The sequence below is a fragment of the Vibrio hangzhouensis genome, from assembly GCF_900107935.1.
Taxonomy (GTDB): domain Bacteria; phylum Pseudomonadota; class Gammaproteobacteria; order Enterobacterales; family Vibrionaceae; genus Vibrio; species Vibrio hangzhouensis.
The window spans coordinates 230,686-346,028 of record NZ_FNVG01000002.1; the positions used below are offsets into that span (position 1 = coordinate 230,686).

The following is a 115,343-nucleotide window of genomic DNA, read 5'->3' on the forward strand; positions in this document are numbered from 1 at the left end:
GTCGTCATCATTGACAGCGATGGCGAGATCTTAAATCGTCACCGAAAATTGATGCCAACTAACCCCGAACGTATGGTTTGGGGTTTTGGTGACGCCCGTGGATTAAATGTCGTCGAGACGGCGGTAGGTCGTATTGGCTGCCTCATCTGTTGGGAAAACTATATGCCGCTGGCGCGCTATAGTCTGTATGCTCAGGATATCGATATTTACCTCGCACCAACATGGGACTGTGGGGACACTTGGCTTGCATCTATGAGACATATCGCCAAAGAGGGTGGTTGTTGGGTATTAAGTACTGCGACAGCCATTGAAGGCAAAGACGTTCCCCAAGACTTCCCTGAGCGTGACCGTCTGTTTAACGAAGAAGAATGGATTAATCCGGGAGGTGCGGTTGTCATTAAACCTTCTGGAGCAATTGCTGACGGCCCTTTAAATAACCAAAAAGAAATCCTGTACTCAACGATAAACGTGGAGGCATCCCGAGAGTCTCGTAAATCCCTTGATGTTGCGGGTCACTACCACCGACCCGATGTGTTTCATCTGGAGGTAGACCGACGCGCTGCCCCACCCGTTTCATTCACCGACGACGAATAAAGCTGAGTTCATACAGATACGTGATGAAGTGCTTTCCAGTGACATTGAAGACGAGCATTTCATCTCTGTACTGATGTCACGAGCTCCTTGTTCCACATTAGACTGAATTGAAAACCAGTCCAAGCCTGTTACTCAGACCACAAAAAAAAACCGCGCTCAAAAGCGCGGTGTTACCTTGGGCTTGGTAATTACAGTGTTTTATCTTTGTTTTGATTTTAATTTGAGTCGCATTGCGTGCAATACGGGCTCGGTATAGCCATTGGGCTGTGCGCAGCCTTCGAACACCAATTGACACGCGGCAGAGAACGCAATGCTGCTGTCAAAGTTGGGGGCCATATTGTTGTAATTTGGGTCATCGGCATTTTGTTGGTCAACAATCTCGGCCATACGTTTCATGGTTTTCATCACCTGCGCTTCAGTACAGATGCCATGGCGTAACCAGTTTGCGATATGCTGGCTGGAAATACGCAATGTTGCGCGATCTTCCATCAAGCCGACGTTATTAATGTCTGGGACCTTAGAACAACCCACGCCCTGGTCAATCCAGCGAACTACATAACCCAGGATCCCTTGCGCATTATTATCCAGTTCATTCTGGATTTGATCAGCAGTTAACTTCTGTTTACCCAGTAAAGGAATAGTAAGGATGTCATCAACACTCGCTCTGACACGTTCACGCAGCTCTTTTTGACGGCTTGGTACGCTGACTTGGTGGTAGTGCAGCGCATGTAACGTTGCGGCGGTCGGAGACGGAACCCAGGCGGTATTCGCACCGGCTTGTGGATGACCGATTTTTGCGTCCATCATTTTTGCCATGTTATCCGGTTCTGGCCACATCCCTTTACCGATCTGCGCTTTTCCTTGCAGGCCACAAGCCAGGCCAAGATCAACGTTCTGATCTTCATAAGCACCAATCCAGGACATGGATTTGAGTTGGGCTTTTGGTGCGAACGGTCCCGCTTCCATACTGGTATGTATCTCATCACCCGTACGGTCTAAAAAGCCAGTGTTGATGAATACCACACGGTCTTTGGCAGCACGGATGCACTCTTTTAAGTTTACCGACGTGCGGCGCTCCTCATCCATGATGCCCACCTTGATGGTGTAGCGTTCCAATCCCAGAGCATCTTCAATTCGACCAAATAGCTCATTGGTGAACGCCACTTCTTCGGGGCCATGCATTTTCGGTTTTACTATGTTGATGCTGTTTGCCGTAGAGTTCTGATAACGACCATTGCCTTGCAAATCGTGCATCGCGATAAGCGATGTGATCATGCCATCCATAATACCTTCTGGCACTTCGTTACCTTGTGCATCCAGTATCGCCGGGTTGGTCATCAGATGACCTACGTTACGGATAAACAGCATGCTGCGGCCTTTAAGGGCAATTTCACCACCAGTGACGCTGGTATAATGTCGGTCGGGATTCAGACTGCGTACGATGGTTTTACCGTTTTTCTCCAAGGTTTCCTGAAGCTCGCCCTTCATCAAACCCAGCCAGTTTGAATAAGCCAGAGCTTTATCTTCCCCGTCAACAGCCGCCACTGAATCTTCACAATCCATGATGGTTGTCAGCGCGGCTTCGACCATTACATCTTTAATGCCCGCAGCGTCCACTCGTCCAATGGGGGTATTAGGGTCAATTTGGATTTCGATGTGCAGGTTATTGTGTTTCAACAGGATACACGATGGTGCACTCGCTTCTCCCTGATAGCCAATAAACTGCGTGCTATCCATTAGGGTCACTTCTTCGCCATTCGCTAATGTCGCCGTTAATGTGTTACCGACACTGACGTTACTGATGCTGTATTGCGTGACATCCTGGTGTGAGACCCCGTTCAGTGGTACCGCTTGATCAAGAAATTCTCGGGCATATTTCACCACCTTCTCGCCGCGTACCGGATTGAAACTGCCGCCACGTTCTGCACCATCGTCTTCACTAATAACATCGGTACCATACAATGCGTCATACAAGCTTCCCCAACGGGCGTTCGCAGCATTCAAAGCAAATCGAGCATTCATGATAGGCACCACCAGCTGGGGCCCCGCCTGTGTCGCAATTTCTGGCTCTACGCTGGCAGTTGATACTTCAAAGTCATCACCTTCAGGAACCAGATAACCGATTTGCTGCAAAAATGTTTTGTATTCCACTGGATCAATAGCCTGACCTGCGCGCTCCTGATGCCAGACATCGATTTGATGCTGAAGATCGTCACGTTTGATCAACAAGGCTTTATTCTTAGGGGCAAGATCATTAAGAATGGCTTCAAAAGACTGCCAGAATGCTCCGGCATCAATGCCAGTCCCTGGGATGATGTGATCATTAACTAACGCGTGGAGGGTGCTATCTATCTTCAAGCTTCCCTGTTGAATACGACTGCTCATAAAATCTCTCTCGAAGTTACCGATGACGACTTACATAAAAGTTACGTAATGGATGATAATTTGGCTAATTTATGCCGTTTATAGTAAACATTCATAAAAAAAATACCCCACTTTGGCGACGAAAACGTCACGCTTCTGTCTGACCACTTTCGATTTCATTGGCCACACTTTTAATCAGTCGACGCATCCACTGATGGTCTGGATTACTCTGTAAAAGCGGACTCCAGGCCATCTTCACTTCAAAAGGTTCAATCGCAAACGGAGCGGGTTTGATAAGTAACTTAGGGTTATTACGCTGAGACTGCGCCGCTTTACTAGGAATCGTCAGAATGAGGTTTTTCTGTTGGGCAAATAAGATGGCTGACAGGTAATGGCGGGTAAACACAGTAATGTTGCGTGTTTTGCCGATTCGCATCAGTGCCTCGTCAATCCAACCCAACTTTTGTGCCTGACTCGGGTTGATCCCTACCCCCGTCCCCATACCCGTTTTGCTTACCCAGATATGCTGTGCCTTTAGATAAGAAAACAAATCAAAGTTATCCGCAATGGGGTTATCGCAACTAAACAGACATGAGAAGCCATCGTGCCATAAACTCATTTGGTGAAAGGACTGGGGAATGTCATCAAATCGGTTAATGATGATATCGACACTGCCCTGTTCGACGTCCTGGTAACTGACATCACTGGGCGTCATGATATCGAGGCGGATTTTTGGTGCTATCTCACTAAGACGCTCAAGTAGAGGCTGAATCAGGGTCGATTCTGCATAATCACTGGCCATAATACGAAACACTCGTTCGCTGTCTTCGGCATTAAATTCCGTCGTGGGTTGAACAGTTTTTTCGACATTGGCAAGGATATTTCGGATTTGAGGTTGCAGCTTTTGTGCTCGCTCAGTCGGCACCATCCCTTCACTGGTACGCACTAGTAACGGGTCCTCAAACAAATCGCGTAAACGGCGTAGTCCGTTACTCATCGCTGGCTGAGTAATTCCCAGTTGATTCGCTGCACGAGTGACATTTCTCTCCCTCAGCAACACGTCTAAATACACAAGCAAATTAAGGTCAATACGAGCAATATTCATTTAAAAAATACCGAGTATAATAACTATAAATTAACAAAATTATCACACAAGCGACTACGATTTGTCCATAACAACAAGTTAATACAACAGGCTACTAGCCACCCTATACCCAACGTGAAACTAAGGAATAGTTATGTCGCAAATTAATCAAGATATCGAAATGATCGAAGTTGCTAAACGCGCTGCAGGTACGCCATGGGATGCTATCGACGCTGAATCAGCTGCTCGCATGCGTGCTCAGAACAAATTCAAAACAGGCCTGGATATCGCGCAATACACGGCGGATATTATGCGTGCAGACATGGCAGCCTACGATGCAGACAGCTCTCAATACACACAATCACTTGGTTGCTGGCACGGTTTCATCGGCCAACAAAAGATGATTTCAATTAAGAAGCACTTTGGTGGCAACACGGACAAACGTTACCTATACCTTTCAGGTTGGATGGTGGCAGCACTTCGCTCTGACTTTGGTCCTCTTCCTGATCAGTCAATGCATGAGAAAACTTCTGTTCCTGCACTTATCGAAGAGCTATACACTTTCCTTCGCCAGGCGGATGCACGTGAACTGGGTGGTCTATTCCGAGAACTTGATGCAGCACGTGAAGCGGGTGACCTAGCACTGCAAGACCAAATCCAGGATAAAATCGACAACCACCAAACTCACGTTGTGCCCATCGTAGCGGATATCGATGCAGGTTTTGGTAACGCTGAAGCGACTTACCTGCTGGCTAAGAAAATGATTGAAGCGGGTGCTTGTTGTCTACAGATTGAAAACCAAGTAGCGGACGAGAAACAATGTGGTCACCAGGACGGTAAAGTAACCGTACCTCATGCCGACTTCCACGCGAAATTGCGCGCGTTACGTTATGCATTCCTGGAGCTTGGCATCGACAACGGCATCATCGTGGCACGTACGGACTCTCAAGGCGCTGGCCTAACCAAAGAGATTGCGGTTGTGAAAGAGCCTGGTGACCAAGGCGATATCTACAACTCTTACCTGGACGTTGAAGAGATCGATGTAGCTGATATGAAGCAAGGCGACGTTTGCTTTAACCGCGATGGCAAGCTAGTACGTCCTAAGCGTCTACCTTCTGGCCTATATCAGTTCCGCTCAGGTACCGGTGAAGACCGCTGTGTATTTGACTGTATCGAAGCTATCAACGCAGGTGCTGATCTACTTTGGATTGAAACTGAGAAGCCACACATCGGTCAAATCAAAGAGATGATGGACGGCGTACGTGCAGTACACCCGAACGCGAAGCTGGTTTACAACAACTCGCCTTCATTCAACTGGACACTGAACTTCCGCCAACAAGCGTATGACGCTATGGTTGAAGCTGGTGAAGATGTATCGGCATACGATCGTGCAAATCTAATGAGCGCTGAATATGACGAAACTGAACTGTCTAAGCGCGCTGATGACAAGATCCGTACATTCCAAGCAGATGCATCTCGTGAAGCGGGTATCTTCCACCACCTAATCACGCTACCAACGTACCACACTGCTGCACTATCAACAGATAACCTGGCGAAAGAATACTTCGGTGATGAAGGCATGCTTGGCTACGTTAAGAACGTTCAACGTCAAGAAATCCGTCAAGGTATTGCATGTGTGAAACACCAAAACATGTCTGGTTCTGATATTGGTGATGACCACAAAGAATACTTTGCTGGTGAGAACGCGCTGAAAGCGGCTGGCGAGTTGAACACGTCGAATCAGTTCGATTAATCGTAATGAATTGAACTTAATGAAAAAAGCGGCTCTCGAGTCGCTTTTTGACCTCTAAAGGTTTGTTAAACTAATCCTATTCATTGTTAATTGAGAATGCCTATGACAACTGTTCCCTCTCATCTAAAAGATGCAAAAGACTTACTGTCACAAGATGGTTTTGCAACGGGTGATACCTGGTATCACGGCACCTCCTCTGCCCTATTGCTATCAATCCAGAGTCAGGGGCTCAAGCGCTCAGGCGACAAAGCGCTCAATGAAGCGGCCAAAGCCACTATGGCGACCATTGGTAACCAGTATGCTGAACGCGTCGAGCCTGTTTTTCTGACTCAGAGTAAAGAACTCGCCTACTATTGGGCGCAGCAAACCGTCAGAAAACGCAGTGTTCGCTTTGAGGGCGAAGAGGCGCCTGTCGTTCTGCAGGTTAATCTTTCAGAAAAACAGCGTGCTAAGGTGAAGCCCGATGTTGGAGCAATGAGCTTGCTGATGATGCAAGACGGTGAACAATTTATGGTTCATCTGGCCCATGTCTATCAAAACCAAGGCTTTTCAGGGCCTGACATTGACTTACGATCTGCTGACCGCATGGAGTTCCTGGACAAATTGGGGATGGCTTACATTGATGAGGATATCAGCCCGGCTTGTATTGAGTTAATGTCAGAATCAGTCCCACAATAAATAGAACGCATTTGAGCAAAACACCGAGCGTCAGTGCTCGGTGTTTTGTTTGAATTAAGAGAAGTGAACCTTACACGACTTACAGTCTCTTGAAGCCAGAAGTATTCAGACCATCGCCTTCATGAATCACAGTTGCATTCATGGTTATCGAGTCCGGACAGGTGAGCGTCTTACCCCACTTCAATTCGATCGGCTCTTCGGTGCTGCCCTTATACAGACACGTCTTGACTTTATCACTAGTGTATTGGCTAACCGCCACCTCTTTCTCACCCACAAAGTCGCCATGATTATGGTCAATGTCACTGGCAAAAGACACCGCAGATACAGAGAGTAATAGTGATAGCGCAGCAAGTTGAGTACGTTGTTTCATCATAGTCACCCCAGACATTCATCGTTAGCGAATAGCCGAATACTCCGTTACCCTGGCTCGATGTGGTCACTATAGCGAAAGACGACAATCTGGTGAAAATATGTACTATCAGTGTGGCTGATGGGTCTTTGTGCTGCTGCTTGTTAACTGCTCACCTTACCGAGTTATGCGCCATATCCGGCTCCCCACAATGACTAAGAATATCGGTTCTGGCTTTATCGCGTAACGAAATGGCGGCGCTCCAACCGTCCCCTTCAGGATACAGCGGCTTTCCTATGGTGACACTCACATCTCCTCTGCGCGGAAACAACGAATTTCCCCTGAGTTTGGATCGTGTCCCACAAAGTGTGATTGGTATAACCGGCACATCCGAACTCACCGCCGCGATAAAAGCCCCCATGTGGAACTGATGTAAACCGGCCATGCGATATAAGGTGCCTTCCGGAAAGACCACCAGCGGTTGGCGTTCGTCGACGTCTGCCATCAAGCGTTTGGCATCAACCACACTCTTTTCAACATCAAATCGCTCAACAAACTCAGTACCCAGTTTGCTTAAAAAAATACGAGTAAACGGGTTGCTTAAGAACTCACTTTTAGCCACGAAACGACACTCCAAACCGGTTGTCGCAATCAATACCAACCCATCGAGGTAGCTGCAATGGTTCACCACCAGAATACGAGGCTGATGCTCATCAGGCAGATTTTCCAGCCCTGTCACCGTGCATTTCGTGCCCGTAAGCGTTATCAGTGCTCTGGCACCCATTCGGGTCACGGCCCAGCACCAGGACTTCTTCGGAAGCAGCGCCACTAAAATCCATACCATTGGCGACAATACCCCCAAAATAAACCAGGCATAGGCCGCATAACCGACATCTTGTAGCGTACGCACATATCGTCGCAGCTGCGGTACAACGCCAGCGACAGCCAAATGCATCGCTTGATGCCAAAATGCCTTCGGCTGCCTACCCAACTGTCCTTCCTGATAGAGATCCTTACAAGCACTGCGGCGGATCTTACCGCTGGATGTTTTGGGGATGGTATGGGGTGGACCAATAACAATATCATCTGCCGGACTGCCCAATAGCCTAACCGCCAGGTTGTTTATCTGCTTCTTGAACGAGCGTAAGGTGCGAGGATCGGTTTCGCGACTTTCAGCAAGCACGATGAGTTTTTCGGTAGCAGATCGACGATCCTGACTGCCAAATACCGCCACACACCCTTTACGAACGCCGTCAATACCACCCACTGCCTGTTCCAGTTCATGTGGGTAGATATTCCGGCCAGCTTTGATGATGATGTCTTTGGTGCGGCCAGTGAGAAACAATTCGCCACTCAGAGTGAAGGCACGGTCTCCGGTTACCAGCCAATCATCGTGATAAAGCTCGCGGGTTTTTTCTGGATTGCGATAGTAGCCCTGTGTCGCAGAAGGCCCCTTAAATTCCAGTTCCCCTTCTTCACCTTCTGGTAGCTCTTTTCCCAGTTCATCGACGATCCGTATTTGGTGACCCACTAAAGGCTGTCCCAGCCCCACCACTGGAATTGCGCCAGCCGCCTCTCGTGTTACAGCGACTGCCCGGCCATTGCGACTGAGTGATTCTCTGTCGAAATACTCAACACGAGGCTTTCGCACTTCCAGAGGAAAGGTCAGACCAACTGACGATTCTGCCAAACCGTAAACCGGCGACATGGTTTCCGGTTTGAATCCATACGGCGCATACTTTTCGGTAAAATTGGCAATAGATTGCGGACTCACTGGCTCAGCTCCATTCCAGGACAACCGCCAACTGCTGAGGTTAAGCCCCTCCAGTTCACTCTCCTTGACCCGACTAACGCATAACTCGTAGGCAAAATTAGGGGCTGGCGACAGTGTACCTTTGTAGTGATGGATCGCCCATAGCCATCGCTGTGGCTTAGTTAAGAACAGCAATGGTGACATGATCACCAGAGGCATGGTGTGGTAAAGACTGCCGAGCCACGCACCGATAAGCCCCATGTCATGATACACAGGCAGCCAACTCACAAACACATCATTTGAACTGGCGCCCACCGCCTTCCCCATCGCCCTGACGTTGGCCAACAAGTTTGAGTGAGTCAACGTAACGCCTTTCGGCACGCCGGTACTGCCTGACGTGTACTGCAAAAATGCAATATCATCAGTCTGTGCGTCCCCAACCTCGACCGGTTCAGTTGAACCCTGAAGATCCGAGGCCGTCACCACTGCCTCTATCGACGGAACCTGCAGTTTCAGCAGGTGAGCAAGCGGCTTGGCTTCGGGGACGGTGATCAGCAATTTGGCCTCGGCATTATTCAAAATACTGGCATGACGGCCCAAATGATCTTCTATCTGCTGCAGTCTCGCCGGGGGATAAATTGGCACTGGAATGGCCCGCGCATACAGGATGCCAAAAAAGCTGAAAAAATAATCATTGCTGGTCGGCAGCATGATCGCCACACAATCACCGGCTTCGACCCCTGCATTGATCAATCCTGCTGCGATCTCCATCGCCTTGTCTTTCAGTTTTTGATAACTGATTTCTTCCACATCATTGGCATTTTGAAAAACATAAAGGTGAGGTCGGTCAGGATGATGTTCCACGTGCCAGTCCAATAACGCCTGAAGTGATTCGACATCATCTGGCATCTGGTCCACGGTATCCAATTTGATTTGGTGAAGCTGAGTAATGACAGGCTCCACCAATGGGGTTGATACTGCCTGCTGTATCGCTTGCACAATATCTTCTGGCGTTGCGATGCCAGAAAGTGAGTGCTCAGGCAGTGAGACATGAAAATGCGTTTCGATACGTGTCAGTAATTCGGCTCGGGTCAGGCTGTCAAACCCCAGTTCACTATCAAGGTCACTCTTAAGATTTAGATTTACGGAGGACAAAGATTCTGGATCCAACTCAAGCATAAGTACTCTAACAGTATCGAGGACCGATTGGGCCACCTCTGCCGTCGTTTGTTTCGTAGTGTTATGGTTATTGTCTGACATGCTAAAGCTTCCTGTTCAAAGAAGAGTTACCATTCGCTTTACTTAGCCATAAAACGTTCACTTACTTAGAGTTTAGTTCAGATATGCGTGAAATATTATGTGGCTAGAAAGATCAAATTAGACTGTTAATGGCAACCTCTTGGGAACAAGGAACTGCAAACGGCGCAGACTCAACGTCCTGATTATGGCCCGTTATTTCTGCAGCGGCAACGATGACTCTATCGCGTCATTCCAGATTATTCTTCAGAGGATTGGACAAACGGATCGCATCAACAAAGCAATGGCCCATCTCTCCTAATGCCTCTAGGTCATTAGCCATCAAATAGAACTGACTGGTCTTAGCATGATTGAAACTCAAAGGTAGAGGCACAAGTTCCCCCCGTTCCACTTTGTCTTTTACCGCTTCATTCGGCAGCCACGCATAGCCGAAACCGAGACTCACCAATTGAACGGAAGTCTCTACATTGTCTACCGTCCAGCGCTGATTGGCACCCAACCAGCCATGATCAAGCTTTCGTTCGTGTCCGGAGTCCCGTACCACTATCTGGCGATAAGGAATCAGATCCTCCATCGTCAAAGACGCCCTAAGGCTGTTCAAAGCGTGCGCAGGGCTGACAACCGCCAAGAAATCGATATGATCAATTTCTTCTGAGTATCGGTCTGCAATAGGATACGCACCAATTGCTATATCAACCTCACCAAGCTTGAGTAGCTCTGTGGTACCGCTTAATGTTGATTCAAAAACGTCAATATTCGCATTTGGAAATGCATCCGACACAGCCGTCAATGCCTGATGCAATCGCTGTCTTGGAAATACCTGATCAACAGCAATGCGTACCCGTCCATCTTTAGAAGACCTAAGTCGATAAGATAACACTTCGAGCTTGTCTGCCTCGTCCAGAAGATGACTCGCTCGACGCAACACAAGTTCTCCCGCGTGTGTCAGCGTTGCTCGGCGGCCAATCATTTTAAACAGTCTAAGATCAAGACCTGACTCGAGCTTTTGAATTGCGTTATGTATCGTTGAGGGGCTTTTGTTAACTGCGTCTGCAGCTTGATTGAAACCACCGTTTTCAACAACTGCGCGGAACATACGCCATTGTTCCAGTGTGACTTTAGACATGCTTAACCTCACTCGACAACGAGAACGCAGGCTCTAGGCCGATTGAAACAATCCCATGTGGGTTACGCAACGGACTCACTGAGTGATATCCTTTACGATAAACATCCAGCTCTATAGTTTTGGCAACATTAGGAAGGCTGACCATATCTCGCAAATAACGTGACAATTGCGGGTAGTCGCGCAGTGCTCGCAAATTACATTTAAACGCAGTGAAGTAGGCGACATCAAAACGAACCAATGTTGGTAGTAAGCGCCAGTCTGCTTCCGTCACGTGTTGACCAAGTAGATAGCGACTTTCTGACAATCGCAGCTCCAGACTATCAAGCGCGGAGAACACGTTGGCAACGGCTTCATTGTATGCGGCCTGTGTACGAGCGAAACCAGCTTGGTATACCCCATTGTTGAGATTTCGATAGATGAATTCATTGAGTTCATCGACGTCTTTTTTCAGTGCATCGGGGTAAAAGTTCTGGGTATCACCGGTGATATCATTAAAAGCGCTGTTGAACATGCGAATGATATCGGCTGACTCTGTACTAACGATTTTACTTTGCTGTTTGTCCCACAGTACAGGCACAGTTACACGCCCGGTATAGTTTGAGTCGGCTTTTGAGTACAGTTGATGCAATGCAGTCAGCCCTAGAAGTGAGTCGGTAAACCTAGACTCACCCTTTGCAGTATTCGCTTCAAATACCCACCCCTCACCAGTTCTTAATGGCTTGACCAATGATAGTGACACCACCTTTTCCAGGTGCTTAACACTCCGGTAGATCAAGGTTCGATGTGCCCAGGGGCAGTTCAGCGCAGCGAATAGATGATAGCGTCCGGCTTCTGCCTTAAAGCCTCCTATCCCAGAAACGCCAGCACTGCCATCTAGTGTAACCCAGTGCCTAAACTGTGCACTATCACGTTGAAACTTCCCATTGGTCCGTTGATATTGTTGTTGCTCCAACGCTCTAAGCTCATCATCGTTGAACCATTGACCTGCGACTAGCTTTCCCATACTCACACTCCTTCTCAACTGCCAGTCAAGACAATAACTCTCGGCCATGGGGTTGTGTAAAATCGATGATTGGTCCAACAGGGATGATACGCGTTGGATTTATCGTTTCGTGGCTAGCATAGTAGTGCGCTTTAATGTAATCCAATGCCACTGTTTCTGCGACTCCGGGAGTCTGATACAGGTCGCGCAAATAGCCCCATACATGAGGATAGTCGACAATACGACGAAGATTACACTTGAAGTGGCCTACGTAAACAGCATCGAACCGAACTAAGGTGGTAAACAGTCGCCAATCCGCTTCTGTCACTTCTTTGCCAGTTAGGTATCGATGAGTTGTGAGCCTGCTTTCCAACTTATCCAGCGCTCCAAAGAGCTGTCTGACGGCTTCATCATAAGCATTTTGTGTTGTTGCAAAGCCCGCTCGATACACCCCATTGTTAATGTTAGGGTAGATAAAGTCGTTAAGTTCATCGATTTCGTGCTGCTTGTCGCTGGGATAAAAATCGACTGGTGTTGCCCCTATGTCATCAAATGCATCATTGAACATACGGATGATTTCTGCCGATTCATTGCTAACAATAGTTTGGGTTTTCTTATCCCAAAGCACCGGTACCGTGACTCTTCCGGTATAATTAGCGTCTGCTTTGGTGTAAATCTGATGCATGAACTCAGCATGATGGATTGGATCCGCAATAACCTTGTCCCCAGGTAGAAAACTCCAACCATTCTCGCCCATAAATGAATTCACAACCGACATTGATATCATTCCCTCGAGTCCCTTCAGCTTACGATAAATAATCGTACGATGCGCCCAGGGACAAGCTAGTGACACGTACAGATGATAGCGATCTGGTTCTGCTTTAAATCCACCTACCCCCGTCGGTCCGGCACTGCCATCTTTAGTTATCCAGTTTCGAAAGCTCGAAGCTTTGCGTACAAACTTGCCTCCGGTTGACTTAGTCTCGTACCAATCGTTATGCCATTGTCCGTTGATTAACTGCCCCATGATGTGGTCTCCTTTATGGTTACAAAGTGGACGTTGTTAAATCGTCCTGGTTTTCACCTTCAGTTCGATTACTTCTGACGATTGTCGAGTGAGTAAGCGCCTGCGCCTTGAGCAAACAAAATTAAGAACGCGCCTGCCAAAGAGATATTTTTCATAAAATTGGTCATTTCTGCAGGGTTACTAAAGTCGGCGTGGAACAAAATGGCAGACATCACACTAAATCCTGCTAACGCGATAGCGGCGAATTTAGTTTTCCATCCCAAAACGATGGCAAGACCGGCAATGACTTCTGTCAGAATTACGAGCGGTAAAAGTGCTCCTGGTACACCCATCATCTCCATATAACCTTGAGTTTGCTCGTATTGGCCTATTTTGCTAAAACCCGACATAACAAAAATAAGGGCGAGAAATAGACGGCCTGCTGGTGCTGATAATTGTTGTAGCTTGTTCATAGTGACACTCCTAAAGATAGTGAATTAAGTTGGTGTTGTTTCGATAAGTTCATATTAGTTGTTGACCAAATAACAATAAACATCAAAAATGGAGAATGATAGTTCTCAAAATGAGAACAATATTGAAGAGGGACAGTTGTGGGACAATTAGAGATCATCAAGATTTTCATCACGGTTGTGGAGACGGGCAGTATTACCAAAGCCGCAGAGAGACTTGGCCTTGCCAAATCAGCGGTCAGTAAAAGGCTGGCAGAGTTAGAGCAGCTATTAGCGGTGAAGCTCATCAACCGAACCACCAGAAGTTCAAGTCTGACTGAAGCAGGAGAACGCTACTACCAGAAAAGTCGCCTGATTGTTGAAGAGATGGAGGAACTCAACGCCGAGATCGCTCACTCGCAGGGCACCCTCACAGGTAACTTAAAAATAGCGGCACCGCTTTCGTTTGGGTTGCATCATTTAACACCCGCTCTGAAAGAGTTCTGCCAACGACACCCGGAGTTAAAGCTCGACCTGGAGTTTTCTGATAAAAAAATTAATCTTGTCGAAGACGGCATCGACTTAGCCCTACGCATTGGCGAGCTCACTGACTCTTCGCTGAAAGCGAAACTGATTGCCAATATAGAGCATGTTCTGTGCGCCAGCCCGGCCTATCTGGCACAACATGGCACCCCCACAACACCCGAAGACATACAACACCACCAATTTCTCAAGTACAGCCAAACACCACTTTCCGGCATCACGCTGACCGATGCTGATAATCACAGCCACCTCGCCCCCATAAAGCCACACCTTGTGGCCAATAATGGCGACTTTCTAAAAGATATGGCTACATCCGGACATGGTATTGCTTTCTTGCCCCGCTTTATTGTCTGGAAGGAGCTCCAATCTGGGGCTCTTACGTCTATCTTAGCGAACTATACTCTCAACAAGATCGGGGCGTATGTTGTCTACCCTTCAACCCGTTTTCTCCCGCGAAAAAGTCGCTTATTCATTGATTTTCTCGCAGGCTACTATGGTAGCGTCCCCTATTGGGACAGCACGCTCTCATAATATTGCGCTTTTCACCCAAGTCCCTATAAGACAAGGGACTTGGGTGGCAAGTTAAGCCACCCAATTCTCTCAACAACAAAATACTTAGTTTGCTTGAGTCAGATCTTTGTAGGCAGCGGGCACATTTAATCCAGAATGTACCCAACCAAACAACGCGTAACCGCTAAATTCAGGCATGCTCACACGCTTGACTGTTTCTTCTAATGACAATCCCTCGTTCACCGCAAGCTGAACTTGTTCTTGTACCGCTTCCAGATAATCAATATGCCATTGAATATCGGCTTTACTCATTACACTCCCGTGCCCCGGCACCACCCGAGCATCCTCAGGTAAAAAGGCATACACTTTCTTGAAAGTCTCGAGGGTGGCCAGCATATGACCATCAAGCAGCCATGGTAAAGCAGGTTTGACAGCAACAATGGCATTACCTGTCCACATTACCTTGGACTCAGGTTCCCAAACAAACAGATCGCCGCCGGTTTGAGCAAAACCAAAATCGATGATGTGTACTGTCTTATCACCCAAATCCAAAGCGATTTGGCTACCTGATTCAATTAACACATCCCCGGTGGTAGGAACGATTTCCTCAATACCACGACCCTGGCCAAAGTTATACATCATAAACTCAGTGTCGGCTTTAAAGTTGGCGTCGACATAGTCCTTGCTGTTTTGATGTTGAATGATCACAGACTGTTCAGGTAAGTACATGTTCCCATATGAATGATCGCCATGATAACTGGTGTTCACCGCATAGATTGCGGGCGACTTGCCTCCTACCTCACCGACCATACTCTGAACCTGTGCGTTCAGGCGTTTGTTGAGCATGGTATCTATAATTAACACTCCTTCAGTGCCAACCACCAGCCCCCCACTGGTTGCCACAGGAAACCCTTTAGCCTCTAATTTTTTTGCATTTGACGCATAGTAAGCGTAAACACCGTCCGCTAACGTCTCACTGACCAACTCAACCTTATTGGCGTCCCAAACGGGCTCATTAGCGACCACGCTTGCTGAAGTGACTGACAAAACACACAAATATAAACTAGTGGTAACTCTCATCTGTTCGTTCCTTTCTCTACTTGGTTCTTACAAAGGTAGAGTCCAGATGAGCAAGTCGCATTCGATGCTTTGACAGCATTTATTCGATTTTATTGGATGAGCTTATAATCCGTTGAATTATTAGGTTCAACAACCTCTAAAAAGAGCGTCATTCAGAGTGAATGAACAATACGGTATGTTACTTGCTCAATGATCTCTGAGTGAAAATAATGCTTTATCGAAGAATAGCGAGTTCTCGATGACAAACAAGATGAATGAGCTCATGCAGCCTACAACACCGAAAAGGAAACATCATGCTCCAACTAACGTTACTTTGCCCTGACTGCAACGTTGAAATCCCGCCGGAAGGGGGCAATACCTGCTCACAGTGCAAGACAAAATTTCGTAAAACGCCTTTTTGTTCTGATTGTGGTGAACAACTTGAATCATTAAAGGCTTGTGGCAATGTCAGTTATTACTGCAATAGCTGTAGAATGCAAAAGTCGCGTACCACCATAAACTGGCGTTTGCTCACCGTTTCAACCCTGTGAACCCAATTGTCTGGCACTTTCAACAAAGCAAGGAAGTGCCAGTCGATATCACAGTGGTTATTTCGATGATGACGTGATACCCCCATTGTTTTTCAGCCACTTAAGCCCCTCTCTTTTGGCTAATCCTTGCAGCTTTTCACTATCAATAAATTCCATAACCGCCTCTGGATTGGTTTTAGAGTATTCTCTGAGCACCCAACCTATCGCTTTTTGAATGAAAAACTCGTTATCACTTTTGTTTTCTCTGATCAGTGAAAACAGCAAAGGCACATCCGTGTTTTGTTTGTATTTTAATTGAAACAGTAAGGTTGTTCGCCGTAGCCACATGTTGTCCTGGCCACGCCAGCGTTCAATGAACGCCATCGTTTCGTTCGGGTATCTTAAATAGAAGCTGCCAATGATGTGAGTTGCCAGCATATCCACGGTATCCCACCACGATTTCGTGGTGATACAGCGCTGCAGGTCAGCCAGCATGGCTACTGGCAGTCTTTTTTTCAACTTAATGAGTAGATCGACTGCAACCATTTGAAACTCGCGCTGCGGCAATGACCACAACTCATCAAGCACCAATGGCAGCTCGTCTATCGCGGGTAACTGACTATGAGAAAATAAGTGCTTCATGGCCTCTCGTCTTGGCCCCGACTGAATACCATAAAACTCAAACTGTCCTCGCAAATACGACTGCATAAAACAGGCATTCTCCGAGTTTGCCAACGGAGCGAGGGCTTTTTGTGTTGCGACTACCCATTGGTGCATGTTTCTTTACCCTCCAATATCCAAAATAGACACCACCTTCACGAAAGAGAAGACCTTGCAAAGTGCGTAGCCAACTGAAAATAAACGACTAAGTGACGTAAATTGGGTTCACATCGCGTTGGATAAGCTCCCTCCTTTATCAAGGGGATAACTGCGTTTTTTTTTGAGCTCGAAGCGAGAAAAGGAGCAAAAATCATTCAGCCAATTAAGGCGGCACGCTATCATTTCTGTTGGAACTCGGGCTCTGATCTGGTGCATATCACCACTAAGGTCCCTCAGTATATGCCAGGAATCAACCGATAGCGCACGCGTCGTGCATAGTCTCGATAGCCCGGCAACTCCTCATGTAGAGTCTGGTCCTCAAGAACAGTTCGAATCACCGAGATAATAGATGCTAAGGCGGCAGGAATTAGCGCCCAGACTGAACTCAACGCGAGAACAATACCGAATAATGCGAGGATATTTCCGGCATAGCCCGGATGTCGCACAAAACGATATGGGCCACTATCACACACCACATGACCTCGCTCCGTCTGAATGCGTACCACGCTAGAGAAAAAGCGGTTCTCTGCCAATGCCCAGGCAGCGAAAGTGTACCCAATTGTGATTGAAACGAAGCCAATTCCAATAAGCCATGGCACGAACTCGGAGGACCAGTTATAGCGGTGATCTAGCCCTGCCACAATGACCATAGGAAACCCAACGCTTACCGCCATCATAGGAGCAAGCACCCTGTCCCAGGGTTTTGCGTTTTTAATACTCTCAATATTTTGTCTTTCTGCTGTTAATCCAGGATGTCGTTGCTCCGCCCACATGCGTCCACCGAGACCAGTGGCCAAAATCAGAGTCGAATATAACCAGGCTTGCCACCAACTGAGGTCCCCACCGCAGATAACTAAAATCAGCGGGATTAAGAGGTACACCACAACTAATCTGAGGCGCTGACGAGGGGAGACTGTCTGAGTTGCCTGTTCATTAGCCTTTGCTGACATGTCATTCCCCGAATTGAAATGGATTTGAATGTGTACTTAACGCTGCGCTCAAGCGTAACCAACCAGAGCGGCATTGATCGGCACCAAACTCTGTATCACACTGATAGATTAGACCTTAAATCAACAAAATACATAGTGAAGACCTCCCATCATTATTGGGGTTGATATAACGCATCTTTAGCAACAACTTAAATGAGTCCGCACTCTCTGATAAACCGCCATAAAATAACAAGGCACCAAGAACCACTGATAGATTTCTTGATACCTTGTTTCGTCAAAACAGCACCCTTAAACGTTTCGATTAGAATAAGACGCCTTAAAAGCTCATTTCAGACTTTATTTTCTCAACCCAATGCGCAATGCGCTCGTCTGTAAGACTGGCTTGGTTGTCTTTATCAATAACCAAACCCACAAACTCATCTTCTTCTAATGCGGTTGAATCATTAAACTCGTAACCCATCGAAGGCCAGCGACCCACCACCTCGGCTCCTGCTTCTACAACTAAGTCATAAAGCTCCCCTAGACCATCCACGAATTCATCAGGATAGTTCACTTGGTCCCCTAAACCGAACAGCGCCACTGTCTTACCGCTAAGGTCAAGCTCATCAAAGTTGGGTCTGAACTCTTCCCAACTCTCTTCATTACACTCTGCAGCAAGTCCTGGTAATAAGCCCTCTCCATAGGTCGGCGTTCCCAAAATCAGGTAGTCATATTTTTCAAAAGCGCTTGCATCACATCGGTTAATATTAACAGGCTTATCTGCGACGCCTTCCCCCAATTGCTTGTGGATGAGTTTTGCCACCTTACGTGTGCTTCCTGTATCTGTACCAAAAAAAATTCCCACACTAACCATTATGCTCTCCTTAACCTTAAGTGTTCACTATTGGAACTGCAATCCCCATTCCATATCTATCCTTCTGTTTTAAAAGGAATTAAAAAAACAACACCACTGATAAAAAGTGACATATTGTCCGAAACCTAACAATTAGTCTTGATCGTCTTCGGCTTCCCATATTAATGGCCGATAAATCTCAACACGGTCGCCTTCATTAATTGCAGCTTCTAACGATGAAGTTTTTCCAAACACGCCAACTTTCTGTTGCTCAAGATCAATAGATGGGAACATGGATAAGATTCGAGATTCATGAATAGCAGACATGATGGTAGCACCTGGTTCAACCTCAACGGGTAGCCAAACTTGCTCATTCTCTAGCGCATAAACAACACTCACTTTCATACATTACCTCCAGCGACAACATCATCCGCTCGCTGTCGTTCTTTATCCATTAGAGTAAGTTTTTGCTTTATTCCAAGCATCACGCCCAAAATTAAGAAACCGCCAGGGGGTAAAATCACTAACAGAACACCACGATAGTCAGGTATGACGGTCATTTCTAAAAAGGCAAAATGTTCGCCTAGCAGTAGACTCGCATTGCTAAATAAAGTGCCACTGCCAATCACCTCCCTCAATCCTCCCAGAGCCACCAGTACCCAAGTAAAACCAAGTCCCATGGACAGTCCATCGACACAGGAAGGCAATACCGGATTTCTACTAGCAAATGACTCCACACGTCCCAAAATAGCGCAGTTGGTCACTATAAGGGGGATAAACAATCCTAAGACTTTATGCAGAGGATGAAGCCAGGCATTGAGGATCGCGTCGATCATTGTCACCAAGGTCGCAATAATGATGATATTTACGGGAATTCTCACTGCTTTGCTGATAATGACTTTCGCCATAGAAACAAGAACATTGGCCGCTACCATGACGGCGGTGGTCGCCAGGCCCAGCCCCAACCCATTGGTCGCACTACTGGTGACGGCGAGCAAGGGGCATAGCGCTAGCGACTGGCCGATGACTATATTGTTGTTCCACATACCTTGACTGATTATCGTGCGGTAATTACTCATTATCTATCTCCAGACGCAATCCTTTCAGTGCGTTATGCACCCCCTTCACCACCGCACGAGGAGTGATGGTCGCCCCACTAAACTGGTCAAATTCACCGCCGTCCTTCGTCACCTTCCAACCCTGAGTATTCGATAACGATCGGCCGTTGAAACTGAGCACCCAATCACTTTTCGCTCGCTCTATCTTGTCGCCTAAACCCGGCGTCTCGGTATGGCTAATAATGCGAACCCCGCTGATCTGCTGAGCTAAATTCACCCCCACGAGGAACTGTATTTTGCCGGAATAGCCTTCCTGTTCTCCTTTGATGACATAACTGATGATATTCCCTTTTGAATCTCTCACTATAAAATAGTGATACTCATTTCCTTCAATAGAGAAGGCTTGACCTTCAGCAAACACCTGATTTGAAAACGGTTGTCCATTTAGAATCTCCTCTAACAGCGCATTTTGGTCTTCCTGTATACGAACCTCAATGATGGGTTGAGTAACGTATTTCATGCCCACAAGCAAAAGTGCAGCTAAAGTACAACTCAATGCCAATAGCCCACTTTGATAGGACACTTTCTGTTTCCAATTTTCCAATGACAAGTCCATCTCAGCACTCCTTAGCCGCCTTGCTACCAAACACATTCGGCCTCAAGTAATGATCAATCAACGGTACTGTCGCGTTCATAACGAGTACTGCAAACGCCACCCCCTCTGGATAACTACCGAAGCTGCGGATAGTCCAAATCAGTAGGCCACATCCCGTTCCATAGACAAGCTGCCCTCTGATGCTGGTCGGTGATGTCACCAAATCCGTCGCAATATAAAAAGCCGCTAGCATTGTTGCACCAGCAAAAAGGTGGGTGTGAATTGAAAGAAACTCATTTGGGAATAACCAATGGCTTATTAATGCGGGTACCGCAACTCCAAGTAACAATGAACATGGTATTGCCCAATGAATCAAACGCTTATAAAGAAGGTATCCGCCACCAATTAACACTAGAAATGCGCTGGTTTCTCCTAAACTGCCAGCCTGTGTGCCAAAAAACAGAGCACTGAACTCTACTTGCTGCATCACCTCTGCGCTCAATGCCGTCGCGGCTGTCACACCATCAAACTCAAGCCAGAGCGAAGGTACGATGACTAAGTTGTTGCTAAAATCAATCGGTGAGGGCGCAGACCAGGCAGTCATTTCGATAGGGAAGCAGATGAGTAACATCACTCGTGCTAACATAGCCGGATTGAAGAGGTTCTGCCCGAGTCCGCCAAATATCTGCTTACCTACAAGAATCGCGAAACTGCTACCTAATACCCCAACCCAGAGCGGTGCCGTCGGGGGTAAGCTCATGGCCAGTAACATTGCAGTAAGCAAGGCTGAACCATCAAAGCAGGCTCTTGGGCTTCTCGCCATTACCCTTAAACACATGGCTTCAACCATGACCGCTGTTACCGCGCAGGTCAGTAATAAATGCAAAGCATTTAGGCCAAACTGATAAATACCAAAACCCAATGGTGGAACCAACGTAAAACACACGATATACATGATTCGCACACTGGAGTTTTCACTGTGTGAGAATGGCGCTGAACTCAGCTCATAGTTAATCATTTGCCACCTCCTCTGTGGACTTGGTACGGGGTGCTCTCGCTCTTTTTTTGCGACTGGCTGCTTTCGCGGCTTTGGCTGCTTTCTTCACTGCAAGCTCGGCCGCCAGACGCCCTTTTCTCGCTTCCGTCAACGCTTTTGCCTGAGCCGATTTTTTCGCTATTAGCTCGGTGGCTTTTATTGCCCCTTTAGCATGCTGAAAATACTGAACCAATGGGATGGAGGAAGGGCACACATAACTGCAAGCCCCACAAGATAGGCAGTGTTCTACCCCTAGCTGCTGCGCTTGCTTGAATTCTGACTGACGAGTTTGGGCCGCCATTTGAAATGGCATCAACCCCATCGGACATGCACGTACACATTGGCCGCAGCGAATGCACTCTTGCTGTTCTCTCGGTTGAACTTCGTCTTCCGACAAAGCCAAAATACCACCGACGGTTTTGTCAATGGGAACTTGTGGTGACGTCACTACTTGCCCCATCATAGGGCCACCAAACACAAGACGCTCCGTGTTCTCTGTAACCCCACCACAGTGAGCAATGATATCCCTTACTGGCGTCCCTATTGGCACTACAACGTTTTGCGCCGACTCAATACCTTTACCAGACACGGTCACAATTCGAGAAACTAAAGGGTGCCCGTAGGCAACTGCATGAAAAACTGCCTGAGCCGTCGCAATGTTATTGACCAAGATACCGACTGATGTAGACAGTGAACCCAAAGGAATCGTCACGCCGGTAACGGTTTTGATGAGGTGTCTTTCAGACCCCATGGGATATATAGATGGCACCATCATCACGCAAATGTTGTCATCTTCCGAACTCGCCGATCGCATGCGTTCAAACGCCAATGCTTTATTGTCCTCAATGCCGACAATAGCCTTCTTTGCACCACTGGCCATGAGCATCAGCCGAACACCCGCAATCACCTCAACAGCATGTTCCTGCATCGTTAAGTCATCACATGTCAGATACGGCTCACACTCACCACCATTAATGACCAGAGTATGAACCTTAGCCTGACGAGCAAACTTCAGTTTTGCTGCGGTCGGAAAGCCTGCGCCTCCCAGTCCAACGATACCCGCGCGATCTATGATATCGATAACTTGCTCTGGTGAGTGGCCGTAGATATTGCCTTTATGCTTTGTGGTTCCCCAAGTCCGATCTTGGTTAGCACGAATGACTATCGTTTTGGCCTTTACCTTGGAAGGGTGAGCCGTAAGATAATCGGTAAGGTCAGTGACTATGCCGTTAACTGGCGCATGCAGCGGCGCGATCATAGCTGTACGTCCGACAGCGACAATCTGACCTCGCATCACCTTTTCCCCAACAGCGACCAGCGGCTCCAACATTGCCCCGTTGCGCTGTTGTAAACTTAAATACACGGCCTTTGGCCAGAAGTCCTTTGCAATGGCTTTGTTGTTCGTTAATGATTTGTACGCCTTGGGGTGAATCCCCCCTTTAAACGGGGCAGTGAAATTTATCCGCATATTTGCTCCTTCAAGTTAATCAGCCTGCTTTGTTTATCACTGCTGGCTTGGGCCAGAACCACGCAGACATATCGGGCACCGTAGGCTCCACAGTTAAACAGTCTTGAGGACAAACTTGCGAACACAGTTTACAACCTGTGCAGACATCCTTAATCACGGTGTGTATCTGTCTATTTGCACCAACAATGGCGTCAAACGGGCAAGCTTTGTAACAGCGCGTGCACCCCGAACAACGTCTTTCGTCAATGCGAGCGATCCACACTTTTTCATCATCACTAAGCTCAACACTCACGCCAAGCATTTCGGCGACGGCTGCCGATAACGCAGCACCACCTGGTGGACAGGATGTGGGTGCAAGTTCTCCCCGAACCATAGCTTCAGCAGCTTGGCGACATCCAGGCTCTCCACACTGACCACACTGACCACCGGGCATAAGAGCTTCGACCTGATCAACCAATGGATTAGACTCCACTTTGAACAATTTTGACGCGTAGCCCAAAATCAGTCCAAGTAGACCTCCTAGTACAAAAAAAACAATCACGGAAATCATCACTCACTCTCCTTCTAAACCATGCCTGCAAAACCCATAAAGGCCATAGAGAGCAAGCCAGCAGTAATGAAAGCGATAGGAGAGCCTTGTAATGCGGCAGGGACACGGTTGAGTGCGAGCTGGCTTCGTAAACCTGCAAATAGGACGATCACTATGGTAAATCCGACTGCGGAACCGATGGTAAACATCAAGGTGCTGAAGAAAGAAAGGCCATCTTGAACGGCAAGTAAAGCGACCCCCAAAACCGCGCAATTAGTGGTGATGAGCGGTAGGAATACGCCCAGAGATTGATAGAGGACAGGGTCTTGCTTTTTCACATACAACTCGGTTAGCTGTACTACTGATGCGATGAGTAGAATAAAAGCAATGATGCGCAAAAACTCCATCCCCAAAGGAGATAGCACAAAGTGGTCTAATAGCCAGGTACTCAGAGTGGCTATAGTGAACACAAATGTCGTCGCAATCCCCATCCCTAATGCACTACTGATTTTGTTTGATACACCCATGAAGGGGCACAATCCCAAAAATTTGGTCAAGACGACATTATTTACAAATGCCGCACCAATAAAGATTAATAATCCCTCAGACATTTTACGTCCCTATTTTACGCCTCAATATCTGGAGTATTTGCACAGCTCATGCCAAACAAGTGATGCACTCTGAAAGTTCAATCAGCCCCATGAGTTACGGTATTGTGGGCGTAGCTCCCTGTTTTCGCGTCAATTGGAAATTTGTAGCAAACCTGACAAAGCTGTTCGAGTTGTTAATAGTTTGTCCAAAATCAAACAAACCCTGTTCTTTTAAGCGTTGAATTCCTTTACATAAGTTATTGGAATGGTTAATGCATTGGTGTCCATAAGAGGCTATACAAGGACTAAGTTATGATACCAATAGAACATTCGAATTTGACCGATGCATCAGAAGCGGTGTCAATGGGAACGTCATCATTGTTTGGTACTGCTATTTTCAAACATATAGTGCTAAACGCACCGATAGCAGTGGCCATTACAGACAGCTCAGGCAATATGTGCGAGGTCAATGACTGCTTTGTCGCAATAACCGGCTTCACCCGAAAAGAGCTTGTTGGTAATAATTGTTCGATGCTCTCTTACCAAACCACGCCAAAAGAAGTTTATGTGGAACTGTGGAATACCATACGTGGCGGTGATACATGGGAAGGGACTCTGGTTAACCGAAGAAAAGATGGCAGTCTCTATATTGCAGACCTTTCGATAACCCCATTCAAAACTGAGTGTGGTCAAACCTTTTACTACACCACACAAAAAGACATTACCGAGCAACATAGACTGAAGATAGAGCAAAAAAACCAAGCTGCACTATTTGAACAAGTTCTCAGCTCTGCTCCGCTGTCAATAGGAATAATAGATTCGCAAGACCGGCTTATTTTCTCGAACGACAACTATGGTAAGTTGACGCGATCACTCAGTATCGATCCGTTGGTGAAACTTTCCGAACAACTGGATAACCAGTATGGGGAGCCTTCGATAACTCAGTATCTAGCCCAAAACCAATCTAAAAGCGAAACACTGTGTCTTGGTGAAAGCAGGGCTGTTGATGAGAAATGGCTCGAATGTATCCTTAAAAAAGTTCCATATAGCGACATCGCCACAGAAGCCTACTTCGATACCAATCACGGCTACTGCACGATCGTTGGGATTATTGATAGGACCAAAGAAAAAAGGGAAATCGAAGAAAAGCGCATTAATACCATCGCTCACATTACCAGTGACAACAAGTATGTCCATACCTTACAAGAAGTGATGATGGGAATGCTGCATCAACTCCAGGGTCCGTTAAATATGATTGAGTCTGCCACCACCATATTGAAGCAGAATAATCATGCTTGCCCAGGTCTAAAAGCAATGGATAATGCTTTGGAGTCCGCTCAAACTGCTCTGCTGGAAATAAAGCAAGCCATTCCAGAGCGGCACCCAGAAGCGCTTCAACCCGTGAACATCAACCAACTGCTGGCTGATTCCATCGCAATTAATACCAAGCTACTCATCAAGTCATCTACCGAAGTTACCCTAAATCTAACCTCGGATCTGTCACACATTGCGGGTAAGCCCTATCGACTACTGTTAGCCTTTGATCAGCTAATCGGAAATGCAATCGATGCGATCCAACATGCCAAACATTTCAATGGCCAGCTATTTATCTCCACTGAGCAATACAATGATGAGGTGATCGTATCGGTCGAAGACAATGGCTGCGGTATTCCCTCAAATATGCGACATAAAGTATTCCAGCCTTTCTATAGCACCAAGCCCGCTATCGAAAGTGGTTGTCACGGTATTGGATTAACCATAGTTCAGCAAGTCGTCAATGAACATTCCGCATCGCTCGACGTTTCCTCGCGCCGTCACTCTAGCGGGACAATATTCAGACTCATTTTCCCAAAGTTGAATTAAGGAGATATGCCAATGAATAACATACATTCGATTGCACAAATGGAACACCTTCTTCTGAATTCAATGTACGAGATCAGTCGAGAACTCAACAGTAGCCTGAATTACTGTGAATCAACCAGTCGAGTACTACGCATACTTCATGAAGAATGCGGTTTACTATGTGGGGTGCTCGCTATTAAAGACTTAGAACGAAACATCATGCTGGTAAAATCTGTCCACTCGCCCTACAGTGATGATGCGCTCGACACCAACGTAAGTTATAAAGCAGGGGAAGGCGTCATCGGTGAGTTCTTGCTTCAAAACTCGACCATCGTTATTCGTGACCTCAGTAAAGATATGCGTTTTGCAAATAAACTTGCTCTCTATGACTACACCAAGCCATTTATCTGTGTGCCATTAAAAGACTCCTCAAACCACACAATTGGAGCGCTCTCTGCCCAACCTTTATATAGCTCAGATGACTACATTTCCGTTTTGTGCCGATTTCTCGAAATGATCGCGAGCTTAATAGCGAAGAATGTGTTGCTTGCACACCAGGTAGAGAACAAACAGGTACAACTACTGAAAGAGCGTGATGGACTGCGCAGAAAGATTCGCAACAACTATAGCTTTGACAATTTAGTGGGTCATACCCAAGCCATGCGTCAAATCTTTGAGCAAGTTCGGTTAGTTTCCAAATGGGACTCCACCGTTCTGTTACGCGGTGAGTCAGGGACAGGTAAAGAAGTCATCGCCAACGCTATCCATTACAATTCATCTCGATCAAACAACACCTTTGTGAAGCTGAACTGCGCTGCCCTACCCGACAACCTTTTGGAATCTGAGTTATTTGGTCACGAAAAAGGCGCATTCACTGGTGCTGTTAAACAGCGTAAGGGGCGGTTTGAAATGGCTCACAATGGGACGATATTCCTTGATGAGATAGGGGAAACCAGCCCCGCATTTCAAGCCAAGCTATTGCGTGTAATCCAGGAGCAAGAATTCGAGCGTGTGGGTGGTACCGATACTATTTCGGTAGACGTTAGGATTATTGCCGCCACCAACCGTAATCTAGAAGCTGAGGTAGCAAACGACAGCTTCCGAGAAGATCTCTACTATCGCCTTAACGTCATGCCCATGCAATTACCACCGTTACGAGAACGACTTCCAGACATCCCAGACCTGGTTGAATTTATGATAAACAATCTAAGCAAAAAGCAAAAACGTAAGCTTTCGATCACCGATGCTGCGCTTCGGGTACTCATGTCCCATTCCTGGCCAGGCAATGTTCGCGAGCTTCAAAATACTATTGAGCGCGCAGCGATACTGACGGAGTCAGGTGTCATCGAGCAAAATGTGATCTTATTCCCCGATAAGCCATCCATGGTAATGCCGCTCAGCGGGCAACTAAACAAACAACACCAAGAGCGACCTAAACCGATAGCTGAAGTTGGGAGGTTTACCCCTTCCGATGAACGTCAAGCCGTCATTGATGCTCTAGAGCAAACAGGCTGGGTAAAAGCCAAAGCGGCTCGATTGTTGAACATGACACCGCGACAAATCGCCTATCGAATCCAAATTATGAACATCGATATGAAGCAGTTGTGAGGCATTGTCAGGTTTAGAACAATTGTCATAACAATGACTTTAAAGAAATGACTAAATATATGTTTTTATTATAAATTAATAAGGTACAGGTCTTGCAGCACTCTTCTCAATAACGACTTATAGAAGAGGTGATTTATGCCAATAGAATCTAAAGCAAACAGTGAAAGCCCGAGGACCAAAGTTAGCCATTTTTTTCGAAAGGAAATTCAAGAAAAGATCGAGCAGCATCCATGTTATTCAAAGAATGCGCATCAATATGCTCGAATTCATCTACCTGTAGCACCAGCGTGTAATATTCAATGTCACTACTGTAATCGAAAATATGACTGCAGTAACGAATCTCGCCCTGGCGTGGTATCCCGCCTTGTTGATCCACAAGGTGCATTTAAGCGCTTTAGTGCCATTGCCAGCCGCTCACCTAATCTATCCGTTGTTGGGATTGCAGGCCCAGGCGATGCGCTCGCGAATCCTGCGGCTACATTCAAAACGCTGGAACTCGTTCGTCAACATGCTCCCGACGTACAACTTTGTATATCAACAAACGGTCTCGCACTCGTCGACTATATCGATCAACTGCTAGCGGCAGGAGTGAATCATCTCACCATCACAATTAACTGCATTGATCCACACATTGGCAGCAAAATATACCCATGGATCTACTTTGATCATCAGAGACTCAAAGGGCTTGAAGCGGCATCGACCCTAATCAAACGCCAACTTGAAGGACTCGAAGCCGCTGCCCAAGCAGGGATGCTTGTCAAGGTCAACACCGTTCTAATACCCGGGGTCAATGATTCACACATTGAGACCGTTGCAGAGAAAGTCAGTCAATTGGGCGCTATGCTCCACAATATCATGCCGCTCATTTCTGAGCCGGAACACGGTACGTACTTCGGGGTGACTGGACAAGCCGCCCCTAACGAGCAACAACTAGAACAAGCGCGCCAAGATTCTGCCAAACACCTTGCTCAAATGACTCACTGCCAACAATGCAGAGCAGATGCTGTTGGCACCCTTGGAGAGCCTTGTGGAACAGCAGAAACAGCACAGGTTGTATCGAAAGCGCTCTATCGTGTCGCGATTGCTCACCAAAATCAATCTATTGAAAAAGTCATTCAGACACACTTTGGCTATGCCGATAGATTCGACATTTATGTTTTGGACCATGAACAATCGCAGTTTATCTTCGAAGAAACCCGCATAGCCTCAAAATACTGCCATGGGCCAAGCGATTGCAGCGAGAACGAGGAGTACAAATCATTGCTAATGGAAACCATTAAAGACTGCCAAACCGTTCTATGCTCCCGAATTGGCATTACCCCATGGCGACAGTTAGAAAGCTTTGGCATTGCACCTAATATCGATTTTGCTTTTTCGGACGTCGATAGCGCTCTGTCCGAGCTGGCACTAAAAATTGAACTTGATATCCTAAAAGAGGCTAAACATGAAGTACGTCATTACGGATAAATGCATCGGCTGCCACGCCTGTAAACTGGTTTGCCCCAGCCACGCCATCTTTAAAAAAACCGATGATGAACGCTTTTTTGCGATTCACCCTAATCGATGCAGTGGCTGTGTTGGCAGCTTCGAACACCCTCAATGCACTTCTATTTGCCCAGTTGAAGAAGCCATTGTCGACCAGGTCGGCAAGGTTATGAATCCTAAAGGCAGCCTGACAGGATTGTCTGTTTAAGTATGAAGCGTTAGTAACCCAGACTGCGCGGGAATGCTTGGCGCAGTTTGAGGAAATGAGGTCTTGTAACCAGTCGCGCAGATATTGGAGAAGGGAAGAATTAATTGGGTAGCAGGGCCTTGGGATTAAAAGTAGCTCAGCAACGTATGTTATGAATTTTTAGCTTCAAGAGTTACCAACCGCTGTTCTAAGCGAGTGATAGTGGCAATTGGAAAGCCAGAGGAAGATATCACTGGTTTGCTCGAATATGGTCAAGAATAGGCTTCTCGCTAAACTAAACTGGTGACGTGTTCGCTGTAATTAGATTCCCTTGCTGGAACCCTTCGCCTTAATAATGCCAGCAAGGGAATGAAAACATTTCGAAATGACACTTCGTCTCTCTCTTGACAGAGTAGAAGTAGGAACTAATTAATAAAACAGTCACTATAACTACTGCACTCTTCGCAACTGGGTGCTCGGCAAACGTAGTCTCCACCCTGCTCACATAACTGACGATAGAAGAAGCGTTTCCAACGCATATGATGTTGATTTTTTTGATGTAACTCTGGATAGTAGAAACGAATTAACTCTCCCAATACCCGCCGATTTGGTAAGCCTAGATCTGACCATAAATGACTCGAACCTAAACATGTATGAGCAACAACCTGCGTCAATTCTGATAAGTAGTGACAATCCGAACGGCCATAAGATCTTAACAACTGTACAATTTGTTGCTTCTCATCTTCTCGTTGTGAAAAAAGCAGTCGGTAGGTCAATCTTTGAGGACCCTGGTGTACGGTACTTTCGGGCAAAGTTCCTTGTTGGACTGCGTTGTTATAAAGGTGCTCAAAACGCTTTTGATCGAGCCCCATAAAAGGAGGCTGGGCGGTTTTACCCTCACAATAGGCTTTTAGCATAGGGCGCCAAAATGTCTCTAATTCATACGTTTTTGTCACAATACCATTCCCCTTCGAGTGTATGAGCTAACAAATCGCTACGGACTTTATCTGAGCCCATACAGATTGACCGAGTTTTAGTTGGAGTTGCTGTACCGAGCGCTGAGTTATAAGCGCGAGTAGTCGACTTTTGTTGGAGAGTTCCAGCACAACACTTTGCTCCCCCTTTTTTCTGGCCGGTGCACAGTCAATGATCTTAGCTGGCAAGACATTTAAAATTGATGTTCGTACTGGCTCTATCAACGAAATGCTGACATCCGAAGCCAGCACGCGACAACGGTGGGTTTCCCCTATCTCGCCAACATGCTGGGGGATAAATAGCGGTACGTTCCCCTCTGCGCTGAGAGCCGTTATCTGATCTTGATAATGATGCATCACTCGAGCCTCTATCACGCTGCCCATCTCCTCTCCGAACAAGGATTCAAATTTGGGATCCGCCATAATTTTTTGAACGGTTCCACACGCCACTACTTGTCCTTTTTCAAACAAAACCAAGTAATCAGCAAGGCGAGTCACTTCTGCGACACTGTGAGTGACATAAATGATCGGAATGGACAACTCTCGATGTAGTTTTTCTAAATAAGGAAGGATTTCAGCTTTAAGGCCATTATCCAGCGCCGATAATGGCTCATCCATGAGCAGTAATTTGGGGGAAGTCAACAGCGCTCGCGCAATAGCAACCCGTTGACTCTCTCCCCCTGACAAATTATGGGTCCTGCGATTCAGTAGCTGACCAATCCCGAGTAGATCGCAAATTGTCTGTTTATCGACTTTTTGTGCTTGAGCACCCACCCGCCTTCTACCGAACTCGAGGTTTTCATCGACCGTTAGGTGTGGAAAAAGACCTGGCTGCTGAAACACATAACCGAGTTCTCTTTGATAAGTCGGAACGAAGTGCCTTCGACGATTGTCTTGCCAAACTTCGCCCCCAAGAGAGAAATAACCTTGTGTTTGCTTGTCCAAACCAGCAATCGCTCTTAAGCACGTGGTCTTACCCGAACCCGAGCGCCCGAATAAAACCGTCACCCCCTTAGCAGGAAGGGATAAATCAACCGCTAGGTGAAAATCGGAATACGCAACTTCAAACTGAGCTCGCATGACTCCCATACAACTCTCCTATTGACCCAAATGCCTGTAGCGACTGTTCAACCAATACATCACTAACAAAGAAGCAAATGAGAACAACACCATGCCCCCAGCCAAGATATGCGCTTTTTCGAACTCTAGCGCCTCGGCGTAGTTATATATTTCCACTGATATCACTTGTGTCTTACCCGGTACATTGCCACCAATCATCAATACCACGCCAAATTCGCCAAGCGTATGACAAAAGCCCATGATCGCCGCAGAGAAAATGCCAGGCCATGCAAGGGGTAACGTAACGGAGCGAAAACTGTCTAGTGGAGAAGCTCGTAGCGTTGCAGCCACCTCTAATGGTTTTTTACCGATCGCATCAAAGGAGTTTTGCAGCGGCTGAAGCACAAAGGGCAAAGAGTGCACAATGCAAGCAATCGCGATACCTGAAAAAGAAAACGCAAGTTGTGGTAAGCCCAACCACGCAACCAATTGACCGACAGGTCCATTCGGACCTACTAGCAACAACAAATAGAAGCCCAGTACGGTAGGAGGCAGCACCATTGGCATTGTAAATAACGCTATGACCAACGGTTTCAATCGGCTGGATGTAATAGAGAGCCACCAAGCGACTGGGATGGCGATTAATAGCACCCATACTGTCACGACCGCTGCCAGTTTAAGAGTGATGAAAACAACACTGGGGTCCAAATCCCACATATCGAACCTCTCTGTTTAGCGGTAGCCAAACTCTTGAATGATCGCCTTAGCTTGAGGTGTACGCAGATAGGCCATAAACGCTTTAGCCGCTGGGTTTTCGATGCCATGCCTAAGTAACACTGCGTCTTGCTTTATTGGCTCATAAAGAGAATCAGGTATTTTCCAATACGTCCCGGGTAACAGCTCACCATCTCGTATCACTTGTGACATCGCGAGAAAGCCTAATTCAGCATTTCCTGTGACAACATACTGATAGGTTGGGTTGAGTCCTTTACCCATCACAACTTTGGGCTTGAGCTTGTGGGAAAGATCCAACGTCTCCAATACCTGAGTGGCCGCCACGCCATAAGGCGCAACTTTGGGGTTCGCGATAGCAATATGGAGAAATTTCCCTTCTTGCAAATAAGTGACTGCGTCGCTGTAGAGATCCTTAATTGGCGACCAAAGCACAATACGCCCTTCGGCATATGTCATCTGCCCAGTCGCCAGGCTTTCATTCACCAATGCTGCCGGGCGCTTTTGGTCACCAGATAAAAACACATCATAGGGCGCGCCATTTTTAACTTGGGAGAAAATCTGGCCCGATGACCCTGTACTAATCACCAGTTGGTGGCCCGTTGCTTCGTGGAAGCTATCGGTCATGGCGAGAAGAGGCCGGTTAAAATTGTTTGCAACCGCGACAAACACTTCCTCGGCATAACAATTCGACGTTATTCCGAAAATAAAAGGTAGCACTAGCAAACTAATCCTTTGTTTAAACATAGTAACTCCCTCTAACTTAACGTGTTAACTGTGCCATCCATTGGCGCTGCATAAATGATTTGGCACGGGTGTTATGTCGCTCTTGCAAAAATGGCCACACCTCATCAAATGGTGCAACATAAGGTGGTTTTTCGTCATGACAAACAATAAGGTGATAGCCAACTTCGGTTTCGATGGGTTCGCTGACTTTGTCTCTGTCTAACCCCGAAAGCTGCTCAACGATCTCTGGGTATAACTTGCCTTCTTCACACCAGCCGAGAAGACCATCTTCCAGCGCACTGGGGCACTCTGAATGCTCCAGCGCCAATTGGCCAAAATCCACATAGTTACACTGTTGTCGTACCTTGCTGATTCTTTCTAATGCGTTTTCTCTATGGTTTTCCTCAAACTCTGGGTTGATGGTGATCAGGATTTGACTTAGCTTCCATGTGCGACCTCGAGAAAAGTCAATTTTGTGCTTTTCGTAGTATTCCAGCGCCTGAGCACGTGGCAGTTCAGGAACAGATTCAGACACCTTTTCGAGCACCTTGTCACAATGCAACTCTCTCTTGAGAGCCGATTTCAAACCATCCTGTGTTAAATCTTGAACATCCATCAGTACTTGAAACTGGCTCATAGACTCACATTGATTGACACACGTTTGATACGCCTGTTCAATGTCGGTGTCTGACACAACGATAGATTGTGCTTCGTCACTACTGAGAATACGGTTTTGCAGGTGATACAGGCGTTCAACGTTGTGTTCCAACTCCTTCTGTTGTGTCTCATTCAAGAACTCAGGGTTGAGTTTAAACGTCTCCGTGGCCAGTTTAATGGATAGATACAGCCGGATTTGCTTGTCCATAAGCACTCCTGTTTTTTCTTTTAATGCTAGGTTAGCTCCGCCTCAACGACCTTCGCATCGACTTTCACGTAGTAGCCGCCAACAGCGATTTCATATTCCAGTTGACCCGTATCTAGGTCTCTAAACACGCGTTGTACTTCGACCAAATCACCTTTGACCGCGATAATGTCGTCTCTCACCTTCAGTGCTAGTGTTAATCGAGCCTTGTCGAGAGAACGAAAAAGGCATGGAACCCACTCCAGGTTGACGTCTATCAGTTCCGTCTCTTTAATCCCAACCAATAGGTTTCGCGCTGGAAAAAATACTTGATAGACAATTTGATTCTGCAAGTAATAACCTGAGCTTCGAACTTCTCCCACAGCGCCTTGTTCCGCTAACAAATCACCTTTGTTTAACTCAGAAAAACTGCCATCGTTGCGCACATTACGAATCAAGCGAACCTGACTCCCCACTGGAAACTTCGCATCCCAACACTCCATAGCGTCACTCCATTTCAATCGTCACACTCTGTACAGTGAGCGCAGTTACTGCTTGCCAAAGGTAAGTGACTTCCTAACAACAAATCTCTATAGGCCAAATTAAGCGCCTTCTTATAGGCTAAGTAACCCCTTGGCTCGGGCATACCCTCTAGTGCTCGGTGAAAGTTTCTAAGCAGTGCAATACGCTTAGAAGCGACAATTTCCGGGTCAAAGTTCACCTTGAAGTAGCCCAGAAAATCCTCCGCTGATGACAGAGAGGCAAGTGACGCGTCAAACTCTTCAGGTTCCATATTTTCCTCTCCTATGCGCAGATTTGCCGCTCTAAAAGCCGACGAAGGTCGTCATTTGATGGGGTACACTTGTTAACTTCTGCCCATTCACGCAGTGACAACCTAAGCTCATCGCATTGACTGGGATCTAACTCATGACCTAACTGGTGGTAAATAGAATTAATTGCCCGTCGCCCTGAATGCTTGCCAAGCACAAACTCATGGTCACGCCCTACCAGTTTTGGCGAAAAACCTTCATAGTTGGCGCCACTTTTAAGCATGCCGTCTATGTGAACTCCAGACTCGTGCATAAAAATCGTATCGCCGACAATGGCTTTTTGTGGCCCTAGTTGACGTCCAGCTGCGCTCATCACATAGTGGCACAGCGGCGGCAGCGCCTGTAACGTGATATTGGTTTCACCTTTATTAAGCACTGACATCGCTACCGCCACTTCCTCCAAGGCAGCATTGCCAGCTCGCTCCCCCAAACCGTTGAGTGTGGTATTGACTGATGTCGCACCCGCATCAATCGCCGCCAGCGTATTCGCGGTGGCCAGCCCCAAATCGTTATGGGCATGCATTTCAATTTGCAGATCACTTCGCGCTTTGAGTTGGGCAATTTTTCGATATGTTGCATTTGGGTCAAGTATGCCAAGCGTGTCGGCAAAACGAAGACGTTTCACCCCCCACTTTGCCGCGTGCTCAGCAAGCAAAAATATCAATGACATCTCTGCTCGCGAAGCGTCCTCCATACCAAGACAAACATCAAACCCCATGTCTAAAGCCGTTTTCACATGTGACTCACAATGAGCAATTAATCGTTCGGGCGTCAGTCCGAGTTTGTGGTGTATCTGCTGGTGTGAAACTGGGGCTGATAAGTCCACCCAATCAAGTCCGAGATACTGTGCACACTGTAAGTCATACTGTTTCATGCGGCACCAAGCCATGGTACGCGAGTCGCTCAACGAGGATGCGATTGCACGTATGGTGTCTTGTTCCGCGTTCCCCATCGCGGGAATACCGATCTCAAGCTCTGGCACTCCAGCGGCTTCCAGTCCCAGAGCAATGGCTACTTTTTCCTCAGTCGAAAACGCCACGCCAGGACTTTGCTCACCATCACGCAACGTAGTGTCATTGATAGTTACAGACATGCTTCCGCCCCTTATGCATATGCAGGGACGAAAGAGTCTTCAATCGGTTGCCCTGTTTGGCTGTCCCAATAGGGTGAAAGCTGTCGCAGTCGCTCGACAATGGACGGCAATACGTCCAACACTCGATCAACATCGCTATCTGAAGTGAACTTTGATAATGAGAAACGCAACGTGCCATGTGCGGCAGTAAACGGAATGTCCATTGCCTTCATGACGTGCGACGGCTCTAGAGAACCCGAGGTACATGCTGAACCCGACGACGCCGCTATCCCTTGCTGATTAAGCAACAGCAACAACGCCTCACCCTCAATATACTCAACGGCGATATTGGTCGTGTTCGGGACACGCAGCGAAGGTGATCCGGTTACAAATGTGTTAGGAATGCGCGCCAGAATGCCGTGCTCGAGGCGATCACGTAGCATGGCGATTTGATTAGTGTTCTCCACTACCGACTGTGCGGCTAACTCAGCGGCTTTTCCCAAAGCAATAATGCCAGCCGCATTTTCAGTGCCCGCTCTGCGGCCGCGTTCTTGATGTCCACCTCGCATCAACGGACGAAAACGTGTCCCTCTTCTAAGGTAGAGTGCTCCAATTCCTTTGGGCGCATGAAACTTATGGCCGGAGAGTGACAGCATATCGATATCCATACCGCTCACGTCAACAGGTATTTTCCCAACTGCTTGTACCGCATCAATATGAACCTGAGCATTCACAGTTTTTGCTGCAGAAGCGATTTTCTCAACAGGGAAAATGGTTCCTGTTTCATTGTTGGCCCACATGATAGAAACTATGGCGACATCATCATTCAAGGCTTTGATGTAACTTGGGAAGTCGAATTCACCTAAATTATCGACTCCTACCCAGACAATCTTGTACCCTTTACGTTCCAGGTTCTGACACAACTCTAAGGTAGCCGGATGCTCGACACGCGAAGTAATAATCGTTTTCCGGTCTGGCGTCGCCTCGATGGCTGACAGGATAGCAGTTGTCGTCGCTTCCGTTGCGCAGGAGGTAAATACGATTTCCGAGCTATACTGCGCGCCAATCAATGATTGTACCTGCTCGCGAGCTCTCTGTAACGACTTACCCACCTGGGCCCCCAACGCATGAATAGAGGAAGGGTTGCCATAATAATGTTCTAGGTATGGCATCATGCTAGATAGCACCTCAGGATCAACCCGAGTAGTGGCATTGTTATCTAAATAGACCAGTTCTTTTGTTAGATCATGCATTATGGGTCGCCTCTTTTTTCATATCCGACGCAGTCACCGGGAATACAGTCACCGCCATGTTTAACGCAGCTGACAATTTGGTTTCAAGATTCGAGATCGTAAGGCCAGACAACCCACATGACATGCAATTCCCTGTCATGCTGACAAAGACCATGTCGTCTTCAACATCAACCAACTCAATATCGCCGCCATCGGCAAGGATATTAGGTCGCATCTTAGCGATAACTTCCTCAATGATGGCTATCCGAACGTCATCTTCAGAGGCGTCAGCTCCCTTAGCTTCCACGTCAGTATCTTGACTCGCTTCTTGTAAGCACTCTTCCAACACCCATTCGATTTTTTCGTGGCAAGAGGTGCATGCCCCTCCCGCTTTGGTGTAGTTCACAACGTCTTCAAGTGTCGTGAGACCATTTGCGGCAACCACTCGCTTGATCATAAGATCATCAATGGCAAAGCACTTACAAATCAACTCACCCTCTTCATGCGCTTCCGCTTGCTTCTCACCCCGATAGTTTGCAACCGCCGCGTGCAGCGCTTCCATCCCCATCACGGAGCAGTGCATTTTTTCAGGTGGTAAGCCATCCAAATACTCCGCAATGTCATTGTTTGTCACGGCTAATGCTTCAGAAACCGTTTTACCTATGATGATCTCTGTCAGCGCAGAAGACGACGCTATGGCACTCCCACAACCAAACGTTTGAAAACCTGCGTCTTCAATCATTTCTGTTTCAGGATCAATTTTTAGCGTCAAGCTCAACGCATCCCCGCAACTGAGTGAACCAACATCCCCTTTGGCATTGGCATCACTCACTAAATTGGCATTACGGGGGTTAAAGAAATGCTCTTTAACCTTTTTTGAATAATCCCACATACGCACTCCCATCAAAAACATTGCTCCGAGGTGTATGAACCTGAATCAACATCAAGTTACACACTGATGTGAAGTATGTCTGCAAACTTTGAACCAACTCTCAACACTAGCTTAACTAATTGTTATATAAGAAAATAAAGTCACCATCCCTTTTATCAGGGCTGTGTATTGTCGGTATTTGTATGAAAGGACGCCAAATTGTCGCTTTCGCTACAATCTGATGGCCGGGAGATTTGTCGCTTTTACGACAAAATTAAAAAAGCAGCGTAGTCACGCTGCTTTCATACACTAAAAACGGTCGTAGGATGCTTTAGCCGACGGGCATAGGCGCAGGTTTAAAACTGTGGCAGTTTTTCGCACAGACTTTAGCGCATGCTTCACAACCAATACAATCTGACGAATCCTTTATTGTCATCACCATCATGAACTCATCGCCATAAAGATCATCCTCATCGTCATCCGAATCTTCATTTTCCACAAGATCGAACACATCTCGCGAACAAACCTTGTAGCAGCGCCCACAACCGATACAACTTTCCGCATCGAGTTCTTCAATAAATTGCGGGTGCCACTCGCAGCCGCCTTTGGTATAGCCGACAATATTAGTCATGCTTGTCTCCTTTCGTTACCAATCTTCATCCATTAAATCTTCAAGTCGATTTTGCGCCGATTCGTTTGACTTTGGCTGCTTATGCTTTGTCACCGAGCGAAATAACCATCCACTTGGACGGGCCTTGAGTTGCGCTTGTAACTGACTTAGTAGTCGGTGGATATCTTGCCCCGAATCAACCTTAACTGGGCTAATGTCCTCACCCAGTAATTGACGAACCGCTGATGCCCCACAAGCGACACAGTAGACTGCCGCACACCCTTTTAGATCCCTGATTCTATGAGGCAACTTTTGGTGTGTATCCGAATGCACATCGGGGTATTCAATCGCTTCGAGCAAATGCCACTCCGACTTTCCTATCCCAAAAATCAGCATGCCCTTTGCGCTGCCAAAGTGTTGGTCGACTTTGTGCCGATCAGAGGTCGCAAAGGCGACATTAACGAGCAGGTCAGAGCAATCTGGTCGTGGTTCTACGTGTAATTTGCGTTTTTTCGCTGTCATTTATCCCCCTTTGGTACCACGTCGCTGGCATCGAATCGATATTGACTCACATGGGGCAACACCTCATCTTGATGATTGGCCAACAAGCAATTGGATAAAGCAAATAAACGATTTCGACTGCCTTCATAACCAAACTGTTCCACGTCCATATTGCCAAACCGGTCATGGCAAGGAAAACCAGCTCGTAATACGGGTATGTCAGGCTCACAGATATGGGCTGCGTGGGTATTACTGATTACCGCCGAAACTGGCCCACGACAAGGAAGGAGCATAGAGAGATCACCGATGATGATTTCCTCGGCTGATAAGTGCTTCACCGCCTCTGTTTCGATTGTCGTTACCACTCTGGTTACGTTGGCACCAATACTGTTCAAAAGCTTGGTATAACCCACGGCTAAATCTGGCTCTAATCCAAGGACTACATTGGCCCCAGTGAGAATAAAGTGGGCATCAAGCATGGCATCTTGCAACCTTGAACGCGCTCTTGTTATCCAGTGCGGTACGTTTCGGCCTGAAAGTTGTGTCAAGAATTGAACAAGCTCATCTGCCGCCTCCATTCCCATCGCAAGATCAGTGTAATGAAATGGCACGGCAAATCGCTTCTCCAGCCACCGAGCGGTCGGTAACATTGACTCTCCAACACAAATGGTCGCCACCGCCTCGGACATGATCTCTACCTCAGCCACTGCAGTCCCTCCCGCACTGAAAGGGGAGAAATCTACCTTATCCAGGTGCCCATCCAACGACATTGATAAATCAGGTGCAAATATCGCCTCAAGATCAAACGCCTCCAGGTAGCGTTTTAAGGTCTCTATATCAGCCGCTGTCATCGCCACTGAACAAAGGACATTGACCAATGCCTTCTGACGTTTAATAACAGATGGCTCGCGAACCAACTGACGAACGATACTGTCAACTGCATGAGCGAAACCCGTCTGCATTGTGCCAACAAAGTCCGGCGTACTCATTTTTACCACGCGCGTTTGCGAATATTCGGGATGTTGCCGTGCAAAGTCAGCAATGACTCTCACCACGTCCGTTCCCTGCATCTCTGTCAAACCACTGGTCATAACACAAATAAGCTCTGGCGAGTGTTTTTCACATAGCAACACCAAAGCATCCCTAAGATTGTCATCACTTCCCATAACTGCGGCAATCTGGTCTATCGCCGTGTTTTGTAGGGGGATGGGTTCTCGCAGGTGCTGAATTAAATAGACCTTTGCAAAGGCACTACAGCCTTGTGAGCCGTGCATCAAGGGTAGACTGCTATAAAACCCCAAACTGGCAAGTGCCGCCCCCGTTGCAGGGCTGGTTTTTAATGGCTGTGTCGCTAGAGGGGTGTTGTTTTTAGTTAACTTGGTCATGTCACTCTCCTTGAGGCGCAGCGGCCGAGGGGTTTGAAGCTAAAATGCAAGACGCCTGTGTCGCTCTAATCGGTTCTGGCATCACCTCCCAAGGTGGCATGCTATTCACTTGAGGCCAAATTGGGCTGTGAATGGTGCGGCATAGCTCTTTTGCCAACTGCAGCATTCCTTGATATCCCGCGTAGGCGTGCTCCCGCTCTTGATTGATATCGAGAAATGGTAGGCGGGCTTTCAATGCGGTATACATATTACGTCCTCCCGCTATCATGACGTCTGCGTCGTGTTGATAATATGTATCAAGCAATAGCCGAGCCCCGCCTTCATCGAGCATAACGGCACCGTCCCCCATGATTTCGGTGATGCGGTTCTTATCGGCTTGCGTTGACTTTTTAGTGCCAGTCGCAACCGTCTCAACGCGAAGCTCTTTGAGCGCAGAAACGATTGACCAAGACTTCACTCCTCCGGTGTAAAGCAATGCTTTTTTACCCGCCAGTTGCTCAATGTAAGGCTCCAACTCATGCCGTATTCGCGCTTCCTCACGGGCAATTACCTGCTCGGTATGGGCGATCAACTGCTTGTCGCCTATCAAACGTGCAAACTCTCTAAGCGCCAAACTAGTGTCTTGAATGCCGTAGAAACTACCTTCAAACCAAGGGACCTGCCATTTTTCCTGCAGCCTTCTTGCTACATTGATTTGCGCTCTCGAGCAGACCACCATAGAGACTTCAGCACGGTGCATGGTTTGAATTTGATGGAATTGAGTATCACCAGCCATACAACAAAGAACTCTGAGCCCAAGTTCTTCAAACAGTGGTGATACATGCCAAAACTCACCAGCGATGTTGTACTCACCAATTAACGCAATGTCATACACCTTGCGGCTTGGATCGTGGATCATGGGCGGTTTTGGTGGCGGCTCTGCGGTACCAATGACCCGATTAACCATCACTTCACCCGCAATGCGATTTCCAAGGTTTTTGTTACCATAAAAGCCAGCCGCATCGACATTAATAATTGGTATACCAAAGCGCTCCTCTGCAAGCGCACATACGCCATCGACATCATTGCCTTCCATTGCAGGTACACACGTCATGTAAACAAAAACTGCTGGAGGCCGGTAAGTCTCTACCAACTGCTTAATGGCATGAAGAAGGCGTTTCTCTGCCCGCCCCATGACGACATCTTGTTCATTGAGGTCTGTGGTAAATCCCAGACGGAATAGATTTTTGCCGCTCGCACGAGTTCCTCTGTTGTTCCAACTATTACCCGCACAACCAATGGGACCGTGAACAATATGACCGACATCGGCAATGGGCAGTAGACTGATCTGAGCCCCGTCAAACGTGCAACCACCTGCCGTCGCACCAGGTACAGGTCGGGCACAACCTTGCTTGTCACTTCGATTGTGTTCGCAAGCTGGCTCATCTTGAAATGATTTAATCTCAGAACGTTTCATCCGTTCTCCTACAAAAGTTAACCTTCAATAGGCTGATCATTGCAAAATAAAGACCATTCCATAACCATATGAAAACAAACGATTTAAAAAAATCCATCCACTTTAAAGTAGACAATTGTCGTAAAACGGACAAAGAGTTTGAAAGGGTCGGCAATGAGGGAGTCACCTCCACACATTGCCTTTGCTTGACCTATCGGCAGTGTGCAAAGGTCAAGCAATATTGAAGAAATGAGAATCAGTCTTGCAATGCGATCAGCAGCCCAGTAGTTGCTGCTATATCAAAAGTTAAACAGCTACATTGATTCGGCGAAGACGCGACTAAGTGAACATCTGCATTATCAAGCATTGCAAACGGCTCACGTTCTCCCACTTCATCTTGCCAACATAGCGTTAACTTTATATCTGGGTAACGTTGCTGCAGCTCATTTATGGTAATCACGTCACAAGGTTTGAGCGCTTGCAGCTCATTGATAAATGCAGTTATCTGAGTGCTCCTATCCGTTTCCATAGTTACTCCTTGATCAAGGCTTTTTTAATCCAAGGAGGCGGCTCATTGCCAATAACCTGACTCAACTCTGTTAATACTTCCTTGGCCTCGACGGCCACCTTTTTCTTTACTGGATGGATATACGCTCTGGTAACTTTAGCAGCAGCTGGGCCACCAATAGAGAGTGTGAACAGTATCTGGCAGTCGGCAATGTTGCCTATAAGAATTTCTGTTCTTCGTTCGCCCTTTAACTCACTGTCGACAGGCAGTACATCAACAAGCTGGTAGCTTGTCGCGTTAACCTCATATACCAGTACTCGAAGCGACGATCCAAAGTGGCCGTTTAGCATCTCTCCTTGGTTCGATGTCATAGCGACGCGTAGTTTGGGTCCCGGTATCGGTGGCTCTTTGGGTATCTGTGGGGCGTCAAACGAGCCAACATCTTGGTTGGTAAGAACCGCTAGCGCAGACGTCACTTCCTTTCGAGAAAGACTATTGTCTAATGCATTCACAATCACCCTAAAAGATTTTGGAGAGATCATTTGTAGTTTGTGCTCGGTAACTGGTGAGCCAACGTGTTGAATAAGTAAACCTAACAACGCTTTAAGTTCGATTGATGGTAATGACTTAGATACCATAGCGATACGCAGCGCCGCTGGTGGAGAAATAGTTGTATCCATGCTGATTCCTCGTTAATTGCGTATTGGATTATCCTAACTAGGCTGCCTGCAAGCGCTTAGCTCTTAGCGTGATCGGTAATTGGGGTTTTAACATCGGTTCGATAAAGTAGATCGCACCATTCGCAAGGTGCACCTCTCCGCCCCATCGCTCTGCCCCATCAAACTCAAAGTACGTGACCTTCTCTTCGAGATCCTTTTTAGGTAAGTAAAGCGATAACTCACCCGCTTCATCGTATTGAATCATTACATTAGCCATACTAGTTCCCTGTGATATAACTTAAGAAAATTTACGGCTGGATAAGGCAGTCTTGCTACCTTATCCAGCCGATATATGCGAAGTTAGCGCACTAAGTCAAAACCAAAGTCCGTTTTACCAAGTGTGCTGGTCTCCCGGTCGAGTTTCGCCAAGACCTCATTGACTAACGTCGTCAAGATATACATGGCTCCTTCGTAACACAGCGTGGTTTCACGGTGCAGATGATGGCGATCGAAGATTGGGAAGCCAATGCGCACCAAAGGCACCTCGAATTCCTCTCCCTTTGCTTTGGTATCACGCTCGATAAACTTGCCATAAGAGTTACCAATCATAAGATCGGGTTTGTCTGTCAGAACAAGTGAACGGAAATGCCAGAGATCTTTGCCCACATGAATCTCCGCGTTGGCGCTATATGGTGACTGCGCCACAAGCGCTTCCATTTTTTTGCGCCAGCGCTTGTTGCCGTTGTGGCAAAGTACGTGTTTCACTTCACAGCCCAATTCAGTTAAAAACTTCGTCATGCCTAACAGATAATCAGGATCCCCATATAGCGATATGGAGACTCCGTGTAGCCACGCATGAGAGTCGGTCATCATATCCACTAAACGACCTCGTTCTGTGGTGACTGAATCGGGGATCGGCTTACCTGATAATTCAGACATTTTCATCACAAAATTATCGGTCCACTCAAGGCCCATAGGGATTTCAAGATCAGGCACGTCCTGTTTCCATGTTCCAGAAATCAACTTCTTCGTCTTGATGAGATGTTGTGGTTGCAACAATACGGTCGCTTTGGCATTGGGCGCATCTTTAACGTCTGCGATTGGGGTTCCACCAGCATACATTCGATACTCACCATCTGCAGGGGTGTCCAATACCTCTGAAGGGTCACAAAGCAGTGAATAATCAATGTCCATTTCCGCCATCATTCGACGGATGACTCGATAATTTCCGAGATAGGTTTCAAAGCCAGGCACGATATTGATCTTGCCATTTTTACCAACCTCCTTCCCTTCCATCTCTTTGCGAGTAAAGTAGCTGAGGAAGCCCTCAAACATGTTGTCCCAACCAGTTAAGTGACTACCCACAAAACTCGGAGTGTTCGCGTATGGCGTAGGTAAATCTTCTGGAATAAAGCCCCCCGCTTTGGCGTTCCCGGTAAATGCATTGAGGTCATCACCAATCACCTCTGCCATACACGTTGTGGAAATCGCTACTACCTCTGGTTTGTACAGCGCATAAGCATTTTGTAATCCGTAAAAGATATTATCTTGGCCACCAAACACCGCCGCATCTTCGGTCATTGAATCTGAGACGCAGGCAACAGGCTCCTTAAAGTGGCGGTTAAAATAGGACCTAAAATAGGCAACACACCCTTGGGAACCATGGACATAAGGCAGTGTTTTTTCAAAGCCAAGGGCACAAAGTACCGCGCCTAAAGGCTGACAGGCTTTTGCGGGGTCAATCGTGATGTGTTTACGACTGAAGTTAATCTCTTTGTACTCTTCCGTCGTGGTCCATTCGAAGGTCTCTCTTACCTTCTGTGCATCCACGGCATCTTCGTGAGTATTACGCTTGTTTTCGAACATCTGGCGATATTCCGGCTGTTTGAACAAATCATAGCCGGTTTTAATATCATCAATCTTCTGGCTCATAGGTATTCTCCTACCGTGTCACTCATCTGTGAACAGCGGTTCGGTTAACTACTGTGGTTGCTCGCAACCACTCCATTCCATTGGTTTATGCGCTTTGCTTTAGCGACGCATCCTCCGTTTTATTCCACGGCGCTGTGATGGCTCCCCAACATGGATTGTTAATCGTCAAATCCATATCTCTAGCGAAAATCGCAAAACCATCAACACCGTGGTATGGGCCGGAATAGTCCCAACTGTGCATCTGACGGAACGGGTAGCCCATTTTCTGGAACACGTATTTCTCTTTCACTCCCGAGCCCACAAGATCTGGATTCAGTTTCTTAATAAACGCTTCCAGCTCATAGGCTGTGGCGTCATCAAAGAGTAACGTGGCATCTTTCACTTCAGGCGTGGTCTTTACATAGTCATCGTTGTGAGCAAACTCATAACCCGCACCAATAATTTCCATCCCTAAGTCTTCATAAGCGCCGATGATGTGACGAGGTCGCAGTCCACCGACATAAAGCACGACACTTTTGCCTTCAAGACGTGGACGATACTTATCAATGACTGCTTGCCACTGCTCACGATAGCGTTTAATCACTTCTTCGGTTTGCGCCTTAATCTTGTCATCGAAGAACTCCGCAATCTTGCGCATAGATTCTTCAATCTTGGTAGGTCCAAACAAGTTGTACTCAATCCAGGGCACACCGTGCTTCTCTTCCATGTGTCGAACGATGTAATTCATTGAGCGATAGCAGTGCACGAGGTTGAGTTTGACCTTCGGCGTATTTTCCATTTCGGGCAATGTGCCATCACCAGACCACTGGGCGACAACATTTAACCCCATGTCTTCCAAGATAATGCGAGAAGACCAAGCGTCACCACCAATGTTGTAATCCCCAATAATGGCAACGTCGTAGTCACCCGCTTCAAACTCTTTATCATCCGATTTGGATAGAACGTGATCCCTTATCGTATCGTTAGCGATATGGTGGCCAAGTGATTGTGAAACCCCGCGAAAACCTTCACAACGAACAGGCACGATGGTTTTCCCAATCTCCTCGCCTTTCATTTTCGCCACGGCCTCAATATCATCTCCGATCAAACCCACAGGACACTCTGATTGAACCGAAATACCCTTGCTCAGTGGGAATAACATTTCCAGTTCATCGATCGCCGCCGTCAGCTTTTTGTCGCCGCCAAATACTATGTCTCGCTCTTGGAAATCGGTCGTGACATTTAATGTACCGAAGGTATCAACACCTGTCGTGCCGGTGTAATAGTTACGTCGGCCACCACGAGAGTACTGGCCGCAACCGACAGGTCCATGAGAGATATGAATCATATCCTTGACTGGCCCCCAGACCACCCCTTTCGAGCCCGCATAAGCGCAGCCGCGAACGGTCATGACTCCAGGTAGCGATTTTCGGTTTGAAGTAACGCACTTACCACTACCTTCTTGGTCATTTACACCAAGATGCTTGGCACGCTCAGCCTTCGCAACTTCTGGATAAACTTCCAACACCTCGTCAATGAGCGCTTGATTCTCTTGTTTACTTTGTGACATTTCTGCCTCCCAAACGGTTTACTAGCGAATAGAATTTTTGCTGGTAAGTGGCCGTTAAGCGACTTCTGCAGCAGACTTACCAATGATGGTTTCGTCTTCAACATCCATAATGCCGAACTCCATCAGGAGGTCTTCCAGTTCATCCATTGTTGCTGGTTCCGGAATCACAAACATATCGTTAGCGATTACTTTTTGCGCTAAGGTACGATACTCGTCCGCTTGGTTACAGGTAGGGTCGTACTCAATCACCGTCATACGGCGGATTTCAGCACGTTGCACTATGTTGTCACGTGGTACGAAGTGAATCATTTGCGTACCAATCTTATTTGCCAGAGCAACAATCAGTTCATCTTCTCGGTCAGTATTACGCGAGTTACAAATCAAGCCCGCTAGACGAACATTCCCTGACGTAGCGTATTTGCAAATCCCTTTTGAGATATTGTTAGCAGCATACATCGCCATCATTTCACCAGATACTACGATGTAAATTTCTTCTGCCTTGTTCTCACGGATCGGCATGGCAAAGCCACCGCACACCACGTCACCCAATACGTCATAGAAAACAAAATCGAGGTCATCTTCATAAGCGCCTTCTTCTTCAAGAAAGTTGATTGCTGTGATTACGCCACGTCCCGCACAACCTACACCTGGCTCTGGGCCGCCGGATTCCACGCAACGAACATCTCCATAACCCACTTTAAGCACATCTTCTAGCTCGATGTCTTCCACTGTGCCCGCTTCAGCCGCCATTTCCATGATGGTGTTCTGTGCTTTAGAGTGAAGGATCAAACGCGTTGAGTCCGCTTTTGGGTCACAACCGATGATCATGACTTTCTTACCCGCTTCAGCCAAAGCAGCGACAAGGTTTTGTGTCGTGGTTGATTTACCGATACCACCTTTACCGTAAATTGCACATTGACGAATTGTCATAATGATTCCCTCCATAGGATGATGTGAAAACAATTCGAGGTAGGTATTGCGAAAAGCAGGCCATTAACGATAGATACATACAACCAATTGATTTTAAAAAATAAATGGCATTCGATTCTTTGATGACTGAGATGTGAAGGCAGACAATGCGTTTAGTAAATGTCAGTAACTAAACAAAATTGTTTGTTACAACCCTTTTGTAATTGGGAAGGGCATTTTTCCAAGTGTAGTCTAGGAGTAAACTCTAACTAAAGCGCTCTATTTTATAGATCGACTGAGTTTTCGGCATACCATCTCTGTGGGTTTGTTTAGTGCTTTGACCATGGCATAAACGCCAACTTATGCGTTGTAATTGCGAAGAGTTAAACAGGCTCCACGTAACTGCTTCTTACAATGCGCTGTATGGGATCCCCTTTGCCAAGGGGAATGTTGTTTTTGTCGCTTTGAAACAAGGATGGGAAGCGACGACGTGTTAAATCAGACCAAACCGCAACTACCGCAAACATATTCATTTTCGATAACAGGATACATTTGTTAACATATTGTCATCAAAGGATTTAGATACGATATGGAATTACATTGAACCGTTATAGCCTCTGGACAGGCGCCTCCCTATGTGTGTGCCTATCTCACCAAATTTACGCTTCCGACATGCAGCAATGTACGGAACGCCAATTAGCCATAAGCCAGGAAGAAGTGACAGTAGGCGAAATTCGCGCATTATGTGCTGCCGAAGTGTCAGTGGAAGAAGATGACTCGGTTGTCATTAGAGGTAAGGAAGCCAAAGCTGGCGTCATCGCCAAACGCGTCCTTCAGGAAAGGCAAAGCGAACAGTCGGAGTTTGTTCTTACTGCGCATAAAATGAACTACATTCTCCCTGTCTACACTACCAATGAAATCAATCCGGACGCCTATAGCGACAATCAAGCCTATAGTGATAGTTTTAAAGATGTCGAAGCTAAATTTCAGCTCAGCTTTAAGTTTCCATTAAGCTACCAGTCTCTTTTTGTCGACGGCGACCGCCTCTACGGCGCCTTCACGCTGGAAGCCTGGTGGCAAGTCTACGCCAGTGAAATCTCAAGCCCGTTTAGAGAAACCAACTATACGCCAGAGCTGTTCTATATCATGCCATTAGACTGGCACCCGAACGATGCAAATACCGGACTGATGCTCGGCATTGAGCATCAATCAAATGGTCGTTCTGGTACCCTTTCGCGTTCGTGGAATCGCGTATTCGCCGAGTTTATCTACGAACAAGGTAATTTAGTCGGTTTTGTCCGCCCTTGGTATCGACTACCGGAGGAGATGAAAAGCGATCCCTCTGAACCGGGAGGCGATGATAACCCCGATATTGAAGATTACATGGGGCACGCGGAATGGGGGTTGGGTTATGACTTTGGCCGCTATGAACTCAGTGTGAAAATGCACGGTAATGTCTCTACCCGTAAAGGTGCCATCCAGGCAAATCTGACTACGCCACTTTATGGAAAGCTCAAGGGATATGTAACACTATTTAATGGCTATGGTGACAGCTTAATCGACTACAACCACAGTCAGACCCGGGTGGGCATAGGCATCGCACTCAACAATATGTTTTAAACAGGGACGCTAAGATTAACGCCCCTTGTTATCGTCTGGTCGATGTCCACAGTGCACATCTCTCACCTCGTATTTTTTAGTTTTTTAAGAATCAGTAGATTAACTGCGTCCAACATAACAAAACCTCCTACTAAGATGCACTCAGTAGGAGGTCCACAAGCTATAGCTCTTTGTTAGTTGTCAGACATGATTGTCGGAGGACAAAAAAGTTTGATCAAAAAACCCCTCAGCTTAGTGGGATTTTGAACTTTTGTATGATTAGGTTTGATCATTTAGTTAGTCAGATTCCTCATTCTATGACGAAATGTTGACAATAAAGTTTGATCTATTATACCGGAGTGTAGAGGGCACTTTATCACAACAATATTTAGCGTCTACTTAGCCATGCGGCACCGCGAACACCACTGCTATCACCAAACTTCGCTTTGACTAGGTGTATACTTGGCTTTTCAGCAAAAATATAGTTACTCATTGCACGTTTAACGTCCGAGTACAGACTGTCCACATTGGACATGCCTCCCCCTAAAACTATCGCATCGGGATCAAGAATATTTGTTAGTAATGCAAAGCTTCTCGCCATTTGATCGACGAGTAAATCATATGAGGCTTTAGCTTCAATTTGCCCATTCATGGCTAAATCGACAATTTCTTTAGAGTTTAATTTAGTTTGGTTCTTTTGATTGTGCTGCGCTGCAAACCCTGTCCCTGAAATAAATTGCTCAATGCAATTCTTTCGACCACAGTAGCATGTACCAATATCGCCATCTATTGCTGGATCATAATACGGCAAAGGATTATGCCCCCATTCACCCGCTATGGCATTTTTCCCCGTCAGTACATTTTTGTTGACGACGAGACCACCACCACAGCCTGTCCCTAAAATTGCACCAAAAACAACACTTGAACCTTTAGCCGCACCATCAACTGCTTCTGATAGAGCGAAACAGTTGGCATCATTGGCTATTGATACACTTTTATTGGTTATTTTCTGTAGGTCTCGTACAACATCGTTGCCGTTTAGAAATACACTGTTTGCGTTCTGAATGAATCCAGTCACTGGTGACACAGCGCCTGGTAAACCGGCACCTATTGATGCAAAAGCCCCCACTTCCTTTTCGGTATCAGCGATAAGTTGGGCGACGACATTTATAAAATCATCATAGTTATTTGGAGTAGCAACTCGACGAACAAATAGCTCAATACCTGTGTCACTCAATACCTTTACTTCAATCTTTGTACCGCCAATATCTAAACCGACTAACATATTTTTTCCTTCACTAATTGTAGGTTTCAATTCTAGGAGAATCAGAAACCTACAGAGTAAATACAGTCAAACAAACAAGTGACAGCGAGTGAAATGGTTTTCTTCTATCTCAACCGCTTCTGGCAAGTACTCTTTACATTGCGCTTTTACTTGTGGGCAACGTAAAGCATACGGGCAGCCTTTATGCTCTGGAGACCACATTGGTGTTTCCATTGAACGATGTGTAGGAAGAGTCTCGTGGATACTTCTACTTGGATCCGGTACTGCTGCCAATAACAATTGTGTATAGGGATGCTGAGGGTTTTGAGTTATTGCTTCTGTGGAGCCCCATTCCACCATATGTCCCGAATAGAGAACGATTATGTCTTCAGCAAAGTAGCGGGCGGTAGCAATATCATGCGTGATATACATGAACGCTTTGTCCATGTCATGTTTCATCTCGTTCATCAAGTTGAGTACGCCAATTCGAATGGACACATCCAGCATCGAAGTTGGTTCATCGGCCAATATAACTTTTGCGCCAATGGCAAGGGTTTTAGCTAAGAAAACACGCTGACGCTGACCTCCAGAAAGCTGGTGCGGAAATTTTTCTAACACCTCTAGGGCTGGCGTAAGACCAACTTTAGTGAGTATTTTCACCAACTCTTCATCCATCTCTTTGCCAGGTTTGAGTCCATGATGAATTCGCAGCGCACGCGTTAAATGATAACGGATAGTATGCAATGGATTTAAAGAGCTAAACGGGTCTTGAAAGACCATTTGGACATCTCTACGGTATGCGTCTAGCTCTTCGCCCCCTTTGATTTTGTCTATGTTTTTTCCGTGGAAGTAAATCCCCCCCTCAGTTGCACTATGGATCTTAGTTGCAACTTTAGCACTGGTACTTTTACCACAGCCTGACTCCCCTACAATCGCTAGACAGCGACCTGCGCGTAGCTGGAAATCTAATCCATTCACAGCCCTCAAATACTGTTTTGGACCAAACCATGACTCGCCTTTTTTACGAAAATCTACAGTAAGATTCTTCGCCTCTAAAATAAGTGGGAATTTTCGTTCGAACTCTTCTAGGGAGAGATTATGTGACTGTTTATCAATAGTAGTTACGTTCATTTAACCCTCCTAATTATTGATTTGAATTTCTAATGGTGTATGACAAGCTACCCAGCGATTCTCAGAGACACTTATCAGTTTTGGATCTACAATTTTGCAACTTTCTGTCGCTTTGAAACAGCGTGGTGCAAATCGACAACCTTCAGGGACATTCTTTAAATCTAGAGGCGTTCCTGGAATACCTTTCATTTCTTGTAACTCCCCATGAAGGGTAGGGAAAGAGTCCCCCAAACCATGGGCATATGGGTGTAAAGGCATGCTGAGAATCTCTTTCGAGGGAGCCAGTTCCACGAGTTGACCTGAGTACATAATCCCAATACGGTCACACAACTCGACCATTAAGCTTAGGTCGTGTGTGATAAACAATATTGAAAATCCAAATTGCTCTTTTAATTGGTAAACTTTTTGTAAAATTTCACGCTGAACCACAACATCTAGAGCGGTTGTTGGTTCATCCATTATCAAAAGTTTTGGTTTCAGGGCTAAAGCCATGGCAATAACCACACGTTGACGCATACCACCAGAAAACTGATGCGGGTAGTCAAACAAGCGCTCGGTTGGTATGTCCACTATTCTTAGAAGTTCTTTGGCTTTCTCTATAGATTCTTTCCTGTCTTTAACCATTCCATGAGCTTCAAATATATCCCAAAATTGATATTCAATTGTTTTGACGGGATTGAGGCAGTTCATTGCACTTTGAAATACCATTGAAGTTTCTTTCCATCGAAAGTTACGCAGTTGTTCTTCGTTCATTGCGAGAACATCCCTACCTTCAAATAGAATTTTACCTTCTGAAATTAGTGCGGGTGGACGATGAAGCCGCATCAAAGAATAAGCAATCGTTGATTTTCCACAGCCAGATTCCCCTGCAAGACCTACAATTTCCCCTTTGTTGATATGAAAGCTTACGTCGTTAACTGCACGGACGCGCCCATCAAACGTTACATAATCTACACTGAGATTTCTTATCTCTATAAGTTTACTCATGAGTTAGCTGCCCATCTTTAGTTGCTTGCTGGATTCGATTTTTCTTTTCGACTTGTTTCTTTTCGCGGTAATACTTCGCCATAATTCGTTGAGCTTTAAGTTTTGGATTTGAAATTTCATCAATTGAAAAGTTAATCAAAGCCAAACCGATAGCAACTGAAGCTAAAGCTACACTAGGGGCAGCAATTTCCCACCACGCACCAATTCGTATTGCTGAAGTCTGATCTGCGTTATATAACATGCTTCCCCAAGTCACGCTCAGAGGATCACCTAGTCCAATAAATTCAAGCGTCGCTTGAGTCATAATTGCGTAGATTACCGTGCCTATAAAACTCGAAGCCAAAATAGACATCATATTGGGCATTATTTCAGCAAACAGAATATGCTTTTTCTTTTCACCCATCACTTCTGCCGCATGTACAAAGTCTCGACTACGAATGGCAAGTGTTTGAGAGCGAATGACTCTAGCTCCCCAAGGCCATGATGTGGCACCAATGATAATTGCTATAACTAGTGGTGACACTTGGCCAAGAAATGCTGCGAGCACTAACATTAATGGTAAACTTGGAATAACCATTATTAAGTTTGTAAACAGAGACAAAGTGTTGTCTACAATGCCACCAAAATAACCGGATGTTACTCCGACAATCATTGCCATAATGATTACAAACGTTCCAGCAATGAATCCGACTAACAGTGAAATTCGTCCACCATAAAGAACTTGAGACCAAACATCGCGTCCCATTCGTGTTGTACCCAGCCAATGATCAGCGCTTGGCGGCTGATGTGGTCGACCTACACGAGCTGACGCTACGTAATCTGTTAAAAGCGGTGCACATATACATAACAAGCACACTAATGTAACGATGGTGATACCAATAAATGCCTTCGGGTTATCAAGGAAAAACTGTTTTATAGTTTTAAATAGTTTCATGTCGTTTATCCAAATTAATCTAATTGTGTACGGAGGCGAGGATCAAGAATGAACAATAAACAGTCGGCGATAAAATTAGCGCCCAACACCATAATTGTCATGATCATCAAATACCCTTGAATTAATGGATAATCACGAGCAAGCATTGCTTGAAACATTACTTGACCTAAACCAGGGTAGTTAAAGATGATTTCAATAATTAGCGAGCCACCAAAAATCGCACCCACTGACATCGCAAATGAAGTGATCATCGGTAAAATAGCGTTTCGTGCACCATACTGAAGCATTACTTTTTTATCTTTAACTCCCTTTGCCCACCCCATAACAATAAAGTCTTCGCCCAACTGGTTAATCATATTTGAGCGCATCCCCATTACATTGTTCATACCCAGTGCAACCATGCACAAGAGTGGTAAAATCAAGTGGTATGCAACACTTCCAATAAACTCAAAACTTAAATTTGGATCTAACGAGGGCTCATATGCGTAACCCGTTGGGAACCATTCTAGATTTGATGCAAAAATAAAGTACATGGCTATTGCCATCACGACAGAAGGAATGGATGAAATAACAACTGAGCCTACTGTAATAATTGAGTCTGTCCACGTGCCTCGCTTCCAAGCGACATAAATGCCTAACAATGTTGTAATTAGATAAGAGACAATCAGGTAAGAACCGACAAGTAGTAACGTCCAAATCATCCCTCGACCTAGCACATCAAATACTGGTTGGAAGAAACGTGTCGACATGCCCCATTCGCCAGCCAAAATACTGCTTAGATATTGAATGAATTGGTCCCACAAAGGAGTTGTGCTTGAGTATCCGTATAACGCTTCGAGTGCTGCTATGGTTTCAGGGGTAATTTGCCCCCCATTTTTTGCGAGCCTACCCAAAAATGATTGGATTGGATCTCCCGGCATTAACCGAGGCAAAAAGAAGTTGATTGTTACCGCGACAAGAAAAGCTAATAGATAAAAGCTCAGTCTGTTGAGCATATATTTCATATATCACACCTGTTACAAAACAAATTAATAAATCGACAGTTTTGCGGCTTGCTCAAACAAGCCACAAAGCGCTATAGATTATTTCTTAGGTTTAAGATTCATTAAGTGAACAAGGCGATTTGCATTGTCTGCCGGATTTGGGTGAGCTACAGGGTTTTCAGCACTGAAGAAACCAGTAAATCTGCTGTCGTTATAGGAGTACCAAATTCCGTTATAATATAGAGGAACGTGGATGACTTCTTTAGCTAGAATACGTTCAATCTTAGCTGAAATTTCCTTCTGTGCTTCTAGTTCTTTTGTTACACCTAGCTTATCAATCAAGCTATCCAGTTCTGGATTTACATAATTGGTCATAGATGTAGACCACCACTGTGGACTCATAGCATGTTTAGAATGAAGTGTGTAGTCATAGAACTTCCATACAGATGACTGGATAGAACCGCCACAGAAACAAGCATCAAAATCTCCGGTATTCCATGATTCTGCATATGCGTTAGTTTCTGGAGTAATAACATTTGCATCAATACCTGCTAATCTAAGTCCCTCTACGGCAATAGATGCATTGTTCACCCAGTCAGTCCAACCACTAGGAACTTGGATATCAAAAGTAAGCTTGCTGCCATCTGGGTTTTCTACAAACCCATCGTTGTCTACATCTTTAAATCCGCCAGCAACTAACTGTTCTTTTGCGGCTTTAATGTCATATTTAAATATTTTGTTCCACTCTTGATCAGCGGCTTCATCTCGCCATTCCCATTGAGAAGGAGGGAGGTCAGATGCTGGATTTCCACCTTTAACATATCCGTATGCACCGATCATCATCATAGCTTCACGATCCATAGCTAAGTTGAATGCTTTTCGGAAATTAAGATTGCTAAATGCTTTTTGTGCTCCTTCATTTGGTGTTTGGAAGTTCATTGTAATACGAACGCCGTCTCCCGATGGGAACCAATATTTGTTTGATGGATTCTTGCTTACGTACGTGCGCTCAATATCTGGGATAAAGATGCCATTCCAATCACTTTGACCTTTTGCCATCATTTCTAATGCAGCATCATTGGTAGAAAATTGAGGGAACTCAACACACTCGATACTCAAATCTGGATTCCAATACAGCTCATTTTTACACTGAACATATACCTGTGGCGTAAATCGCTCAATTTCGGTAAATGGTCCTGTTCCAACAGGGTTTTTATTGGTGATTTGCGCTGGGTTATCGATTTTACTCCAAATATGCTCTGGTACCATTAACATGGTTTCATTAATAACGTCACGATATGCAAAGGCATTTGGGTTTTTTAAGTGCAGTTTTACAGTGTAGTCGTCGATTTTTTCAACTTTTGATACTTTGCCTGCGACTCCATTTATATCAATCTCTGGATGGCTTAAAGGATAGGTAAAGCTAAAAACAACATCATCCGCATCAAACTGCTCACCGTCAGACCATTTAACACCTTTACGTAGATTAACAGTCAATGCAGTTAAATCATCACTCATATCAAATGACTCGGCCAACCAATAATGCACTTTTGAACTATCTAGCAAATTAAATATTACTAATGGTTCATATATCATGTCTTTAGATTGTCTACCGCCTACCCAAGGGTTAAAGTTCTCAACCCAGCCTGTTGAAAATTCATTCAATATTTTTAAATTTGGTGTATCAGTAGCTTGTGCAGCAGGAACGAGTAGTACAGCAGATAAAGCTATCATTCCTATCGATTTTTTAAACATCATTTCCATCCTTTTAATTAGTGCTAGTTTCTATCAACCATAAATTCACGTTAGCGAAACATCGTTTATTAACTCAACGAAAAATATAAACGATTACATTTAGAGCTTCAACTATGTGACTGAAAATATGTGATCTAAGTTAATTTAGACCTTAACTCATCTAACTACATCAGGCATATACATCACCAAATACGCTTAACAAAACCACCATCTACAACCTAAGTGACTGTTTATATGAGGCTTTTAATTGTTCGGTGATGATGTTATAGCTCTTACAATCTATTACCACCCATTAATTACTGTGATCATGATTGCAAAACTGAATTTACACATTGTCAAATCCTAATCGCAAATAAATAATATAAACGTTTACATTATTTCGCATCTACAAAAAGGAAAATAGAATGAAATTTGAAAGATTCTCTGGCAATCCAATTATCTCTCCTACTCCAGAAAATGAGTGGGAATCTCTTGTCACAACTAATCCAGCCGTTTGGAAGGAAGATAATGGTGATGTGCGAATGCTATATCGTGCTGCCGGGAATGATGATGAACACAAGGTATATTTTGGCTTGGCGCGTAGCACAGATGGAGGCAAAACATTTTCTAGAGAAGCAGACAAACCCGTGTTCTCACCAAGCATTGATGGTCAGGATGCTGGCTGTGTAGAAGATCCCCGAGTCATAAAATTGGATGACTGGTACTACATCACTTATGCTTACCGTCCATTCCCACCAGGAAAATACTGGGTAAATGAGGCAGATAGAAATTATTTTCCTCCTAAGTGTCCCGAGCACTTCCCACGCTTACTTAGAGAAAACGCCACCGCGACGGGCCTGCTGTTAACACAAGACTTTAAGAGCTTCATTCGTGCTGGCTCACTGACTGAGCCAACTGTCGATGATCGAGATGTGATGATTTTTCCAGAAAAGATTGATGGCAAGTACTGGATGATTCATAGACCTATGGAATGGTGTGGCGAAGGGTTTGAAAACGAACACCCTGGAATGTGGATTTCTTCTGGTGAGGATCTGTTATCTATGAGAGATAGTACATTTTTAGCGGGCGGGAAATATGATTGGGAAAGTGGGAAAATTGGGGGTAATACACCGCCAATGAAAACCAAAGACGGTTGGTTGATTCTACACCACTCTCGTGGAGCCGATACCTATTATCGTGTCGGTGCAATGCTACTCGACCTTAATGACCCAACAAAAGTATTACACCGCTCTGAAGATTATCAAATGCAGCCTGAAGACAATTATGAGTTTGAAGGTATGTATGAAGGTTGCATTTTCCCTTGTGGCAAAGTGGAAATCGACGGGATTCTACACATTTATTATGGTGCAGCTGATAAATATGTAGGACTGGCAACGTGCAATCTAAATGAGTTGCTTAGCTATCTAAAGACTTGTAAAAACTAGCCCACATATACCGCCATGACGGATACTTTCACTACAAGAGCGTCCGTCATGGATAATTTTATGGAAAAACTCTACAAAATGAAATAGTCGATATGTCAAACAAGATTCACCGCTTAAAAAATCAGATCCAAAGATATCATTGGGGTACTCGTACATCGATCCCTGTAATTTTGCGTAATGCTCGCTTAGCGACAAACGAGCCTCTGGCTGAATACTGGATTAGCAGTCACCCGTTACTACCGTCTTTCATTGATGAAACTGGTGAATCCTTGACTAGCTTTCTTGCAAACCAAAATGAGGATCAAAAAGCTCTTCCTTTTATCGTTAAACTTCTTTCTGCAAATACACCACTTTCCATACAGGTCCATCCAAGTAAAGAGCAAGCATTAGAAGGTTTTCTCAACGAAAACAGAAAGGGGATTGGTCTTACAGACTCAACTCGCAACTATAAAGATAATAACCACAAACCAGAGACAATAATTGCTTTAACAACTTTTGAAGCATTAGTTGGATTTAGAACAAAAGAAGCCATTATTCAAGATGTCACTACCATCGATAACAAGCACCTGAGTTTAGTGATTCTTAATCTAGCAACGTTACCTGAGCATAAATTTCTGGAAAAACTCATGCAATGGTTACTCTCTAGAAGCCCCAATACTATTCAATGTATTGTTAATGACCTCATTGGTAAAAAACAAAAACTCAACCTAAGTGCGATCAATACCATATCGTTACTCTCCGAAGAGTATGGCAATGATGTTGGCGTTTTGATGGCACTAATATTAAATAAGGTCTCGTTAAACCCTAATGAATCACTTTATATAAAAGAAGGCATACCACACGCATACTTAAATGGCACAGGAATTGAGGTAATGGCGTCTTCTGACAATGTATTACGCGCAGGTTTAACACCCAAGCACGTAGACATTGAGGAGCTACTCAATATCACAACCTTTCAACATTACCTGCCTAGAATCGAACAAGTGCAATTTCAAGTAGGAGCACAGCAACTAACAGTCCCAACACCAGATTATCAAATTGAAATTTTGACTATCAACAATGCTCCCTTTTCATTCGAGACCACAAGTTCAGGTGAAATTCTATTTGTAATATCAGGTGATCTTCAGTGTGACAAACAGCATCTACAGCAAGGCGATAGTTTTGTTACTACACCTAACACCAATCAGTTGCTCATTGAAGGGGTGGGTAAAGTCATGCGTGTATACAATAAGTTGAAAAACGCATCTGTATAGATACCTATTAATTAAACCATAATAACATGTTGCTCATGATGACTTTACGAACACAGAGTTGTTAAGATGCTAGCTGTAATGCAAGGAAATCAATAGAAAATGGAAAAACTAAATTGTTTTAAAGCCTATGATATTCGAGGAAAACTAGATTGCGAACTAAACGAAACTATTGCTTATCGAATTGGACGAGCTTTTGGGGAGTATCTACGAGATGATAATAAAACAGAACAAACGGTTGTTGTTGGTGGAGATATTCGGTTAACAAGTGAAGTCCTAAAACTAGCTCTTGCAAAAGGGGTTATGGAGTCTGGAATAAATGTCATTGATATTGGGAAAACCGGAACAGAAGAGGTCTACTTCACCACCTTTAACCTCAAATTAGACGGTGGAATTCAGGTGACAGCAAGTCACAACCCTATTGACTATAACGGAATGAAACTAGTTAGAGAGGAAGCTAAACCAATTAGTGGTGATAGTGGTCTAAGGCAAATTCAATTATTGGCAGAACGTAACCAATTCGAAACAGTGAGCAAGCAAGGTCAGTATAAAAAACGCCATATATTAAATGACTATATTAGTCATATTTTAGGATATATCTACCCAAAAAATGTAAAACCAATGAAAATCGTCGTTAACTCAGGAAATGGCGCCGCAGGGCACGTTATTGACGAGTTGGAGACTCAGTTCAAAAAGACAAACATTCCATTAGAGATTATTAAAATACACAATACGGAAGATGGTACCTTCCCAAATGGGATCCCCAATCCACTTCTTCCGGAATGTCGCTCTGATACCTCAAATGCCGTAAAAAAGTTTAGAGCAGATATGGGGGTTGCTTTTGATGGTGACTTCGACCGATGCTTCTTTTTTGATGAAAATGGCGATTTTATCGAAGGGTACTATATTGTTGGATTGCTAGCGGAAGCATTCTTACACAAAGAAAAAGGGGCAAAGATTATTCACGACCCACGTCTATATTGGAATACAGTCGATATTGCACATAGAGTTGGCGGCACACCGATATTGTCAAAAACGGGTCATGCATTTATTAAAGAACGCATGAGGAAGGAGGACGCTATTTACGGTGGTGAAATGAGCGCACACCATTACTTCCGAGAATTCTCATACTGTGATTCAGGCATGATTCCATGGCTTCTCGTGACAGAGCTTCTATCTTTAACTGGCAAAAAACTATCTGAAACTGTCGCTGAAAGAATTGCAGCCTATCCCGCATCAGGGGAAATAAACTTAAGGCTCGAAAATACCAACGAAACTATTGAACAAATTACTGCAATTTATAGAGATGAAGCAATTGCAATTGACAAAACCGATGGGATCAGCTGCGAATTTAAAGATTGGCGATTTAATCTTCGTTTTTCAAACACCGAACCAGTTGCAAGGTTAAATGTTGAGTCAAAAGCGGACCTGCTTTTAATGAAACAAAAAACAGATGAAATTTTGTCTCACTTGAACGTAAGAATTAACGTTGAGGGGTGAAAAAGCAGTAAATTAATATAGCCATACCTTTATATATATCAATGATATGAATTGCAATTCAAAGCTGCCCAATGCTTCATGGGCAGTTGGTTTCCATCAAAAGTGCACATAAATAATCAAGCTAAACAACTCTATTTACTTTCTAAAAAAAGGGCCGTTTACAACGTCTAGCTTTTGCAAACATTCTACTTTTTCATTATTTAGTCGACTAAGGATCATCTTTGATAAATTTTTTCCTACTTCATGCATATCTTGAAAATATGAAATAACCGGAAACGTAAAATCTCTGGATATACTTGTCGTCTCTAGCATTACAATGTCCAGCTCTCTTCCAATATCAATATTAGAATCAATAAATCCAGCGGCTAACCCCAACGCAATTGACTCACTTCCGCATATCCATCCATCTGGTACACAACTTGGAGCTGCCGATTGTTTACGGGCGAATTCTCGATAAGAAGATATTTCGGATTCAAGAACCACATTTTCTTCCATACTAATTTCAATACCAAATTCATACGCAGCTCGACGTAATCCAGAAAACTGATGCACCGTATAAGAAAAGTTTTCATTGGGCATGAATAATCGAATATCTTTCCTACCATTCTTCAGCAGTTCTGTTGCTGCACGATAGGTAAAATCTGAGTTATCAACATCATAAAAAGGATGCTCAAAACTTAGCTCAGTGCGACCAAAAGTGATGAATGGAAAATCAACTGAGTTTAAATACCTAACACGTGCATCATTTGGAAGCGTCCTATTTATGATAAGAGCATCTGCCAAATTTTTATCAACCACATATTTTACTAATTCTATTGAATTTTGAGAACTAGAGTCCGGTAATACCATTAAATGGTATCCGGCTTCTAATAGTGGTGTAGTCAGCCCATCTACTAAAGATAGAGTTCCCATATCTCCGTTGTTCTCACCTGGACCAGAAACTGGAAGAATGGCACAAACAACAAATGATTTACCTGTTCGTAAACTAATCCCGCTACTATTTGGCTTATAATTTATTTCACGTGCAATCTTTTTTACCCTTTCAATTGTCTCTGGTCTAACAGCTGGATCGTTTTTCAGAGCACGTGAAACAGTGGCAACAGAAAGGCCAGATTTTTCGACAATGGTTTTAAGAGTGGGGCGCGACATTCTATAACTACCTTTATTTAAAACGTTGCTTTAATTCTCACTTAAGCTCGAATAAAAAAGTGACATTGGATATGCATGTAAACTCTTTTCATTTTATCAGATACATACTACTCCATAAAGCAACATTTGATTACGATAGCGGTACTGTATGTGCATGCATCAGCGGCATAAGAATAACCGATTACTCTTTGATTTACTCTATCATTGTTGTATAAACACTTAGTTTTCGTGGCTATTGGGTTACTGCTCTCTTAACAGCTCTATCCAGCGATTCTATCCATGCGGTTTCGTACTCACGCTCAGTTCTGAGAACTGTTTCTCCATCGACTTTTTTGGTTCTAGAGGGGTGCTTAATTTCTACCACCACAGAACAATGCGCTTCATTTGCTGAAGAATCCCAACGAACGCCTTTCTCAGAGCACGCTTTCATAATGTGAGCCAGCCCATCTTTGCCACTTTCAGAAAAACCAAATAATCTAGAGCCCAGACTATGCTTGTCGTTAATATCGCTAATATCCACCTCAATGATCACAAGAGGGGTTTGCCGGTAATAGAAATAGGCACAGTGAAAGGTTCGAGCCTCCTGAGTGAGCTTGTTCTTGTATATCAGAGAGGCATTGTTTGGCTTTGGCATCGCCAAGCACTGTGTACCTTTATGTTCATAATCAGGAAGCTTCATTAGCTGCTTGATAACCTTTTCAAAAAGTTGAAAGTTACCTGTTGGAGAGACTTCCTTTGGTGTCTCGGGATTAGTTGGATCATCACAATCACTGCGATTGATCGCCCAGTCTAGCTCTTGCGCCGATCCGTTTGCTGTTCCATGACCAACTCCAGAGGTATCAGGTTTTGGTTCTACTGTGATGTTAACGTTAGGCGCTACCCTCGATAGTGCTTTTCCTGGCATTACATTTACAGCATCTTCTGAGTCACAAATAAACTGGAACCCTTCCTCACTCACTACATCCCTCTTTCTATAGTTTCCTGGTGTAGCTTGAAAATCCAAATGCGAGTCTGGATCAGTTCGGTTAATTTCGGGGCGCTTTCCGTTACTTGGCTCAACAGGAATAACATCGGTTTTTTTAGGATGGTAGATCGAGACCTTTTTGTCATACCTAAAACTCGACGAGTAAACCGTTTTGATTTCTTCTACGTAGAACAACATCGGGTCGTCTCTGTCGTACTCGCCTGCAATCTTTAGTCTCCAATTTTTTAGTGGCGGTGGCTCAAAATTGAAGTTCCATCCCGTGTTTTCATCTTGTTGTAACTTACCATAAATGCTATTGAAGCTTCTTGTTGCTTCAGGGTTAAGCAACAACCATCTCAAGTGTTTACATGGACCTTGTTTACTCAGATTACTGAGAGGGTAATCCGATAGTTTATTGAAACGGATAATGCACTCTTCCCCAATATCATCCACTACAGCCATACCTTGCAAGCCATTAGGCCTTAGCGCTGTACGTGTTAAATGCACATTATGCAAAAAGAGTGCTCGAGCGAGCTCTATCGCGGGTATAACGACTTTTAGATTACCATCTCTTAGGATGATTGAATGAGACTGGCTTGAAGAGGTTCGTTGAAAATGATCTGATACTTTTATTTCAAAGATTTCGCGCTTATGAGGGACAGTACGTTCTTTATTTGAATAATGAGAATTGAGCATCAACATAGGTATGAGTTCGGCCGGAACGCGACTTTCAGGGTGACCTAAGAACTGCACGTTGATATAGGGTCTGATTTTATTATTGAGAACCCGTTTGGAGTGTATACTGCCGATTTTGATTAGCGGCGTATTTTCAGGAAAGTGCCGCAGCTCTTTGCCAGGCTGGGATGTCCAGTCTGAGAACTTCCCGTGCAGGTTTCCTGCAACGTTGATGGCTGAGTCCAGCAAGTCGTTCAATCTCACACAAAGGCCTTAAAACATTCTTACACTCAATAAATTGAACCATAACACGGCTTAGTCTTCTTATTTGATACTCTTCGACAGATTCGCTATATCGATCAAAAAACAAACTGCAAAGCGGGAGTTTGTACAATTTTTTTTCGATCATGCTCTTTTTAGCTATCTTAGCTATAAACCATGATTTTGAGTGGCGAGGGTCTTCTATTCTGCCTTCTGTTTTATTCTTAATATCAATAAGGCTTTTAACTAGATGACGATCTCGAGCCTGCCAATCAACACGATAATTCTGGTAATTTGAAGCATGATTAGGTTTGTGAGCATTGAGCCACTCGCGATCATATCGATAAAGCCAAGAATACAGCCTGGCACCAAGAACTGTCGTTCTTATCTTTTTAAGGGATTCAGCTTGTGAAGACTCTACAATACCAAGCCATTGGGTTCTGCTTTTATCGCGCTTGACTATGTTTTTCGTCTCTCTCATCTTTGGCGTTCCCCTTTTAATTTTGGGAAATGCGCGAGCGAGATTTAACTCTACCAACAAGTCAACGGTACTACCTCGAAGTGACAGCCAGACAATAAAGTGCTGCAGATAACTGAACACTCTGCGGTGTTTTCGAAACATGGCGAGCAACCATGTATTCTCCCCACAAAGCGCTAAGCCTTGTTGATTTAGCCATTTATCTGACCAAAGTCTCCGCACAGAATCAGCAATCTCTTTATGATCAATTCTTGAACCAATCATCATTCCTGCATCTCTCGCCAGTTTTTGATAATAAAGCGTCCATTGCTCGAATGAAACCGAACTTAACTTCGAATTAATTAACATTTCTACCATAGCGGATAATTTCAGCTCGCAAGGGTTAGCGGCTTCAGAAAAACGTGCTTGGCATTGATAGCAACTCGCACCAACAAACTGGTGTCGATGTGAGGAATGAATTGGTATGAGGGTATCTAGCAAAAGACACTGATGTAGTGGACACGCGTTGACACCAGGGGTTTGAAATAATCGCTGCCAGTATGTGAAACCTAGGGTCTTGCTTTGCTCTTGCCAACATTGAGGGCAAATTTTATAACATGTCGGCCATTGGATGACAGAAGCAGGAATCCCCGCGCGAGACATGCTTGGGTTCGCACGACGATAAATTAGATCAGCTTGTAACGTCTTAAAGCGGTTTGGTGATAGGAAAGGTTTAAATAGTGGCAGGTGCGTATGACGCTCCACGATTAGTCTAGGATGAACTCCCCATACGTGGCCTACATGATCCAAAAGCTGCGTAATATGGCCTTGTAAAAAAGGCGAAGGAACGACCATTCTATTGCCAAATAAAATGTCTAATGCAACCTTGTTATCTTTGATCCCTATTTGCTGGATAAACCGAGCAAGAATACTTGTAAGTAGCTCATCTTTCTGAGCAACTGGGAAGTGAGCCAACATCTAACACCACCAAACAACTCGTTTCACTTCCTTGAGTATAGTTGGCGGCTACATACCTAGAGGTATGGCGTGATATCGAGAATCATTCCTTCACTTTTTAGATGACTATAGGTAGACATTGGTTTATCACCTCTGAGTAACCGAAGATCGTTATTAACAAAAATAGGTTCTAATTTCTTCACTTTCTTCGTTGATAGTTTTGATGGCAAATCTGGTTTATCTTCCAATGATTTGATATGCGCAACCAACCCAAATAAATCTTCCTCTGGCTTTTCATCTATTGCTTGTCTTGCGGTAAGCGGGGCAATATCTTCTCCTAATCCCATGAGAATGAGCATTTTTGTAAGTTCTGATAGCATACCTTGAGCAGCCTCATCGATTACTTCAGGCTCACTTAAAACACTCTCATCCGCTTGTCCTATAATACGGATTGCATTCGCTGGTAGGTCTAAATCCGCATACTTCACTATTTCTTCTTTTCGACCACTTTGCAGTGCTTTTATCATTGGATGAATAATGGACAATTCTTCGTTGAACACATCATTAACCAACTTAAAGGTTATCGACTCTTCACCAGCCACAACCGCTCTCGCCTGGCATAAATAAAACAGTGATACAGCCACATGTGCTACGCCTTGTGTTAATTCCCAAAACAGCGATTTCATTGGGTTAGTCAGGGGAGTCGGGGTATGAAACCATTGCAGTTTCCACAATCGTTTAATAAATCGATCCCATTCACTTTCCTTGCCATTTTTTGCAAGGTGTTCAAATCGATTCCAATTTAGGCTACCAAATTGAGAAGCGCGGCGAGCTGAGCGCATGGTGGGAGAAAAAAGATCTAAAGCTTTTGGGGTGCCAATAAATAACACTGGCACTTTAATCACATTAGTCAGAGTAACAAAGAAATTAAGTAATTTGGTCGCACCGCCGGAGCGCGCTGCACTAAGATGCTGAATCTCGTCAATGACTAAGATACCAATAGAATGAAGTGCGCATACTCTAGCTATGTCACCCAACATAGACTCAGCAGAGGACCTCGTTTTCACATAACGCTCTTCATAGTCCGTTCCAATAGCATCATCCACTGAGCGAAAGAAATGGATACAAAGACTTTTAGCCGAACCATCGTGAGGACAATCTATCTTCAACCACACTAACTGAGTATGCTGATAATCAGGATGGTAAATAGCTTGGTGTTTATATGAGTCTAAGATCGCTTGAACTGCCGTTGTTTTGCCTGTTCCAGAACAACCAATAATAGACGTGGTTAAAGCGGCACTACCTGCATTTCGAGATGCCGCTAAAAAGTCGATATTATCTATATCTAAAAGGTTACGCTGATACTCGCTTGATGCGATATTTCTCCCTAAGCATCCTCTACGTATCATTCCAGAAATCATTTGCTCGAGTTGCATGTGAGCTTTTGTTGGGTATAAGAACTCATCCAATATTCTCATCATCGCATGACGGCGAATATAACCAGGCAAAGTCTTTTCAGAATCTCGCACCTTAGGGTAGCGATTTAACGCTTTGGCTGTATCTTGGGGAGAATTTAACAACGGCAGCGCATTGATCAGAGGCTGATCTCGATAATCTTCTATTTCAGGATCTGCGTATTCCGCATGGTGGATCTTAATCATCGTCATCTCCTAAAAAATCATCCAGTGACGGGTATTCAATGCTTTCTGAATTGTGACCTGTTTGAATATCAATGACATCGGCAGTAGTTTGCTTTGCTTCAGGCTTAAAATTGACTGCTGAGTTATCTCGCTCAAGCTCCCGCTCTTCGTCTCGATTACCCTTAATTCCAGACAATCTTTGTGAGTCAGTCAATTTGGGCACCTTCGCCTTTTTGTCTCGTTCTCGTTTAGCAATACTCTCCATCATTTCCTGTAAGTCTGGAGCCTCAAAATCTTTATCTTGACTCGCTGACGCCTCTGCGACTTTAGAAGACTTGAAAATACCCGCAGCATCAACGAAACTCATTCCCTTATATCGACGGCTACGATCTGAAAGCTCACATATCCAATAGGATTGATAGCTTTTATCAGGCCTCAGGTAAACCACATCTGTTCGCCGTGGATCAAATGCCACCTCCACTTTCTTTGGCCTTGTATGCTTAAATCGGTCAAACCAGCCTTCAGCCATTGCTTCACGGCAAGTGTACTTCAACCCTTTGAAACCAATACCTACCTCGGACACTGTTCCTTTTTCCGTCGGTAACAGGTTCACCTCCACCATCTCTTTACTGCATGGTCTCAATTTACCGGTTCGGTTTTTAATTCCCCAATTCCAAAGCTGAACGGGGACTGCTGGCAAATCATCAGGCATATCTTCGGCAAAATCATAATCTTTAACTACATGTCGAGTGTTGTAGTTGATAATGATATGAATCACGGTTTCAGTGAATGCATGCAAGGTTAATTCTGCGTCTAACTCATACCGGCGTCCTAAGCGCTTCTTGCCGTTGACTGGCTCAACAATACCACCGATATAGGGTCTGAATTTAGTTTGAAGGGTATTGAAATAGCGCTCCACACCTCCTTTATCATCCCCTCTGTAGGAACGCGAGTTACTCAATTGGATGTTAAATGCATTAACGAGGACGTCAGCTTGCCTATGCAAAAGCTCGCCTTTGTCCGCCATGATAGACGCAGGAATACCAACAGAAGGCCACATACTAGAATCGATTTCTATTCCATAGCTCCGACAATACTCTGTTTTATCAAGAAAGGCGTTAGACATGGCCATCACCGCCGCAACCCATGATGGGTTTTCCAAACCGACGTAAAGCCCTGTAACCATGCGGCTAAAGACATCTTTAACCACGTAAACCACTGGCCTACCGATGATTTTATTCGGATCTTTCTCAGAAACTAAATAGAGATCCGCAATCGTTGCATCAATCTCATATCGCCCCCCTGGTCCGATATTCATAAAGGCTGATGTGCTTGTTAGTGCTCGAATATCCTTGTCGTATGCTCTGGACGGCGTTCTTCGTCTTACTACATCATGTTTCTTGTAGTTAGATTCATAAAAGTAGCGAAATTGGCGAAGAGTCGGTATGGAAGTCTTATCAGAGTCGGGATATCGGGATTTATACAAGCCAATTGCCTTATCTTTGGCGTCTTTGATAGAGAACTTATCGTTTTGAAGAAAGAAGCCATCAATGGCTAGACTGAAAATTTCTGCGACATCATCGGTAATGATTGCACCTACACCTTCAGCTGTTGTTCGCTTCCGCCCGAGCTTATTGCCCACGTCACGCCTAGATTTACCTTTCCCGCCAGACTTATGATAATCAGTCAGCAATGCATTGGGCGTCATCCCTCTTTGCCAATAGCGACGAAGTTGACGAATGAAGTAAATACGAGGTTTTCCGGTCACTTCAACCGCGTTTCTAATTAGACGATTGCGCGACGCCTTATCAAATAATTCACTGTGGTCTTTTAGTAGAATTTTTAGCAGCGTATAGGCTTCATCTCGCTTGAGAGCTTGTGCACCGTCGGGCTCAACATGAGAGAAAGTAAAAGGTTCACTGATGCACTCTATCGTTTGTGCAGCGATAAGTTCATGTAACTCAGAGGTTGGCATAAGTATGGGCCAAGCCGATTCATCATCGAGACTGATCAGCCAGATGAACTCTAACGTTTCGTACACCACACGTATTCGCTCTTTTGAATCTGTGTATTGATAGACTTGATTAAGAAGCATTGCCGACCTCCAAATCTGCACTATCGCTATCTACGAGCTCCACATCTTCGCACTTCCACTCAGTAAACGGAGTTTCAAGTGATGCTTTTAAATATTGATTGGCGATACCATAGCGAAATATTCCGATATGAGTCCCTTCCTCTAATTGGTATTGATCATCCAATTTTGCACAATGTCGGGCTACATAAGCTTTGGGTTGCTTCGCTAACCTAGCGGCAAGTTCAATGACATCTTGCTTGGAGAATGGGTATTCGACTTCAGTATCTAAATCGATAAGTGGTTTTATCCACTTCAGGTTCATTTTGAGTTCGTTGGAGACTTCTTGATCGGTAAAAATGGGACAGGGTACTTTTTTTGCTTCCCAGTACGCTTTCTCTATTTGGAGCTTTTCGACAATGCGCTTGTCATCAAGCTTTAGAGCTGGCTTTACGGGGATCGCTAACTGGGAACCATCAACAAAATCGATGATTAAATCCGTTGTCACTATTTTAAGCTCGCCCTTTTCTTGAGGGTGACGAATACCTAGTTGGCGGCAAATAATCAAAGAGTCAGCAAGAGGAATAGGAAACTGCTCTCGAATGTCGATCACCTCTTCACACCAATCGAACACCAAAAATGCGGCAAGCTCATTTCCAGAGAATAAGTGATGAACTCGGCCAACAGTGGCACTTTTGACACGTACACTTTCGCCAGAACTGCTGAACTCTCCGACTTTAATGAAAGGAACATAGTCCTTCCCCGTCCCTTCGCCTCGTTTTTCATCTAAACGCTTTTGGTCTTTCTTATTGAGTGGCTTATCTGCATCTGACATAAAAAAACCTCCGACTAAGCTTAACTTAGCAGGAGGTTAAAAAACGATCAATCTTTATTGTATATGATCAGACTTTATTGTAACTGATCAAACTTTATTGTCTTCCGACAATGATTGTGTTCTGACACCCAACTACTACTCAACCGTTACCGCTTTCGCCAGGTTACGAGGCTGGTCAACGTCAGTACCTTTAATAAGTGCTACGTGGTAAGACAGTAGCTGCATTGGCACTGTGTAGTAGATAGGCGCGATGATGTCGTCAACGTGAGGCATTTGGATGATCTTCATGCTCTCATCGCCTTCAAAACCGGCTTTTTCGTCAGCGAATACATACAACAGGCCGCCACGAGCACGCACTTCTTCAATGTTTGACTTCAGCTTCTCAAGAAGGTCATTCGTTGGAGCCACAACAACCACTGGCATGTCAGCATCAATCAGTGCCAGAGGGCCGTGTTTTAGTTCACCTGCAGCGTAGGCTTCTGCGTGGATATAGGAAATCTCTTTTAGTTTCAGAGATGCTTCCATCGCGATTGGGTAGTACTCGCCACGACCTAAGAATAGTGTGTGGTGTTTGTCAGCGAAATCTGTTGCTAGTGCTTCGATTTCTTTGTCGAACGCTAGCGCCTTCTCGATGTTTGCAGGCAGTTCGTGCAGTGATTTCACGATTTCTGCTTCGCGCTCTTCGGTCATGCGACCTTGTAGGCGAGCAATCGATACCACCATCATCAGCATAGCTGCTAGCTGAGTTGTGAATGCTTTGGTAGATGCCACGCCGATCTCTGTGCCTGCGCGAGTCATGAATGCAAAGTCAGACTCACGAACCAAAGAAGAACCCGCCACGTTACAGATGGTCATTGCTGACATGTAACCTTTTTCTTTCGCCAGGCGAAGTGCTGCCAGAGTATCTGCGGTTTCACCAGACTGAGAAAGCGTCACCAACAGGCTGTTTGGACGTACTACAAAATCGCGGTAGCGGAACTCAGAGGCGATCTCTACATCACAGCTTACGCCAGCGATAGATTCAAACCAGTAGCGAGCAGCCATACCAGAGTTGTAAGACGTACCACATGCGATGATTTGAACGTGCTCAACCTTCTTTAAAATGTCAACCGCGTTAACACCAATTGCTTCAGTCACTACCGCTTTGTCGGTAATGCGACCTTCCATCGTGTTGATCAGAGCGCGAGGTTGCTCGTAGATCTCTTTTTGCATGAAGTGGCGGTACTGACCTTTGTCACCCGCGTCATGTTCAGCGTTCGACTCCGTGATTTCACGCTCTACCGGATTGCCATTTACATCAAGAACCTTCACTTCGCGACGTGTAATTTCAGCTACGTCGCCTTCTTCTAGGTACATAAAGCGACGAGTAACACTCAACAATGCCAGTTGATCAGAAGCCAAGAAGTTTTCGCCCACACCAAAACCGATTACGATTGGACTACCAGAGCGAGCGGCAACAATACGGCTTGGGTCTTTACGGTCAACCACTACCGTACCGTAGGCACCATCTAGTTGTGCCGCGGTTTTTTGTAGCGCTTCAACAAGAGTTTCGGAAGTGCGACGCTCCCACTCAACTAAGTGAGCGATAACTTCGGTGTCAGTTTGAGATTGGAACACGTAACCACGCTCTTGCAGTGTTGCTCGTAGCTCTTCGTGGTTTTCAATAATGCCGTTGTGTACAACAGCGATATCCCCAGATACGTGTGGGTGAGCGTTCGCTTCGGAAGGTTCACCGTGAGTTGCCCAGCGAGTGTGAGCGATACCCGTACCGCCTGTCACATCCTGCGAATCCACGGCATCAGCTAGTTCTTGTACTTTACCCAGACGACGGACTCGTTTCAGCTCTAAGTCGGCATCAACCACAGCCACGCCCGCTGAATCATATCCACGGTACTCCAGACGGCGTAGACCCTCTACCAAAATTTCTGCTACGTCACGTTGTGCCACCGCACCTACGATTCCACACATATCATTTCTCCATTATCGATTTCTGTCTCCCTCTCTGAGCGCAAGCAAGTCATGAGAGGAGGGAGTAATTTTGTTAAGCGCAAATAACCTTTACGCCGTTAGATTCAATTTGAGCCTTCTGCTCATTCGTTAAGCCTTTGTCGGTCACTAGCACATCAATAGCGTCCCACGCTAATTCTAGGTTAGGAATTTTTCGACCAATTTTCTCAGATTCGATCATCACAACAACTTCACGTGCGACCTCTGCCATAACATTGCTCAAGCCAATGAGTTCATTGAAGGTTGTCGTGCCGCGTGCCAAATCCACGCCGTCGGCACCAATAAACAACTGGTCGAAGTCATAGGAACGCAATACCGATTCCGCAACTTGCCCCTGAAAAGACTCAGAATGGCTATCCCAGGTTCCCCCTGTCATCAGCAAGGTAGGTTCGTTCTCCAACTCATTGATGGCATTGGCCAGAGAAAGTGAGTTGGTCATCACCACCAAGCCTTTTTTGCCGCCCAGTCGGGAAACCAGTGCTCCTGTGGTGCTGCCACAGTCAATCACAATCCGATAGTGATCATGAATAAGACCTACTGCGGCTTCTGCAATACCCTCTTTGGCTGCAGAAGTGGCGCTGGATTCGTTGAGTACTTCATCGACCGCTTCCTGAGGAAGCGAGACCGCGCCGCCATATCGGCGAAGCAACTGACCATTTTTCTCTAGCGATGTGAGATCTTTTCGAATCGTAACCTCAGAGGTATCAAATAGAGCAGACAACTCTTCAACACTGACTTCACCGCGCTCTTGGACAAGCTGGGCAATGGAATGGCGTCGAACCTGAGTGTTACGTTTTCTCACTTTATCTTTCACTTCAAAACTTAAACGGTGAGCAAAGTATTTCACAACGTAACTTAATACGCAAGAAACCCAGAGTATTAATTGTAAGACACGACTTGACTGGCTAAAACACAAACAATTAAGTTTCGATTCGAAATTTAGCTAATAAAAAAGCACTGCAATAAGAGAAAGAAGAGAAGGTGGGGAAAAAAAGGCTCCGAATATTGAATGTATACGGAGCCTGAATACTTATACCAGTGGGTTGTCCCTGCACAGAGTGTTGACGAGCTCTGTGATCGCGAGAATGATCGTAGATTTGACTCGTTGATAGTGTCGCTCCAAAAACATATCCAGCATTACTTCATCTAAGCCGGAGGTCATGGAGTCGTCATATTCAATGGGCATCATTTTTTGAATAGCGCTGATTTTGTTTAACTCAAACAGCACATCCACTTCGGTAAAACTAACGTTGTTGTCTTGATGTTTGGTCCACTCACGCAGGGTGACAAATATGTCGATATCATCAAAAACTTGTTTAGAAATGACACCTAACCCTAGAAGAAGCTTGGCGCGAACCAGTATATCGCCGAGAGGACCATCGCTGGTAAGAAGAGGCTCAACGACGTATTTCACTGCATAGTCGTCTTTGTGAAAAATACCATTAATCAGCGTATCCAGCGTATCATCAATGGCATCATAAGCCGCCATAAGACACTCGCTCGCGTCTTTCGCTTCAGACAGCGCTTCCAGTAATTCAGTTTCATTTGGCGGGTGCAGTGGCATAACATCTCTTAAAACAAAGGGTGCCACTTCTGTGGCCCCAACGGCTTGAATCATTTGAGCGCTAAATACGCTTCGTGCGCTAGTGTAACAATTTCTGAATCAATATTCAGCTCTGAATAATGCGCCAATGTTTTTTTAAACCCCTTCTCTACAAACATCGCCTGAAGTTCAACTGCTTGTGGGTCATCATCATTCTTATACAGGAATGCCGCCGCAATTCCTTTCAGAAGATGGCCATTTGGCAACCCATACTCCAGTGTGCCATTTAGAGGCTTAATGAGGCGATCTTGTGGACTTAGTTTGCGGATTGGCTGGCGGCCAACTCGGTCCACTTCATCGCGAAGATAAGGATTGGCAAAACGACCCAAGATTTTTTGAATGTAAGCCGCGTGTGCATCAGCATCGAAACCATAACGGCGAATGAGTACTTCACCACTTTCTCGCATCGCAGCCGTAACGTCAGCCCGAATCGCAGCGTCTTCAATAGAATCTTTGATGGTTTCGTGACCTGCGAGTACACCAAGGTAAGCCGTGATCAGGTGACCCGTGTTTAAAGTAAAGAGCTTACGTTCGACAAACGCCATTAGGTTGTCCGTGCATTCCATACCCGGAATCGCCGGAATGTCGCCAACAAACTGAGTTTGATCCACGATCCACTCACTGAAGGTTTCTACAGTGACCGCTAACGGGTCAGTCTCGCCTTCTTCAGCTGGAGGGACGATACGGTCTACCGCTGAATCAACAAAACCGATGCTTGCTTCCGCAAATGCTTTTGCTTCATCTGTCAGGTGCTCAAACACCATTGCTTTGAGCTGGCTGGTGCCGCGAACCATGTTTTCACAAGCAATGATATTCAGAGGCGAACCATTGCCATTCTGTGCTCGTTTCTCAATACCTTGTGCTATCGACTTAGAAACAATTTTAAGAACTGTCGGACCAACAGCCGTTGTCACCAAATCAACCGCTGCAATAAGGTCGATGATATCGCTACTGGTTGAATTCACTGCTGTTACGTTACTCACTTCTTCAACGACAACATCTTCACCAACGATCTTTACTGGATAGGATTGACGTTCAATCAGAGCGTTAACCACGGTTTCGTTTACATCAGCAAATGTCACGTGAATGCCTGCATCTGCGAGTAGTTTTCCGATAAAGCCACGACCGATATTACCTGCGCCAAAATGTAATGCTTTCATAAGACGTCTTCCTAAATAACTCATTAAAAAAAGAAAAAGAAAAAATCAAAATGAGACCAACAAGGGGGTGTGTTGGTCTCGTTCACTTAGGAGCTATGACTTAAAGCCTAGGTAGATTCCCATTAATGTTACTTACCACTCAGGATGCGAAGTACATCGTCAACGTTAGTGGTAGACTTCAAACATTCAACAGCTTCGTCGTCATCAAGTGAATTCGTAATCGCGGTGATAACTTCAATATGTTCGTCACCTTGCGCTGCGATACCAATGACCATCTTAGCTACGTCATCTTCATCTTCGCCCCACTGAACACCTTCAGGGAACTGGCAGAATACGATGCCGGTTTTCTTAACGAATTGTTTTGCTTCAATAGTGCCGTGAGGTACTGCAATCGACTCACCAAGGTAGGTAGAAACCAACTCTTCACGAGCTAACATGCCATCGACATATTGTGGTTCTACATACCCAAGTTTTACGAGTTGCTCACCAGCAAACTTGATAACCTCTTCTTTGGTTTTTGCTTCCATACCCAAGAAGATATTTTCATTAGATAGCTTAAGCGTTCCTTCTTCTTTGCTTGAGCTAGTGTCTGCTGGTGCTTCAGGCTTTTTTACAGTGCCCTCTTGCTGCGCTGCAGTCAGGTCGAGAACCAGACCATCGTACAGACCACCATCTAAGAAGTTGCTTAGGGAGATATGGTGTGCCGTGGCCGCGTGTGTACGAGCACGGTCTGTCAAATCTTTATGCGTGATAACAATATCTACGTCACCCGGCAGGCTGTTGATTGCCAGGTTAGTTACCGAGATATCCAGACCTGCAGCATCCACTTTCTTACGAAGCATGCTTGCACCCATAGCACTAGAACCCATACCCGCATCGCAAGCCACGATAATTTTACGAACTTGTGCAAGATTCAGAACAGCACCAGCCTGACCTTTTGAAGCTGCTTTCATGTCTTTCATTTGGCCTGCAGCTTTCTCTAGTGAGTCTTCTTCACCTTCAGTTTCTTTTTGTGCTTTAAGAAGGAACGCCGCCACCAGGAAGCTCACTGTTGCTGATGCGACAACCGATAGAATCACACCAGCGAACGAAGCCTTAGGCGTCATTAGCAGTACTGCGAAGATAGAACCTGGAGATGCCGGAGAAACAAGACCCGCATCAAACATAGTTAAAGTGAAGACACCTGTCATACCACCAGCAATCATCGCCAGAATCAGACGTGGGTTCATCAGTACATACGGGAAGTAAATTTCGTGGATACCACCAAAGAAGTGGATGATCGCCGCGCCCGGAGCCGACTCTTTCGCGTTACCACGACCGAAGAACATGTAAGCAAGTAACAGACCTAGACCCGGACCTGGGTTAGCTTCAATCAGGAAGAAAATTGAACGACCCATTTCTTCTGCTTGCTGGATGCCCAGAGGAGAGAAGATACCGTGGTTGATCGCGTTATTAAGGAATAGGATCTTCGCTGGCTCTACGAAAATAGAGGTCAGAGGCAGAAGGCCAGCGTTTACCATTACGCCTACGCCAGTTGCAAGTGCTGTTGACAGAACTTTCACTGCTGGGCCAATTACCAGGAACGCCAAGATCGCACATAGCATACCGATGATGCCTGCTGAGAAGTTGTTAACCAACATCTCAAAACCGCTCTTCACCTTACCTTCAACAGCTTTGTCGAACTTTTTGATGGCCAGGCCGCCCAGTGGGCCAACAATCATCGCACCCATAAACATTGGGATGTCAGTACCCACAATGACACCCATTGTGGTGATTGCGCCTACAACCGCACCGCGGTCACCAGCGACCATTTTACCGCCAGTGTAACCAATCAGCAGCGGTAACAGGTAAGTAATCATCGGGCCAACCATGGAGCCCAAAGTTTCGTTTGGAATCCATCCGGTTGGAATAAATAGTGCCGTAATTAAACCCCAAGCGATGAAAGCGCCAATGTTTGGCATCACCATGTTGGAGAGGAAACGACCAAAGTTTTGTACTTTGATTTTCGCTTCAGGAGATAGCATAAGGTCATCCTCGTTATTAGAAATAAGTAGTCCCTGTGGACCAAAAGTTGTTATTCAAAAGTCCACTAAAAAGTAACATAGGATTTCAAAAAGTCAGCACCCTGCCACTTTCTGTGACACGTATCACCACTCAGAACGATCAACAACAAAACAGGAGTGATATTGGTCACATTTATTCCATGTTGATAAATTACACAGCCAAATAAACGATAACAACTCTCATTCAATATAGATCTAGATCACACAATGAACACAGGTACCCCCAAAATAGTTTGTGATCATTATCACGAATCTCTAACTAACCGGCCCTGAGTGATATTCACGACATCCATATCAGCTTATTTCTTACTCATACTTTCTGGGTATAGCGCAAAAACTGTAATTTAATTACACAAATGATTTGGCAATTTCAATTGCATTCAATTGGAGGAAAAGAGATAAAAACAGTAATTAACGACGGCAAGGAATAATGAAATGGTGACCGCACTTCTGTTTGATATGGATGGACTGATCTTTGATACCGAAAAAATAACTAAACGGAGTTGGCAATACGCCGCGAACCAAATGGGTTTCGAGTTAACGGATGAGTTCTATCAAGGTTTTATTGGTGTTCAGGATGCCGAGTGTGAAACAATGTTGTCCGACTACTGGGGCGACGAGTTCGATCTCAAGCACTATAGGCACATCAGAGACAAGCATCTTCATGCAGCCAGGCGGTCGGGTATCGACTTTAAACCAGGATTCCACGACTTATTCCAATCTGCAAAAGCGCATAAGCTGAAATTAGCACTGGTCACCTCCTCTCACCTACCGGACGTACAGCAGAATTTTGCCGATACCGACTACCTTTCACAGTTTGATTTGATTGTGACCGCAGAAGATATTAAACATGGCAAGCCCAGACCAGATTGTTACATCATGGCGTATGAGAAACTCGGGCTTGCTCCTAATGAGTGTCTGGTTCTGGAGGACTCAAACAACGGCATGAAAGCTGGAAAAGACGCAGGGTGCCTGGCAGCTATGATTCCGGATATCACAGCCCCCACCCAAGAGATCGTCGACCGGGCGGACTACATATTTCAATCATTAGTGCAGGTCTCTGAACTGCTCCGTCAAAAGATGTAACCGCCTAAATAACTAAACCTATGCCTGCTCGAGGGCTTGGTTATGAGCCTCTTTATTTGCTATGAAGGCCTGCGAAGAGTCTTTAACATCCACACATCACAGCGATTATGTATTGTTCCCTCTAACGGCTGTGTTAAATGGGTAAAGCCCATGCTCTCGTATAGCTGAATTGCCGATGTCATCGAAGCCAGTGTATCTAAGTAGCACTGGCGATAGCCATGCTCAGAAGCGAATTCCAGACATTGCTCGGTCAGCTTTTTACCCAAGCCCAGTCCCCGACTCTCTGGTAATAGAAACAGTTTTTTCAGCTCACAGACGTCATCGTGGCTGGCAAAAGGCGCAATCCCGCATCCACCAACAACCTTACCATCGACCAGCGCCACCAAATACAAGCTGCCTTGTGTCTCAACGTAATGCCCGCTCATAGCGGCGACTTCGGGGTCAGAAGGGCCAAATCCCTCTCCCACGGCACCAAACTCTGCGCCCACACTTTGGATAACATGACATATCGCCTCATCGTAATCGGATCTGGCTTTGACTATTTCTACATTCATTCTGCGATTCCCATCATTGTCATATTGCCTGTGTTGCTCTGTCTTTTAGGCACTAAAATATGTTCCATGTGCAACAAACCTTTTCGGCAAGACACTCGTGGACTATATGTTATGACAGATTTGTCATTTCCCTCACCATATCAAAACGCTAGGATGCCAGACAATGATTGATTCAAGGAAGCGACCATGAATAAAGATTTGTCTCTGGCATTGGCGGCAATGACGGCGTTTGCCCTAAACTCGTTGTTCTGCCGATTTGCTTTAGAACGTGCCTCTATCGATCCTGTCAGCTTTACACTGGTTCGGTTAATCTCTGGTGCGCTTACCCTATTGATTCTGGCCTCTATCCTTAGCAATCCCCGCACTGCAAATACTTCTGCGAAATTTGGCTTTGGGCTCTCAATCAGTCTCGGCGCATCATTATTTGGTTATGCGCTGCTGTTTTCTCTCGCTTACATTAGCTTGGATACTGGTACCGGCGCGTTGATCTTATTTGGTACGGTTCAACTTACTTTGATTGCGTACCACCGATTGAGTGGAAATCAAATTTCGGCCCCCGAATGGCTAGGCATTGCCATCGCACTCGCAGGCTTTGTCCTGTTACTGCTGCCTTCAGCGTCACAGCCCTCTTTATTGGGCAGTGTCCTAATGATGTTGTCCGGCCTTTGTTGGGGTATCTTTACTTTGTTAGGAAAGCAGGTCACTTCTCCCATTTTTGCTACGCGTCAGGGATTTGTTGTGGCCTCACTCCTGGTCCTGCCTGTGTTCATTATTAATTGGCGTGTCGAGGTTGTAGCGACCGTTTTTACCACTCAGGGCCTAATCTACGCCTTACTTTCCGGTTCGTTAGCCTCGGCTATCGGATACTTTCTGTGGTACAGCTTGCTACCTAAAATTGATGTGCTGGAAGCGTCATTGCTGCAACTTACCGTACCGATTATCGCCATGATATTAGGATGGTTCATCATTGGTGAGACCATGACATTTTTATCACTTTCCGCTGCAGCATTGATTCTTGGAGGGATTGCTTTGGTTTCTTGGTTTAAGTTGCAACGGAAATAGAAAATCCCGATAAGATACAAAACGTTAATTGGTAACTGTAATCAACTTGAACTAAGTTAGTAACAACCCATGTATTTCAGGATGCCGTCCAATGACCCTCAAAACTTTACTGCTCGTCACGCTCAGTGGAGCACTCTTTGTCAATCAAGTATTTGCAGCAGATGAAAGCATCGCGGAATCACATCAGGAGCCTTCATCACAAGAGCAGCCGTTAATTAACGTCAAGATGATGTTGGATTTAAAAGGGGTCGAGCAGTCTATCAATCGTTCTGCCGATGCCATTAACAATCTGGCGACCTCTCTGACGTTGCTGTCGAAAAATGAAAGCCTGAACGAGGAGCAACAGCAAGTACTGGTGGACACCATTAACAACATTAACGAACTGACTGACATGTCCAAAGCTTCACTGGAAGCGCTGCCTGGAGCCCTGGAGCAGTCGCAGGACTCCATCGCCAACAGCACCAAGAAGTTCGCTTATGATGTGCGCTTTAATGTGTTGCTGCTGCTCGGATTGATTGTTCTTGCAATCATCCTCGCTCTGATTGCCGCCTATTGGTTTATTCTGCGCCCGATGCAAGGCACCATCCTAAGCGCCACCCGAAATGTTTCAAAAATGGCCAGTGCGATCCATCAAACGGCTGAATCACTTGAGACCACGACAGCCAACCAGCGAATCCTAACCCAAAGGTTAGAAGCTTACGAAGGCCAATCTGGCGACCAGTCGTCGCAAAGTTGAGGCTAACCACTGGTGGGTATTTCCACACCTTTCAGAGTGCCCACTTTGCATTAGTTGCTGACAGACGTTGGTTCCTTTCTGCGTACTACTTTTTCAAAGACACCCACTTTAAAACAAAGATTTTAGAGAAACGTTAGATACGAAAAACGCCCACTAGGGCGTTTCGTTTAATAGCGATAGCACTGGGTTCAATGTTTAGGCTCTACCCCTGCTACCATTAACGAGTTGCTATCGCTTCCTATCGAAGCCAATGGTTAGCCCGTCACCACTTAATGTAAATAGGCGTACCAATCTTCACTAACGATACCAGTTCATCCATTTCTTCGTTGGTAATGGCAATACAGCCATTGGTCCAGTCAAAGCTCTGTACAAACTGAGGCGGCTTGGTATTGTCGTTTTTCAAACCATGGATCTTTATGTTACCACCGGGATCGACACCAAGACTCTGAGCCCGGTTTCTGTCACGCAAGTTTGGGTAGTTAATGTGCATAGACCGATAAAATGCTGAATCATCCATGACGAAGTCCAGATAGTACCGACCTTCAGGCGTGCGATTATCGCCCTCCTGAATTTTATGACCCCGTGGATTCTTGCCGAGCGCAATGCGATATTCACGCACGATAACATCGCCATCCATCAGGTACATTCGTCTCTTCGACTTCTTTACCTCAACCCGATCTACAATCACATCCCTTGTTAAATCAAATCCAAACGATTTAAACGGCAGTAGACACACTGCCAAAAAAACTAATAACCACTTATACATCAGTCTATCCCCAAAAAACTGACGAGAATTTTAACCGTTTCTGACAAGGGTTCCAACGCAGTGTCTTGATTCATATTCCTCTATCAGTATAGAAGCTGAATTCCTGGAATGATTATTGCTGCTCAGCAACACTGTGTTTTTAAAATCACCATATATCAACAATAGAGAATTCCCTACAATGTGCACCTCTTCTAAGTGAAGTCAGTCATTAACATAAGGTGTATATATGAGAAAGTTGATTGTTATTACAGGTGCAAGTTCTGGTATTGGTGAAGCAATAGCCCGTCGTTTAAGCGATGCGGGTCACCCACTATTACTGTTGGCTCGCCGTGTAGAGAAACTTGAAGCACTGCAACTCCCTAACACACTATGTGAAAAAGTAGACATCACTGATAAAGTGACTTTTGAAGCTGCGATTGCTAAAGCAGAAGCGCAGTTTGGCCCGGCAGACGCACTTATCAACAACGCCGGTGTCATGCTTTTGGGCCAGATTGACACACAGGATGCCTCGGAATGGAAAACCATGTTTGACGTCAACGTACTGGGTCTGTTAAACGGCATGCAAGCGGTGCTGGCACCAATGAAAGCCCGCAACACGGGAACCATCATCAATATCAGTTCCATCGCTGGCCGCAAGACCTTTGGTAATCATGCCGCCTACTGTGGAACCAAATTCGCTGTTCACGCAATTTCCGAGAATGTGCGTGAAGAAGTGGCTGAATCCGACGTACGCGTGGTGACTATTGCGCCTGGAGCAGTAGAAACTGAACTGCTGTCCCATACCACTTCTCAAGAGATAAAAGATGGTTACGACGAATGGAAAGAAGTGATGGGTGGCGTGTTAGCTGCAGATGACGTGGCTCGTGCGGTAGAATTTGCCTACTCACAACCTCAAAATGTCTGCATTCGTGAGATCGTTCTGGCCCCGACACGCCAGCAACCTTAATCCGATAGAAACGACACAGAGCCAAGCGACCAGTGAGTGGGTCGCTTGGTTTGCCGTATATCTATTTGATAGGCAGGTGCCCAGACTTAAACCATATGGTGGTGGGACCATTGACGTAAGGTTGGTGATGGCTTTCATGGGGGTTGCGGGTCCAGGTGCCCTTTGGGTACTCGCCCATTTCATCAATAAGCGTCCCTTCTAAAACGAATATTTCTTCACCACCAAAGTGACCGTGGGAGTGGTAGCTATCTTCACCTGTCCACCTGATCAACACTACCCTTTCGTTTTTGAAGTGGTGTAGTGGCAAAATTTCCATCTGTCCGATACTGGGTTGCCATGTCGCAACATTGGTATCTATGCACACCGGGGTCAAGTCCTCAGGGTCAAACTGATTCAGCTTAACCAGAATAATACAGCCCTGTTCGCTAAACGGGGCATGTGCGCTGCCCGGAGGGTTGCGAATATATGTTCCGGCCGGGTAATCCCCATGCTCATCAGAAAACACCCCCTGCAAAACCAGGATTTCCTCCCCAAGTGGGTGAGTGTGACGATGAAAACTGGCCCCGGGTAAATATTCGACGATACTGGTGACATGACCTGATTCAGCGGCCTCTCGCTCCAGCGGTTTTCGGTTCACTCCGCTTTCCGGCGAAGCGATCCATGTCATTTGCTCTGTGTCGATCACGATCCGCTGCGAAAAGTCCATGTTTAACATACTCGTATTCCTTGTTCTCTGTCGCATTAATTATACGCCGAGATTTGCCCAGGCCCATAACTTAAAATATATCAAATTGCATCTAGCGGCATTTGTTTGTAATCAGTTGTAAATTTATGAGCCACTCGGTCTTTATACAATAAATTTCACCATGATATTTAATATATCGCGTGACCTCTCAAACCCTAGTCTTCCTTTATTTTAAAATAGCAGTCAGTTAATTATCACTCACGTTTCAAAGGAGAAGCGCTATGGAGAAGATCATCAATGCAATTGGCCTGGGCATCATTGCCAGTAAGTACGCTATTGTTCTGTTAATGGCTGGCATTACCGTCAGTACCGGTGCCATAGCAATGGAACTTATGTGTACAGGGTTAGAAAACTCCGATTAAATTCCGTAGGGAATATTTTGCAACATTCTTTTTATTTAACCTCTTACGTTGCTAAATATTTTGGGAGCTATTAAGCTCCCTTTTTTTAATTGTAAATATATTATTCCTGCCATAAAAACCTAACCCCATATATTTCATATTATTATCTCATTTTGTTCGTGTTCACCCTGCAACATTTGTATACAATAGCGTATCTTCTATGCTGCTTTTGCTCTTTACAAGGGAGTCCTCATGTTTGCTGACTGGTTAAGTCACACGGGTCTTATTGCGATGCTACTGATCTTTGTGGGCTCATTCGTCCAAACCGCTATTGGCTTCGGCCTTGCTATCGTTGCCGCGCCTTTGCTATTCCAGGTATCGCCTGACTACGTGCCGGCGCCTATTTGTCTGGTCGCACTGTTCATCTCCCTGCTCAACGCAGCAAAACATCGCTCCAGTATTGCCATTGGTGGATTAAAAATGGCCATGATAGGACGCATCCCCGGATCGATTGCCGGTGCCGCATTGTTACTGTATGTATCGACGCAGGTTCTGTCTTTGTGGTTGGGTTTTTTGGTAGTGTTTGCTGTGGTTGTCAGCATGCTGCCGTTCCGAATTGAGCCGACGCCAACAAGAATGGGCATCGCCGGATTTTTCTCTGGATTTTTTGGTACCAGCAGTGCCATCGGAGGACCACCAATGGCCTTGTTACTTCAACACCAAGAGGCCAACCAGTTAAGAGGCAATTTATCCGCTTTCTTCGTCTTCAGTTCAATCATGTCATTGGTCGTGCAAGCACCTATAGGCTTCCTGACGCTGCATCACTTGTATATCACCGTTCCGCTAATCCCCGCAGCCTGGTTAGGCTATAAAATCGCTTTGATCACGACTCACTCTCTCCCCAAGGAAAAGATCCGCATCGGAGCATTGTCGTTGTGTTCGATAAGCGGCATCACAGCGATAGTTCAGGGTCTAAGCTAGTCGTCTTCATAGAGTTCAACATCAAGAGACCACCAAATTATGACAACAACGATACCCAAGTCACCTTGATAAGGCGCCTTGGGTGTCGGTTCAAAGTTTCTTCATCCCTTTCGGACAGGTATCTAGATGGGTTGTCACCACCAACCCCTTGTCCGTTAAACAGATATTCCCCGGAGCCCCGCCCTCCTCGGCGAATGCGAACAGAGAACAGGTCACGCTGAAGACAAAAACAATCAGTGATTTCATAGCATGGTATCCTTTTGAACGTTTCACAACACGAAGCATATTTACTAGCTTCGTACTTTTAGCCTAGTCAAAAAAAACCATAAGCACCAAATAACTTTTCTTTTAAATTCAGATAGATAACATAATGAAATCATTCAATGCAAACCCATAAGCACGGAGAATACCAATACATCAAAACAGCGATGCCATACAATGTGCCGCTGCTTATAGCTGTGCTTTTGATTGACTTTCTGAATAAAAATTAACCTTACGATTACACAACACCCTAAATAACTTCTTACAATTTCGGCCATTCACGTACAAATTGAGCCATTCGCTTATGAAACCAAACAAAGGATTCGTTGCATTAATCGTTAGCGTATTTGCACTCACTGGCGCGAGTGTCATTGACTTAGATACCCCACCCATCCAGCAGCAATTTCAGGCTTCAGCCAACGCCGTCAAAGAAACCTATGAATCACGGCTGTTTACGCTTTCTCCTTATAAACAGGGACATTTTGGACTGCGTATGTATCGCCAAACTCAGGATGCCAAATACAATAATGTGGTACTGGGTGATTTGGCGAACGTCACTAATCGTGTCAACCGACTCGTAGCGGAAGTCACCACGCCAACCGCTATTCGTGAGTACTCCCTTCGCCGCTTAAATGATTACAAGAAAGGTAAGGATGAGCGCAGTCAACGCCGCTACAAAGCCACTAAGAATGATCCGGAATACTTCTATATGGGGCTGGATCTGCTGCGCTACATGGCTCGACTTAATGAATATGGTGTCCAACATCACGACGACAAAAAATTAAGAAAAATCCTAAACAGTTATGACTTCAAAGCCGCACTCACCGATGAGGGAATGATCACCGCGTGGGCTGCACAGTTGGCTAATCAGGCCTACTGGCTCAAGCAAATTGGCGAACAAGATTTGGTTGACGAGTTCGTTACTGCGTTTAGAAAAACCTACCCAGATGGTGAAGATTACCGCTTAAGTCCACAGCAGTTCGGCAACAAACTTTATGGCATGACCCACATCATTCTTGCTGACTCAGGTTACTATCAAAGGCAGGTCAATGAAGCAGAGCATCAATGGATCTTTGATTATTTCCGCAAGAACATTGACGACATCATCCTTCATACTAAGGAAGATGTCATCGCCGAAGTAGGGCTTAGCTTTCTGTTGGCCGGGTTGGAAGACGACCCAGTGGTACAGAAAGCCCGTACAGCGATTCGCCAGTCAATCGACAAGGAGAAAGGCATGATACCATCGGTGTCCGGTGATTTTGACTTTGCTTATGGCGAACACCGAAATGTTCTCGCCATCATGCTTCTTGACTGGCAGGCACCAAAAGAGGGGCCAAGTACCACTACTACGCCAAAACTTTTTGCCAAATTGCCCTACGGCGTCGAGAGTAAGCGTGAAATAACACGCTCAAAAGGATAAATATACTCAAGTGACCTCAAGATGTAGGACTCAGAGCTTCATCAAGGTGTTCAGTTCAAGGAAAATAGTTGAAGGAATGGTATTCCCTTGAGAAGCTATTTGACGCAGAAATGGGCACCTTGATGAGCTCCCAAAGGGAGAGTTTAATTGAGTATATAAACAACTCAATGCAGTAGTTTTACGGTACTCCAACGCCTGAATATTGGTTACAAAGTGTTGCAGGTTAAGGAGTACCGAATGTCTAACACCAAACAACGCGCCAAAGAGCGATTAAAAGCCGATATTCTTAATTACCAGTTTCCCCCGGGTCAAAGACTAAAAGTCGATGACCTGGCCAAATTGTATCAAGTCGGCCTCTCCCCTATGCGTGAAGCCATCATGGCTTTGAGCAGCGAGGGCTTTGTCGACTACAAAACCCACTTGGGTGGATTTGTCTCTAATGTCACTAGGCAGGAATTTTCCGAATCTGTGGCTGTGGCTAAGTTTCTTTACGCCCAACTGTTGCAGCAAAGTGAGGCCAGTGTATCGACTGACGGGCGTCAGAAGGCCAAAGTACTCCATTACGAATTATCGGTGGCACTGAGAAATTACCCGCTCACCGTGAGCCATATCGACAGAATAGAAAAGCTGTTTCTGCGATACTTAGTGACGCTGGTTGCCCACGAGCCAAAGACCATCTCCCATCAATTGCTGGAAACCACTTTAGGTGTGCTTGCCCGTTACAGAAGGCTCTATTTTCTGAAGACTGGCAACTACGGCTGTATGATCGATCTGAACGCACTCAGCAAGTTGCCGGGTTGCCTACGTATGAGCGACAAAACCCAGACTTCGAAAGTCATTGCTCTGTCGATTCAGGCCAACCCACAGGAAATAGAGCACGTCTTCGGCTTGGTCCATCCATAACACCGCGTTTTTGCGCGAGCAGCTTTCGTTTTAACCGCATTCAGTCAACGGTATTCTCACGCCATGTCCTCAGACAGCTTTGAATCTTTGCTTCTATCCCAGATCGACAACTTGCACAAAAGCCCGGTCAGCGCTTTTGTACGGACCTGGGAACACTGTGCAAAGGGAGTTTTGGAGCACTTTTCAATTGATAGACTGACCCTGTTTCCAAATTCAATGATCCTGCTTCAGGACAACAAGACCCTGTCCCTGTCGCGCAATAGTGAACAGAAATTGGTCAAACACCAGTATCTATCTCCGGACGGTAGCCATGAACGCTACCTGTCGCTACTCAGGGCCAATGTTCTATATCGTACGATTGATGAGCGCACACTCAGACATTCAGATAACTTTGTACTCCGAAAGCTTTATCTTCATGGGGGGCGCTGGCACGCCATCATTCCTCTTGGACTATTTGGCAATCATTGGGGCGCGATCTCTCTGACCACTTTTCATCGTGGTCGCTGCAATTTCACTCATTCAACGGCTTTGAAAATCAAAGCCATCGCCGAGATGTGGCTCTGTTACTGGCAGCATGCCGATATGCGTATTGGCCTACAGCGCAATGAGCAGGATGTACAACAACAAATAGACATCAAACGCCTGGAAAAACTCACTATCAAACAGACCAAAATTTTATCGCTGCTTGCTCAGGGCTTGTCCGCTAAAGAGTGTGGTGAACGGCTGTTTCTGAGCCCAAGAACGATTGAGTCTCATAAATATCGCATGCAAATCAGTCTGGGATTAGAGAGCCGCAAGGATTTGATACCATTTGCATTACGTAACGGATTAGGGGTCCCAGTGGAAAGCTAAATCGCCACAACGTATCTATACTTGCTCATAGCAGAACAACAACCTGAGTATGAACAACCTATGGCCGAAAAAAGCTTTGAATCTCTGGTGCTATCTCAGTCCGATAAACTTCGCAAAGGAACGATGGAACAGTTCATCGATATCTGGAAGCTCTGCGCTAATGAACTCCTAGAGTACTACGACTTAGATAGACTGACTGTCTTCCCCAATTCAGTGATTTTACTGCGCGATCATAAAACCCTCTCTTACGCCCGGAACAATACCCCTTCATTACAAAAACAAGATTATTTATCCATAAATGGCAATCACGAGCGCTATCTAAAGCTCCTCAATATGAGGCAACCTTATCGGGAATTTAATGAACAATCCCTCAAAACGACAGACCAACACGTGCTGCGGCGATTGTATCAACAAGGTGGACGCTGGCACGCTATTATTCCCCTACACTTTTTTGGCGCCCCCTGGGGAGCCATTTCGGTTGCAAACTTTGGTAGGGGAAACGACCGATTCAATGAGCAAAAGGCTCAACAAATAAGGGTAGTTGCCGAGATGTGGCTGTGTTTCTGGCAATACGCTGGGCTGCATCTGGGACTAAGGGGAAACAACGGCAGAGTCACGCAAGATACCGACAATGAACTCATGGTTAAGTTATCCGATAAACAAACCAAGATCTTGTCACTAATGGCACAAGGTTTGTCCGCGAAAGAGTGTGGTGATCTTATGTTTATCAGCCCAAGAACCGTTGAATCCCACAAGTATCGTCTCCAGAATGTACTAGGGCTGAGCAGTAAAGCAGAATTGGTTCAGTTTGCTTTACGAAATGGTCTGGGCTCTACGCTCAATAACAAATAAGCCCCAACAAGAGTTGAGGCTTTCCGTGCAACGGTTACGTGCTTTATAGGTGTTTTAACGATATTCCATCAGCATTAAACAGGTGAATTTTCTCAGGTGACGCTGTCAGGTGAATGGTCTCTCCTTTATGGTAATCAAGGATGCCCGGCAATTTAGCGACTACGGCATCGTCATGCCCTTGCACATTAATGTGCAGTAGTGTCACTTCACCCAAAGACTCGACAAACAGCACCTGGCCCGACACCAGTGCATCTGCTTCTTCAGCCACCAGAAAATCTTCCGGACGAATACCCAATTGCAGTTCCGCTCCCGCCAATGACTCGTTGGAGCGAACCGGCACTTCGATATTGTGTCCACTTTCCGCAGTCACGATGGAAGTTTCCCCGGTTTTTTCCATGCGCGCTTTACTGATATTCATCGCCGGAGAACCAATAAACTGCGCCACAAACACGTTCGCAGGGTCGGTGTACAACTCTAGTGGCGTGCCGACTTGTTCAATGCGTCCCGCCGACAGTACAACGATTCGATCTGCTAATGTCATCGCCTCCACCTGATCATGGGTAACATAGATCATAGTGGTCTCGGTCAGCTCTTCTTTTAAGTTAGCGATCTCAATACGCGTCTGTACCCTTAGCGCCGCATCAAGGTTAGAGAGCGGTTCATCAAACAAGAACACTTTCGGCTGACGAACAATCGCTCGACCGATGGCTACGCGTTGACGCTGACCACCAGAGAGTGCCTTTGGTAAACGGTCCAGATACGGTTCAAGTTGCAGCATACGCGCCGCTTCCATGACACGTTCATGAATCGCGTCTTTCGACTCTTTGGCGATGCGCATCGCAAAGGCCATATTGTCGTACACCGTCATGTGCGGATACAGCGCATAGGTCTGGAACACCATCGCAATACCGCGCATTGCAGCAGGCAACTCATTCACTCGAGCCTCTTCGATACGAAGCTCGCCCGAAGTAATGTCTTCCAAACCAGCAATCATGCGCAATAGCGTCGATTTACCACAGCCCGATGGGCCTACAAACACGATGAATTCGCCCTGATCGATATCCAGATCGATCCCATGCAGCACCTGAGTTTCACCGTATGATTTTTTAACGTTTGTTAAAGATAATCCTGTCATTTCATTCTTCTCATCGTTGAATCAGGAACTGCTTACTTAACAGAACCAGAAAGTAGTCCACGAACCAGATAACGTTGCAGTGTGAAAAACACCGCCAATGGCACTGCTATCGAAACGAAGGCCGATGCCGTTAGAATTTCCCAGTTACCGCCTCGAGAGCCAAGCATCTCACGCAACCTTGCGGTCAGCACCATATGCTCTTCTCCTGTTCCCAGGAACACGGTCGCGACCAGTAGGTCATTCCATACCCACAAGAACTGGAAAATCCCAAATGAGGCCAGAGCCGGAAACGAGAGTGGCAAAACAATTCGCATGAAGATTTCAAAATCCGTCGCCCCATCTACCTTAGCTGATTCGATGATCTCACGAGGTAAACTGGAGATGTAGTTACGCAGCAAATAGATCGCTAACGGCAAACCAAAACCTGTATGGGCAAGCCAGATCCCAAGGTACGTTTTTGCGCCAACACCAAAAAACGCCCCAATGTCATTGTACAAACGCAATAGTGGAATCAGTGACATTTGCAGTGGCACCACCAGCAAGCCCACCACCATCGCAATCAATAAGTTGCGTCCAGGCATCTTCATCCACGACAAGGCGTAAGCCGCATAGGCGGCAATCAAGATAGGAATGATCGTCGCAGGAATGGTAACCGTCAGGGAGTTAATAAATGAGCGACCGATACCCTCCGCCGTTAACACTTCCCGATAGTTGTCGAGGCCAAACTTAGGCGGAACAACTGCGGTAAAGAAGATCCGCTTGCCCCGCTTTCCTTTGAAAGGCTCCAGAGACGTCATTTTATAGTGACCATCCTCGGTCACCGTCAAAGAGCCGCCATCTTTCATCTCTGCAACCTGACCCGGGATAAATTTGGTCGGTTCTCTGGAAGAGAATCCAAACGCCATGACATCCGTCGGATTACCATCAACCAAAAGCTGCCCGGACAACACATAGACATCACCCTCCTGAATTTGGGTATCCGGCGCCCCTGTCCGGTCAACCAAGTTCTGCTCTGAAGCCGTCAGTGATGTCCACCAACCAGACAGAGCAAGCTGTTCTTTATCTCTGAAAGACGAAATAAACAGACCAGCCGTCGGCAACGTCCAAAGGATGACAATCAATAGCACGGAAAGATGCACTAGAATCGTCAACGGTGAGCGCCTGAGTTTGCTCATACTGAATTTGGCGTTATCCGCCTCGATAGCCGGGGAAGTTTGTACTTTCTCAGTCATTATCTTCCCTCCATCTGTGCGCTCGCCTGACGCATGTTCCAAACCATGACAGGTATAACCGCGACCATAATGACCACGGCAATGGCTGCGCCGCGACCAAAGTCACCGCCGCCGCGGAACATCCAGTCAAACATCATATTTGCCAATACCTGAGTACTCCATTGACCGTTTGTCATCGCCAATACAATATCGAAGACTTTAAGCACCAAGATGGTGATGGTAGTCCAGACCACCGCTATCGTTCCCCAGATTTGTGGGATCAGGATTTTGAAGAAAATTTGCACTCCGTTAGCACCATCAAGCACGGCGGCTTCCACAGTCTCCTCCGGAATACCACGCAATGCAGCGGATAAAATCACCATCGCAAAGCCAGTTTGAATCCAGATCAGAATCACCATTAAAAAGAAATTGTTCCAGAACGGTATGGTGATCCACGCTTCAGCCGTACCACCGAAATACTCGACGATGGCATTCAGAATACCGATTTGTTCTGAGCCGGGAGCACGATAATCGTAAACAAACTTCCAGATAATCGACGCCCCGATAAATGAGATCGCCATCGGCATGAAAATCAGACTCTTAGCGATATTCCCCCAGCTTACTTTGTCAGTCAGCGCTGCGATAACCAAGCCAAAAAACGTCGATGCTGCTGGCACAACAAGCAACCACAACAGGTTATTAAACAGAGACTCTCTGAACTCTGGGTCTTTGAAGAGCCAGACGTAGTTCCCCATGCCAACGAACGCGTCGCCATTTCTGTCGTGCAACGACAGGTAAAAAGACTCGAACACCGGATAAATCAAATACAGCCCCAGAAACGCCAGAGCAGGCCCCAAAAACAGCCAGGGACGGATTGACGCCGCACGCCTTAAGTTCTGAGCCATGGTTTGATTCGATACATTACGGGTGGGAAAGATAATGGTGAGCAACCAGTTAGTGCCGACAAAATAGACCACACAGCCAGCCACACCCAGTGCCATGATAAATAAAGAGGAATAAAGCTGTTCCATCACTACCTCGCTTTATTTGTAACCTTACGATAGCTTGATAAACGAAAGCCGATAGACGCCCCAATGAATTACGTCTACCGGCATCGCATCACTTCGTAAAGTGACTTACGTGTTTGCAGAGTTACTTAAGAGCATCCCACGTTTTTTGCACATCGTTGGCAACATCCTGAGCCGATTTACCACCACTGTAGTCAACCATGCCAGTCCAGAATGCACCTGCACCGATTTTACCTGGCATCAGGTCAGAGCCATCGAAACGGAATGTGGTCGCTTCAAGCAGGATTTCACCCTGTTTCTTCAATGTGTCATTGCCGTAAGCATCCACGTTGGCACCTTTGTGAGGCGTCAAGAAGCCAGACTGTGCCATCCAGATTTCATGTGCAATCGGTGATTGCAAGAACTCCATGAAAGCACGCGCTGCTTTCGAATCTTTGGTGATGCTCCACATGGTACCCGCACCCAGTACAGGTTTGCCCAAGTCTTTAGATTCATAGGCAGGGAAGTAGAAGAAGTCAACATCTTCACCCAGCTCAGTTCCCTCTGGGAAGAAGCTTGGAATGAACGAAGCCTGACGGTGCAGGTAGCACTTAGCGGGAGATGTAAACAGACCTTTTGGTGAGTCACGGAAATCCGTCGCTGCTACGGCACGGGCACCACCATCAACAAATTTGTCATTGCGAACAAACCAACCGAATTCGTCAATAGCATCGACCACTTTCTTGTCATTGAATTTAAGCTCATTGGTCGTCCACTTATCGTAGTCAGCAGGAGACTGTGTGCGCAACATCATGTCTTCTACCCAGTCCGTCGCGGGCCAACCTGTCGCACCACCTGAACCCAAACCGACGCACCAAGGCGTTTCACCGTCTTCTACGATCTGTTCTGTCAGTGCTTTCAGCTCTTCCATGGTTTGTGGTACTTCGTAGCCTGCGTCTTCAAAGTTTTCAGGCACGTACCAAACCAGTGACTTCAGATCCACTTTGTAGAAAAAGCCATAAAGATGATCTTTTCCATCTTTATCTGCGAATGTTCCCAGATCGACCCAGGAAGAACCGGCAGCATAGTTGTCATTGATCCACTCACCCATTTTCGGGTCCAGTGGAGTCAGGAATCCTTTCGACGCAAGGTCAGCAGCAAGACCAGGTTGTGGGAAGATCGCAATATTCGGTGCACTACCCGCTTGCACATCAATTGCAATTTGTTGTTCAAAAGAGTCGGAGCCAGAGTATTTCACATCGGCACCGGTTGCCGCTTCAAAATAAGCGATAACACTTTCAACCAGCTCTTTATCTTCCGTTAGCCAAGGACCAAAGATAGTGACTGTTTCACCCTTCAGATCCATGTTTTTCAGTTCTTCGTAACTCTGCCAGTTAAAACGGGCATCTTCGCCTGGTGTGTACTTCAGGTCAGCGGCGAAAGCGGAGGAAGCAGAAATAGCAAGAGCTACTGCACTAGCAAGTAGGGAGGTTTTCATCAGTAAGACTCCATGTATTCAGATACTTTGTTTCGATTATTATAGTCAGTTTTCGTGTCTTAGACTTAAACCGTAACTAAATTACTTAATCGGTTAAGCCGTTAGTAATTACCATAAAACCTAATTGACAATTCGACCACTTGAGTTCCAATTCTTGTGTCTTCGATCAAGTTTTATAACTTAGCCGTTACAAATAAGTGACAGGCGTCAAACTAATCATAACCATCATGAAATTTCGAGTTCTTATTCTTTCTTAAACGTTTTAGACTCATTGAGAATATTTCGCTATTCTAGATTGAAGATAATCATTAAACAGGTCATTACTGGTATGGAAAGGAAGAAACCGACACTGAAAACCGTCGCCGCACATCTAGGCGTATCAACGGCTACCGTCTCAAATGCATTCAACCGTCCGAATCAGTTATCAAAGGCTTTACGCGAAAACATCCTGCTCGAATGCGAAAAGCTGGGCTATACCGGCCCCAGCATCACGGCAAGAAGTCTGCGTACTGGTAAAACCGGGGTGATTGGTGTTCTTCTGGCTGACAACCTGGCTTATAACTTTACCGACCCTGTAGCAACTGAGTTTTTAGCTGGAATATCAAAAACTTTAGACGAGTCCCATGTCAACATGCTGCTGTTGCCATCTAACAGCGAGAACTATCAGAACACGCAGGTTGAAACCATTCCGGATAGTTTCATCGTCTATGGCAAACCTGTGGACTCAAACGTCATTAACCTGATTTTAAGACAGCACAAGCCCGTGGTGGCTGTTGACTTCTCACTACCGGATATACCGTCTATCAATATCGATAACCGCAAGGCCAGTTACAGCATCGCTAAGCATGCGATACACAGCGCCGATGACAACATCCTGATTTTGGGATTGCGCTTAGAGCCTTCAACGTCTCTGTCTCTGGCAAATCTGGACAATCTGTATACCAGCGAGGAGTCGGTGTCACGATGCCGTTTTGAAGGCTACAAGCAAGCCTTGGAAGAGAACGGCATCGAGCTGTCATTCGAGAACGTTTGGCAGATTCATGATTTGGAAGAGGCGACACTTAAAACCATGTTACGAGGCGCATTGACCGCACCCAAAAAGGTTGATGCCTTATTGTGTATGAGTGACAAGATCGCTCTTGCTGCCTTGGATGTCGCCAATGAACTCAATCTTGATATCCGCATAGTCGGGTTTGATGGCATCCCGAAAGCCGCAGATGCTGGCCTGACTACCGTGCAGCAACCAATCACAGAAAAAGGCCGAATCGCCGCACAGATGGCGCTGGGCCAGATACCCTACCAATCTATCCAGCTGGACACGGAGCTGATTGTTCGCACCAGCGGTTAGAACTTACCTCACTTGCTAAGGAGAAAGGATCCATGAGTACGGAGCAACTGGAAAAACGTTGGTGGCATGACGCCGTCGTTTATCAAATTTATCCAAGAAGTTTCAATGACTCAAATGGTGATGGAATTGGCGATATTCCGGGTATTATTGAGAAACTCGATTATATCCAGGCTCTGGGCACCAATGTCATCTGGTTAAGTCCGGTCTACAAGTCGCCGATGGATGATAATGGCTACGATATTTCTGGCTATCGTGAGATTGCACCAGAGTTTGGCACTATGGCTGATATGGAAAAGCTACTGTACGAAGCCGATAAGCGTGGCATCAAGATTGTGATGGACCTAGTAGTAAACCACACATCTGATGAACACCCATGGTTTATCGAGTCCAAAAGCAGCAAGGATAACCCGAAACGAGACTGGTATATCTGGAAGGATCCCAAGGAAGATGGCAGCGAGCCCAACAACTGGGAATCTTTCTTTAAGCCCAAAGCGTGGACGCTGGATGAAACCACCGGACAATATTACCTACACCTCTTTAGCAACAGACAGCCGGATTTGAACTGGGCCAACCCAGAAGTACGCGAAGCTGTCTACGACATGATGCACTTCTGGCTGAAGAAGGGGTTGGGTGGCTTCCGAATGGATGTGATCAACATGATTGGTAAACCCTCAGATTTCCCGGATGCCACCATCTTCGATTCGGGCGTAGCGGGCTGGGAGCACTGGTCAAATAACCTATTGGTACACCAATATTTGCGTGAAATGCACGACAAAGTGCTCAAACACTATGACGTCCTGACCGTTGGTGAAACGCCCTTCACCACCACACTCGATGGCCGTTACTACTCCCATCCAGACCGTAACGAAATCAGCATGATTTTCCAGTTTGAACACGTCAGCATTGACCGTGAGGAACACAATGCCGTCAAGAAAGACTTCGATCTGGTGCAGTACAAAGAGATCATGTCACGCTGGCAGGAAGATTTGTACCAGAAAGGCTGGAATAGTGTGTACTGGAGTAACCACGATCAGCCAAGAACAGTCTCACGCTATGGTTCGGATTCTCCAGAGTACCGCGTCATTAGTGCCAAAATGCTCGGTACCGTGCTTCATATGATGAGCGGTACGCCATACATCTATCAGGGCGAAGAGATCGGCATGACCAATAAGCACTTCAATAATATTGAAGAGTTTAACGATCTGATGGCTAAGTTCCACTATCAAAAAATGATGGAGCGCGGCGTATCTGAAGAAGACGCTATCGCATTTCTCAATGACTTCTCAAGAGACCATGCTCGCGTTCCTGTGCAATGGAATACCACCGAGCATGCCGGGTTTACCTCAGGTACACCCTGGCTGCCTGTGAACGAAAACTACGTTGATATCAATGCGGAGCAGGCCGTCAACGATGAGCACTCCATTTATCATCACTACCGTCAACTGGTAGCGCTGCGTAAGAGTGACGAATTTGGTGACGTCGTGGTCTACGGTAACCACACCCTCCTCGATCCACAGGACGCTGAGGTGTACGCCTACATTCGCTCCAATGGTGAAAAGTCTCTGCTAACCATTGCTAACTTTACCAATCAAACACTGGAAAGAACCTATCAAGGCAGTGTGAAGCAGGTGGTCATCAATAACTACCCGAATGCACCGAGCTCACTGCATGAACTGGAGTTGAAACCGTATCAGGCGTTAGTTGTGGAGATTTAGTACAAATTTTGACTAACAAGACGAAAAGGAGCCTCAGGCTCCTTTTTTGTATTCTACAGAGTCAGTAAAGTCGCACCGACCAACTCTATTCTTCATTAACTGTGGATGTTCAATCCTGTCTCAGGAAAAAAGTTGGCCCAGACAATCCAGAACGCCCCGGATTTTACGGTCTCAACCCGCTTTAATACCGTCCCTAAATCAGTTGCACCATGCACATCAACAGTGTTCACAGAATACCTCGCTGGATTATAAAATACACCCAGGCTTTCCGCTTCCTGATCGTAACTGATAACCACATCTTTTCCCCCAATAACCGCATTGATCAGATTACCGTTTTGACGCACAAACGCTTCCGTATACGCCACATAATCATCATCAATGTTAAACCCCCATACAAGTTCTTTACTTGGCAGCCGGCCGTCTATGTTCTTTATGGTTGGAAACACTGGTTTTGGTGACGTATGTTGATAACGAACAGAAGCTCGAAAGATGAGTTCGATACACCTGTCATAGCAGAACTTAAACGGATTCATCCAAAAGCTCGTTCGTGTATCTTCTACCAGATAATCATTTACATACACACTCCCTTCCGGAAAAACCTCTACGAATCGATGGTACGGCATACGAAACGAAGGAACCTCTGACATCCTGCTTGCATTGTTTTGCAGTGCATCTACCTCTTTTTGTCCCCATAACTGCTGAATGGGCTCACCGCTTACTTCATCCGCCAATACCAGGTTGTTTTCTAACTGAGTCATTGGACGCAATTTTACTGGCACGCCATCTATCTCGGGGGTAAACGCCACGCCAAGATTGGTCAGGCCGCAATATGTCATCACCACATTTTCTCCACCTTGCTGCCCATTGCTAGCAACATGAGGACGAAGCATCTGCTTATCGGAATGAGCACGAGCGTCTCCATTTACCACAGTAACAATGACACTTTCATTGCTGTCCACATACTTTTTTCCTTCTTCCACATCAACGAACAGGCCATTACCCTGACGCCCGCGCATCATTAATTCAGGATTAATAGCGCCCGAGAACAACATGGCAGCATTGATGATACTTATGATGGAAATCATGGTTAACGAGAACAAGTTGTCAGTTAGCCCCCACACCAACCAGGCAATCAGTAAAAGCACCACACTCAACGCAGTGAGTTTTTTTCTCTGATACCAGCTACGTAGGGTTTTCTGGCGCTCAGTTTGGATAACCCACTGACTAATGTCTGCCAAGTCTCTAAACAGTAAGAACGAACAGTACGAAGACACCGCCATTGTGATGGTGATAAGGAGTGATGAAATCATCATATTGCCTCAATCTGGATTAGTTAATCTTTGGTTGTTTTCCAGATTAAAGAATTGCGAAATAATTACGCCTCGAAAAGATACTAGTCTTGAGGCGTAAAATCCCGAGTAAAGGTCACCTATCAAAACTATTTGAGCGCCCCTTCTTTGGCAATACAAGTATCGATATCCATACCTTCATGACGATGCCTGAAATCGCATAAGGTTTGCAAATGTCTTTCATCACCACTTAACATATAGGCTTGTTTCAGTTTTGCTTTCGCTCTACTCACGTCACTTCCCTCCAGCGCCAACCCTAGGACGAAGTAGTAGTGAGCATTTTGGCTGTCCAGTTGGGTGGCGTCTTCAAGGTGACGGACTGCCTGACTCAGATCTTTTACCCTCACATACGCCAGTCCGGTAGCAAACGCTAATGCGGCCTCTTTAGGTAATACTTCTCTGCCGGCGAGAAGCGCATTGAGAGACGCACTGTTGTTGTTCAGCTTCCGATAGAGATCGGCCAGATTGACATAGGCTGGCGAGTAAAACGGTTCAACGTCTATCGACCCTTTGTATTCCGCCAACGCTTCATCGTACTTTTGCCACGCACGATACAAATTCCCAAGATTGGTTCTCCCTGCGCCCCTGTCACTTAAAAAGAGTTGTGTCTGTTCATACTCCTTGAGTGAAGGCATGACAAGTTTTTGCTGTTCAGGAGTAAGTTCTTGCCAGACAATAATAAAAGCCGCTGCGGCTTCAATACGGATGCTTAGAACAGGATCGGCTAACAAAGGGTTCAACAGTGGCCATTTATAATTGCCAGGCAGTGATTGACTTGCGTGGATGGCACCAAGGCGCACCATAGCATCCTCATCTTTCACGCTTTGCTGGATCGCTTCTATCGTTTTTTGTTGAGGAATTGCCTGCATTCGCTCAAGCGCAGAGGCACGAATGATGGCTGGCTGCAACACATCATTGACGACATCATACAGAAGATCGGCACTGTTCTTGTCCCCATTGTCAGCAGCGTAAAAAGCGTGAGCGAAATGAGGCTGACTACGAATTTTAGAATCAGGGAACCATTCTGTGACCGCCTCTAAAGCCCACTTGTTATCTTTGTCTTCGTGACAATTTGTGCATGCATTTGGGGTTCCCAGTTGCACACTTAAGTCAGGGCGAGGAATATGCCAGCCATGGTCTTTTCGTCGATCTACTTGCATATAGAGTTCTTCAACCATGTGACAACTTGAACAACTGTTCTCACCCAGCCCGGAACTATGCTTACTGTGTTTTTCTGGGGTATAGTCCGCCGGGGAGTGGCACTGATAACACAACGCTGGCTCAGGCGCGATGGTTTTCCCTGAATGTGGATTATGACAATTGGTACAGGTCACGCCAGCCTGATGCATTTTGGACTGCATAAAAGAGCCATAGACGTAGTTCTCATCGTAAATTTGCCCATCCTTGTGATACAACTCGCTGTTCACCAGAGTCAACAAATGTCGATCAAGGAAGTCCCCTCTCACGTGGTCATCATTTTCTGCGATCAAGGTTCGGCGACTATGACACTGAGCACAAGTGCGAACTAAATCGGTTTCCTGATGGTCGACAGGCACAAATGTTGATTTGCCCTGCTGATAATCCCATTGGCTGACCACCTTGGAAAGGTCTCTATCAAATCCTTTGTTCGTAATCCCACTTGTCTCGAGCCCCGCTTCGAGAGCACTAGCCCATTGGCTATGTAAACTCCCTTCACCATGGCACGCTTCACATCCTACGCTTATTTCAGACCAGGTTGTATTATAGCGATTTGTGTCCTTGTCGTAATTTTTACGTAAGTTCGTGGAATGACAATCAGCGCACATATAATTCCAATTTTGCCCTTGATTGAGCCAGAAAAATTCATCCGTTTCGCTGGTTAGATTCGGATAGAGGTGATACCAACGCTGCCCCCCTTCTTCATGAGTTCGAGAGTCCCAGGTATATGGGATCAATTGAACCCTCCCATCTTCAAACTCCACCATATATTGCTGCAAAGGATAGACACCAAATGTATATTTAATTTGATAATCATGAAACACCCCGTTACGCCCCATAATATTGACCCAAAATTCCTCACCTTTTTTGAAGAACCGATTGACCTTGCCATCAAATATAAACTCGACATCATTGAAGTCCGCTAAAACGGTCTCCTCACTAGCATGACTCATTGCCTGAAAATGTTGTGACGTTTTCCATTCTGAATACTCATTTTCATGGCATGTTTTACACGCTTCGCTACCTAGGTAAGTCATTGGATTCGGTATGTTCGAACGTTCTACAACCGTGAGCTCTGCTCGTACAGCACTTGTAGGGGCCAGGATAAGTGAGGCCCACAAAGAGACAAGCAGAGATATCCTCAATACGACTCGAATACTTACTCCTCGGTTCGCTTTGTTTAACCAATTCAATGCTCTCTCCTTAAGGTGGTAAAAAGTGGGGTGGCTTTCGTCTAGAAGTAGCCATGAACCACGCTACTAGTAAATTTAGTAACTAGCTCTGACTCGTTAGTCTTATTAATTATCAATAATTTAAGTACAGAATTACCAGTAACGCTAGAAAGTTACCCCAATCTAACCCGTATTAATATCTCTATCAGCTCGTAGTTTTACTAGCTGTTTAACTGGCTCGACCCACCTAACATTAATCTCAACGAAACGACGTAAAGACAACTACAGGTGACAACATGAAACTTAAAAATGTAACGGCAGCACTCCTTATTGCGAGTATCGGCACTGCAAGCGCCGCTCCCGTTTTTGACACGCCGTTCTATAAGACTCAGGAGCGTAATCAAGAACAGTGGCAAGTCGAAGATAAAGACATTGATGCCAAGTTGGCCGAGCTAGAAAAGAAACATGGTAAGAAACCAAACATCATTTATATACTGACCGACGATATTGGTTGGGGAGAACTTGGCTGGCAAGGTGGCGGTAAACATCGAGGCACACCGACTCCGGCTTTAGATCAAATGGCCTCCGAAGGTATGGCGATGTGGTCAGCCTACGCAGAACCTTCTTGTACGCCAACACGCATTGCACTCAACACTGGTCGCCTACCTGTTCGTACAGGCTTAATCGATGTTTTGTGGCCTGGACAAGAAAACGGCCTGCCTACAGAAGAAGTGGGTATTGCTGAATTACTTGGCGAAGCAGGGTACGATACAGCCATGTGGGGTAAATGGCACATGGGTGAAGAGGCTGAGCATTCTCCGGTCGCCCACGGCTATGACTACGCCTATTACGGACTGTTTAATGGTGCGCCCGACGGATGGCAGAGCTCTCACGACACTTACAACCAGCCGACGAATGTGAAAGCGCCATTTATGGACTTTCCAGGCAATGAAGAATATCTGGCACAATATGGAATTGACCTAAGCGTGTCAGGTTACACCGAAGCGAAGGGGGAGGAGCGACAACCTATCCTGGGTAAAGCTGGTGAGCTGGGACCCGATCGCCAGGCTGCGTTCGAAAAAGAAAGCTCTAAGCAAATGATCCAGTACGTCAAAGATCAAGCGCAAGATGAAGACCCGTTCTTTATTTACTGGGCGAGTTACGCCTTGCAAATCACAGGTTCAGCAGAGCACCAGGATGCTGAAGGCGTTGATAAAGCAAACGCACAGGCCTCTATGATGGTCCAACACAACGAGCACGTTCAGTCATTGCTTGATACGCTGCGCGATGAAGGTATTGCGGAAAATACACTGGTGGTGTGGATCTCAGATAACGGTCCTATGTATGCCTTTTACCCGACCAGTGGCTACTCACTACTTAAAGGGGGTAAAGGAGACGTCACTGAAGGTGGTGTGCGAGTTCCGGCTATGGCTTGGTGGCCAGGTATGATTGAAGCAGGACAACAGCCAACGGACATGTTCCACGTCACTGACCTTTACACAACAGCGGCACGTCTGGCAGGAGCGACCGACAAAATCCCAACTGACCGAGTGATTGACGGTTTGGATCAAACATCCTTACTACTGAATGGCGAAGGGCACGGTCGTAGAGACTATATGTTCCACTACAAGGGCTCTGAATTAGGCGCAATAAGAATGGGCGACTACAAAATTCACATCGAACCAAGCTCTGGCGGTCTACCTCACATGGACTTCTACAACATCAAGCGTGACCCAGGTGAGAAGTTTGGTGGCATGTACAACGGACTCTACATGGTCAAACCTATTCAGGACTTTATTGGCGGCCACAAAGGTAAAATGGAAGAGTATCCAAATCGAGACACTTCAGAGACATTACCAAGTAACCACTGATATGACGTTAAAAAACCGGCTGCAAAGCCGGTTTTGCCCGTTAAACCTTTCTCAATTAACAGGTTTGATATATCGTTTATTTATTGCTCAGCGCTAAGGATTGAATGATGAAAAAAAAGACGCTCATACTAGCTGATGATCACGTGCTCGTGGCACAAGGCATTAAAAACATCTTGTCGGAGGATTACGAGATACTTTGCTGTGTGGAAAACGGTCGTGACCTCGTCCAAAAAGCCAAGGAACTCAAACCGGATGTCATCGTCTCTGACATTTCAATGCCTATGCTTAACGGTATTGAGGCAATGAGTAAACTAAGAGAATATGGCGTCGAGTCGAAAGTGGTCTTGTTAACCATGCATCCGGAAGTCAAATACGCCATTAGAGCGCTGGACGCCGGAGCCTCAGGTTATGTATTAAAACATTCCGCAACCGACGAGCTTTTGACCGCCATAAAAACAGCCCTTTCCGGTCGTACCTTTATTACATCATTGCTGGCGGCAGACGTTATGGAGGCATACAAAAAAGGAGCCTCCAGTGACAATATGGATCCTTTGGCTCAATTATCCCCGCGACAGCTTGAAGTGCTGCAGTTATTGTCTGAAGGCAAAACCGCCAAGGAAGTCGCCAGAATTATGAATATTTCCAGCCGTACGGTGGAATTCCATAAATACAAAATGATTGAGATTTTGAAGCTCAAAAATGGCCGAGAATTATTGAAATTTGCCCTCGACAACGGGCTGGGTGATGCACTACCCAGAGTTGATTAACGCCTTATCTATTCAGCTAACCACTCACACCGTTGAATCGGACCAACAGAGGTGAACAATGGCGGCTTGAAAATTAGAATTAAACACCTGCCTGAATTTACACTCGAATACTTGTTATATTTGCGTATTGCGATCATATACAAAGTATTCAGGGTTTCCAGAAGTGGGCTTCATTACTGGGTCAGACATCACTACAAGACCACTTAACGAGAGGCTACTCGTCAAGTGTTTGATACAAGGGTCAATGAGGATTTTTGACAACAGTAAAGATCGTAATAGCTAAAGACATATCCAGAAAGAGCCTGCTATGTCTGGCGGTAATCATTGACCCATTTTCGCGAGAGTTCCCTGAACAAAGTCATTGTTCAGATCGAGGTAGCCTATGTTGCTCAATGAAGCGTCCAGTCTGACTAATTCAGCCAATAATAGCTTTATTGCATAATGGGCATCTCCAACAAATCTATCACTACATTGTCAAAACTGTGTTCAAAGTAACTTAGAGTCTCCTGCAGCCGTGTTGTCCACTTACTTTACTCAACAATTTTCTGCAACTGTTGAATGTTTATTCTCATTTGTGTCAAAAAGTCACCCTGTTCAGGGAGGTTGCCTAGAGGGGCAAAAACAATACTGTTAACTCCTCTGTGCTTCAAAGTGGCTACCGAATCATCTAAAGGTTCACTTTCCCAAATCATCCACTTGGCAGAGCGTTTCGAAACAAGAAGGTCAAGTTCCCGCCACTGTCTGTCTGAAGGATATATATCAGCCTCCCAAATCACGGGAGTTATAATAAGTTCATATCGACGTGCCATGTATTGATAGACAGGGTGCGAGGCAATAAGATTTTTGTTGCCAATTCTGTTTGACACCTGTTTCATCTCAGTATCAAGTTGGTTAAGTTCGAATTTCAGTTTATCAAATGCTGCATCAAAATCTTTTGTATGATTAGGAAGTGCATTTTTTAGTGCCAGATGTATCTGTTCAGCCTGAACTATAGATTGACTCAAGTCCAACCAAGTGGTGAATGCTATACCAACATGGCTATGCTCTTTACCGTTACCATGACTATGCTTTGTTTTGGAGTTTGTTTGAATATATTGGTTTGAAAATGGATCGGATGTTATGACCTGCCTGTGCATAGGCAAAGATACTTTTTCAACCCACTTAGCGTACTTGGCGCCATTCAATAAGATCATATCAGCCTGTTGAAATGCGACGAGTTGCTCGGAGTCAGGTTGCCAGAAAGCAGGATCTTCATTTTCTGGTACAGGAAATACCACTTTAATGTGCTTTCCACCTATACGTTGAGCAAAGTACTTAAGAGGATAATTTACAGTATATACTGTGAATTTCGACGGTTCTGCATTACTGGTAAGAGAAAAAACTACAGAGAATAGTAGCAATATTTTTGCGTTAAAAGAAAAATATCCTGATACTGATTGGGACATACTAACTTCCTTCTTTTATTTGAGCAACATAAAACGAATTAACGGTTGATTATAATAGTTAATTAACACCAAAAAAGAGCCACTAAGTATGGAACTGCCCAGTATGATAAGGGAAATTTCCGCAAAGAGTAATTTAAATACCATAAAGCGACTGCATCCGAATTTGTACATGATTTTCATTTCTCTATCTCGAAGTTTTATAGATAGAGAAAAAATCATCACAAGCGCCAGAATCACTGTTACTGAAACAAGAATCAGTACTGAATCCATCATTTGCTTAATCTTGTATATCCGATCCAATAAATCTCGAACAATTATTTCAGGTTTAACTAGACTTAGCGAAGAATGCTGCTGGTAACGCCCACGTAGAATCGTGCCTGAACGTGTATCATTGGGCACACTAATTATTGCACTGATCGGATAAGATGCTGAATCACCATGAAAATGAAAGCTACCCAAATTTTCTTCTGTTATTTCAGAAAAAGTTACTAGTTTTGCATTGGCAACCACGCTATCTGAGGTATTACTTGATATTACGGTCTTATCCTTCAAATTAAATACATCCTGATGGCCATGACCTAGCCCTTGAATTACCCAACTTGTTTTGATATCAGTAAATATTGCATTATCATCTGCTGTAAAAGATGGTTCCAAAATTCCAGATATCTTCATTTTTAATGGATATACTCCCGTCAGATCGAAGAGGTTTTCAGGTGTAGTAATTATATGGTCACCAATTGACAATGAAAGTTTACTTGCTACTTTACTTCCAATGACGACTTCACCTAGTACACCCATTAGTCGACCACTTTCTATCTTAAGCTCTCTGTAATAAAAATAATCTATTGTCGTACCTACAATTGGAAAACCTCGGGAATAAAAACGCTTGTAAATAGGAATATTAAATGTCAGGTTATGTTTCTCAATATCTTCAAAGTCTGACATCGATATATCATCAATAATGCTACTGTCAAAATACAAGCTATTCATTATCAACTCGATTGCACTTCCTTTTGAACCGAGTAACAAAGGAGTCTCCTTTGCACGTGATAGCAAATGTTTTTCACTATTGTCGAGCAATAACTGAAGCGCGATAGGAATAAATAAGATCAAAGTAGAACACAAAATGATTATACAAGTTTTAACAATGTTGAATCTCAAATATTTCCAAGCAATATAAAAACTATTCATAATAGCTATTTCTCAATAAGTTCCTGAAAATCTATAACTCGATCGAAAAAGGGTAAAAGCTCATAGTCATGAGTAACTGCCACTAATGTAGCGGTGCGAGAGATAACATTTTCGAACAATAACTTCAAAATGAGTTTTTTGTTAGTAGGGTCCAAGTTACCAGTAGCTTCGTCAGCAAGTATGAGGGATGGTGATGTTAACAAAGCCCTACAAATTGCAGCACGTTGCTTTTCTCCTTGTGAAAGCTGTGCAGGGTAATATTTTAGTTTTCGAGATATTCCCATTTTCTCGGCCAGATCTCTTGCCCGAGCCTTGACATCTTTGGTCAACTTAATAACATTATTAATCCTATACAAGTGAAGAATATTGTCTTCTATGGTTAAATAATCAATTAACTCGAAGTCTTGAAATATAAAGCCAATTTTCGAAATACGAAGCTGTCGACGTTGCGACTCACTAAGTTTCTGAATATCCACATTACCAAAATTAATGCTTCCGTTGTTGGCGAGCACAATGCCAGACATTAGGTTTAAAAGCGTTGTTTTACCTGAACCACTTGGTCCAATGATCGCAACTTTCTCTTGTTCTTTCACTTCAAGGTTATTGATACTTAGCTGAAAATCACAATCAGGATACGAAAACTCTAGTGCTTGAATTTCAATCATTATTACCTCTCTCCTGAAGACCAAGCTCTTTTCCAGGATTAACTCTGCGCTCTTCCAATAATTCAAAATCGATAATTTTCCAGCTATCACCAAAAACGCCTAATGTAATCTTGGCATCATAAAAATTGCTGCGAATATGCGTATGTCCCCAGTGTCCGACCTCTCCAGTTGCAATCCATTTAGCATCGACAACATACGACTGGTTGTGTATCGAGTCTCTTTTTGTTATTGCTTCGATAAGCTCAACATTTTTTACCCTAGCTTGTGCTCCACCCGCCTGCTTTATAGCAAAAGAACGACGGTTCTGAAGGTAAAGGTCCGTTAGAAGGTCCCCTTCAACACTAATGGCGAGTTTTTCGTAAACAACTTTTTCATCCCTAAAATCAAAAGCACGATAGATATTTTTTAATAGACTATGCAATATTATTTTGGTTTCGTCATTACTAATATTGAAAACAAAGTGTGCAGGGCGTTCGATAGATACTCTTGTATAAGGTGATATCAAAAACCCTATAACTAACAGACTACAATTTAGAGTGGAAATTATTATTATATAGGATATATCTTTCCTTTTATTGAATGCGAATATAGCCAATGGAATAAAAATCACAATAGCGACTGGGATACTCCAATTGAACTCTATTGGTTTAAGCGTGTTATTTAAATGAACTTCAGAACTATTGGGAGGAGAGTACTTTTTTAGGAAGTTCGTCCATTTTTGGACATTATAATCTTGCGTAATATACCCTACTAATGGCCCAGCTGGGTCAATGGTGGTGGTGGGTATTTGCGCGATGTTTTCCGAGAATAGTTTCCATTCAACGGTCACCTCTTTTGGCAGTTCATCGGTCAAATACGTAATAATTATGCCCAACATAGCTGATGAAATTTCAATACGCTGTTGATTTTCCATAGGAACCAGGCCATTGATTGAAACCTGCACGAAGCTTGTACGGTCGAGAATCGCCGTAAGAGATTTACCATCAATAAGTACCGGGTTTTTATTGAGCAAATATTGCCCAACTCTCTGGCGCAATCCATCCAATTCATCAGCTTCTATATACACCGCCCCACGCAATCCCAGATCCATCCAGTTTTCCATGTCTTTAACTCGAGTTAAAATTTCATGGCGAACCTCATAAGGCTCAACATAAAGGTATGACATCAGGGCTGACTGGTGGTGCCGTTTGAGGTTGACGTTGTCAAACTTGCTATACCAAGGATCCTCCCAATTTAAGTTTAACGTCGCAGCTGAGCTTAAATAGCGAAAATCAATGACAGGTACAGACTTGTGGTACACAATGAAGCCAATATTAGCCAACGTCATACCTTCCTCGGTTGACGGGGGAATTATGGTTAATTTTTTGGGATTGCCCTCAAATGGGTAGACCAGCTCAGCATACATAACCCGTTTATCCGCGGGGGCACCTGATACTCTCTGTTGAGTTATTGGATTTATCATACCGATGTAGGCAGATTGCCTATCTATGCGTATCCTCGGTTCGATTATTACGCTTTCTGCTCTTAGGGGACTACCATTTTGCCCTAGAATAATTAACCCTTTCGTTGAGAATCTGTCTAGCCTACTTCGTTCACTGTCTAAAGCCGGTACCTTGAGAAATTTGTCGGGCATGAGGTCATCAAATAATGCCAAATCTCCAAGGTATATTTCTAGCTTGACTCTTACTTGATTATCTTCAACGATAAATTCCGCAATATTTCGGGACGTTTCAGCACCAGATAAGTTGATCCAATCGGCTTCTGTTGTGAAAGAGGTAAATAAACAGAGAACACATAAAACGCGAGTTAAGTATTGAAAATGTGATATCAAGGTAACCTCTTTCCCTAGAAGTAACTTTGTAAATTCAGACAGAAAGAGAACCAAGAACTAGTACGTAAATTTTACCTATCTAAGATCTCTTGCCGCTCTTCGAATCAAAATCTAGCCCCGCCGACAATACGACCAACGAGACTATTTCTAAGACCAATATTCATTATTCAAACTGTTCGTACATTTTTGGTCGCCAGTCTTGTTCTCCAAGATTGTATTTTTCCATATGCTTATCCAGCATTTTATCTTGAGCCCTAAACGCGGGAAGCCATCTGCCATTGTCCATTTCTTTAGACATAGGATTCGGCACACCTTTTTGTGGAGGGGGCTGAACTGCTGTACCAGGAACTGACCATGCGTCTTCCGTCGAAACAGCCATTCTTTCGACAATGCTTTCTTTCGTGATATTCCAAACCATCATGTCAACTGCCATGGAAAGAGGACCATCGTAGGTAGAGCGAATACCCTCATACATTCCATAGCGGGTACCTTCTTCATTAAAAAAATGAAATGCGACTGCATGACGAGGCTTAATTGTACTCATTATTTTACCGAACGCTTCGGGTGACGTATGAAATTCACAGCATGCACGCCAAGCGAGTTGGGGAGCCTGATTATAATACTTCACTAGTTGTTCCGGTGTTTGGAACGCTTCATGAATGGCTAAATCTACACCAGTCCCGTACTCAATAAACCATTTGTTTGGTACAGTATCACCACTAAATAATACACTCATTCCAGCATATTCTAACTTATAACTTACAGGCCCATCACCAGTATGAATTGCGGGGTATGAGCGAATTGTGACTCCATTTTCCTGATATACAACCTGATCAGGAATACGATAGTCAAACTCTGTGGTCTCTATCTGACCAGGAATTGGTGTAATTTTATATTCCCGTGTTACCTTATCCCAGTTTACGAACTTTAAGAAATGGTCCATGGCATATTTTGTTCCCATTTCTTCGGTTTGTCCGCTAGGCCCCCATACACGAAGGGCATTCGGACGACCTGATGTCCAACCACCCGCCCATAGCCCGAGTAAGTCGCCCATATGATCGGTATGTAAATGTGATAGAAATACTTTGTCCAAATATTCGTATGGGATCATGAGACTAGCAATATTCGCCATGGATCCTGTCCCAATATCAAAGAGGAACTTATCTCCGTTACCTGTCTCTATTAGAAAACAAGTAGCTGCTTGCCCACGCCTTGCAGCAGGGAGTCCTGTTCCACACGCGATGACTCTAATCTCATCTTTTGAAAGCTCCTCTGTGCCCGGATAGTATACGTAACGGTCAGGGGCAATACTTGTAGGAGAGGTCACTGTCCCTCCTGCAGCAAATAGGTTCCCACTAAATATCACACATGCAAAAAGACTCATTAGTCCAGATTCGAGCTTAGTCATCACGCCACCTCAAGAATTCATTTTGATAAGTCGCCTACATCAATATGGAGCCACTAACCAACTATAGTCGCAATTGCTAATTTTATCCTTTGCTAATGATTTTTCGTCGAGGGTTATGACTAGCGGCATGCCTAGAACGTGTTCAGACAGATTTTCAGATAACGTGAATTACGATGGAACCGATGTACATAGCTCTATCGTCGTGCCTTTGTTTTCTTCCGACCTGATCTCGATGGTTCCGCCAATCAACTTAGCGCGTTCGGTCATGCTCTGTAAGCCTAGCCCCGGAGACTTCAATGCTTCATCAACGTCAAAGCCCATGCCATCATCAATAACCTGCAGAGTGAGTTCGCGATTGACTTTAACTAAGTTGATTTGCACCTGGCTAGCTTCGGAGTACTTCGCAATATTCCTTAGCGCCTCTTGTACCACGCGAAATATCGTCAACTGCACATCTTTGGATAGATTATCGAGTTTTGCCGTAGCATGAAGATGTACCTTGATATGCTCTCTCAATTCATAACTCTCAATTTCCGAACGTAGCGCATCGACTAATCCCAAATCATCGAGAATAGATGGATGCAGTCGCCTAGATAGGCCATGCACATCGGTCGCTATCTGTATCAAACGTTGCTTCAGTTGCGAAAGCCGCTCTCGTTCGCTTTCAAGGTTAGGGTTGTGCTCCAACGTCCCCGCTTCGATTGATAGAGCAGCTAAACGTTGACTCAGGTCGTCATGCAATTCTCTGGCAACCCGACGTCGTTCTTCTTCTTGTACACTCAGCAACTTGCCGGTCAGTTCCTCAAATTCTCTGGCACCTTGAGCAATACGTAATTCATTGTTCTTTTGAAGGTCGATATCTTGTGTTGTACCGGACGCCCCCGTCACAACGCCTTGCTTATCAGTGTGCATTTCGGCGATATCCTTCACCCACTTTTCATTACCATCAATGAGTAAGCGGTACTCACTTTGATAGACACCATCTTCCATTGCTCTTTGCCAACGATTTGCGACCTCATCCCTATCATCGGGATGAATCAGCTTCACATAGCCTTTGCGATTAATGCGATTACCGTACATCAAGTTTAAGATGTGTCGCCCCTCTTCTGACCACTGCATCCCATCATCGGATGCATGCCATTCCCAACTCGCCAACTGCGCCATCCGCTGTGCATTGGACAATGCTACCTGACTTTCCTTTACTTCAATAAACGCGGCTCGACGACTTCGGTAAATGACTAATCCAGCCAGGAGCGACGCACCAAGAACCACCGCCAACATCCAAATAAAAATGGCTATCCAGTTTCGCCGTTCCACCACATGAATGTTAGTCCACTTCTGCAACATCAAAGATTTTTCTGTATCACTCAGTTCCGACAGCGCTTTGTTTATTAGCGGGATGAGCTCTGGTTTTGATGGATGTACTGCAAACGCTTGTTGATAGTGGTAAGGTGTTGATGAGGCGAGCTTCAAGTTATCCACGTCACTAGTTTGCATCACATGCTCCACTAACGCCGCCGACTGGATAAGACCATCGGCTCTACCATCTGAAACGGCGGTGATGATATCGAGTAACGAACTGTAGTAGACAATGTCCAAATCTGGAAAGTCCACTTGTAGTTGTTCAGAAATCGCCGAATTTCTCAGCATCGCAATAGTGTTCCCGCGAAGATCTTCAAGACCACTCACAAACCTAAAATCGCGACGAGTAAATAGCATCATCGGATCATTATGATAAGTTTCGGAAAACAGAAACTCATCTCTACGATTCGTTGTAACATACATCCAGGGAATGAAGTCCACTTGCCCTTCTTTCAGCATGTTAACCGCCTCAGGCCAACTCTTCGCCGGCTTGTAAAAGCTTTCAACTCCCAAGTATTTCTCTACGTGGCCTCTTAAATCATTGCTGTATCCCACCAACTCATCTTCATTCGACTCATAACTGTATGGTGCAGCATCCGAGGCGGTCGTGTATACCCATCGATTGTTAGACTCTAGCCAACGTTTTTCATTTTCAGTTAATCGAGAGTCCGGCGTTTGTATTTTACGCGATGACGGTAGCCAGTTTCGTCTAAGCAGCGCAACATCTTCAGGTGAGAGTGAGTTCAGGGCCTTTTGCAGTACCGAAGCCAATATAGGCCAATCACTTCGCGTTGCAATACGAAGTGGTAAGCCATGATCGAGCGCGCCAAGATTCAACGAGCCCGACACCTCAATATTGCTGATAAACCCTTCATAAATAAATGTGTCACAGATGATCGCTTCGCACAAAAAGTAGTCGCTTTCGCCTTTCAATACCGAATTAATACCGTCTTGAATGCTACTCACAGGACGAAACTGCAAATCAGGATAGTTTTCAGACAAAAAGATATCTTGAATAGAGCCGGATTCAACGGCAAGTCGCTGTTCCCCCAGCTGAGATATGTCACTAACGTAGTTTTTGTCACCTCGGCTATAGAGCACCAGCGGACTTCCCTCAAAGTACACCTCAGAAAAGATCAGGAACTTCTCGCGCTCCTGCGATTTGGAAATGGTATGCACGACATCTATCTCGCGCTCTTTAACCATCTCAATAGACTGCTGCCAGGTATTGCCTTTTACAAATTCGAGTTCAAGCCCAACAATACGGGCAAGCAGTTGCATCAGTTCGATAGAATATCCTTGAGGGGTATCCTCTTCCAGAAAATCAAACGGCATATAGTCCTGAGAGACTTGCACTTTTATCGTAGGCGCTGACTCAACCCAGGCTCTTTCCTCGGGTGCCAAATCAATAGCATTCTTATAATTAATCCAGGTTTGCTGTAATGCCAGAACTTTATCCTGAGGTATTTGATTTATCGCTTTACTGATAATGCTTTTTAACTCAGGATGTTGACGACTTATTAATATGTGAAGTGGACGTGAATACACAAGGAGAGACTGCACTGTTTCTGCGGTTTCGACCCCCCGGATGTCGTGCTGTTTGGTCAGGTAATTTGCCACGGGTTGGTCCGTAATTGTGTAGTCTGCTTCCCCAGACGCCACCATCAGAAACGCCTGTTTCAGGTTTTCAGTCTCGATAACATTCAAATTGGGATAATCTTCGCGCAATCGCTCTGTAAGGAAAAAGCTCTTTGGCGATGCAAAAGTCCCTTGAGATAAGTCGATGGGTTGCGTCGATGTACCTCGACTCTTGACAAAGGCCCTGAAGAAGCGCTTGGTCACCTGATGGGAAAAATAAAAATACTGACTGCGCTCTTCGGTTCTTACTCCGGCAGTAATAACGTCCACCTCTCCGGTTTGCCCGCTTTTCAGTAACGAGCTCCAATCTGGGTAGTGTTTCCACTCAATATGCAATCCCGCTTCGCGGGCAACCAGGTCAAAATACTCATTGAGAAATCCTGCTGGTTTTCCATCTCTTGTAAAACTCAGTGGTGGAAAAGAAGGGTGAAAACCCACCGTAATGGCGGGGTGGTCGATTAGCCACTGCTGTTCTTCCGTTGTCAATAGAGGCCGAGCCCAACTTGACACGGTGCAGAAAATGAGAAAAAAGGGAATAATCCTGAACCAAGCCATACAACTCTCTTCCTTGAGTTAATTGTCACTAGTATTCAATAACTGCCGGCGACAATACATGAACGCCTTCCTAATAGTAATAACGCCACTGCCCTCAATATACAAGTAACTCTCTTTAATGAAAATTATTCCACTTTGCCGCCCAAACCAAAGAACTCAATCCGCACACAGTTGTTCTATCGTATGAGCACTTTGTAACGGGAGCTTTGCTTGCTTGGAGAAACTCATCAGGAGTGGGGCTGGAACGGGAAACCGCTCTAGACTGAAATTTTGCTCCCAGACATTATCTATCTTAAGTCCATGTTGGGTCCTTTGGGCTACTTGCAATAACTCCATAGAGAAGCTCGTATTAACAAACCCTGCGTATTGAGTCCGAGCACCAATGGGCCAATCTCGATAATACTTTCGCTGTTGTTTGACCCAAGATCCTGATAGTTGGGTGCATGTGGGTAAGTTCGCCAGATTGGATAACACTTTTTTGTATCGGCTCTTGCTATAGGTTGACGCATTGAAAGACTCATCCCAGTTCGGGTTTACGTAATCACTAATGTCTATAGGGTGCTCTAGCACCCACAAATATGTAGTGTCATCAACACCTTGTTTTCTGTAGGCCAATAAGTTTTTCTCACACAGATCCTTCGCCATCAGGAAACCTTGATAGTTAGCTTCTAAATCCGCATAGGAATAAACCCCGACTACCTTGACACCCAATAATCCCCCTTCCATCCCCGTGGCCCACTCGATGGCTGTAAGTTGCGCTTCTATAGAACTTTTTCCATTGCTCAGCTCACGCAAGTAGCGTTTGTAATATTCGTACCCAGACCCGAGAAAATGGCTGAATTTATCGGTTCCGAGATAAACACCATTAATGTTGACAATATAATCAAGATCCGTTTTAACCCCCATCGTTCGCATCTCTGGAGAATACAGACTGTTGTCGGCATACTGGTTCAGTTGTGACGAATGACTGGGATAACGCTGTACCCGTTCACTTTCCTGAGACCAGTATTCCAACTCGGTGTTAAGTGCACCTCTATACGCAAATGGATATCGAGTTGCCCCCAGAACCTTCATAATCTCAAGGGAAACCTCTTGGCATGAATAAATCTCTGACTGCGCATTGATCGTCTCCAACGACTCTATCACTGCGCTATTTAAGTAGTGATTGAAAGCGGCCTTAGAGTCTCCTATGTCCACTTGCCAAGCGTAGTAATTGTCCACCTCACCCGCAGTCGAATAACCAGAGATCATCAAACCTAAAGTGACGCTGAAAACTCGACTAGCGATGTTCATTTCTCATGTAACTCCCTTAACGATTGAGATAAGTCTTCCGATATACGTTCACCCTCTATATAAAGCAGGTAAGGCTGAAGCTTTTTACCGTAAACGGCTTGATAGGCGATATTGTCTGGACTGATAGTGTGGCGACCTGCCACTTTGTCCGTTGGCCACTGGATGTTGGGATAGGCGAGATAAATAAGTTGTGAACATACTATTTTATCAGTTGTTTCCACATCATAGTTGAAGTCATACTCTTTACCGATCTGACGCAGCGCGAGAATGACCACCTCTCTTTTTTGTTCACTACTCATCGTGGTATTCCTGAGCACCACCAGATCATCAACATTCAGGAAATCAGCAATCGGGCTTAAGGACACTCCTGAACGCAGCGCTTCTGCAACTCCTCTGCCTTGTGATATGTCATCTTGATATCGAATCACCAATGGATTGTCCCAAAGTTCTAGCGCTTTAAGTTGTGCTTCGCTACCAATCCAAATCGCCGCATGCCCCCAATATCCCGGTATAAACGCATCGGTTAGACGAAAAGGGGTTTTCTCTAATAAGATATCGCCCGGTTCCAATGTCTGTTCTAACGCGATTGTCACCTCTGGTGCTTGGTAAAGCCGACCTTTTCTAGACTCAAACAAGCCAATGACATTACCAAACGTTCGACTCACCCCGTTAACCATGATTCGGTTATATTCTGCCAGATTGTCCTCGATGTTAACCGCTGATTGAGTTTGTACTTTGCTGAGGTAATCCTCCAGGGATACTTTCGGTAGGTTCTGATAAGAATAACTTTGCTCTATCGAACGCAGTAGATAGTCAATGTCAGGTTCACCGCGCAACGCCCTGAATAACTCAATATTCTGGTCGAAGAACATAATTTGTTCCTGCAGACGAAATAACATAGTTTTATTGTGAGCCTTATCGATCAGCAGCTGAATAGAATCACTGTTTTTTCCGTAACCAATATCTTCCTGATTAAGAAAACGACGCAATTTTTCATTGCTGTTCGCGTAAATTAAGACATTGACATAGGCATCATACAATGCCAATGCTGACGCGAGTTCTAGCGAAAACCCAAGCATTATCGATGGTTGATAGACACCCTGTTCGAGATACGTAAACCAGCACCAGTTATCAGAGACCAGTTGTTCATACGACTTGGCTTTATCCAGGCCATTGATCAAGGCTTTGTTTAATGCATCCTGCAAAGAGGAGGAAACCGACTGCTCGGCCGATGTATGCGCTTCAAACTGCTCAAAAAGACGAAGAGTCACTTGTCGGTTCGTTACTACTTGTTCATGAAAAATTGCAAACTGTTTAATTTGCCTGTTTAACATTGCGCTATGGTTTTTTTCCTGCTCAGGTTCAAATTCAGACCAACACTGTTGTTTTGTGGGGAAGTCGCTTGAATCTAAATTATTCTGACCAATTGAACTGCAACCTGTTAAAAGGACCAAGACAAAGACTATCCCTAGTAACTTTCTCACCTTACACTCCGTACACTGATTCGACTATTCCCGCTGTCACTTAGTTACGTATTTTTTTGCACTATCCGATAAGCAGCTTATAACCGCATGCATTTGGGACTATGTTTAAGCCTAGCTAACTCTTTCTCAGCTAGCGATTTATTTTGGTAGGGCCCCGCGATCTGATCGTCAATGACTTGAGCACCCTTAGATACAGTCACTCATCACTCGTAGAACAACTGCATCTAAGGGTTAAGGCAAATGTGCTGAACCTACCGCTAATTATCAGAAGGTATAGCTCACGCCTAACATGAGTCCATGTTCCAGGGCGTCATATTTATAGTAGGATGCCGGTTCTGTCGGGCTTCCCGTTTCGTGGTCCACTTTCAATATTTTGTAACTCACCAGCGCTTCCCAGCCGTTGTGCCAGTCATAGCCTGCCCCCGTGGTCAACTTATATGAGTTGCTGGAAGAGAAGTCCGTACCGATATCACCGTGCGTACTCCAATACCAGTTCTCTCCCAATGCAATTTGGTGCTTCAGACCCAAAGTGGCATGTGTCCAGTTATCTCCTAGCGAAACAGGAGACGGCGCACCTTGTGGCGTTAAGCTCAACTGATGATCAAAGTTTCGTGCCCCGAAAGTGACGTCCAGGTACCATCGGTCGCCGCTGTCGATCTGATACGTGGCATAGGCGTCAATCAAACGAATGTCGATATCTCCCTGAGACAACACACCTCCAAGATAAGAGGGATTAGACTTGCTTAGGCCAATATTGGAGTAATCCAAGTAGATACCCCACTTCCCATTTTGCAATCCTGTATAAACAGTGAATGCATTTTCCAGGTTGTCAGCAATGTCTCCAAATCCCAATTCTAGTTGTTGAGGCGTACCAATATCCGCGTCGATATTTTGCGTAAGTAGATAGCCACCAAGGGTAAATTCCAAACTGTCGCGTTCACTGAATGGACTTGCATAAGCCTGGCCAGCCGTGAATAGAAGAGCTGCCAATGCACCTGCGCTTACAATTCGAGTGGTATTCATAATTTATTCACCTTGTTCTTAATTAACTTGACGAGTAAATAGTAGTAAGCAGGCATATTTCTTTCGACTCGTATTATTACTAGTGAAGTTGATAAATTTTACCTGCCTAGGAATAACACTAGTAACTTTACTAGTTGATTTAG

At 45.3% G+C, this 115,343-nt stretch carries 101 protein-coding genes (1 of these 101 running past the window's edge); 27 read left to right on the forward strand and 74 right to left on the reverse strand.

Going from position 1 to position 115,343, the window contains the following annotated elements:
• Nucleotides 1-594, forward strand: partial view of a carbon-nitrogen hydrolase family protein gene (locus C4S60_RS02895; protein WP_244183005.1) — the 3' portion only. The gene continues 354 nt to the left of window position 1, outside the view; only the last 594 of its 948 coding nucleotides appear in the window; its start codon lies off the left edge, out of view; the stop codon is at nt 592-594.
• A gap of 198 nt (nt 595-792) precedes the next feature.
• Here the strand turns inward: C4S60_RS02895 and C4S60_RS02900 are convergent, their stop codons facing one another.
• Nucleotides 793-2,979 (reverse strand): malate synthase G, encoded by a 2,187-nt coding sequence (locus tag C4S60_RS02900; protein ID WP_103878821.1) that lies wholly within the window; start codon nt 2,977-2,979, stop codon nt 793-795.
• Nucleotides 2,980-3,106: 127 nt separating this feature from the next.
• Entirely contained in the window at nt 3,107-4,063 is a 957-nt protein-coding gene (locus C4S60_RS02905) for a LysR family transcriptional regulator (RefSeq protein WP_103878822.1), read from the reverse strand.
• Nucleotides 4,064-4,196: 133 nt separating this feature from the next.
• On the opposite strand from C4S60_RS02905, the gene C4S60_RS02910 reads away from it, so the two are divergent.
• A complete protein-coding gene (locus C4S60_RS02910; protein ID WP_103878823.1) occupies nt 4,197-5,795 on the forward strand; it encodes an isocitrate lyase in 1,599 nt (532 codons plus the stop codon).
• 102 nt (nt 5,796-5,897) lie between these two features.
• Nucleotides 5,898-6,473, forward strand: a complete 576-nt coding sequence (locus C4S60_RS02915) for a hypothetical protein (protein WP_103878824.1) — start codon at nt 5,898-5,900, stop codon at nt 6,471-6,473.
• A gap of 79 nt (nt 6,474-6,552) precedes the next feature.
• Here the strand turns inward: C4S60_RS02915 and C4S60_RS02920 are convergent, their stop codons facing one another.
• The 6 genes from C4S60_RS02920 to C4S60_RS02945 all read right to left on the reverse strand — a co-directional run bounded on the left by C4S60_RS02920 (nt 6,553) and on the right by C4S60_RS02945 (nt 13,419).
• The gene (locus C4S60_RS02920; protein WP_146060844.1) at nt 6,553-6,846 is read right to left on the reverse strand and encodes a hypothetical protein; all 294 of its coding nucleotides are present in this window, start codon (nt 6,844-6,846) and stop codon (nt 6,553-6,555) included.
• Nucleotides 6,847-6,994: 148 nt separating this feature from the next.
• Nucleotides 6,995-9,835 (reverse strand): AMP-binding protein, encoded by a 2,841-nt coding sequence (locus C4S60_RS02925; RefSeq protein ID WP_103878826.1) that lies wholly within the window; start codon nt 9,833-9,835, stop codon nt 6,995-6,997.
• Between the two features lie 226 nt (nt 9,836-10,061).
• Complete coding sequence (locus C4S60_RS02930) at nt 10,062-10,958, reverse strand: LysR family transcriptional regulator (RefSeq protein WP_103878827.1); 897 nt, start codon at nt 10,956-10,958, stop codon at nt 10,062-10,064.
• Nucleotides 10,951-11,961 (reverse strand): glutathione S-transferase family protein, encoded by a 1,011-nt coding sequence (locus C4S60_RS02935; protein WP_103878828.1) that lies wholly within the window; start codon nt 11,959-11,961, stop codon nt 10,951-10,953. Before C4S60_RS02935 ends, C4S60_RS02930 begins: the two co-directional genes overlap by 8 nt.
• A gap of 25 nt (nt 11,962-11,986) precedes the next feature.
• A complete protein-coding gene (locus tag C4S60_RS02940) occupies nt 11,987-12,967 on the reverse strand; it encodes a glutathione S-transferase family protein (RefSeq protein ID WP_103878829.1) in 981 nt (326 codons plus the stop codon).
• Nucleotides 12,968-13,035: 68 nt separating this feature from the next.
• Nucleotides 13,036-13,419 (reverse strand): DoxX family protein, encoded by a 384-nt coding sequence (locus C4S60_RS02945; protein WP_103878830.1) that lies wholly within the window; start codon nt 13,417-13,419, stop codon nt 13,036-13,038.
• A gap of 138 nt (nt 13,420-13,557) precedes the next feature.
• Here C4S60_RS02945 and C4S60_RS02950 point away from each other — a divergent pair, with 138 nt between their 5' ends.
• A complete protein-coding gene (locus C4S60_RS02950; protein WP_103878831.1) occupies nt 13,558-14,469 on the forward strand; it encodes a LysR family transcriptional regulator in 912 nt (303 codons plus the stop codon).
• 84 nt (nt 14,470-14,553) lie between these two features.
• Here the strand turns inward: C4S60_RS02950 and C4S60_RS02955 are convergent, their stop codons facing one another.
• Entirely contained in the window at nt 14,554-15,528 is a 975-nt protein-coding gene (locus C4S60_RS02955) for an MBL fold metallo-hydrolase (protein ID WP_103878832.1), read from the reverse strand.
• Nucleotides 15,529-15,821: 293 nt separating this feature from the next.
• Between C4S60_RS02955 and C4S60_RS23930 the strand changes: the two genes are divergently transcribed.
• Nucleotides 15,822-16,058 carry a YfgJ family double zinc ribbon protein gene (locus tag C4S60_RS23930; RefSeq protein WP_160111325.1) on the forward strand — a complete coding sequence of 79 codons (237 nt, stop codon included), beginning with the start codon at nt 15,822-15,824 and terminating at the stop codon, nt 16,056-16,058.
• Between the two features lie 57 nt (nt 16,059-16,115).
• On the opposite strand, the gene C4S60_RS02965 is transcribed toward C4S60_RS23930, so the two are convergent.
• The 10 genes from C4S60_RS02965 to rsxA all read right to left on the reverse strand — a co-directional run bounded on the left by C4S60_RS02965 (nt 16,116) and on the right by rsxA (nt 23,935).
• On the reverse strand, nt 16,116-16,814 hold the full coding sequence (locus C4S60_RS02965) for a DNA alkylation repair protein (protein ID WP_103878834.1): 699 nt from the start codon (nt 16,812-16,814) through the stop codon (nt 16,116-16,118).
• Nucleotides 16,815-17,089: 275 nt separating this feature from the next.
• Nucleotides 17,090-17,806 (reverse strand): methyltransferase family protein, encoded by a 717-nt coding sequence (locus C4S60_RS02970; protein ID WP_103878835.1) that lies wholly within the window; start codon nt 17,804-17,806, stop codon nt 17,090-17,092.
• Between the two features lie 316 nt (nt 17,807-18,122).
• On the reverse strand, nt 18,123-18,659 hold the full coding sequence (locus C4S60_RS02975) for a flavodoxin (RefSeq protein WP_103878836.1): 537 nt from the start codon (nt 18,657-18,659) through the stop codon (nt 18,123-18,125).
• A 132-nt stretch (nt 18,660-18,791) separates the two neighbouring features.
• Complete coding sequence (locus tag C4S60_RS02980) at nt 18,792-19,043, reverse strand: RnfH family protein (RefSeq protein WP_103878837.1); 252 nt, start codon at nt 19,041-19,043, stop codon at nt 18,792-18,794.
• Nucleotides 19,040-19,717, reverse strand: coding sequence for an electron transport complex subunit E (locus C4S60_RS02985; protein WP_103878838.1), 678 nt, complete (start codon nt 19,715-19,717; stop codon nt 19,040-19,042). Before C4S60_RS02985 ends, C4S60_RS02980 begins: the two co-directional genes overlap by 4 nt.
• Nucleotides 19,710-20,312, reverse strand: coding sequence for an RnfABCDGE type electron transport complex subunit G (locus tag C4S60_RS02990; protein ID WP_103878839.1), 603 nt, complete (start codon nt 20,310-20,312; stop codon nt 19,710-19,712). The genes C4S60_RS02985 and C4S60_RS02990 overlap by 8 nt, the downstream gene beginning before the upstream one ends.
• Nucleotide 20,313: 1 nt before the next feature.
• Nucleotides 20,314-21,309, reverse strand: coding sequence for an RnfABCDGE type electron transport complex subunit D (locus C4S60_RS02995; RefSeq protein ID WP_103878840.1), 996 nt, complete (start codon nt 21,307-21,309; stop codon nt 20,314-20,316).
• Nucleotides 21,302-22,795: an electron transport complex subunit RsxC gene (gene rsxC / locus C4S60_RS03000; RefSeq protein WP_103878841.1), complete on the reverse strand. Its 1,494-nt coding sequence runs from the start codon at nt 22,793-22,795 to the stop codon at nt 21,302-21,304. Before rsxC ends, C4S60_RS02995 begins: the two co-directional genes overlap by 8 nt.
• A gap of 19 nt (nt 22,796-22,814) precedes the next feature.
• Entirely contained in the window at nt 22,815-23,345 is a 531-nt protein-coding gene (locus C4S60_RS03005) for an RnfABCDGE type electron transport complex subunit B (protein WP_103878842.1), read from the reverse strand.
• Between the two features lie 14 nt (nt 23,346-23,359).
• Entirely contained in the window at nt 23,360-23,935 is a 576-nt protein-coding gene (gene rsxA / locus C4S60_RS03010) for an electron transport complex subunit RsxA (RefSeq protein WP_103878843.1), read from the reverse strand.
• 291 nt (nt 23,936-24,226) lie between these two features.
• On the opposite strand from rsxA, the gene nifL reads away from it, so the two are divergent.
• From nifL to C4S60_RS03030, 4 genes are all read left to right on the forward strand, one after another.
• Entirely contained in the window at nt 24,227-25,777 is a 1,551-nt protein-coding gene (nifL, locus tag C4S60_RS03015) for a nitrogen fixation negative regulator NifL (RefSeq protein WP_103878844.1), read from the forward strand.
• 12 nt (nt 25,778-25,789) lie between these two features.
• Nucleotides 25,790-27,364: a nif-specific transcriptional activator NifA gene (nifA, locus tag C4S60_RS03020; protein WP_103878845.1), complete on the forward strand. Its 1,575-nt coding sequence runs from the start codon at nt 25,790-25,792 to the stop codon at nt 27,362-27,364.
• A 135-nt stretch (nt 27,365-27,499) separates the two neighbouring features.
• Nucleotides 27,500-28,831, forward strand: coding sequence for a nitrogenase cofactor biosynthesis protein NifB (gene nifB / locus C4S60_RS03025; protein WP_103878846.1), 1,332 nt, complete (start codon nt 27,500-27,502; stop codon nt 28,829-28,831).
• Nucleotides 28,809-29,057 (forward strand): 4Fe-4S binding protein, encoded by a 249-nt coding sequence (locus tag C4S60_RS03030; protein ID WP_103878847.1) that lies wholly within the window; start codon nt 28,809-28,811, stop codon nt 29,055-29,057. The genes nifB and C4S60_RS03030 overlap by 23 nt, the downstream gene beginning before the upstream one ends.
• Before the next feature lie 404 nt (nt 29,058-29,461).
• Here the strand turns inward: C4S60_RS03030 and C4S60_RS03035 are convergent, their stop codons facing one another.
• The 20 genes from C4S60_RS03035 to nifH all read right to left on the reverse strand — a co-directional run bounded on the left by C4S60_RS03035 (nt 29,462) and on the right by nifH (nt 46,882).
• Entirely contained in the window at nt 29,462-29,992 is a 531-nt protein-coding gene (locus C4S60_RS03035) for a nitrogen fixation protein NifQ (protein WP_103878848.1), read from the reverse strand.
• 27 nt (nt 29,993-30,019) lie between these two features.
• Nucleotides 30,020-31,099: a molybdenum ABC transporter ATP-binding protein gene (gene modC / locus C4S60_RS03040; RefSeq protein WP_103878849.1), complete on the reverse strand. Its 1,080-nt coding sequence runs from the start codon at nt 31,097-31,099 to the stop codon at nt 30,020-30,022.
• 9 nt (nt 31,100-31,108) lie between these two features.
• Nucleotides 31,109-31,786 carry a molybdate ABC transporter permease subunit gene (gene modB / locus C4S60_RS03045; protein ID WP_103878850.1) on the reverse strand — a complete coding sequence of 226 codons (678 nt, stop codon included), beginning with the start codon at nt 31,784-31,786 and terminating at the stop codon, nt 31,109-31,111.
• A gap of 15 nt (nt 31,787-31,801) precedes the next feature.
• Nucleotides 31,802-32,548, reverse strand: a complete 747-nt coding sequence (gene modA, locus C4S60_RS03050; protein WP_103878851.1) for a molybdate ABC transporter substrate-binding protein — start codon at nt 32,546-32,548, stop codon at nt 31,802-31,804.
• A gap of 16 nt (nt 32,549-32,564) precedes the next feature.
• A complete protein-coding gene (locus C4S60_RS03055; protein WP_103878852.1) occupies nt 32,565-33,392 on the reverse strand; it encodes a peptidylprolyl isomerase in 828 nt (275 codons plus the stop codon).
• A 26-nt stretch (nt 33,393-33,418) separates the two neighbouring features.
• The gene (locus tag C4S60_RS03060; RefSeq protein WP_103878853.1) at nt 33,419-33,871 is read right to left on the reverse strand and encodes a nitrogen fixation protein NifZ; all 453 of its coding nucleotides are present in this window, start codon (nt 33,869-33,871) and stop codon (nt 33,419-33,421) included.
• Between the two features lie 14 nt (nt 33,872-33,885).
• Nucleotides 33,886-34,161 carry a nitrogenase-stabilizing/protective protein NifW gene (locus tag C4S60_RS03065; protein WP_103878854.1) on the reverse strand — a complete coding sequence of 92 codons (276 nt, stop codon included), beginning with the start codon at nt 34,159-34,161 and terminating at the stop codon, nt 33,886-33,888.
• An 11-nt stretch (nt 34,162-34,172) separates the two neighbouring features.
• Entirely contained in the window at nt 34,173-35,291 is a 1,119-nt protein-coding gene (gene nifV / locus C4S60_RS03070; protein ID WP_103878855.1) for a homocitrate synthase, read from the reverse strand.
• A gap of 11 nt (nt 35,292-35,302) precedes the next feature.
• Entirely contained in the window at nt 35,303-36,523 is a 1,221-nt protein-coding gene (nifS, locus tag C4S60_RS03075) for a cysteine desulfurase NifS (protein ID WP_103878856.1), read from the reverse strand.
• Entirely contained in the window at nt 36,516-37,394 is an 879-nt protein-coding gene (gene nifU / locus C4S60_RS03080) for a Fe-S cluster assembly protein NifU (protein WP_103878857.1), read from the reverse strand. Before nifU ends, nifS begins: the two co-directional genes overlap by 8 nt.
• Before the next feature lie 310 nt (nt 37,395-37,704).
• Nucleotides 37,705-38,004 (reverse strand): ferredoxin III, nif-specific, encoded by a 300-nt coding sequence (gene fdxB, locus C4S60_RS03085; protein WP_103878858.1) that lies wholly within the window; start codon nt 38,002-38,004, stop codon nt 37,705-37,707.
• 15 nt (nt 38,005-38,019) lie between these two features.
• Nucleotides 38,020-38,505 (reverse strand): NifB/NifX family molybdenum-iron cluster-binding protein, encoded by a 486-nt coding sequence (locus C4S60_RS03090; protein ID WP_103878859.1) that lies wholly within the window; start codon nt 38,503-38,505, stop codon nt 38,020-38,022.
• On the reverse strand, nt 38,502-39,869 hold the full coding sequence (gene nifN / locus C4S60_RS03095) for a nitrogenase iron-molybdenum cofactor biosynthesis protein NifN (RefSeq protein ID WP_103878860.1): 1,368 nt from the start codon (nt 39,867-39,869) through the stop codon (nt 38,502-38,504). The genes C4S60_RS03090 and nifN overlap by 4 nt, the downstream gene beginning before the upstream one ends.
• Nucleotide 39,870: 1 nt before the next feature.
• The gene (gene nifE / locus C4S60_RS03100) at nt 39,871-41,325 is read right to left on the reverse strand and encodes a nitrogenase iron-molybdenum cofactor biosynthesis protein NifE (protein WP_103878861.1); all 1,455 of its coding nucleotides are present in this window, start codon (nt 41,323-41,325) and stop codon (nt 39,871-39,873) included.
• A 235-nt stretch (nt 41,326-41,560) separates the two neighbouring features.
• Nucleotides 41,561-41,833, reverse strand: coding sequence for a hypothetical protein (locus tag C4S60_RS03105; protein ID WP_103878862.1), 273 nt, complete (start codon nt 41,831-41,833; stop codon nt 41,561-41,563).
• 2 nt (nt 41,834-41,835) lie between these two features.
• Nucleotides 41,836-42,492, reverse strand: coding sequence for a NifB/NifX family molybdenum-iron cluster-binding protein (locus C4S60_RS03110; protein ID WP_103878863.1), 657 nt, complete (start codon nt 42,490-42,492; stop codon nt 41,836-41,838).
• Nucleotides 42,493-42,529: 37 nt separating this feature from the next.
• The gene (gene nifT, locus C4S60_RS03115; protein WP_103878864.1) at nt 42,530-42,748 is read right to left on the reverse strand and encodes a putative nitrogen fixation protein NifT; all 219 of its coding nucleotides are present in this window, start codon (nt 42,746-42,748) and stop codon (nt 42,530-42,532) included.
• A gap of 83 nt (nt 42,749-42,831) precedes the next feature.
• Entirely contained in the window at nt 42,832-44,403 is a 1,572-nt protein-coding gene (gene nifK / locus C4S60_RS03120; RefSeq protein WP_103878865.1) for a nitrogenase molybdenum-iron protein subunit beta, read from the reverse strand.
• A gap of 85 nt (nt 44,404-44,488) precedes the next feature.
• On the reverse strand, nt 44,489-45,952 hold the full coding sequence (nifD, locus tag C4S60_RS03125; protein ID WP_103878866.1) for a nitrogenase molybdenum-iron protein alpha chain: 1,464 nt from the start codon (nt 45,950-45,952) through the stop codon (nt 44,489-44,491).
• Between the two features lie 54 nt (nt 45,953-46,006).
• The gene (gene nifH, locus C4S60_RS03130) at nt 46,007-46,882 is read right to left on the reverse strand and encodes a nitrogenase iron protein (protein WP_103878867.1); all 876 of its coding nucleotides are present in this window, start codon (nt 46,880-46,882) and stop codon (nt 46,007-46,009) included.
• Nucleotides 46,883-47,461: 579 nt separating this feature from the next.
• Here nifH and C4S60_RS03135 point away from each other — a divergent pair.
• Nucleotides 47,462-48,481, forward strand: a complete 1,020-nt coding sequence (locus tag C4S60_RS03135) for a phospholipase A (protein WP_208623234.1) — start codon at nt 47,462-47,464, stop codon at nt 48,479-48,481.
• A gap of 367 nt (nt 48,482-48,848) precedes the next feature.
• Here C4S60_RS03135 and C4S60_RS03140 read toward each other — a convergent pair whose 3' ends face one another.
• The 6 genes from C4S60_RS03140 to C4S60_RS03165 all read right to left on the reverse strand — a co-directional run bounded on the left by C4S60_RS03140 (nt 48,849) and on the right by C4S60_RS03165 (nt 55,517).
• Entirely contained in the window at nt 48,849-49,745 is an 897-nt protein-coding gene (locus C4S60_RS03140; RefSeq protein ID WP_103878869.1) for an ROK family protein, read from the reverse strand.
• Nucleotides 49,746-49,811: 66 nt separating this feature from the next.
• Nucleotides 49,812-50,855, reverse strand: a complete 1,044-nt coding sequence (locus C4S60_RS03145) for an ABC transporter ATP-binding protein (protein ID WP_103878870.1) — start codon at nt 50,853-50,855, stop codon at nt 49,812-49,814.
• Nucleotides 50,856-50,864: 9 nt separating this feature from the next.
• Nucleotides 50,865-51,842, reverse strand: a complete 978-nt coding sequence (locus C4S60_RS03150; protein ID WP_103878871.1) for an ABC transporter ATP-binding protein — start codon at nt 51,840-51,842, stop codon at nt 50,865-50,867.
• Nucleotides 51,835-52,776 carry an ABC transporter permease gene (locus C4S60_RS03155; RefSeq protein WP_103878872.1) on the reverse strand — a complete coding sequence of 314 codons (942 nt, stop codon included), beginning with the start codon at nt 52,774-52,776 and terminating at the stop codon, nt 51,835-51,837. The genes C4S60_RS03150 and C4S60_RS03155 overlap by 8 nt, the downstream gene beginning before the upstream one ends.
• Nucleotides 52,777-52,790: 14 nt before the next feature.
• Nucleotides 52,791-53,780 carry an ABC transporter permease gene (locus tag C4S60_RS03160; protein WP_103878873.1) on the reverse strand — a complete coding sequence of 330 codons (990 nt, stop codon included), beginning with the start codon at nt 53,778-53,780 and terminating at the stop codon, nt 52,791-52,793.
• A gap of 78 nt (nt 53,781-53,858) precedes the next feature.
• On the reverse strand, nt 53,859-55,517 hold the full coding sequence (locus C4S60_RS03165; RefSeq protein ID WP_244183007.1) for an ABC transporter substrate-binding protein: 1,659 nt from the start codon (nt 55,515-55,517) through the stop codon (nt 53,859-53,861).
• Between the two features lie 401 nt (nt 55,518-55,918).
• Here C4S60_RS03165 and C4S60_RS03170 point away from each other — a divergent pair, with 401 nt between their 5' ends.
• The 3 genes from C4S60_RS03170 (at nt 55,919) to C4S60_RS03180 (ending at nt 59,688) form a co-directional block, all read left to right on the forward strand.
• Nucleotides 55,919-56,938 (forward strand): glycoside hydrolase family 130 protein, encoded by a 1,020-nt coding sequence (locus C4S60_RS03170; protein ID WP_103878875.1) that lies wholly within the window; start codon nt 55,919-55,921, stop codon nt 56,936-56,938.
• Between the two features lie 92 nt (nt 56,939-57,030).
• Nucleotides 57,031-58,191 (forward strand): mannose-6-phosphate isomerase, class I, encoded by a 1,161-nt coding sequence (manA, locus tag C4S60_RS03175; protein ID WP_103878876.1) that lies wholly within the window; start codon nt 57,031-57,033, stop codon nt 58,189-58,191.
• 99 nt (nt 58,192-58,290) lie between these two features.
• Nucleotides 58,291-59,688, forward strand: coding sequence for a phosphohexomutase domain-containing protein (locus C4S60_RS03180; protein ID WP_103878877.1), 1,398 nt, complete (start codon nt 58,291-58,293; stop codon nt 59,686-59,688).
• Nucleotides 59,689-59,823: 135 nt separating this feature from the next.
• Here the strand turns inward: C4S60_RS03180 and C4S60_RS03185 are convergent, their stop codons facing one another.
• The 11 genes from C4S60_RS03185 to C4S60_RS03235 form a co-directional block, all read right to left on the reverse strand.
• A complete protein-coding gene (locus C4S60_RS03185; RefSeq protein ID WP_103878878.1) occupies nt 59,824-60,837 on the reverse strand; it encodes a LacI family transcriptional regulator in 1,014 nt (337 codons plus the stop codon).
• A gap of 232 nt (nt 60,838-61,069) precedes the next feature.
• Nucleotides 61,070-62,740, reverse strand: a complete 1,671-nt coding sequence (locus C4S60_RS03190; protein WP_244183009.1) for a hypothetical protein — start codon at nt 62,738-62,740, stop codon at nt 61,070-61,072.
• On the reverse strand, nt 62,631-64,172 hold the full coding sequence (locus C4S60_RS03195; protein WP_103878880.1) for a TnsD family Tn7-like transposition protein: 1,542 nt from the start codon (nt 64,170-64,172) through the stop codon (nt 62,631-62,633). Before C4S60_RS03195 ends, C4S60_RS03190 begins: the two co-directional genes overlap by 110 nt.
• Nucleotides 64,173-64,228: 56 nt before the next feature.
• On the reverse strand, nt 64,229-65,812 hold the full coding sequence (locus C4S60_RS03200; RefSeq protein ID WP_103878881.1) for an ATP-binding protein: 1,584 nt from the start codon (nt 65,810-65,812) through the stop codon (nt 64,229-64,231).
• Complete coding sequence (locus C4S60_RS03205) at nt 65,805-67,886, reverse strand: Mu transposase C-terminal domain-containing protein (protein ID WP_103878882.1); 2,082 nt, start codon at nt 67,884-67,886, stop codon at nt 65,805-65,807. Before C4S60_RS03205 ends, C4S60_RS03200 begins: the two co-directional genes overlap by 8 nt.
• Nucleotides 67,876-68,697, reverse strand: a complete 822-nt coding sequence (locus C4S60_RS03210; protein ID WP_103878883.1) for a TnsA endonuclease N-terminal domain-containing protein — start codon at nt 68,695-68,697, stop codon at nt 67,876-67,878. Before C4S60_RS03210 ends, C4S60_RS03205 begins: the two co-directional genes overlap by 11 nt.
• 135 nt (nt 68,698-68,832) lie before the next feature.
• The gene (gene glmS / locus C4S60_RS03215; RefSeq protein ID WP_103878884.1) at nt 68,833-70,665 is read right to left on the reverse strand and encodes a glutamine--fructose-6-phosphate transaminase (isomerizing); all 1,833 of its coding nucleotides are present in this window, start codon (nt 70,663-70,665) and stop codon (nt 68,833-68,835) included.
• 73 nt (nt 70,666-70,738) lie between these two features.
• Complete coding sequence (locus tag C4S60_RS03220) at nt 70,739-71,506, reverse strand: DeoR/GlpR family DNA-binding transcription regulator (RefSeq protein ID WP_103878982.1); 768 nt, start codon at nt 71,504-71,506, stop codon at nt 70,739-70,741.
• Between the two features lie 228 nt (nt 71,507-71,734).
• A complete protein-coding gene (locus tag C4S60_RS03225; RefSeq protein ID WP_103878983.1) occupies nt 71,735-72,268 on the reverse strand; it encodes an MltR family transcriptional regulator in 534 nt (177 codons plus the stop codon).
• Nucleotides 72,269-72,318: 50 nt separating this feature from the next.
• Complete coding sequence (locus tag C4S60_RS03230; RefSeq protein WP_103878885.1) at nt 72,319-73,467, reverse strand: mannitol-1-phosphate 5-dehydrogenase; 1,149 nt, start codon at nt 73,465-73,467, stop codon at nt 72,319-72,321.
• 128 nt (nt 73,468-73,595) lie between these two features.
• Nucleotides 73,596-75,491 (reverse strand): PTS mannitol transporter subunit IICBA, encoded by a 1,896-nt coding sequence (locus tag C4S60_RS03235; protein ID WP_103878886.1) that lies wholly within the window; start codon nt 75,489-75,491, stop codon nt 73,596-73,598.
• A gap of 474 nt (nt 75,492-75,965) precedes the next feature.
• Between C4S60_RS03235 and C4S60_RS03240 the strand changes: the two genes are divergently transcribed.
• Complete coding sequence (locus C4S60_RS03240; protein WP_103878887.1) at nt 75,966-76,616, forward strand: HAD family hydrolase; 651 nt, start codon at nt 75,966-75,968, stop codon at nt 76,614-76,616.
• 59 nt (nt 76,617-76,675) lie between these two features.
• Here C4S60_RS03240 and C4S60_RS03245 read toward each other — a convergent pair whose 3' ends face one another.
• Nucleotides 76,676-77,170 carry a GNAT family N-acetyltransferase gene (locus tag C4S60_RS03245; protein WP_103878888.1) on the reverse strand — a complete coding sequence of 165 codons (495 nt, stop codon included), beginning with the start codon at nt 77,168-77,170 and terminating at the stop codon, nt 76,676-76,678.
• A 186-nt stretch (nt 77,171-77,356) separates the two neighbouring features.
• Here C4S60_RS03245 and C4S60_RS03250 point away from each other — a divergent pair, with 186 nt between their 5' ends.
• Entirely contained in the window at nt 77,357-78,232 is an 876-nt protein-coding gene (locus tag C4S60_RS03250) for a DMT family transporter (protein ID WP_103878889.1), read from the forward strand.
• A 91-nt stretch (nt 78,233-78,323) separates the two neighbouring features.
• Nucleotides 78,324-78,968 carry a hypothetical protein gene (locus tag C4S60_RS03255; protein ID WP_103878890.1) on the forward strand — a complete coding sequence of 215 codons (645 nt, stop codon included), beginning with the start codon at nt 78,324-78,326 and terminating at the stop codon, nt 78,966-78,968.
• Nucleotides 78,969-79,230: 262 nt separating this feature from the next.
• Here the strand turns inward: C4S60_RS03255 and C4S60_RS03260 are convergent, their stop codons facing one another.
• The gene (locus C4S60_RS03260; protein WP_425275106.1) at nt 79,231-79,737 is read right to left on the reverse strand and encodes a L,D-transpeptidase family protein; all 507 of its coding nucleotides are present in this window, start codon (nt 79,735-79,737) and stop codon (nt 79,231-79,233) included.
• A 223-nt stretch (nt 79,738-79,960) separates the two neighbouring features.
• Between C4S60_RS03260 and C4S60_RS03265 the strand changes: the two genes are divergently transcribed.
• Nucleotides 79,961-80,680 (forward strand): SDR family oxidoreductase, encoded by a 720-nt coding sequence (locus tag C4S60_RS03265; RefSeq protein ID WP_103878892.1) that lies wholly within the window; start codon nt 79,961-79,963, stop codon nt 80,678-80,680.
• Between the two features lie 61 nt (nt 80,681-80,741).
• Here C4S60_RS03265 and C4S60_RS03270 read toward each other — a convergent pair whose 3' ends face one another.
• Complete coding sequence (locus tag C4S60_RS03270; protein WP_103878893.1) at nt 80,742-81,395, reverse strand: cupin domain-containing protein; 654 nt, start codon at nt 81,393-81,395, stop codon at nt 80,742-80,744.
• 251 nt (nt 81,396-81,646) lie between these two features.
• On the opposite strand from C4S60_RS03270, the gene C4S60_RS23620 reads away from it, so the two are divergent.
• The 6 genes from C4S60_RS23620 to C4S60_RS03295 all read left to right on the forward strand — a co-directional run bounded on the left by C4S60_RS23620 (nt 81,647) and on the right by C4S60_RS03295 (nt 87,035).
• Complete coding sequence (locus tag C4S60_RS23620) at nt 81,647-81,787, forward strand: hypothetical protein (protein WP_167390952.1); 141 nt, start codon at nt 81,647-81,649, stop codon at nt 81,785-81,787.
• Nucleotides 81,788-82,018: 231 nt separating this feature from the next.
• Entirely contained in the window at nt 82,019-82,747 is a 729-nt protein-coding gene (locus C4S60_RS03275) for a sulfite exporter TauE/SafE family protein (protein ID WP_103878894.1), read from the forward strand.
• Nucleotides 82,748-83,312: 565 nt separating this feature from the next.
• On the forward strand, nt 83,313-84,428 hold the full coding sequence (locus C4S60_RS03280) for a DUF3541 domain-containing protein (protein ID WP_103878895.1): 1,116 nt from the start codon (nt 83,313-83,315) through the stop codon (nt 84,426-84,428).
• A 237-nt stretch (nt 84,429-84,665) separates the two neighbouring features.
• Entirely contained in the window at nt 84,666-85,331 is a 666-nt protein-coding gene (locus C4S60_RS03285) for a GntR family transcriptional regulator (RefSeq protein ID WP_103878896.1), read from the forward strand.
• A gap of 171 nt (nt 85,332-85,502) precedes the next feature.
• Complete coding sequence (locus C4S60_RS03290; protein ID WP_160111326.1) at nt 85,503-86,183, forward strand: helix-turn-helix transcriptional regulator; 681 nt, start codon at nt 85,503-85,505, stop codon at nt 86,181-86,183.
• A gap of 60 nt (nt 86,184-86,243) precedes the next feature.
• Nucleotides 86,244-87,035 (forward strand): response regulator transcription factor, encoded by a 792-nt coding sequence (locus tag C4S60_RS03295; protein ID WP_103878898.1) that lies wholly within the window; start codon nt 86,244-86,246, stop codon nt 87,033-87,035.
• Between the two features lie 43 nt (nt 87,036-87,078).
• Here C4S60_RS03295 and C4S60_RS03300 read toward each other — a convergent pair whose 3' ends face one another.
• From C4S60_RS03300 to C4S60_RS03315, 4 genes are all read right to left on the reverse strand, one after another.
• A complete protein-coding gene (locus C4S60_RS03300) occupies nt 87,079-88,170 on the reverse strand; it encodes an ABC transporter ATP-binding protein (RefSeq protein ID WP_103878899.1) in 1,092 nt (363 codons plus the stop codon).
• A gap of 32 nt (nt 88,171-88,202) precedes the next feature.
• Nucleotides 88,203-89,402, reverse strand: a complete 1,200-nt coding sequence (locus C4S60_RS03305; protein WP_208623235.1) for a carbohydrate ABC transporter permease — start codon at nt 89,400-89,402, stop codon at nt 88,203-88,205.
• Nucleotides 89,402-90,412 (reverse strand): carbohydrate ABC transporter permease, encoded by a 1,011-nt coding sequence (locus tag C4S60_RS03310; RefSeq protein WP_103878900.1) that lies wholly within the window; start codon nt 90,410-90,412, stop codon nt 89,402-89,404. The genes C4S60_RS03305 and C4S60_RS03310 overlap by 1 nt, the downstream gene beginning before the upstream one ends.
• Nucleotides 90,413-90,533: 121 nt before the next feature.
• Nucleotides 90,534-91,886, reverse strand: coding sequence for an ABC transporter substrate-binding protein (locus C4S60_RS03315; RefSeq protein WP_103878901.1), 1,353 nt, complete (start codon nt 91,884-91,886; stop codon nt 90,534-90,536).
• A 328-nt stretch (nt 91,887-92,214) separates the two neighbouring features.
• On the opposite strand from C4S60_RS03315, the gene C4S60_RS03320 reads away from it, so the two are divergent.
• Nucleotides 92,215-93,234 (forward strand): LacI family DNA-binding transcriptional regulator, encoded by a 1,020-nt coding sequence (locus C4S60_RS03320; protein WP_103878902.1) that lies wholly within the window; start codon nt 92,215-92,217, stop codon nt 93,232-93,234.
• Nucleotides 93,235-93,266: 32 nt separating this feature from the next.
• Complete coding sequence (locus C4S60_RS03325; protein WP_103878903.1) at nt 93,267-94,949, forward strand: glycoside hydrolase family 13 protein; 1,683 nt, start codon at nt 93,267-93,269, stop codon at nt 94,947-94,949.
• 95 nt (nt 94,950-95,044) lie between these two features.
• Here C4S60_RS03325 and C4S60_RS03330 read toward each other — a convergent pair whose 3' ends face one another.
• Together C4S60_RS03330 and C4S60_RS03335 are read right to left on the reverse strand one after the other, a co-directional pair.
• Complete coding sequence (locus C4S60_RS03330; RefSeq protein ID WP_103878904.1) at nt 95,045-96,262, reverse strand: DUF3179 domain-containing (seleno)protein; 1,218 nt, start codon at nt 96,260-96,262, stop codon at nt 95,045-95,047.
• A 125-nt stretch (nt 96,263-96,387) separates the two neighbouring features.
• A complete protein-coding gene (locus C4S60_RS03335) occupies nt 96,388-98,532 on the reverse strand; it encodes a multiheme c-type cytochrome (RefSeq protein WP_483028325.1) in 2,145 nt (714 codons plus the stop codon).
• 431 nt (nt 98,533-98,963) lie between these two features.
• Between C4S60_RS03335 and C4S60_RS03340 the strand changes: the two genes are divergently transcribed.
• Both C4S60_RS03340 and C4S60_RS03345 read left to right on the forward strand, forming a co-directional pair.
• A complete protein-coding gene (locus C4S60_RS03340) occupies nt 98,964-100,538 on the forward strand; it encodes a sulfatase-like hydrolase/transferase (protein ID WP_103878906.1) in 1,575 nt (524 codons plus the stop codon).
• Between the two features lie 104 nt (nt 100,539-100,642).
• Complete coding sequence (locus tag C4S60_RS03345) at nt 100,643-101,305, forward strand: response regulator (protein WP_208623236.1); 663 nt, start codon at nt 100,643-100,645, stop codon at nt 101,303-101,305.
• 530 nt (nt 101,306-101,835) lie between these two features.
• On the opposite strand, the gene C4S60_RS03350 is transcribed toward C4S60_RS03345, so the two are convergent.
• The 9 genes from C4S60_RS03350 to C4S60_RS03390 all read right to left on the reverse strand — a co-directional run bounded on the left by C4S60_RS03350 (nt 101,836) and on the right by C4S60_RS03390 (nt 115,200).
• The gene (locus C4S60_RS03350) at nt 101,836-102,750 is read right to left on the reverse strand and encodes a metal ABC transporter substrate-binding protein (RefSeq protein WP_103878908.1); all 915 of its coding nucleotides are present in this window, start codon (nt 102,748-102,750) and stop codon (nt 101,836-101,838) included.
• 15 nt (nt 102,751-102,765) lie between these two features.
• Nucleotides 102,766-103,779 carry an ABC transporter permease family protein gene (locus C4S60_RS03355; RefSeq protein ID WP_160111327.1) on the reverse strand — a complete coding sequence of 338 codons (1,014 nt, stop codon included), beginning with the start codon at nt 103,777-103,779 and terminating at the stop codon, nt 102,766-102,768.
• A 167-nt stretch (nt 103,780-103,946) separates the two neighbouring features.
• Nucleotides 103,947-104,606 (reverse strand): ABC transporter ATP-binding protein, encoded by a 660-nt coding sequence (locus tag C4S60_RS03360; RefSeq protein ID WP_103878910.1) that lies wholly within the window; start codon nt 104,604-104,606, stop codon nt 103,947-103,949.
• On the reverse strand, nt 104,599-106,437 hold the full coding sequence (locus tag C4S60_RS03365; RefSeq protein WP_103878911.1) for a hypothetical protein: 1,839 nt from the start codon (nt 106,435-106,437) through the stop codon (nt 104,599-104,601). The genes C4S60_RS03360 and C4S60_RS03365 overlap by 8 nt, the downstream gene beginning before the upstream one ends.
• 163 nt (nt 106,438-106,600) lie before the next feature.
• Nucleotides 106,601-107,845, reverse strand: coding sequence for a guanitoxin biosynthesis MBL fold metallo-hydrolase GntH (gene gntH / locus C4S60_RS03370; RefSeq protein ID WP_103878912.1), 1,245 nt, complete (start codon nt 107,843-107,845; stop codon nt 106,601-106,603).
• A 168-nt stretch (nt 107,846-108,013) separates the two neighbouring features.
• On the reverse strand, nt 108,014-111,400 hold the full coding sequence (locus C4S60_RS03375; RefSeq protein WP_103878913.1) for a transporter substrate-binding domain-containing protein: 3,387 nt from the start codon (nt 111,398-111,400) through the stop codon (nt 108,014-108,016).
• Between the two features lie 156 nt (nt 111,401-111,556).
• Nucleotides 111,557-112,693, reverse strand: coding sequence for a hypothetical protein (locus C4S60_RS03380; protein WP_103878914.1), 1,137 nt, complete (start codon nt 112,691-112,693; stop codon nt 111,557-111,559).
• Nucleotides 112,690-113,964 (reverse strand): YiiX/YebB-like N1pC/P60 family cysteine hydrolase, encoded by a 1,275-nt coding sequence (locus C4S60_RS03385; RefSeq protein WP_160111328.1) that lies wholly within the window; start codon nt 113,962-113,964, stop codon nt 112,690-112,692. The genes C4S60_RS03380 and C4S60_RS03385 overlap by 4 nt, the downstream gene beginning before the upstream one ends.
• 477 nt (nt 113,965-114,441) lie before the next feature.
• Nucleotides 114,442-115,200, reverse strand: coding sequence for an outer membrane beta-barrel protein (locus tag C4S60_RS03390; RefSeq protein WP_103878916.1), 759 nt, complete (start codon nt 115,198-115,200; stop codon nt 114,442-114,444).
• Between the last annotated feature and the right edge of the window lie 143 nt (nt 115,201-115,343).

Excerpts from the sequence above, each read along its gene's own strand:
- C4S60_RS02900 (WP_103878821.1), bottom strand. The coding sequence starts at position 2,979 with ATGAGCAGTCGTATTCAACAGGGAAGCTTGAAGATAGATAGCACCCTC.
- C4S60_RS02905 (WP_103878822.1), bottom strand. The coding sequence starts at position 4,063 with ATGAATATTGCTCGTATTGACCTTAATTTGCTTGTGTATTTAGACGTG.
- C4S60_RS02910 (WP_103878823.1), top strand. The coding sequence starts at position 4,197 with ATGTCGCAAATTAATCAAGATATCGAAATGATCGAAGTTGCTAAACGC.
- C4S60_RS02915 (WP_103878824.1), top strand. The coding sequence starts at position 5,898 with ATGACAACTGTTCCCTCTCATCTAAAAGATGCAAAAGACTTACTGTCA.
- C4S60_RS02920 (WP_146060844.1), bottom strand. The coding sequence starts at position 6,846 with ATGATGAAACAACGTACTCAACTTGCTGCGCTATCACTATTACTCTCT.
- C4S60_RS02925 (WP_103878826.1), bottom strand. The coding sequence starts at position 9,835 with ATGTCAGACAATAACCATAACACTACGAAACAAACGACGGCAGAGGTG.
- C4S60_RS02930 (WP_103878827.1), bottom strand. The coding sequence starts at position 10,958 with ATGTCTAAAGTCACACTGGAACAATGGCGTATGTTCCGCGCAGTTGTT.
- C4S60_RS02935 (WP_103878828.1), bottom strand. The coding sequence starts at position 11,961 with ATGGGAAAGCTAGTCGCAGGTCAATGGTTCAACGATGATGAGCTTAGA.
- C4S60_RS02940 (WP_103878829.1), bottom strand. The coding sequence starts at position 12,967 with ATGGGGCAGTTAATCAACGGACAATGGCATAACGATTGGTACGAGACT.
- C4S60_RS02945 (WP_103878830.1), bottom strand. The coding sequence starts at position 13,419 with ATGAACAAGCTACAACAATTATCAGCACCAGCAGGCCGTCTATTTCTC.
- C4S60_RS02955 (WP_103878832.1), bottom strand. The coding sequence starts at position 15,528 with ATGAGAGTTACCACTAGTTTATATTTGTGTGTTTTGTCAGTCACTTCA.
- C4S60_RS23930 (WP_160111325.1), top strand. The coding sequence starts at position 15,822 with ATGCTCCAACTAACGTTACTTTGCCCTGACTGCAACGTTGAAATCCCG.
- C4S60_RS02965 (WP_103878834.1), bottom strand. The coding sequence starts at position 16,814 with ATGCACCAATGGGTAGTCGCAACACAAAAAGCCCTCGCTCCGTTGGCA.
- C4S60_RS02970 (WP_103878835.1), bottom strand. The coding sequence starts at position 17,806 with ATGTCAGCAAAGGCTAATGAACAGGCAACTCAGACAGTCTCCCCTCGT.
- C4S60_RS02975 (WP_103878836.1), bottom strand. The coding sequence starts at position 18,659 with ATGGTTAGTGTGGGAATTTTTTTTGGTACAGATACAGGAAGCACACGT.
- C4S60_RS02980 (WP_103878837.1), bottom strand. The coding sequence starts at position 19,043 with ATGAAAGTGAGTGTTGTTTATGCGCTAGAGAATGAGCAAGTTTGGCTA.
- C4S60_RS02985 (WP_103878838.1), bottom strand. The coding sequence starts at position 19,717 with ATGAGTAATTACCGCACGATAATCAGTCAAGGTATGTGGAACAACAAT.
- C4S60_RS02990 (WP_103878839.1), bottom strand. The coding sequence starts at position 20,312 with ATGGACTTGTCATTGGAAAATTGGAAACAGAAAGTGTCCTATCAAAGT.
- C4S60_RS02995 (WP_103878840.1), bottom strand. The coding sequence starts at position 21,309 with ATGATTAACTATGAGCTGAGTTCAGCGCCATTCTCACACAGTGAAAAC.
- rsxC (WP_103878841.1), bottom strand. The coding sequence starts at position 22,795 with ATGCGGATAAATTTCACTGCCCCGTTTAAAGGGGGGATTCACCCCAAG.
- C4S60_RS03005 (WP_103878842.1), bottom strand. The coding sequence starts at position 23,345 with ATGATTTCCGTGATTGTTTTTTTTGTACTAGGAGGTCTACTTGGACTG.
- rsxA (WP_103878843.1), bottom strand. The coding sequence starts at position 23,935 with ATGTCTGAGGGATTATTAATCTTTATTGGTGCGGCATTTGTAAATAAT.
- nifL (WP_103878844.1), top strand. The coding sequence starts at position 24,227 with ATGATACCAATAGAACATTCGAATTTGACCGATGCATCAGAAGCGGTG.
- nifA (WP_103878845.1), top strand. The coding sequence starts at position 25,790 with ATGAATAACATACATTCGATTGCACAAATGGAACACCTTCTTCTGAAT.
- nifB (WP_103878846.1), top strand. The coding sequence starts at position 27,500 with ATGCCAATAGAATCTAAAGCAAACAGTGAAAGCCCGAGGACCAAAGTT.
- C4S60_RS03030 (WP_103878847.1), top strand. The coding sequence starts at position 28,809 with ATGAAGTACGTCATTACGGATAAATGCATCGGCTGCCACGCCTGTAAA.
- modC (WP_103878849.1), bottom strand. The coding sequence starts at position 31,099 with ATGGGAGTCATGCGAGCTCAGTTTGAAGTTGCGTATTCCGATTTTCAC.
- modB (WP_103878850.1), bottom strand. The coding sequence starts at position 31,786 with ATGTGGGATTTGGACCCCAGTGTTGTTTTCATCACTCTTAAACTGGCA.
- modA (WP_103878851.1), bottom strand. The coding sequence starts at position 32,548 with ATGTTTAAACAAAGGATTAGTTTGCTAGTGCTACCTTTTATTTTCGGA.
- C4S60_RS03055 (WP_103878852.1), bottom strand. The coding sequence starts at position 33,392 with ATGGACAAGCAAATCCGGCTGTATCTATCCATTAAACTGGCCACGGAG.
- C4S60_RS03060 (WP_103878853.1), bottom strand. The coding sequence starts at position 33,871 with ATGGAGTGTTGGGATGCGAAGTTTCCAGTGGGGAGTCAGGTTCGCTTG.
- C4S60_RS03065 (WP_103878854.1), bottom strand. The coding sequence starts at position 34,161 with ATGGAACCTGAAGAGTTTGACGCGTCACTTGCCTCTCTGTCATCAGCG.
- nifV (WP_103878855.1), bottom strand. The coding sequence starts at position 35,291 with ATGTCTGTAACTATCAATGACACTACGTTGCGTGATGGTGAGCAAAGT.
- nifS (WP_103878856.1), bottom strand. The coding sequence starts at position 36,523 with ATGCATGATCTAACAAAAGAACTGGTCTATTTAGATAACAATGCCACT.
- nifU (WP_103878857.1), bottom strand. The coding sequence starts at position 37,394 with ATGTGGGATTATTCAAAAAAGGTTAAAGAGCATTTCTTTAACCCCCGT.
- fdxB (WP_103878858.1), bottom strand. The coding sequence starts at position 38,004 with ATGACTAATATTGTCGGCTATACCAAAGGCGGCTGCGAGTGGCACCCG.
- C4S60_RS03090 (WP_103878859.1), bottom strand. The coding sequence starts at position 38,505 with ATGACAGCGAAAAAACGCAAATTACACGTAGAACCACGACCAGATTGC.
- nifN (WP_103878860.1), bottom strand. The coding sequence starts at position 39,869 with ATGACCAAGTTAACTAAAAACAACACCCCTCTAGCGACACAGCCATTA.
- nifE (WP_103878861.1), bottom strand. The coding sequence starts at position 41,325 with ATGAAACGTTCTGAGATTAAATCATTTCAAGATGAGCCAGCTTGCGAA.
- C4S60_RS03105 (WP_103878862.1), bottom strand. The coding sequence starts at position 41,833 with ATGGAAACGGATAGGAGCACTCAGATAACTGCATTTATCAATGAGCTG.
- C4S60_RS03110 (WP_103878863.1), bottom strand. The coding sequence starts at position 42,492 with ATGGATACAACTATTTCTCCACCAGCGGCGCTGCGTATCGCTATGGTA.
- nifT (WP_103878864.1), bottom strand. The coding sequence starts at position 42,748 with ATGGCTAATGTAATGATTCAATACGATGAAGCGGGTGAGTTATCGCTT.
- nifK (WP_103878865.1), bottom strand. The coding sequence starts at position 44,403 with ATGAGCCAGAAGATTGATGATATTAAAACCGGCTATGATTTGTTCAAA.
- nifD (WP_103878866.1), bottom strand. The coding sequence starts at position 45,952 with ATGTCACAAAGTAAACAAGAGAATCAAGCGCTCATTGACGAGGTGTTG.
- nifH (WP_103878867.1), bottom strand. The coding sequence starts at position 46,882 with ATGACAATTCGTCAATGTGCAATTTACGGTAAAGGTGGTATCGGTAAA.
- C4S60_RS03140 (WP_103878869.1), bottom strand. The coding sequence starts at position 49,745 with ATGTTAGTCGGTTTAGATATTGGCGGTACAAAGATTGAAGTAAAGGTA.
- C4S60_RS03145 (WP_103878870.1), bottom strand. The coding sequence starts at position 50,855 with ATGAACGTAACTACTATTGATAAACAGTCACATAATCTCTCCCTAGAA.
- C4S60_RS03150 (WP_103878871.1), bottom strand. The coding sequence starts at position 51,842 with ATGAGTAAACTTATAGAGATAAGAAATCTCAGTGTAGATTATGTAACG.
- C4S60_RS03155 (WP_103878872.1), bottom strand. The coding sequence starts at position 52,776 with ATGAAACTATTTAAAACTATAAAACAGTTTTTCCTTGATAACCCGAAG.
- C4S60_RS03160 (WP_103878873.1), bottom strand. The coding sequence starts at position 53,780 with ATGAAATATATGCTCAACAGACTGAGCTTTTATCTATTAGCTTTTCTT.
- C4S60_RS03165 (WP_244183007.1), bottom strand. The coding sequence starts at position 55,517 with ATGATGTTTAAAAAATCGATAGGAATGATAGCTTTATCTGCTGTACTA.
- C4S60_RS03170 (WP_103878875.1), top strand. The coding sequence starts at position 55,919 with ATGAAATTTGAAAGATTCTCTGGCAATCCAATTATCTCTCCTACTCCA.
- manA (WP_103878876.1), top strand. The coding sequence starts at position 57,031 with ATGTCAAACAAGATTCACCGCTTAAAAAATCAGATCCAAAGATATCAT.
- C4S60_RS03180 (WP_103878877.1), top strand. The coding sequence starts at position 58,291 with ATGGAAAAACTAAATTGTTTTAAAGCCTATGATATTCGAGGAAAACTA.
- C4S60_RS03185 (WP_103878878.1), bottom strand. The coding sequence starts at position 60,837 with ATGTCGCGCCCCACTCTTAAAACCATTGTCGAAAAATCTGGCCTTTCT.
- C4S60_RS03195 (WP_103878880.1), bottom strand. The coding sequence starts at position 64,172 with ATGTTGGCTCACTTCCCAGTTGCTCAGAAAGATGAGCTACTTACAAGT.
- C4S60_RS03200 (WP_103878881.1), bottom strand. The coding sequence starts at position 65,812 with ATGATTAAGATCCACCATGCGGAATACGCAGATCCTGAAATAGAAGAT.
- C4S60_RS03205 (WP_103878882.1), bottom strand. The coding sequence starts at position 67,886 with ATGCTTCTTAATCAAGTCTATCAATACACAGATTCAAAAGAGCGAATA.
- C4S60_RS03210 (WP_103878883.1), bottom strand. The coding sequence starts at position 68,697 with ATGTCAGATGCAGATAAGCCACTCAATAAGAAAGACCAAAAGCGTTTA.
- glmS (WP_103878884.1), bottom strand. The coding sequence starts at position 70,665 with ATGTGTGGAATCGTAGGTGCGGTGGCACAACGTGACGTAGCAGAAATT.
- C4S60_RS03225 (WP_103878983.1), bottom strand. The coding sequence starts at position 72,268 with ATGCCACTGCACCCGCCAAATGAAACTGAATTACTGGAAGCGCTGTCT.
- C4S60_RS03230 (WP_103878885.1), bottom strand. The coding sequence starts at position 73,467 with ATGAAAGCATTACATTTTGGCGCAGGTAATATCGGTCGTGGCTTTATC.
- C4S60_RS03235 (WP_103878886.1), bottom strand. The coding sequence starts at position 75,491 with ATGCTATCTCCTGAAGCGAAAATCAAAGTACAAAACTTTGGTCGTTTC.
- C4S60_RS03240 (WP_103878887.1), top strand. The coding sequence starts at position 75,966 with ATGGTGACCGCACTTCTGTTTGATATGGATGGACTGATCTTTGATACC.
- C4S60_RS03245 (WP_103878888.1), bottom strand. The coding sequence starts at position 77,170 with ATGAATGTAGAAATAGTCAAAGCCAGATCCGATTACGATGAGGCGATA.
- C4S60_RS03250 (WP_103878889.1), top strand. The coding sequence starts at position 77,357 with ATGAATAAAGATTTGTCTCTGGCATTGGCGGCAATGACGGCGTTTGCC.
- C4S60_RS03255 (WP_103878890.1), top strand. The coding sequence starts at position 78,324 with ATGACCCTCAAAACTTTACTGCTCGTCACGCTCAGTGGAGCACTCTTT.
- C4S60_RS03265 (WP_103878892.1), top strand. The coding sequence starts at position 79,961 with ATGAGAAAGTTGATTGTTATTACAGGTGCAAGTTCTGGTATTGGTGAA.
- C4S60_RS03270 (WP_103878893.1), bottom strand. The coding sequence starts at position 81,395 with ATGTTAAACATGGACTTTTCGCAGCGGATCGTGATCGACACAGAGCAA.
- C4S60_RS23620 (WP_167390952.1), top strand. The coding sequence starts at position 81,647 with ATGGAGAAGATCATCAATGCAATTGGCCTGGGCATCATTGCCAGTAAG.
- C4S60_RS03275 (WP_103878894.1), top strand. The coding sequence starts at position 82,019 with ATGTTTGCTGACTGGTTAAGTCACACGGGTCTTATTGCGATGCTACTG.
- C4S60_RS03280 (WP_103878895.1), top strand. The coding sequence starts at position 83,313 with ATGAAACCAAACAAAGGATTCGTTGCATTAATCGTTAGCGTATTTGCA.
- C4S60_RS03285 (WP_103878896.1), top strand. The coding sequence starts at position 84,666 with ATGTCTAACACCAAACAACGCGCCAAAGAGCGATTAAAAGCCGATATT.
- C4S60_RS03295 (WP_103878898.1), top strand. The coding sequence starts at position 86,244 with ATGGCCGAAAAAAGCTTTGAATCTCTGGTGCTATCTCAGTCCGATAAA.
- C4S60_RS03300 (WP_103878899.1), bottom strand. The coding sequence starts at position 88,170 with ATGACAGGATTATCTTTAACAAACGTTAAAAAATCATACGGTGAAACT.
- C4S60_RS03305 (WP_208623235.1), bottom strand. The coding sequence starts at position 89,402 with ATGACTGAGAAAGTACAAACTTCCCCGGCTATCGAGGCGGATAACGCC.
- C4S60_RS03310 (WP_103878900.1), bottom strand. The coding sequence starts at position 90,412 with ATGGAACAGCTTTATTCCTCTTTATTTATCATGGCACTGGGTGTGGCT.
- C4S60_RS03315 (WP_103878901.1), bottom strand. The coding sequence starts at position 91,886 with ATGAAAACCTCCCTACTTGCTAGTGCAGTAGCTCTTGCTATTTCTGCT.
- C4S60_RS03320 (WP_103878902.1), top strand. The coding sequence starts at position 92,215 with ATGGAAAGGAAGAAACCGACACTGAAAACCGTCGCCGCACATCTAGGC.
- C4S60_RS03325 (WP_103878903.1), top strand. The coding sequence starts at position 93,267 with ATGAGTACGGAGCAACTGGAAAAACGTTGGTGGCATGACGCCGTCGTT.
- C4S60_RS03330 (WP_103878904.1), bottom strand. The coding sequence starts at position 96,262 with ATGATGATTTCATCACTCCTTATCACCATCACAATGGCGGTGTCTTCG.
- C4S60_RS03335 (WP_483028325.1), bottom strand. The coding sequence starts at position 98,532 with ATGACTTACCTAGGTAGCGAAGCGTGTAAAACATGCCATGAAAATGAG.
- C4S60_RS03340 (WP_103878906.1), top strand. The coding sequence starts at position 98,964 with ATGAAACTTAAAAATGTAACGGCAGCACTCCTTATTGCGAGTATCGGC.
- C4S60_RS03345 (WP_208623236.1), top strand. The coding sequence starts at position 100,643 with ATGATGAAAAAAAAGACGCTCATACTAGCTGATGATCACGTGCTCGTG.
- C4S60_RS03350 (WP_103878908.1), bottom strand. The coding sequence starts at position 102,750 with ATGTCCCAATCAGTATCAGGATATTTTTCTTTTAACGCAAAAATATTG.
- C4S60_RS03360 (WP_103878910.1), bottom strand. The coding sequence starts at position 104,606 with ATGATTGAAATTCAAGCACTAGAGTTTTCGTATCCTGATTGTGATTTT.
- gntH (WP_103878912.1), bottom strand. The coding sequence starts at position 107,845 with ATGACTAAGCTCGAATCTGGACTAATGAGTCTTTTTGCATGTGTGATA.
- C4S60_RS03375 (WP_103878913.1), bottom strand. The coding sequence starts at position 111,400 with ATGGCTTGGTTCAGGATTATTCCCTTTTTTCTCATTTTCTGCACCGTG.
- C4S60_RS03380 (WP_103878914.1), bottom strand. The coding sequence starts at position 112,693 with ATGAACATCGCTAGTCGAGTTTTCAGCGTCACTTTAGGTTTGATGATC.
- C4S60_RS03390 (WP_103878916.1), bottom strand. The coding sequence starts at position 115,200 with ATGAATACCACTCGAATTGTAAGCGCAGGTGCATTGGCAGCTCTTCTA.